This window comes from Amycolatopsis sp. lyj-109 (genome assembly GCF_046548995.1).
Taxonomy (GTDB): Bacteria; Actinomycetota; Actinomycetes; order Mycobacteriales; family Pseudonocardiaceae; genus Amycolatopsis.
On the sequence record NZ_JAJPWR010000001.1, the window covers coordinates 567300 to 682642 of the forward strand.

The 115343-nt window shown below is 72.1% G+C and carries 87 protein-coding genes (1 of these 87 only partly in view); 49 read left to right on the forward strand and 38 right to left on the reverse strand.

Annotation, left to right across the window (positions count from 1 at the left end):
* Window positions 1–453: 453 nt before the first annotated feature.
* The 12 genes from ACLJQF_RS02690 (at window position 454) to ACLJQF_RS02745 (ending at window position 14098) form a co-directional block, all read left to right on the forward strand.
* Window positions 454–3777 (forward strand): error-prone DNA polymerase, encoded by a 3324-nt coding sequence (locus tag ACLJQF_RS02690; RefSeq protein ID WP_410606581.1) that lies wholly within the window; start codon window positions 454–456, stop codon window positions 3775–3777.
* A gap of 231 nt (window positions 3778–4008) precedes the next feature.
* Window positions 4009–4602, forward strand: a complete 594-nt coding sequence (locus ACLJQF_RS02695) for a TetR/AcrR family transcriptional regulator (protein ID WP_410606582.1) — start codon at window positions 4009–4011, stop codon at window positions 4600–4602.
* 31 nt (window positions 4603–4633) lie between these two features.
* Window positions 4634–5800 carry an epoxide hydrolase family protein gene (locus ACLJQF_RS02700; RefSeq protein WP_410606583.1) on the forward strand — a complete coding sequence of 389 codons (1167 nt, stop codon included), beginning with the start codon at window positions 4634–4636 and terminating at the stop codon, window positions 5798–5800.
* Window positions 5801–5832: 32 nt separating this feature from the next.
* Window positions 5833–6249 carry a TIGR03618 family F420-dependent PPOX class oxidoreductase gene (locus ACLJQF_RS02705; RefSeq protein WP_410606584.1) on the forward strand — a complete coding sequence of 139 codons (417 nt, stop codon included), beginning with the start codon at window positions 5833–5835 and terminating at the stop codon, window positions 6247–6249.
* Between the two features lie 172 nt (window positions 6250–6421).
* A complete protein-coding gene (locus ACLJQF_RS02710) occupies window positions 6422–7258 on the forward strand; it encodes an alpha/beta fold hydrolase (RefSeq protein ID WP_410606585.1) in 837 nt (278 codons plus the stop codon).
* Window positions 7251–7862 (forward strand): TetR/AcrR family transcriptional regulator, encoded by a 612-nt coding sequence (locus ACLJQF_RS02715; RefSeq protein ID WP_410606586.1) that lies wholly within the window; start codon window positions 7251–7253, stop codon window positions 7860–7862. The genes ACLJQF_RS02710 and ACLJQF_RS02715 overlap by 8 nt, the downstream gene beginning before the upstream one ends.
* Window positions 7859–9100: a low temperature requirement protein A gene (locus ACLJQF_RS02720; protein WP_410606587.1), complete on the forward strand. Its 1242-nt coding sequence runs from the start codon at window positions 7859–7861 to the stop codon at window positions 9098–9100. The genes ACLJQF_RS02715 and ACLJQF_RS02720 overlap by 4 nt, the downstream gene beginning before the upstream one ends.
* 250 nt (window positions 9101–9350) lie before the next feature.
* Window positions 9351–10625: a hypothetical protein gene (locus ACLJQF_RS02725; RefSeq protein WP_410606588.1), complete on the forward strand. Its 1275-nt coding sequence runs from the start codon at window positions 9351–9353 to the stop codon at window positions 10623–10625.
* Between the two features lie 238 nt (window positions 10626–10863).
* Window positions 10864–11826: an SMP-30/gluconolactonase/LRE family protein gene (locus ACLJQF_RS02730; protein ID WP_410606589.1), complete on the forward strand. Its 963-nt coding sequence runs from the start codon at window positions 10864–10866 to the stop codon at window positions 11824–11826.
* 148 nt (window positions 11827–11974) lie between these two features.
* Entirely contained in the window at window positions 11975–12808 is an 834-nt protein-coding gene (locus ACLJQF_RS02735) for a hypothetical protein (RefSeq protein ID WP_410606590.1), read from the forward strand.
* Between the two features lie 97 nt (window positions 12809–12905).
* Window positions 12906–13529: a TetR/AcrR family transcriptional regulator gene (locus tag ACLJQF_RS02740; protein ID WP_410606591.1), complete on the forward strand. Its 624-nt coding sequence runs from the start codon at window positions 12906–12908 to the stop codon at window positions 13527–13529.
* Window positions 13526–14098, forward strand: coding sequence for an SRPBCC family protein (locus ACLJQF_RS02745; protein WP_410606592.1), 573 nt, complete (start codon window positions 13526–13528; stop codon window positions 14096–14098). Before ACLJQF_RS02740 ends, ACLJQF_RS02745 begins: the two co-directional genes overlap by 4 nt.
* 28 nt (window positions 14099–14126) lie before the next feature.
* Here ACLJQF_RS02745 and ACLJQF_RS02750 read toward each other — a convergent pair whose 3' ends face one another.
* The 3 genes from ACLJQF_RS02750 to ACLJQF_RS02760 all read right to left on the reverse strand — a co-directional run bounded on the left by ACLJQF_RS02750 (window position 14127) and on the right by ACLJQF_RS02760 (window position 15872).
* Window positions 14127–14810: a cation transporter gene (locus ACLJQF_RS02750; RefSeq protein WP_410606593.1), complete on the reverse strand. Its 684-nt coding sequence runs from the start codon at window positions 14808–14810 to the stop codon at window positions 14127–14129.
* Window positions 14807–15187 (reverse strand): ArsR/SmtB family transcription factor, encoded by a 381-nt coding sequence (locus ACLJQF_RS02755; RefSeq protein ID WP_410606594.1) that lies wholly within the window; start codon window positions 15185–15187, stop codon window positions 14807–14809. The genes ACLJQF_RS02750 and ACLJQF_RS02755 overlap by 4 nt, the downstream gene beginning before the upstream one ends.
* Window positions 15188–15248: 61 nt before the next feature.
* Window positions 15249–15872 carry a TetR family transcriptional regulator gene (locus ACLJQF_RS02760; RefSeq protein WP_410606595.1) on the reverse strand — a complete coding sequence of 208 codons (624 nt, stop codon included), beginning with the start codon at window positions 15870–15872 and terminating at the stop codon, window positions 15249–15251.
* A gap of 128 nt (window positions 15873–16000) precedes the next feature.
* Between ACLJQF_RS02760 and ACLJQF_RS02765 the strand changes: the two genes are divergently transcribed.
* From ACLJQF_RS02765 to ACLJQF_RS02780, 4 genes are all read left to right on the forward strand, one after another.
* Entirely contained in the window at window positions 16001–16627 is a 627-nt protein-coding gene (locus ACLJQF_RS02765) for an NAD(P)-dependent oxidoreductase (protein WP_410606596.1), read from the forward strand.
* A 19-nt stretch (window positions 16628–16646) separates the two neighbouring features.
* Complete coding sequence (locus ACLJQF_RS02770) at window positions 16647–17123, forward strand: nitroreductase/quinone reductase family protein (RefSeq protein ID WP_410606597.1); 477 nt, start codon at window positions 16647–16649, stop codon at window positions 17121–17123.
* Window positions 17124–17274: 151 nt separating this feature from the next.
* Entirely contained in the window at window positions 17275–19308 is a 2034-nt protein-coding gene (locus ACLJQF_RS02775; RefSeq protein ID WP_410606598.1) for a cellulose binding domain-containing protein, read from the forward strand.
* A 100-nt stretch (window positions 19309–19408) separates the two neighbouring features.
* A complete protein-coding gene (locus ACLJQF_RS02780; RefSeq protein ID WP_410606599.1) occupies window positions 19409–19660 on the forward strand; it encodes a MarR family winged helix-turn-helix transcriptional regulator in 252 nt (83 codons plus the stop codon).
* Window positions 19661–19714: 54 nt separating this feature from the next.
* Here the strand turns inward: ACLJQF_RS02780 and ACLJQF_RS02785 are convergent, their stop codons facing one another.
* Both ACLJQF_RS02785 and ACLJQF_RS02790 read right to left on the reverse strand, forming a co-directional pair.
* Entirely contained in the window at window positions 19715–20572 is an 858-nt protein-coding gene (locus tag ACLJQF_RS02785; RefSeq protein ID WP_410606600.1) for an LLM class flavin-dependent oxidoreductase, read from the reverse strand.
* On the reverse strand, window positions 20569–21591 hold the full coding sequence (locus tag ACLJQF_RS02790; RefSeq protein WP_410606601.1) for an aldo/keto reductase: 1023 nt from the start codon (window positions 21589–21591) through the stop codon (window positions 20569–20571). Before ACLJQF_RS02790 ends, ACLJQF_RS02785 begins: the two co-directional genes overlap by 4 nt.
* Before the next feature lie 91 nt (window positions 21592–21682).
* Between ACLJQF_RS02790 and ACLJQF_RS02795 the strand changes: the two genes are divergently transcribed.
* From ACLJQF_RS02795 to ACLJQF_RS02825, 7 genes are all read left to right on the forward strand, one after another.
* Window positions 21683–22258, forward strand: a complete 576-nt coding sequence (locus tag ACLJQF_RS02795) for a TetR/AcrR family transcriptional regulator (protein WP_410606602.1) — start codon at window positions 21683–21685, stop codon at window positions 22256–22258.
* Window positions 22255–22689 carry a pyridoxamine 5'-phosphate oxidase family protein gene (locus ACLJQF_RS02800; protein ID WP_410606603.1) on the forward strand — a complete coding sequence of 145 codons (435 nt, stop codon included), beginning with the start codon at window positions 22255–22257 and terminating at the stop codon, window positions 22687–22689. Before ACLJQF_RS02795 ends, ACLJQF_RS02800 begins: the two co-directional genes overlap by 4 nt.
* Before the next feature lie 162 nt (window positions 22690–22851).
* Window positions 22852–24060, forward strand: coding sequence for a cytochrome P450 (locus ACLJQF_RS02805; protein ID WP_410606818.1), 1209 nt, complete (start codon window positions 22852–22854; stop codon window positions 24058–24060).
* On the forward strand, window positions 24057–24683 hold the full coding sequence (locus tag ACLJQF_RS02810; protein ID WP_410606604.1) for a TetR/AcrR family transcriptional regulator: 627 nt from the start codon (window positions 24057–24059) through the stop codon (window positions 24681–24683). Before ACLJQF_RS02805 ends, ACLJQF_RS02810 begins: the two co-directional genes overlap by 4 nt.
* Before the next feature lie 20 nt (window positions 24684–24703).
* The gene (locus tag ACLJQF_RS02815) at window positions 24704–24904 is read left to right on the forward strand and encodes a ferredoxin (RefSeq protein WP_410606605.1); all 201 of its coding nucleotides are present in this window, start codon (window positions 24704–24706) and stop codon (window positions 24902–24904) included.
* On the forward strand, window positions 24901–26076 hold the full coding sequence (locus ACLJQF_RS02820; RefSeq protein ID WP_410606606.1) for an NAD(P)/FAD-dependent oxidoreductase: 1176 nt from the start codon (window positions 24901–24903) through the stop codon (window positions 26074–26076). Before ACLJQF_RS02815 ends, ACLJQF_RS02820 begins: the two co-directional genes overlap by 4 nt.
* Window positions 26077–26314: 238 nt before the next feature.
* Entirely contained in the window at window positions 26315–27727 is a 1413-nt protein-coding gene (locus ACLJQF_RS02825) for a BNR repeat-containing protein (protein ID WP_410606607.1), read from the forward strand.
* Window positions 27728–27731: 4 nt separating this feature from the next.
* Here the strand turns inward: ACLJQF_RS02825 and glmS are convergent, their stop codons facing one another.
* From glmS to dapA, 3 genes are all read right to left on the reverse strand, one after another.
* Window positions 27732–29555 (reverse strand): glutamine--fructose-6-phosphate transaminase (isomerizing), encoded by a 1824-nt coding sequence (gene glmS / locus ACLJQF_RS02830; RefSeq protein ID WP_410606608.1) that lies wholly within the window; start codon window positions 29553–29555, stop codon window positions 27732–27734.
* Window positions 29556–29569: 14 nt separating this feature from the next.
* Complete coding sequence (locus ACLJQF_RS02835; protein WP_410606609.1) at window positions 29570–29842, reverse strand: hypothetical protein; 273 nt, start codon at window positions 29840–29842, stop codon at window positions 29570–29572.
* A gap of 66 nt (window positions 29843–29908) precedes the next feature.
* Complete coding sequence (gene dapA / locus ACLJQF_RS02840) at window positions 29909–30745, reverse strand: 4-hydroxy-tetrahydrodipicolinate synthase (protein WP_410606610.1); 837 nt, start codon at window positions 30743–30745, stop codon at window positions 29909–29911.
* A 72-nt stretch (window positions 30746–30817) separates the two neighbouring features.
* On the opposite strand from dapA, the gene ACLJQF_RS02845 reads away from it, so the two are divergent.
* A complete protein-coding gene (locus ACLJQF_RS02845; RefSeq protein ID WP_410606611.1) occupies window positions 30818–31747 on the forward strand; it encodes a LysR family transcriptional regulator in 930 nt (309 codons plus the stop codon).
* Here ACLJQF_RS02845 and ACLJQF_RS02850 read toward each other — a convergent pair.
* From ACLJQF_RS02850 to ACLJQF_RS02865, 4 genes are all read right to left on the reverse strand, one after another.
* Complete coding sequence (locus ACLJQF_RS02850) at window positions 31737–32081, reverse strand: STAS domain-containing protein (protein WP_410606612.1); 345 nt, start codon at window positions 32079–32081, stop codon at window positions 31737–31739. The genes ACLJQF_RS02845 and ACLJQF_RS02850 overlap by 11 nt on opposite strands.
* Window positions 32078–33307, reverse strand: a complete 1230-nt coding sequence (locus ACLJQF_RS02855; protein ID WP_410606613.1) for a SpoIIE family protein phosphatase — start codon at window positions 33305–33307, stop codon at window positions 32078–32080. The genes ACLJQF_RS02850 and ACLJQF_RS02855 overlap by 4 nt, the downstream gene beginning before the upstream one ends.
* On the reverse strand, window positions 33307–34107 hold the full coding sequence (locus tag ACLJQF_RS02860; RefSeq protein ID WP_410606614.1) for an alpha/beta fold hydrolase: 801 nt from the start codon (window positions 34105–34107) through the stop codon (window positions 33307–33309). The genes ACLJQF_RS02855 and ACLJQF_RS02860 overlap by 1 nt, the downstream gene beginning before the upstream one ends.
* A gap of 106 nt (window positions 34108–34213) precedes the next feature.
* Window positions 34214–34906 (reverse strand): TetR/AcrR family transcriptional regulator, encoded by a 693-nt coding sequence (locus ACLJQF_RS02865; RefSeq protein WP_410606615.1) that lies wholly within the window; start codon window positions 34904–34906, stop codon window positions 34214–34216.
* Window positions 34907–34962: 56 nt separating this feature from the next.
* Between ACLJQF_RS02865 and ACLJQF_RS02870 the strand changes: the two genes are divergently transcribed.
* The gene (locus ACLJQF_RS02870; RefSeq protein WP_410606616.1) at window positions 34963–35967 is read left to right on the forward strand and encodes a hypothetical protein; all 1005 of its coding nucleotides are present in this window, start codon (window positions 34963–34965) and stop codon (window positions 35965–35967) included.
* On the opposite strand, the gene ACLJQF_RS02875 is transcribed toward ACLJQF_RS02870, so the two are convergent.
* Entirely contained in the window at window positions 35957–36331 is a 375-nt protein-coding gene (locus tag ACLJQF_RS02875; protein WP_410606617.1) for an STAS domain-containing protein, read from the reverse strand. The two genes, ACLJQF_RS02870 and ACLJQF_RS02875, sit on opposite strands and share 11 nt — an antisense overlap.
* 111 nt (window positions 36332–36442) lie before the next feature.
* On the reverse strand, window positions 36443–36907 hold the full coding sequence (locus ACLJQF_RS02880; protein WP_410606819.1) for a pyridoxamine 5'-phosphate oxidase family protein: 465 nt from the start codon (window positions 36905–36907) through the stop codon (window positions 36443–36445).
* A 61-nt stretch (window positions 36908–36968) separates the two neighbouring features.
* Here ACLJQF_RS02880 and ACLJQF_RS02885 point away from each other — a divergent pair, with 61 nt between their 5' ends.
* Window positions 36969–37562, forward strand: a complete 594-nt coding sequence (locus tag ACLJQF_RS02885) for a TetR family transcriptional regulator (RefSeq protein WP_410606618.1) — start codon at window positions 36969–36971, stop codon at window positions 37560–37562.
* 140 nt (window positions 37563–37702) lie between these two features.
* Here ACLJQF_RS02885 and ACLJQF_RS02890 read toward each other — a convergent pair whose 3' ends face one another.
* The 3 genes from ACLJQF_RS02890 to ACLJQF_RS02900 all read right to left on the reverse strand — a co-directional run bounded on the left by ACLJQF_RS02890 (window position 37703) and on the right by ACLJQF_RS02900 (window position 42514).
* Entirely contained in the window at window positions 37703–38671 is a 969-nt protein-coding gene (locus ACLJQF_RS02890) for a hypothetical protein (RefSeq protein WP_410606619.1), read from the reverse strand.
* A 94-nt stretch (window positions 38672–38765) separates the two neighbouring features.
* Window positions 38766–39788: a GDSL-type esterase/lipase family protein gene (locus ACLJQF_RS02895; RefSeq protein WP_410606620.1), complete on the reverse strand. Its 1023-nt coding sequence runs from the start codon at window positions 39786–39788 to the stop codon at window positions 38766–38768.
* Window positions 39785–42514: a hypothetical protein gene (locus tag ACLJQF_RS02900; RefSeq protein WP_410606621.1), complete on the reverse strand. Its 2730-nt coding sequence runs from the start codon at window positions 42512–42514 to the stop codon at window positions 39785–39787. Before ACLJQF_RS02900 ends, ACLJQF_RS02895 begins: the two co-directional genes overlap by 4 nt.
* 274 nt (window positions 42515–42788) lie before the next feature.
* Between ACLJQF_RS02900 and ACLJQF_RS02905 the strand changes: the two genes are divergently transcribed.
* The 6 genes from ACLJQF_RS02905 (at window position 42789) to ACLJQF_RS02930 (ending at window position 50166) form a co-directional block, all read left to right on the forward strand.
* The gene (locus ACLJQF_RS02905) at window positions 42789–44072 is read left to right on the forward strand and encodes an ABC transporter substrate-binding protein (protein WP_410606622.1); all 1284 of its coding nucleotides are present in this window, start codon (window positions 42789–42791) and stop codon (window positions 44070–44072) included.
* A gap of 11 nt (window positions 44073–44083) precedes the next feature.
* Window positions 44084–45022, forward strand: coding sequence for a carbohydrate ABC transporter permease (locus tag ACLJQF_RS02910; protein WP_410606623.1), 939 nt, complete (start codon window positions 44084–44086; stop codon window positions 45020–45022).
* Window positions 45019–45849 carry a carbohydrate ABC transporter permease gene (locus ACLJQF_RS02915; RefSeq protein ID WP_410606624.1) on the forward strand — a complete coding sequence of 277 codons (831 nt, stop codon included), beginning with the start codon at window positions 45019–45021 and terminating at the stop codon, window positions 45847–45849. The genes ACLJQF_RS02910 and ACLJQF_RS02915 overlap by 4 nt, the downstream gene beginning before the upstream one ends.
* Window positions 45850–45899: 50 nt before the next feature.
* Window positions 45900–46469, forward strand: a complete 570-nt coding sequence (locus ACLJQF_RS02920; RefSeq protein ID WP_410606625.1) for a hypothetical protein — start codon at window positions 45900–45902, stop codon at window positions 46467–46469.
* Window positions 46466–47506, forward strand: a complete 1041-nt coding sequence (locus tag ACLJQF_RS02925; protein WP_410606626.1) for a LacI family DNA-binding transcriptional regulator — start codon at window positions 46466–46468, stop codon at window positions 47504–47506. The genes ACLJQF_RS02920 and ACLJQF_RS02925 overlap by 4 nt, the downstream gene beginning before the upstream one ends.
* 392 nt (window positions 47507–47898) lie before the next feature.
* Complete coding sequence (locus ACLJQF_RS02930) at window positions 47899–50166, forward strand: cellulase family glycosylhydrolase (protein ID WP_410606627.1); 2268 nt, start codon at window positions 47899–47901, stop codon at window positions 50164–50166.
* Window positions 50167–50300: 134 nt separating this feature from the next.
* Here the strand turns inward: ACLJQF_RS02930 and ACLJQF_RS02935 are convergent, their stop codons facing one another.
* The gene (locus ACLJQF_RS02935; RefSeq protein ID WP_410606628.1) at window positions 50301–52682 is read right to left on the reverse strand and encodes a ricin-type beta-trefoil lectin domain protein; all 2382 of its coding nucleotides are present in this window, start codon (window positions 52680–52682) and stop codon (window positions 50301–50303) included.
* Window positions 52683–53070: 388 nt separating this feature from the next.
* On the opposite strand from ACLJQF_RS02935, the gene ACLJQF_RS02940 reads away from it, so the two are divergent.
* Entirely contained in the window at window positions 53071–54390 is a 1320-nt protein-coding gene (locus tag ACLJQF_RS02940) for a glycoside hydrolase family 6 protein (RefSeq protein ID WP_410606820.1), read from the forward strand.
* Here the strand turns inward: ACLJQF_RS02940 and ACLJQF_RS02945 are convergent.
* On the reverse strand, window positions 54368–54931 hold the full coding sequence (locus tag ACLJQF_RS02945) for a hypothetical protein (protein ID WP_410606629.1): 564 nt from the start codon (window positions 54929–54931) through the stop codon (window positions 54368–54370). The genes ACLJQF_RS02940 and ACLJQF_RS02945 overlap by 23 nt on opposite strands.
* 125 nt (window positions 54932–55056) lie before the next feature.
* Between ACLJQF_RS02945 and ACLJQF_RS02950 the strand changes: the two genes are divergently transcribed.
* Window positions 55057–55647 (forward strand): TetR/AcrR family transcriptional regulator, encoded by a 591-nt coding sequence (locus ACLJQF_RS02950; RefSeq protein ID WP_410606630.1) that lies wholly within the window; start codon window positions 55057–55059, stop codon window positions 55645–55647.
* Window positions 55648–55861: 214 nt separating this feature from the next.
* Here the strand turns inward: ACLJQF_RS02950 and ACLJQF_RS02955 are convergent, their stop codons facing one another.
* A complete protein-coding gene (locus ACLJQF_RS02955; protein WP_410606631.1) occupies window positions 55862–56017 on the reverse strand; it encodes a hypothetical protein in 156 nt (51 codons plus the stop codon).
* A 118-nt stretch (window positions 56018–56135) separates the two neighbouring features.
* Here ACLJQF_RS02955 and ACLJQF_RS02960 point away from each other — a divergent pair, with 118 nt between their 5' ends.
* The gene (locus ACLJQF_RS02960) at window positions 56136–56744 is read left to right on the forward strand and encodes a DUF4230 domain-containing protein (protein WP_410606632.1); all 609 of its coding nucleotides are present in this window, start codon (window positions 56136–56138) and stop codon (window positions 56742–56744) included.
* 96 nt (window positions 56745–56840) lie between these two features.
* Here the strand turns inward: ACLJQF_RS02960 and ACLJQF_RS02965 are convergent, their stop codons facing one another.
* Window positions 56841–59177: a beta-L-arabinofuranosidase domain-containing protein gene (locus ACLJQF_RS02965; RefSeq protein ID WP_410606633.1), complete on the reverse strand. Its 2337-nt coding sequence runs from the start codon at window positions 59175–59177 to the stop codon at window positions 56841–56843.
* Between the two features lie 241 nt (window positions 59178–59418).
* On the opposite strand from ACLJQF_RS02965, the gene ACLJQF_RS02970 reads away from it, so the two are divergent.
* Window positions 59419–60798, forward strand: a complete 1380-nt coding sequence (locus ACLJQF_RS02970) for an RICIN domain-containing protein (RefSeq protein WP_410606634.1) — start codon at window positions 59419–59421, stop codon at window positions 60796–60798.
* Between the two features lie 30 nt (window positions 60799–60828).
* Window positions 60829–63678: a glycosyl hydrolase family 95 catalytic domain-containing protein gene (locus tag ACLJQF_RS02975; RefSeq protein ID WP_410606635.1), complete on the forward strand. Its 2850-nt coding sequence runs from the start codon at window positions 60829–60831 to the stop codon at window positions 63676–63678.
* Between the two features lie 6 nt (window positions 63679–63684).
* Here the strand turns inward: ACLJQF_RS02975 and ACLJQF_RS02980 are convergent, their stop codons facing one another.
* Genes ACLJQF_RS02980 through ACLJQF_RS02990 form a run of 3 tightly spaced genes read right to left on the reverse strand, consistent with a single transcriptional unit; the run spans window position 63685 to window position 65634 of the window.
* Window positions 63685–64266, reverse strand: a complete 582-nt coding sequence (locus ACLJQF_RS02980) for a TetR/AcrR family transcriptional regulator (RefSeq protein ID WP_410606636.1) — start codon at window positions 64264–64266, stop codon at window positions 63685–63687.
* Window positions 64263–65000, reverse strand: coding sequence for an alpha/beta hydrolase (locus ACLJQF_RS02985; RefSeq protein WP_410606637.1), 738 nt, complete (start codon window positions 64998–65000; stop codon window positions 64263–64265). The genes ACLJQF_RS02980 and ACLJQF_RS02985 overlap by 4 nt, the downstream gene beginning before the upstream one ends.
* Window positions 65001–65055: 55 nt before the next feature.
* Window positions 65056–65634, reverse strand: a complete 579-nt coding sequence (locus tag ACLJQF_RS02990) for a TetR/AcrR family transcriptional regulator (RefSeq protein WP_410606638.1) — start codon at window positions 65632–65634, stop codon at window positions 65056–65058.
* A gap of 66 nt (window positions 65635–65700) precedes the next feature.
* Here ACLJQF_RS02990 and ACLJQF_RS02995 point away from each other — a divergent pair, with 66 nt between their 5' ends.
* Window positions 65701–66654 carry a zinc-binding dehydrogenase gene (locus ACLJQF_RS02995; RefSeq protein WP_410606639.1) on the forward strand — a complete coding sequence of 318 codons (954 nt, stop codon included), beginning with the start codon at window positions 65701–65703 and terminating at the stop codon, window positions 66652–66654.
* Between the two features lie 40 nt (window positions 66655–66694).
* On the opposite strand, the gene ACLJQF_RS03000 is transcribed toward ACLJQF_RS02995, so the two are convergent.
* On the reverse strand, window positions 66695–67282 hold the full coding sequence (locus tag ACLJQF_RS03000; protein WP_410606640.1) for a TetR family transcriptional regulator: 588 nt from the start codon (window positions 67280–67282) through the stop codon (window positions 66695–66697).
* 121 nt (window positions 67283–67403) lie between these two features.
* On the opposite strand from ACLJQF_RS03000, the gene ACLJQF_RS03005 reads away from it, so the two are divergent.
* Window positions 67404–68297, forward strand: a complete 894-nt coding sequence (locus ACLJQF_RS03005; RefSeq protein ID WP_410606641.1) for an SDR family oxidoreductase — start codon at window positions 67404–67406, stop codon at window positions 68295–68297.
* 35 nt (window positions 68298–68332) lie between these two features.
* Here the strand turns inward: ACLJQF_RS03005 and ACLJQF_RS03010 are convergent, their stop codons facing one another.
* Window positions 68333–69451, reverse strand: a complete 1119-nt coding sequence (locus tag ACLJQF_RS03010; RefSeq protein ID WP_410606642.1) for a putative PEP-binding protein — start codon at window positions 69449–69451, stop codon at window positions 68333–68335.
* Window positions 69452–69679: 228 nt separating this feature from the next.
* Entirely contained in the window at window positions 69680–71527 is a 1848-nt protein-coding gene (locus ACLJQF_RS03015; RefSeq protein WP_410606643.1) for an FAD/NAD(P)-binding protein, read from the reverse strand.
* Between the two features lie 226 nt (window positions 71528–71753).
* Here ACLJQF_RS03015 and ACLJQF_RS03020 point away from each other — a divergent pair, with 226 nt between their 5' ends.
* Window positions 71754–72554 carry an intradiol ring-cleavage dioxygenase gene (locus ACLJQF_RS03020; RefSeq protein ID WP_410606644.1) on the forward strand — a complete coding sequence of 267 codons (801 nt, stop codon included), beginning with the start codon at window positions 71754–71756 and terminating at the stop codon, window positions 72552–72554.
* 302 nt (window positions 72555–72856) lie between these two features.
* On the opposite strand, the gene ACLJQF_RS03025 is transcribed toward ACLJQF_RS03020, so the two are convergent.
* Genes ACLJQF_RS03025 through ACLJQF_RS03040 form a run of 4 tightly spaced genes read right to left on the reverse strand, consistent with a single transcriptional unit; the run spans window position 72857 to window position 77802 of the window.
* Complete coding sequence (locus tag ACLJQF_RS03025; protein ID WP_410606645.1) at window positions 72857–74428, reverse strand: dipeptide ABC transporter ATP-binding protein; 1572 nt, start codon at window positions 74426–74428, stop codon at window positions 72857–72859.
* Window positions 74425–75255 (reverse strand): ABC transporter permease, encoded by an 831-nt coding sequence (locus tag ACLJQF_RS03030; protein WP_410606646.1) that lies wholly within the window; start codon window positions 75253–75255, stop codon window positions 74425–74427. The genes ACLJQF_RS03025 and ACLJQF_RS03030 overlap by 4 nt, the downstream gene beginning before the upstream one ends.
* Window positions 75248–76195: an ABC transporter permease gene (locus ACLJQF_RS03035; RefSeq protein WP_410606821.1), complete on the reverse strand. Its 948-nt coding sequence runs from the start codon at window positions 76193–76195 to the stop codon at window positions 75248–75250. Before ACLJQF_RS03035 ends, ACLJQF_RS03030 begins: the two co-directional genes overlap by 8 nt.
* On the reverse strand, window positions 76192–77802 hold the full coding sequence (locus ACLJQF_RS03040; protein ID WP_410606647.1) for an ABC transporter substrate-binding protein: 1611 nt from the start codon (window positions 77800–77802) through the stop codon (window positions 76192–76194). Before ACLJQF_RS03040 ends, ACLJQF_RS03035 begins: the two co-directional genes overlap by 4 nt.
* Before the next feature lie 197 nt (window positions 77803–77999).
* Between ACLJQF_RS03040 and ACLJQF_RS03045 the strand changes: the two genes are divergently transcribed.
* Together ACLJQF_RS03045 and ACLJQF_RS03050 are read left to right on the forward strand one after the other, a co-directional pair.
* Window positions 78000–78992, forward strand: a complete 993-nt coding sequence (locus tag ACLJQF_RS03045; protein WP_410606648.1) for an LLM class flavin-dependent oxidoreductase — start codon at window positions 78000–78002, stop codon at window positions 78990–78992.
* Window positions 78989–80260 carry an LLM class flavin-dependent oxidoreductase gene (locus ACLJQF_RS03050; protein ID WP_410606649.1) on the forward strand — a complete coding sequence of 424 codons (1272 nt, stop codon included), beginning with the start codon at window positions 78989–78991 and terminating at the stop codon, window positions 80258–80260. Before ACLJQF_RS03045 ends, ACLJQF_RS03050 begins: the two co-directional genes overlap by 4 nt.
* A gap of 106 nt (window positions 80261–80366) precedes the next feature.
* On the opposite strand, the gene ACLJQF_RS03055 is transcribed toward ACLJQF_RS03050, so the two are convergent.
* The 7 genes from ACLJQF_RS03055 to ACLJQF_RS03085 form a co-directional block, all read right to left on the reverse strand.
* A complete protein-coding gene (locus tag ACLJQF_RS03055) occupies window positions 80367–82085 on the reverse strand; it encodes an ABC transporter ATP-binding protein (protein WP_410606650.1) in 1719 nt (572 codons plus the stop codon).
* On the reverse strand, window positions 82082–83752 hold the full coding sequence (locus ACLJQF_RS03060) for an ABC transporter substrate-binding protein (protein WP_410606651.1): 1671 nt from the start codon (window positions 83750–83752) through the stop codon (window positions 82082–82084). The genes ACLJQF_RS03055 and ACLJQF_RS03060 overlap by 4 nt, the downstream gene beginning before the upstream one ends.
* Window positions 83753–83762: 10 nt before the next feature.
* On the reverse strand, window positions 83763–84758 hold the full coding sequence (locus ACLJQF_RS03065) for an ABC transporter permease (RefSeq protein WP_410606652.1): 996 nt from the start codon (window positions 84756–84758) through the stop codon (window positions 83763–83765).
* Window positions 84758–85681 carry an ABC transporter permease gene (locus tag ACLJQF_RS03070; RefSeq protein ID WP_410606653.1) on the reverse strand — a complete coding sequence of 308 codons (924 nt, stop codon included), beginning with the start codon at window positions 85679–85681 and terminating at the stop codon, window positions 84758–84760. Before ACLJQF_RS03070 ends, ACLJQF_RS03065 begins: the two co-directional genes overlap by 1 nt.
* 132 nt (window positions 85682–85813) lie before the next feature.
* The gene (locus tag ACLJQF_RS03075) at window positions 85814–86749 is read right to left on the reverse strand and encodes a TIGR03564 family F420-dependent LLM class oxidoreductase (RefSeq protein ID WP_410606654.1); all 936 of its coding nucleotides are present in this window, start codon (window positions 86747–86749) and stop codon (window positions 85814–85816) included.
* Window positions 86750–86774: 25 nt separating this feature from the next.
* Window positions 86775–89195 (reverse strand): BTAD domain-containing putative transcriptional regulator, encoded by a 2421-nt coding sequence (locus ACLJQF_RS03080; protein WP_410606655.1) that lies wholly within the window; start codon window positions 89193–89195, stop codon window positions 86775–86777.
* A gap of 127 nt (window positions 89196–89322) precedes the next feature.
* Window positions 89323–90552 carry a pyridoxal-dependent decarboxylase, exosortase A system-associated gene (locus tag ACLJQF_RS03085; RefSeq protein WP_410606656.1) on the reverse strand — a complete coding sequence of 410 codons (1230 nt, stop codon included), beginning with the start codon at window positions 90550–90552 and terminating at the stop codon, window positions 89323–89325.
* 483 nt (window positions 90553–91035) lie between these two features.
* Here ACLJQF_RS03085 and ACLJQF_RS03090 point away from each other — a divergent pair, with 483 nt between their 5' ends.
* The 7 genes in view from ACLJQF_RS03090 to ACLJQF_RS03120 are tightly spaced (at most 34 nt apart) and all read left to right on the forward strand, a layout consistent with a single transcriptional unit that may run on beyond the window.
* Window positions 91036–98973 carry an SDR family NAD(P)-dependent oxidoreductase gene (locus tag ACLJQF_RS03090; protein ID WP_410606657.1) on the forward strand — a complete coding sequence of 2646 codons (7938 nt, stop codon included), beginning with the start codon at window positions 91036–91038 and terminating at the stop codon, window positions 98971–98973.
* A 27-nt stretch (window positions 98974–99000) separates the two neighbouring features.
* Window positions 99001–103437: a type I polyketide synthase gene (locus ACLJQF_RS03095; RefSeq protein WP_410606658.1), complete on the forward strand. Its 4437-nt coding sequence runs from the start codon at window positions 99001–99003 to the stop codon at window positions 103435–103437.
* An 8-nt stretch (window positions 103438–103445) separates the two neighbouring features.
* Window positions 103446–112505, forward strand: coding sequence for an SDR family NAD(P)-dependent oxidoreductase (locus ACLJQF_RS03100; RefSeq protein WP_410606659.1), 9060 nt, complete (start codon window positions 103446–103448; stop codon window positions 112503–112505).
* Window positions 112506–112539: 34 nt separating this feature from the next.
* On the forward strand, window positions 112540–113382 hold the full coding sequence (locus tag ACLJQF_RS03105) for a 3-hydroxyacyl-CoA dehydrogenase family protein (protein ID WP_410606660.1): 843 nt from the start codon (window positions 112540–112542) through the stop codon (window positions 113380–113382).
* A 28-nt stretch (window positions 113383–113410) separates the two neighbouring features.
* Window positions 113411–113662, forward strand: a complete 252-nt coding sequence (locus ACLJQF_RS03110) for an acyl carrier protein (protein WP_410606661.1) — start codon at window positions 113411–113413, stop codon at window positions 113660–113662.
* 3 nt (window positions 113663–113665) lie between these two features.
* The gene (locus tag ACLJQF_RS03115; RefSeq protein WP_410606662.1) at window positions 113666–114805 is read left to right on the forward strand and encodes an acyl-CoA dehydrogenase family protein; all 1140 of its coding nucleotides are present in this window, start codon (window positions 113666–113668) and stop codon (window positions 114803–114805) included.
* Window positions 114802–115343 carry the 5' portion of an HAD-IIIC family phosphatase gene (locus ACLJQF_RS03120; protein WP_410606663.1) on the forward strand. 535 nt of this gene lie beyond the right edge of the window, so 542 of the gene's 1077 nt are visible here — the first part of the coding sequence; it begins with the start codon at window positions 114802–114804; its stop codon lies beyond the right edge, outside the window. The genes ACLJQF_RS03115 and ACLJQF_RS03120 overlap by 4 nt, the downstream gene beginning before the upstream one ends.

A 115343-nucleotide genomic window follows, 5' to 3' on the forward strand; every position in this document is an offset into this window, starting at 1 on the left:
GCTCCGCCCGCGCCCTGCACTTCCGCTCCGGACCGGTACTGCTCGGTCGGACCTTCTTCACGACCCGGTCCTGGAGTACTGCTCCCGGTCACCAGCCGAAACCTTGTTCCCTTGATCGGCTCCGTGCTGCCTGACCGCCTTGTCTCACCTCGCGGGTAGTTACGTCCTCTCCCGCGCTTGCTTGACGTTGTCTCTCTTGGTACGAGAAGAACACTACACACGCCGGTTGCCGAATGTCTACTCCGGGCGGCATAGATTTTTTGGAGGCAGTCGAACGGGTGACGAGGAGCTGCGGCAGGGCCACCCTCGGATCCTGTTGTGACCGGCGCGACTCCGGTCCGTCCACAGTTGACACCGGCCGCGCGCCCGGCGCAGGATCGGACCACAGAATTCGCCCGTGTGTTCGAACAGTGGTCGCTGGCTTCCCCACAGCGAAATCGGTGGGAGCCGGCTTTGGCGTTCAACAATCCGCGCGTGCCGTGGTCCGAAGTGGAGCGGATCGCCTCCGGGCGCGCTCCCGTGCCCGGGGACGGCAACGACGCCCCGGCGTGGTCGCGCAAGCGCGAAGGCTATGGCGGGGCGCCCGAAGACCTGCGGAACCGGCGTGGCCGGGACGACGGCGGGGACCGGATCCGGGCGCCCTACGCCGAGCTGCACGTCCACTCCAACTTCAGCTTCCTCGACGGTGCCTCGCATCCCGAGACGCTCGTCGAGGAGGCCGCGCGGCTCGAGCTCGACGCGCTCGTCCTGACCGACCACGACGGCATGTACGGCGCCGTGCGGTTCAACGACGCCGCCCGGGAGCTCGGGGTGCGGGTCGGGTTCGGGGCCGAACTTTCGCTCGGGCTGCCCGCGCCGCAGGCCGGTGTGCCCGATCCGGCCGGGTCGCACCTGCTGGTGATCGCCCGGCAGCAGACCGGCTACCACCGGCTGTGCCGCGTCATTTCCCGCGCCCAGCTCGCCGGCGGGGAGAAGGGGCGGCCGGTCTACGACTTCGACGAGCTGGCCGGCGAACTGGCCGGGCACGTCGTCGTCCTCACCGGCTGCCGCAAGGGTGCCGTCCGCCAGGCGCTCGCGCACCGGGGCCCGGCCGCCGCGCGCGCCGAGCTGGCGCGGCTGGTGGACCGGTTCGGGCGGTCGCACGTCGCCGTGGAGCTGATCGATCACCGGCAGCCGCGGGACGACGCCGCCAACGACCTCCTCGCCGCACTGGCCAAGGAACTCCGGCTGCCCACGGTCGTGTCCGGCAACGTGCACTACGCCCGCCCCGAAGACGCCGTCGTGGCCGAAGCGGTCGCCGCCGTCCGGGCCCGGCGGTCGGCCGAGGACCTCGAAGGGTGGCGGCCGCCGTCGGGACAGGCGTTCCTGCGGTCCGGGATGGAACAGCGGCGCCGCTTCGAGCGCCGCTACCCCGGTGCCGTCGGCCGGGCCGCCGTCCTGGGCGTCGAAGTGGCGTTCGACCTCACCCTCGTCGCGCCGGACCTGCCGCCGTTCCCCGTCCCGGCCGGGCACGACGAGATGTCATTCCTGATCGAGCTGACCCGGCAGGGCGCGGCGAAGCGCTACGGGCCGCGGGAGGAGCACCCGAAGGCCTACGCCCAGCTCGACCACGAACTCGCCGTCATCGAAAAGCTCGGCTTCGCCGGCTACTTCCTCGTCGTCTGGGACATCGTCCGGTTCTGCCGGGACGCGGACATCCTCTGCCAGGGCCGCGGTTCGGCCGCGAACTCCGCGGTCTGCTACGCGCTGGAGATCTGCCACGCCGACCCGGTGAAGTGGAACCTGCTGTTCGAGCGGTTCCTCGCGCCGGAGCGGGACGGGCCGCCCGACATCGACGTCGACATCGAGTCCGGCCGCCGCGAGGAGGCCATCCAGTACGTCTACGAGAAACACGGCCGGTTCCACGCCGCGCAGGTCGCCAACGTCATCACCTACCGGGCGCCGTCGGCGATCCGCGACGCCGCGAAGGCGCTCGGCCACAGCCCCGGGCAGCAGGACGCCTACGGCAAGCTCGTCGATCGCTGGGGCGGGGTCGCGGCCACCAGGCGGCAGGCCGCCGGGGCGATCCCGGACGACGTCCTCGACCTGGCCGCGCGGATCGAGGACTTCCCGCGCCACCTCGGCATCCACTCCGGCGGCATGGTGATCTCCAAGCAGCCGGTGTCCGAAGTGGTCCCGGTCGAGTGGGCGACCATGAAGGACCGCAGCATCCTGCAGTGGGACAAGGACGACTGCGCCGCCGTCGGGCTGGTCAAGTTCGACCTGCTCGGCCTCGGCATGCTTTCCGCGCTGCACCACATGATCGACCTCGTCGCCGAGCACCACGGAGCAGGAGTGGACATCGGAAAACTCGACCTGGCCGACCCGGCGGTCTACGACATGCTCTGCGAAGCCGACGCCGTCGGCGTGTTCCAAGTCGAATCACGCGCCCAGCTGGCGACGCTGCCGCGGTTGCGGCCGCGGAAGTTCTACGACCTCGTCGTCGAAGTCGCGCTGATCCGCCCCGGCCCGATCCAGGGCGGCTCGGTGCACCCCTACATCCGCCGTCGCCGCGGTGACGAGGAATGGGAACACGCGCACCCGCTGCTGGCCGCGTCCCTGGACCGCACCCTGGGCGTGCCGCTGTTCCAGGAGCAGGTGATGCAGATGGCGGTCGACGTCGCTTCGTTCACCGGCGCCGAGGCCGATCAGCTGCGGCGGGCGATGGGGGCCAAGCGATCCACCGCGAAGATGAAGGCGTTGATGGCGCGGTTCTTCCGGGGGTGCGAAGCCAACGGCCTCGACCGCGAGCTCACCACCCGGATCTTCGAGCAGATCCACGCCTTCTCCGGCTACGGCTTCCCCGAAGCGCACTCGATGTCCTTCGCGCTGCTCGTGTACGCGTCCGCGTGGTTCAAGCGCTACTACCCGGCGGCGTTCTGCGCCGGGCTGCTGCGCGCCCAGCCGATGGGCTTCTACAGCCCGCAATCCCTGGTCGCCGACGCCCGCCGCCACGGTGTGCACGTCCGCGAACCCGACATCAACGCCAGCCTGGCCGGCGCCACCCTCGAACCGGACGCCGGGAGCACCGGCGGCGTCGTGCTCCGGCTCGGTCTCGCCGCGGTCCGCCACCTCGGCGCCGACATCGCCGAGGAGATCGTCGCCGAGCGCGAGGCCCACGGCCCGTACGCGAGCATCGGCGACCTGACCCGCCGGGTGCGGCTGAAGAAGAACGCGGCCGAAGCCCTGGCCACGGCCGGCGCGTTCAGCGGGTTCGGCGACGACCGGCGGCAGGACCTGTGGGCCGCCGGCGCGGCCGCGGCGACCCGGCCCGGGCACCTGCCCGGCCTCGCCCCGGGCCTCGACGCGCCCGCGCTGCCCGGCATGACGCGGCTGGAGGTGACGGTGGCGGATCTGTGGGCCACGGGCGTCTCCCCGGACAGCCACCCGGTGGAGTACCTGCGCGAACACCTCGACCGGCGCGGCGCGATCACCGTCGCCGCCCTCGCGCGGGCCGAGGACGGGACGCGGGTGTGGGTCGGCGGCGCGGTCACCCACCGGCAGCGGCCCGCGACCGCCGGCGGGATCACCTTCCTCAACCTCGAAGACGAGACCGGCATGGCCAACGTCGTCGTCTCGCCCGGCCTCTGGCACCGCCAGCGGTCGGCGCTGCGGAGTCCGGCTGTCGTCGTCCGCGGCATCGTCCAGGTCGGTCAGGGCACCGCGACGGTGGTGGCCGACCGGATCGTTCCGCTCGACGTCCGCGGTCTCGCGCTGCCGTCCCGCGATTTCCGCTGACCCCAAACGTGCACCACGGCGCTCTCTACCCGGCCGAGGCGATCCCGCCCGAGCTGCGGCCCGCGCTCACCGGCACCCGCCCGTGGGAACGCCTCAGCCGGCGGTAAGCACGTTGCCGGCAGGCCCGCGAGCAGTACGCGCGGACGACCGGTGGCCGGCCGGTGGTCGAGGTCACACGTCATCTCCCGCATGTGTACAGTACCGTTTCGTTCACATCAACGGGAGGGATCCATGGATACCGAGCGGCCTGCACCGTCATCTCGAGGAGCCGGGCGGGAGGATGCCATTCTGGCGGCGGCGGCGGAGCTGGTCACCGAGATCGGCTACGAGCGCGTGACCGTGGATGCGATCGCGGCCCGCGCCAAGTCGTCGAAGGCCACGATGTACCGGCGCTGGGCGGGCAAGGCCGAGCTGGTCGCCGAGGCGTTGCGGCGGTCGGCCGAAGGCGCCGGCGCGGCGCCGCCGGACACCGGAACGGTGCGTGGCGATCTCCTCGACGCCGTGGCCGGCATCACCCGGGCCGTGACCGGTGCGGACGGGCCGGCGCTACTGGGGCTGGTCGAGGGCATCCGCTCCGACCCGGCCCTGCGCGAGCTCATCGCCGACCAGATCGGCCGACGCGGCCGCGTCGATGCCGAGCGGATCTCCGCCCGCGCGCGTGCCCGCGGCGAGGCTGCCGCGACCGAGCGGGTCGTCCTGGCGTTGGACGTGGCCATCGCCAGGGTCCTCCTGCTCACCCTGCTGCGCGGCGTGCCGCTCGACGAGGCCGCGCAGGAGGACCTCGTCGACGAGGTCCTCCTCCCGCTCCTCGGCCCCACGCACTGATCCCTACGCCGGCATCTGAAAGAGAATCGTCATGCACAGCACCCTCACCGCCGACATCGAGCACTTCCCGATCCACGTCCCGCAGGTCGACCTCGACGACCTGCGCACCCGGCTCGCCCTCACCCGGTGGCCGGGCATCGAGACCGTCACCGACACCAGTCAGGGCCCCACCACCGGGGCGATCCGGGCCCTGACCAGTTACTGGGCCGAGACCTACGACTGGCGCCGCGCCGAGGCCCTGCTCAACGGCATGGGCTCCTACCGCACCACCATCGACGGCCTGGACATCCACTTCCTGCACGTGCGTTCACCCGAGGCCGACGCGCTGCCCCTGCTGATGACCCACGGCTGGCCCAGCTCCGTGCTCGACTTCGCCAAGACGGTCGGACCGCTCACCGACCCCGCCGCTCACCGTGGCGACCCCCGGCAGGCGTTCCACCTGGTGATCCCGTCCTTGCCGGGCTTCGGGTTCTCCGCCCAACCCGACACCACCGGCTGGGGCTTCCCCCGGATCGCCGACGCCTGGATCGCCCTGATGGACCGGCTCGGCTACGACCGCTGGGGCGCGCACGGCGGTGACCTGGGCACCGCGGTGACCAACACCATCGCCGCAAAGGGCATCCCGCAGCTGGCCGGTATTCACCTCAGCATGGGCATGTTCGGCCCCGATCCCGACGAGATCGCCGACGCAACCCCCGAGGAGCAGGCCATGCTCGCGAGTGCCGGCCAGTTCTGGGACAAGCTCTCGGGCTACGCGAAGGAACAGGGCACCCGCCCGCAGACCATCGGCTATTCCCTCGCCGACTCACCCGTCGGTCTCGCCGCCTGGATCTACGCGATGTTCCAGGACACCTGCGCCACCCCCGGTGACGCACCGGCGTCGTTCACCTACGACGAACTGCTCGACGCGATCATGATGTATTGGCTGCCCAACGCCGGCGCGTCGTCCGCGCGGATCTACTGGGACATGCTCAACGGCGGCGCACCCGCGCCGGTCACGGCCGCCTCGCCGATCGCCGTGCCGACCGGGTTCATCCAGCTCGCCGGCGAACATGTCCGCAAGACCCGGCGCTGGATCGAGCGCCGCTACACCGACCTCGTCCATTTCGCCGAGGGCCCCGGCGGCCACTTCGCCGCGCTCGAGAACCCCGAGGCACTCATCGACAGCATCCGCGCGACCTTCGCCACCCTGCGCTGAGTCCCACCGCCCTCATCTCCAGGAGACCTCTCGTGCCCGGCACCCCCACCGTCCTGCTGCCCGACGACCTGATCGCCCTGCTCCGCCGGCCCAGCCCGTGCTTCATCTCCACCGTGATGCCCGACGGATCACCCCAGCTGACCCAGACCTGGGTCGATACCGACGGCCACCACATCCTGATCAACACCGTGGTGGGCTACCGCAAGGCCAAGAACATCGCCCGCGACCCCCGGGTGGCCCTCAGCGTGACCGACCCCGACGACGTTTCCCGCTACTACGCGCTCCGCGGGCACGTCATCGACTCCACCACCGACGGCGCGGCCGAGAACATCGAGGAGCTCTCCCACAAGTACCTCGGCACACCCCACCCCCACTTCAGCGGCAAACCCGAAACCCGGTTGCTGCTCACCATCGCGGTGGACTCCATCGCCCACGCGCCCCGCACGTAGCGGACGCACCCTTCATTCGTCTGATTCACGCGTTCAGTCGCCGTCGGGTACGCCGGTGTTCTGGCAGGCGGTCAATCGCCACTGCCCAGGGGGCAGGGGAAGGTGTTGACCGCCACGGCTAACGTCGCTAGCTTTATGGCAATCGCCATTAGCCAACGTCACGGAGACCATCATGACCGAGAACCTGGACATCGCCGGCAACTCCCTCGCCTACGAGGTGACGGGAGAGGGGCCCCTCGTGGTTCTCGCGCACGGCCTCGGCGACAGCCGTCACTCCTACCGCTTCCTCGCTCCGGCCCTGGCCGCGCAGGGGTACCGGGTCGCCAACGTCGACATCCGCGGTTGTGGTGACTCCAGCCTCGGCTGGGACGGGTATAGCCGCACCGACATCGCCGGTGACCTGGTCGCCCTCGTGCGGCACCTCGGCGGCCCGGCCGTGCTCATCGGCCAGTCGATCAGCGGCGGCGCCGCCACCATCGCGGCCGCCACCGCGCCCGACCTGATCGCCGGCATCATCGAACTGGCGCCGTTCACCCGCGCGCAGCCCTTCGACCTCGGCGGACTGGTGCGGGCCAAGCGCTTCCGGGCCGGCTACACCCAGATGGCCCAGGTCATCATGCGCGGAAGAGTCGAGAACTGGCTGAAGTACCTCGATGTGGCGCTGCCGGTCAAGCCCGCCGACTGGGACGGCGAGCTGGCCCGCATCGAGGCGAAACTGCGCGAGCCGGGCCGGATGAAGGTCCTGCAGGCCATGTGCAAGACCAGCCCGGCCGACGCGGGTGCGCAGCTGCCCCACGTCACGTGCCCGGTCCTGATCATCGAGGGCAGCGCCGACCCCGACTGGGCCGACCCCCGCGCCGAGGGCGAGAAGATCATCGCCGACCTGCCGCAAGGCCTCGGCGAACTGGAAGTCATCGACGGTGCCGGGCACTACCCGCACGTCCAGACGCCCGATCAGGTCGTCGCGCTGGCCCGGCCGTTCCTCGACCGGACGTTGACTCGTGCCTAGAGCCGGGCTCACCCCGGCCACGGTCACCGCGGCCGGTGCCGAGCTGGCCGACGAGATCGGGTTCGCCCAGCTCAGCATGGGCCAGCTGGCCGAGCGGCTCGGTGTCAAGACGCCTTCGCTCTACAAGCACGTCGCCGGCCAGGCCGATCTCGTCCACCGCATCGCGGTCCAGGCCGCGAACGAACTCGCCGACACCATCCGCGACGCGATCCAGGGGCGGGCCGGTACTGACGCATTCACCGCCGGCGCGCAGGCGATGCGCGCCTACGTGAAGCACCACCCCGGCCGGTACGCGGCGGGCAACGCGGCCCGCCCGACCGGGCCCGACGACCCGCTCGTCGCGGCGCTCGACCGGGTGCTCGCCTCCTGGGCCGCCATGGTGCGCGGGTACGGGATCGAGCCCGGTCAGGAGATCCACGTCCTGCGGATGGTGCGGACCATGCTGCACGGGTTCGCGACGCTGGAGGTGGCGAGCGGATTCCAGATCGACGTCGGTGTCGAGACCAGCTTCACCTGGATGATCGACTTCATCGACCACGGTCTGCGGTCCCTGGACGGCTCATCCCGATCCGTGATCCTTCAAGAGGAGTTGCCAGGTCCGTGAACCTCCCGAACATCGCCGAGGAACCCGAAGCCGCACGAACCGAGCGGCACGCGAGCTGGGCGGAGCTGTTCTTCGACCTGGTGGCCGTGGCCGGCGTGGCAGCCCTGGCGCACGTACTCGGCTCCGGACCGGACGCCGCGGCGCTCGGGCTCTACACGTTGCTGTTCCTGGCGTTCTGGCTGTCGTGGACGACCTTCATGCTGTATGGCAACGTCGCGGCCGGGAAGACCCGCGTGATACGGCTGCTGGCCGGCATGTTCGGCCTCGGGGTGATGGCCGCGTCCGTACCGGGCGTGGCACATGCCGTGCTCGGCCACGACGGCGACAGCCACCCATCGGTCGTCTTCGCGATCGCCTACGTCGCGACCCGCCTCTACGGGTCCTGGTCCTGGCGCCGGGGCGAAGTGCTGCTGGACTTCCCGGTGGTGCAGTACTCGGCGGGGCTGCTGCCCTGGATCGTGTCGATCTGGGTGCACGGGCCCTGGACGCTCGTGCTCTGGGCGGCGGGAATCGGCCTGGACCTGCTGCTGATTCTGGCCGTTTCCGGCGACAAGCTCCTCCAGCAGGCCCAAACGAGATTCACCGCGCGAGCCGGTACCCGGCACCGGCCGGGGCGTAGTGGGCGCCCCGCGGGGGCTCTCCCCGTGCTTCACGGGGTGTCGGTCGATCCGGTGCACTTCTCCGAGCGGCTCGGGCTCTTCGTGATCATCGTGCTCGGCGAATCGGTGGTGCAGATCATCGGCGCCGCCGCCGAAGCGCACTACGACGTCGGCGTGCTGGGCACCGGGCTCGCGTCGTTCGTGTTGCTGGCCGGCATGTTCGGCTTGTCGGTCGTGTTCGGGTACGCGGGCTTGCCGCACCTGCGGGCCGGTCGTATTCCCGCTCGCGCGGCCCTGGGCCTGCATTGCCTGGTCACCGGTGTCGTCGCCACGGTGGCGGTGTCGCTTTCGGCGGTGATGAAGCACGGGTCCGATCCGCTGCCCGGGCCGGGACGCTGGTTGCTGTGCGGCGCCGTCGCGGCCTACTTCACCCTCGGCGTGGTCACCGGGGTGGCCAGCCACAGCTCCGATCTGCAGAGGACGGTCTCGCGGATCATCACCGGCATCGTCGTCCCGCTCCTGCTCGGCCTGCTCGCCACCGGTGTCGCCGGCCGGACGCTGGTGGTCTGCCTCGCCTTGGTGGTGCTCGCCCATCTCTGGTTCGAACGGCGCCTGGCACCGATCCAGCGCGCCGCCTGACCGGAAGAGCATTCGACCATGGCTGGGCGACCGGCCACCGGCCGGAGTGCCAAGAGGTCTGCCGCGGCCGTCGTGAGTGGTAATTCGGGTTAGAGCCGACGGTCCTACGGCGCGGCGGGCGTCTGCGCCGACCGGGCCCCCGGCGGCCAACTCGCCAACCGGAACGGCCAACTCACCCGCGGGAACGGCCAACTCACCCACATCGCCGGCGAGTTGGCCGTTCCGGTGCGTGAATTGGCCGTTCCGGGCGGTGAGTTGGCCCTACGACCGGAAGGCGACCGTGCTGGCCGAGGGCACCACCAACACCGCGACCTCTCCGCTGAACGTGCTCTGCCTGGCGGCGTTGACGTTCGTGGTGCGGGACGCGGTATTCGCCGCGGGCATGTTGTACGTGGTGTGCCAGGTGCTACTGGTGCTCGCCCTTCGCCGGCTCGGTGCGGCCACCGGCTTGCCGGGCTGGTTCCCGGCTCTCACGATCACCGCGCTGACGGTGAACCCGCTGCTGGTGTCCTCGATCGGGATGGAGGTCGAGCTGGGCGCGTCGGGACTCGCCTGGTTGCTCACTTTCTCGGTGGAGCGGCGTCCGTTCGCGTTCGGTCTGGTCGCGGGGATGCTGGCGCTGATCCGGGTCGATCTCCTGATCTTCGCGGTGGTGATTTTCGTGGCCCGGCGGCGGTCCTGGGTCGATGTCCGGCGCATCGTGCGTGCCGCTGTGCTGGTCGCGGCGCCGTGGTTCGTGTTCAGCTGGGTGGTGTTGGGTGCGGCGGTGCCGGACACGGTGGTCATCAAGACCTTGCAGGGCGCGCGGCGGGCCTGGGGTCGGTGGGAGTTCGGCAACGGCCCCGGGCTGTACTGGCTGATCCTGGTGATGCGGCGAAACCCGGCCGGTCGCCGGCTGGTCCCGTTCGCCGTGCTCGCCGCGGCGGGAGCGGTGTACAGCCTGGCGTACGTTCAGTCGGGGGTGCCGCCGTACCACTGGTACTACGGACCTGGCATCGTCGCTGCGACGGTGTTCGTCTGCGCCGCCACCGCCGGGTTCGCAGGCCGGGCCGAACGGGGACTGAGCCTGCTCGTCGTGGTGGCTTTGGTCATGGCCGGCGTCGCCGGATACGCCCACTCGGGGCTGCCCCGTGACTTCGCTCCGTTGACCTCGAACTACACCTCCAGCGAACAGTACGCCCGGATCGGGCGCGATGTCGCCCGGCTCGCCGGCGGCAAGACCGTGGCCAGTGCCGACGAGATCGGCGTGCTGGCCTACACCTGCGGCTGCGCGATCATCGACGTGTTCTCCGACCGCGGACTGATGCCCCAAGCGATCGCCGAACTCGAAGCGCGTACCGGACGCTTGACCCGCGGCCTGCTCAGAGTCAACTTCGCATTCTTCGACGACACCATCCGGCCACGCACACTCGACCTCGCCTTGCGGCGGATCAACGGCACCCCGCCATCGAACTACCTGGCGACCTGGACCATCTCCGCACCCCTGGCCGGCACAGCGCAGCTCTATCTGGTTCCCGCGTCCTGAATCGGAACCCGGCCAAGCACTGTGGCGGTGTTGCCGGTCGTCGGCGACGCTCATGAAATCCTTCGTCCGGGGTGTGTGCCATTCCCGGCGTTGCGTATCCCTGGCTGGGACAGGTAACGCGCTCAGCGCCCGGGCATACTCGGATCCATGAGCTGGTCGGCACCATCCGATCCGGTTCACCACGGTCATCCCCGGAAAGGCGCGGCACTGCCGCACGCCCGGAAAAAGTGAGGAAAACATGTCCGCAAAACCTGTCAAGCACGGAATCATCGCCGCGGTTCTGGCCACGAGTTCCCTGTTCGCGCTCGGCGCCGCTCCCGCGTCGGCAGCAACTTTTCCCCTGTGCTCGGCTCGCCTCGTCCAGCACTTCGACCTGGCCAAGGGACAAACGCCCGAAAGCATCGTGCTGGCTCCGAACGGCACTGCCTATGTGGCTTTCGCCAAAGCACGGCAGATCGCCGAAATCTCGCCCAGCGGTGCGATCCGGATCCTGGCCACCCTGCCCGCCCCCGCGGACGGCGGAGTCGACACCCCCGCGCTGGGGTTCCCGCTGACGGTCGGCATCGACCGCGCCACCGACGGCACCCTGTACTTCCTCTACGCCACCGGGACCGCCGACCTCACCGGCGTCTGGCGCCTGCGTCCCGGCGGCACACCCCAGCGCATCGCGCCGCTGCCCGCGACCAGCCTGCCGAACGGCCTCGCACTCGACCAGCGCACCCGCAGTCTCTACGTCGCCGATTCCACCGGGGTCGTCTGGCGAGTGCCTGCCAAGGGCGGGACCGCGACGGTCTGGTCGTCCGCCGAGGAGCTCGCACCGGCCGGGTTCCTCGGCGCGAACGGGATCAAGCTCCGCGACGGAGCCGCGTGGGTGACCAACCTCGACCGGGGCACCATCGTGCGCATTCCCCTGCACGCAAACGGAAACGCCGGTTCCGCACAGGTCACCGCCACCGGCCTGACCGGAATCGACGACTTCGCCTTCACCGGTGGCGGCAACGAGATCATCGCTGCCTTGGACACCACCAACCAGGTGGCGCTCGTCAAGCCCGACGGTACGCACACCGTGGTGCTGACGGCTGCCGACGGACTCCAAGGGCCGACGGCGATCGCAGTGCGCGGTCGCACCGTCTACGTGCCGAGCGCCGCCTACCTCACGGCCGAGGACCCCAACCTGCTGCAGGCCCACCTGGGTCGCTGACCGCGGCGCCGCTGTCACCAACGCCCGGCCGCGATCCCCGGCACGCCCTGCGCGTCGGAGATCGCGGTCCGGCCAGCTGCTGCTCAAGAATCAGGATTCGTTGTCCACCAAGCATTACGCGGTAGTGTTGGACGATAGGCTGCTCGCTATGAACTTTCGGAACACCCAGATTCTCGACGAATTCCGGGCCTTGGCCCTCGGCAGGGAGATCCCGGCCGCGGACGTGGAGAAGTGGCTGGAACTCGTCCGCCCGTTCGCGTCCCTGACGGCGGACGGCGACGGTCCGGTCGTCGGCCGATTCGGTGGACCGATCATGCTTCCCGCCGACGCGTCCGAACCCGGGTACCCGCTGATCGCCACCATCGACTGCGCGGCCGTGCCGAAGGAAGCGACGGACCTCCCCGTGCCACCCGACGGCAAGCTGCTGCTCTTCGGGTATCCGGATCACGAGGGCGGCGGCAGCGCTGCGTACGTTCCGGCAGGCATCGCGGTCGAAGAGCGCCGTCCGGCGAGTTGGATCGGCGACGAGGCGCACGAGGAAACTCTTGAGATCCTCCGGGAATATCCCCGGGGTGACATCCACCTGTCCCTGGCGGTTTGCCTCCCCAGCGACGGACTGGTCCCGGTCCCGCCTCCCGTGCACCTCGCGCCGATGCCCGGACATCCCCACAGCGAGGCACTGGCCGAGATGTGGCAAGACCTGTGGGAATACCCGACCTTGATGCTGGGGGGATACGGAAGGAGCCACGACTTCGACCCGGTCCGCGAGGCCGCGGGCCAAGCCTCGTTCCTGGCATCGGAAGAACTCGGGCTTCCGCACGACCCCGACGCGGTGCCGTCCGGAATGGCGGACTGGGTCCTGCTGGCCCAGTGCTGCATCTACCGGGCGCCGGGCGCCGACATCTTCTGGATGATCCGACGCGGGGACCTGGCCGAGCGCCGCTTCGACCAGGTCCAAGTCCTCGTGGACTACAACCCCTGAACACCGGCGAGGCGGACTTTCGAAACTCGTGTTGCGTAAAGGCGCGACGACCGGCTAACCTACTTACGAAACTCCAGTATCGTAAGTAGGGGAAACGATGGACACCTCCCGCGGCCGACCCCGCGACAGCGACGCGGACCGTCGCATCCTCCAGGCAGCCCGGCACGCGCTGCTCACCGCCGGCTACGCCGGACTGGCCATCGACGAGGTGGCCCAGCGCGCCGGGGTGGCCAAAACCACGCTCTACCGGCGCTGGCCGACCAAGGATCACCTCGCCATCGCCGTGTACGCCGACATGCTCGACCGCGACGTGCCGGTCACCGACACCGGTGACGTGCGCGCCGACCTGAGCACCTACCTCAAGCAGATCGCCGCCGCACTGGACGGCGTGCGCCGGGCCGGGCGTCCGGCGCACGACACCGATCCGTCCGCCGGCATCGTCGCGGAATTCGTGGCGGCCGCGGCCCGGCACGCTGACGTCGGGCAGGCCATGCGAGGCGTGTACCAGCGTCGGATCAGGCTCGCCGTCGAACTCGTCGAACGGGCCACCGAGCGCGGCGAACTGCGGGCCGGCACCGACCCGGTGCTGCTGCTCGACCAGCTGGCCGGCGCCCTCTACTACCGCGTGCTCATCACCGGCACGCCGGTCGACGACAGCTACCTCGAACGTCTCGTCGGTGCCGCACTCGACGGCGCCATGTCCACAAAGGAGCAACCATGACCCTCACCGAGCACCCGGCCCGACCGCAGGGCCGCGAGAAGAAGCCGAGGCGCAGACGCCTGCTCGTGGCGGCGACCCTGGTGCTGGCCACCCTCGCCGGATATGCCGTCTGGAGCAACACCGTTCCGTACACCCTCAGCGCGTCGATCGAGATCGACGCGACGCCGGACGAGGTGTGGTCGGTGCTGGCCGACGTGGCAGCGTACGACGAATGGAACCCCTTCATCGTCTCCTCGAGCGGCATCGTCGAGGCCGGCGCCACCCTGACCAACACCATGCGCGACGCCACCGGGGAAACCACGTTCACGCCCACCGTGCTGACCGTGACGCCCGGCCGTGAGCTGCGCTGGCTGGGCGAGCTCGGTCCGGGCGCCGTGTTCGACGGCGAGCACTCCTTCCTGATCGAACCCGTGCAGCCCGGCCGGGTCAGGCTCGTTCAGGCCGAACGCTTCTCGGGTGTCCTGGTGCCGTTCTTCCGGGGACAGTTGCACGACGACACGCTGCCCCAGTTCCGCGCCATGAACGAGGCATTGGCCCAGCGAGTCGACGCTCGCCGGCCCCGCGCCTGAAATCCGTTGTTCCGTGAGTCCTGGCCGGTCAGCAGCAGTGCTCGCCGCGCCAGGCCTCGCGGCCTTCCTTGACCGCGACCGCGGCGATGACCAGAGCGACGATCGGGTCCGCCCAGTACCAGCCGAACAAGCTCTTGAGCAGCAAGCCGGCCAGCAGGACGCCGGACAGGTACGTGCACAGCAGGGTCTGCTTGGAGTCGGCGACCGCGCTCGCCGAGCCGAGTTCCCGTCCGGCGCGCCGCTGTGCGTGGGACAGGAACGGCATCACCAGCAGCGACACCGCCGCCAGGACGATGCCGGCCGTGGAGTGCCCGGCGGACTCCGTGCCCAGCAGTGAGCGCACCGACTCGACCGTGACGTAGAGCGCGAGCGCGAAGAACGACACCGCAATGACCTTCAGTGCCGTCCGCTCGCGGGCTTCCGGGTCCTTGCCGGAGAACTGCCAGGCCACCGCCGCGGCCGAGGCGACCTCGATGACCGAGTCGAGCCCGAACCCGATCAACGCGGTCGACGAGGCGACCGAGCCGGCGGAGATCGCGATGATCGCCTCGATGACGTTGTAGGCGATCGTCGCGGTCACCAGCAGCCGCACCCGCCGCGACAACACCGCCCGCCGGTGCGCGTCGACGGTCGGGCTCGCGGCGGCCGGGGTGCAGCATCCGTCGGCGCAGCCGTCCCGATCCGTCGTCGACCGGGTGGTCTCTTCGGTCATCGGCGCACCACCTCCGCCGCCCTTGGCCGCGCCGGGCGCGATCCGGTGGCCGGCGTCGCGCCGTCGTCGACACACGGCTGGCCGGTGTCCACCGCGAGCACGACCTGCACCAGTTCGCTCAGCGCGCGGGCCAGATGCGCATCCGCCAGCGCGTAGCGGACCTGGCGACCCTCGTAGGTGGCCACCACCAGACCGCAGCCGCGCAGGCAGGAGAGGTGGTTGGACACGTTCGAGCGGGTCAGCCCGAGCTGGGTGGCCAGTCGGCCGGGGTAGCTCACGCCGTCCAGCAGGGCGACCAGGATGCGGCAGCGGGTCGGGTCGGCCAGCGCGCGGCCCAGGCGGGCGAGCGCCGACTCCCGCGTCTCACAGGTCAGCATGGCTCGAATAGTACAGTCGTGGCTGACGCAACAGCGAAGGCTGAACAGTTCGGAGGTTCGGTCAGCCGGCCGGATCGTTCCGTTCGACGGCAGCCGGGTAGTCGAGGCCGGCGGACAACAGGTCGAACGCCCGCCCGGTCAGTTCGGATTCCGGCGCGTCGTGGCCGGCTGTCCGCCATGCGTCGACCGCTGTCTGTACAGCGCAAAGGGCCACCGAGGCGAGCAGGTGCGGCCGGGGATCCGCGGCCGGGTCGACCCCCATCCGGGTGCCGATCAGCCGGGCCCCCTCGTCGAACCGGGCGATGCCGCGCTCGATGCGTGCGGCCATCAGTGCCGGGCTGAGCGAGATCACGTTTTGCAGTTCGTGAAAACGCGTGTCGGTCTCGGCTGCGCGCATGACTTCGACCGCGGCCGTCCGCAGCGCGGTCAGCACCGGCATGTCATCCGGTTGCGCGGTGAACACCGCGAGGATCGACGTGATCTGCTCGTCCGCGAGTGACAGTGCGACGTCCTCCTTCGAGGTGAAGTACCGGAAGAACGTTCGCGACGAGACGTCGACCGCTTCGGCGATCTGATCGACGGTCGTGGCTTCGAAGCCGTGGACGTTGAACAACGCCTGGGCCGCATCGATCAGCGCTTCCCGGGTCTGCCGCTTCTTCCGTTCACGCAGGCCGGGCGTTTCCATGGGGGCAGTGTACGCACATCACGTCACTCTCAGGCTTTTGTCAGTTTGCGACATCTGTCAGTGTGTGACACGATGGTGAACATGCCTGACCCCGCGCCTTGCCTCGCCGAACACGGAGGATTCCGATCATGAAACTGCTCGTCCTGGGAGCAACCGGCCCCACCGGCCGCCACGTCGTCGACGTGGCTCTGCGATCCGGCGACTCGGTCACGGCCTTCGTGCGTGATCCGGCGGCCCTGGATGACCTGGCGGACCGGGTCACCCGGATCACCGGAGATGCCACTTCGCAGCGCGATGTCTCAGTCGCCGCAGCCGGGCAGGACGCCATCATCTCCGCCCTCGGCCGGGGAAACTCGCTGCGCCCCGACGGTTTCGCCACCCGCTCCGCGGCGGCCGTGATCGGTGCGGCCGAGGAAGCGCACGTCGCCCGCCTGGTCTGGCTGTCGTCGTTCGGCGTCGGCCACACCTTGGCCTGGTCGAGCATTCCGCAGAAGCTGATCTACCGCACGGCATTGCGGTCGCTCTACGCGGACAAGAAGATCGCGGACGAGCGCATCCGCTCCAGCGGGCTGGACTGGACCGTGGTCTACCCGACCGGGCTGAACAACGACCCCGCCAAGGGCACGTTCCGCGCGGGCGACCGCCTGCCGATGAAGGGCGTCCCGTACATCAGCCGAGCGGACGTCGCCGCCTTCCTGCACCAAGCGGCGCACGGCAGCGAGTGGGTCCACCGCAGCCCCGTGATCAGCGACTGACACCCCTCGGGAGCCCCTCATGAGCCAAGCTGACACCACCGGCCGCAAGCGGCCCCCGGTCGCGCTGGTCCGAGCGGCCAATCGGGTCGTCCGGCCCCTGCTCGCCTCGCGTCTGCACGGGGTCCTCAGCAGATTCCTGATGCTGCTGACCTACACCGGCCGCAAGTCCGGCCGCCGCATCACCATCCCCGTCGGCTACTTCGACTGGGAGCCCGGCATGGTCCTGGCGGCCACGTTCGCGCAGAGCACCTGGATCCCCAGCCTGCGCACCGCCCCCACCGTCCACCTGCGCATCCGCGGGCGGGAGTGCGAGGCGGTGCCGACCGTGATCGAGGACCGCGCCGCAATCACCGAACTGCTCGCCGAGTTCGCCGAGCGCAAGTCACCGCGCGAGGCGAAGATGCTCGGCCTGCCCGGCGATCGCGAACCCACGCCCGAAGAACTGTCCGAGGCTGCTGGGCGGAGCCGGTTCGTCCTCTTTCGGCTCGAAGCCTGACACGTCTTCGCCGGCGCGTCGAAAACCTCGATCTTCCGGTGTGGACCGGGCCCTCGCGCGACTTCCGTTGACTTCGGACCGCCGCGGTGGTTCTCTCGCTGAGAGCGCTCCCAGTCATCCGTTCGTGCCCGACGAGTGAGGATGGACTTCCATGACAGCTCGACGTCTGCGCTGGGCAGCGTGGCCGGTGATCGCCGTGCTCGCCGCGGCGGTGCCGGCAGCCGGTACCGCCGGGGCGGCGACCACGCCCACGGCGACGGTCACCGTCAACGCCCGAGCCGGGCTGGCGACCATGCCGGACACCGGGATCGGTATCAACCACGCGGTCTGGGACAGCCAGCTGGGGACCGACCAGGTGGCCGACCTGTTCGGCGCCGCCGGCGTCCGCACGATGCGCTACCCCGGTGGTTCCTACGGCGACATCTACCACTGGAAGGACAACACCGCGCCGGGCGGGTACGTGGCGCCGAACACCGATTTCGACACCTTCATGGGCGGGGTCCGCCGAGCGGGCGCCCAGCCGATCATCATCGCCAACTACGGCACCGGTACGCCGGAGGAAGCCGCGGACTGGGTGCGCTACGCCAACGTGACCAAGGGTTACGGCGTCAAGTACTGGGAAATCGGCAACGAGCTGTACGGGAACGGGCACTACGGGGCCAACTGGGAAGCCGACAACCACGAGGACAAGAGCCCGACCGGCTACGCCAACGGCGTGGTGGCCTACGCCGACGCGATGAAGGCCGCCGATCCGTCGGTCAAGATCGGTGCCGTGCTGACCACCCCGGCGAACTGGCCGGACGGCATCGTCGGCGCCGGTGACACGGCGACCTGGAACCAGACCGTGCTGTCGATCGCGGGCCCGCACATCGACTTCGTCATCCTGCACTGGTACCCCAGCGGCTCGACGGCGGCGGAAGCCCTCGCCAAGCCGGAGCAGATCACCGACATGATCTACCTGGCGCGCGAGCAGATCACCCGGTACGCGGGCGCGAACTCCGGCCGCATCGGCATCTCGATGACCGAAACCAACACGCCGGTCGGCATGGACACCCAGCCCGGCGCCCTGTTCGCCGCCGACACCTACAGCTCGCTGCTGGCGAACGGCGTGTTCACCGTCGACTGGTGGGACACGCACAACGGCGGGACGAAACTGTCCACTGTGGCCGGTTATCCGGACTACGGCGACTCCGGCCTGCTCTCCAGCGCCACCTGCCTGGAGGGCGGCGTCTGCGAACCCCCGCTCAACACGCCCTTCGCGCCCTACTACGGCCTGAAGCTGCTGAGCACCTTCGCGCATCCCGGTGACCAGTTCGTCCGGGCCGGCGCGGACGACCCGCTCGTCGGCGCGCACGCCGTCCGGCGGCCGAACGGCGACCTCGCCGTGCTGCTGCTCAACAAGGACCCCGACCAGGCCAGGGCGGTGACGCTGGACTACGCGGGCTACGCGCCGGCCGCGGCCGCGCCCCAGGTGTCCACCTTCACCAACGGCGCCACGGCCATTTCGGCTGCGGCGGCCGGAACGAGCACTTCCCAGACCCTGCCGCCGTATTCGCTCACCACGGTGGTGCTGCACCCCGCGACCGCCGCATCGGCCGGACCCGGGGCGCCCGGGCAGCCGGCCGGGACGGCGACCGACCGGACGGCGACGATCAGCTGGCCCGCGGCCGCGCCCGGCGCCCACCCGATCGCGAAGTACGAGGTCTACCGGCAGCTGGGCACCACGAGCGAGCAGTGGGGCGAAACGACCGGCACGTCGCTCGACGTCGGGAACCTGGTGCCCGGCAGCCGGTACACGGTCAACGTGCTGGCGCGCGACACGGCCGGGAACGTGTCCGCGGCCTCCCCGCCGCTGACGTTGACCACCGGCGCGCCGGCGGCGAGCAGCTGCACGGTCCGGATGACCGACGTCACCGACTGGGCGAGCGGTTTCGTCGGCGGCATCCACGTCACCGGCACCGGCGTGGTGGGGAACTGGACCCTGACGTTCAGCTGGCCGACCGCGCGGCAGCGGCTCACCGGCGGCTGGAACGGCACCTGGGCCCAGAACGGCTCGACGGTGACGGTTTCGTCGGCGGCCCCGCCCGCGGCGGGAGTGGATGTCGGGTTCACGGCTGACTACAGCGGCCCGAACATCCTGCCGACGGCGTTCACCCTCAACGGCGTTCTCTGCGCGGCGGGCTGACGTGTCTTGAATGACTCATTCAAGACGTGGCACGTCTTGAATGAGTCATTCAAGACGTTCGACGCGCTCGCGCACGGCTCGCCCCGGTGCCGGAGGAGTCATGGCGCCCAGCCAGCTGGTGCCGGCCCAGCAGATCCGCTACGACAAGACCCGGTTGATCGCCCTGCTCGACGCGCTCGAAGCGGAGGGTCTGGTGGTTCGCGAGCCGGATCCGGCCGACCGCCGTGCGCGGGTGGCGCGGCTGACGCCGGCGGGCATCCGGCGGCACGCGGCGGTCCGGGACGCGATCCGCGAGAGGGAGGACCGCAAGCTGTCAGCCGGGTGCGGCAGCGGCTTCGAACGTCGCGAATGACTCATTCGGGACCTCGGACGTCCCGAATGAGTCATTCGCGACACCCCGCCGGGTTCAGGCGCGCCGGATCAGCTCCTCCGCCACCCACTGCGCCACGCCGTCGGGATACGGGTTCGCCAACCCGAGCACGAAGTGCCCGAACCCCGCGTCCGCCGCTTCCGCGATCTTGCCCCGCGTCACCCCTGGCCGCTCGTAGTCGACCGGCAGGAAGATCGACCGGGTGATCTCGGCCGGGTCGCGGCCGATCTCCGTGCAGTACTTGTCGAGCAACCGGCTCCGGCCGGCCAGGTCATCGATGTCGCCGCCGCCCGGGATGTTCCACACGTTCGCGTGCTCGGCCACCACGCGCAGCGTCGCGCTCGCCCGGCCGCCGATCATGATCGGCGGATGCGGGCGCTGCACCGGCCGCGGATTCCCGAACGCTCCGGTCAGCCGGACGTGCGTACCCTCGAAGTCGAACGGCGCCTCGGCTGTCCACAAGCGACGGATGACCGTGCAGGCCTCCGCCAGTGCGGCGACCGCGTCGGCCTGGCCGTGGTACGGCAGGCCGTGCGCGTCGTACTCGCGCCGCGCGAGCGGGTGGCTGGGCCGGGAGCCCGCGCCGATGCCGAAGTCGAGCCGGCCGCCCGAAACGATGTCGACCGTCGTGGCGATCTTCGCCAGCACGGCCGGTGGCCGGAAGCGGTTGCTGGTGACCAGAAGGCCGACGCGCATCCTCGACGTCTGCGCCGCCAGCGCCGAAAGCAGCGTCCAGCCCTCGAAGATCGGGCCGTCCGGGTCGCCCGCGATCGGCATCAGGTGGTCGAACAGCCACGCGTGCTCGATCTCCGGCACGGTGTCGGCTTCCCGCCAGACACGCAGGATTTCGTCGTACCCCACCTGCATCGGTGCGGTCATGATGCCGAAGCTCATCGGCGCCGCCGCAGCGACGGGTCGAGCAGCGCCGGCGGGGTGTCGAACTTCTCGCCCGGGGCCAGGTCGGTGCCGGGCGCGACGATGGTGTCGATCTCGTCGAGGACGTCGGCGGGCAGCACGGTGCCGGCGGCCTCGAGCTGCGAGCGCAGGTGGTCGAGGGTCCGCGGGCCGATGAGCGCGCTCGTCACGCCGGGGTGCCCGGTGACGAAGCCGAGCGCGAGCTGGATCAGGGTCAGCCCGGCCTGCTCGGCGAGCTTCGCCAGTTGCTCGACGGCGTCGAGGCGGGCCTGGTTGGCGGGGACGTCGAGGTCGAAACGCTCCGGGACGACCTTCGCGCGGCTGGTGGCGATGTCCCGGCCCGCGCGGACCGCACCCGACAGCCAGCCCGACGCCAGCGGACTCCAGGCCAGCACGCCCATGCCGTACTCCTCGGTCACCGGCAGCACGTGGGCTTCGATGCCGCGCTGCAGGATCGAGTAGCTCGGCTGCTCGGTGACGTACCGGCCCAGGTGGTGCTCGCGGGCCGCCCACTGCGCCTGGACGATGCGGTACGCGGGGAACGTCGAGGAGCCGAAGTAGCGGATCTTGCCCGCACGCTGCAGGTCGGTCAGCGCGGAAAGCGCTTCCTCGTCGCTCGTGGCGGGGTCCCAGCGGTGGATCTGGTAGAGGTCGACGTGGTCGACGCCGAGGCGGCGCAGGCTGTCGTCGAGCGCGGTGACCAGCCAGCGGCGCGAGTTGCCGCGGTGGTTGCGCTCTTCGCCCATCGGCATGGTCGCCTTCGTGGCCAGCACGAGGTCGTCGCGGCGGCCGGCGATCGCCTTGCCGACCATGACCTCCGACTCGCCCTGGCCGTACATGTCGGCGGTGTCGATCAGGTCGATCCCGGCTTCGAGGGCGGCGTCGACGATGGCGGTGGCCTCGTCCTGGGTGGTGTTCCCGATGGCGCCGAAGTTCATCGCGCCGAGCGCGAGGGTGCTGACCTGGACGCCGGTGCGGCCCAAGGTGCGGTACTGCATGGGGAGTGCCTCCGTGGCAGGATGGGCAAACGGAACGTTGCTCCGCTAACGATACGGAGCAGTGTTCCGTTTAGCAACCCCGGGAGGATCGGTGGCCGAACACAAGCCCAAGCGGGCGGACGCCCGGCGCAACGAGAAGACGTTGCTCGACGCGGCGGCCGCGGTCTTCGTCGCCTCCGGCGTGGACGCGCCGGTGCGGGACATCGCGGCGAAGGCCGGCGTCGGGATGGGTACCATCTACCGGCACTTCCCGACCCGGGCGGACCTGATCATCGCCGTCTTCCGGCACCAGGTGGACGCCTGCACGGAAGCGGGGCCGGCGCTGCTGGCTTCGGCCGGATCGCCGTACGCCGCGCTGGCGCAGTGGATCGACCTGTTCGTCGACTTCCTGGTGACCAAGCACGGGCTCGCCGGGGTGCTCCAGTCCGACAACGCCGGCTTCGAGTCGTTGCACGCGTACTTCCTCGACCGCCTGGTGCCGGTGTGCGCCGAACTGCTCGACGCGGCGGTCGCGGCCGGTGAGATCCAGGCCGAGGTGCGTCCGCTGGAACTCATGCGCGGGGTCGGCAACCTCTGCATCGGTGCGGACGCCGATCCCGGGTACGACGCGCGCCGGCTGGCCGGGATCCTCGTCGCGGGCCTCCGGTGCGGGACCATGGGTGGATGACGGCGTGGCGGGAGTTCGAAGCGGCGGAACCGGAGTTCGCGGAGCGCGTGCGGGCGTTGTTCGACGCGCACAAGCACAAGACGATCGCGACCCTGCGGGCGGACGGCTCGCCGCGGATCTCGGGGATCGAAACGGTCTTCGAGAACGGTGAGCTGACCTTCGGGTCGATGCCGAACGCGCGCAAGGGTGCGGACCTGCGGCGGGACCCACGGTTCGCGCTGCACAGCGCGACGGTCGACCCGGTGGACGGCGCCGAGGCGCAGTGGCCGGGCGAGGCGAAGATCTCCGGGCGGGTGCGCACCGAGGACGGCGAGCGGTTCGAGGCCGACGTCGCCGAGGTCGTGCACACCCACCTGAACGAGGCGGCGACGCTCCTGGTCGTCGAGTGGTGGACGCCTTCAGGCGGTTTGCGGCAGGTCGAGCGCGAGTAGTCCCTGTCGCCGTCATGTCTTGAATGACTCATTCAGGACCTCCGACGTCCTGAATGAGTCATTCAGGACTTTCTGCGCCGGACGATTAAGTCAACTGCTTGACTTAATCGAGGATCGTCGCCATGCTCGGAACAGGGGACATTCACCAACGAGAGGCCCGTGATGACGCCAAGCCACACCGACCCGCTGCCGCGTTTTCCGTTCGAGGCCGCCACCGCGCTGGAGCCGCCTGCCGAGTGGGCCGAGTTCCGGGAGAAGTGCCCGGTCGCGCGCGTCGCGCTGGCCAGCGGGGACGAAGCCGCCCTGATCACCCGCTACGAAGACGTCAAGAGCGTGCTGTCCGACCCGCGGTTCACCCGGCCGACCGCGGCGGACAACGCGGCCCGCGTCGCGGACACCGAGTCGGGTGGGGTGTTCAACAGCGAGATGGCGTCCGTGCTCCCGCAGCACGGCGAGGACCACCTGACGTGGCGCCGCATGATCGGCAAGTGGTTCACCGCCAAGCGGATGAACGCCCTGCGGCCGGGCATGGCCGCGATGGCCGAGCAGCTCATCGACGAAATGGTCGCAAAAGGCGCGCCCGGCGACCTCAAGGCGGGCGTCGCCTTCCCGCTGCCGGTCTGGGTCATCTGCGACATGCTCGGCGTGCCGGACACCGACCGCGACCGGTTCGCCCACTGGTCCGACGTCATGCTCAGCATGACCCGCTACACCCAGGAGGAGTTCGACGCGGCGCAGGCGGAGTTCGGCCGGTACATGGGCGGGCACATCGCCGCCAAACGGGCCGAACCGGGTGACGACATCCTCAGCGCGCTGATCGCCGACGGCGCCGGCTGGTCCGACGCGAAGCTGGCCGCCACCGGCATCGGCCTGCTCATCGCCGGCCACGAGACCACCGCGAACATGATCGCCAAGATGACGGCGATGCTGCTGGCCGACCGGAGCCGGTGGGAGCAGCTGCTGGCCGACCCCGCGCTGGTGCGCACGGCGGTCGAGGAAGCGCTGCGGGCGGACGCCAACGCGGGTGTCGGCATGACCCGGTACCTCTCCGAGGAGTTCGAAGTCGGTGGCACGGTGCTGCCGGCCGGGACCACGGCGATGTGCAGCATGGCCGCGGCCAACCGCGACGAGGGCGCCTTCGAGAACGCCGCCGAACTGGACCTGACCCGCAGCCCGAACCCGCACCTGGCCTTCGGTGCCGGCGCGCACGCGTGCCTCGGGCAACCGCTGGCCCGCACCGAGCTGCAGGTCGTGCTGGAGGTGCTGCTGCGCAAGCTGCCGACGCTGGAGCTCGCGGTCCCGGCCGACGAGCTGCGCCGGATCGAGGGCCTCGCCGTCGGCGGGCTGCGGGAACTGCCCGTCCGCTGGTGACGGACCGGGCGCAGGCCACGCGGGAGACGATCCTGGCGACGGCGGAACGGCTGTACGCCGAGCACGGCGTGCTCGCCGTTTCGAACCGGCAGATCAGCGAGGCGGCCGGGCAGGGCAACAACACCGCGGTGGGGTACCACTTCGGCACCCGGAGCGAGCTGGTGCGGGCCATCGTCCGCAAGCACACCGGGCCGATCGACCGGCGGCGCCATTGCCGGCTGGCCGGGCTCAGTGACCACGCGGACCTGCGGGACTGGATCCGGTGCCTGGTGTACCCGACGACCGAGCACCTCGCCGAGCTCGGAACGCCCTGCTGGTTCGCCCGGTTCACCGCCCACGTGATGACCGAGCCGTCGCTGCGCGCGGTGATCATCGAGGAGACGCTGACGTCCCCGTCGCTGGCGCGGACCGTCGAAGGGCTCATCCGGTGCCGGCCCGGTCTGCCCGCCGAAGTCCGGGCCGAACGCAACGACTTCACCCGCCTCGTGCTGATGCACGGGATGGCCGAGCGGGAACGCGCCCTCGCCGAAGGCGCGGGCACCCCGAGGGCCGGCTGGCGCGAGACCGCCACCGCCCTCACCGACGCACTGGCCGGGCTGTGGCTCGCGCCGGTCACGAAGTAGCTCCGAGGAAAGGAACAGCCATGAAGGTCATCGTGGACGAAGCCAAGTGCTGCGGCGCCGGCACCTGCGTCATGCTCGCCCCGGACGTGTTCGACCAGCGTGACGACGACGGCATCGTCATCCTGCTCGACGAGCACCCCGCCGAAGCGCTGCACACGATCGTCCGCGAAGCGGCGAGCGTGTGCCCGGGTGTCGCGATCTCGGTCAGCGAGCAGGGATGACCGGCGACGTCCTGGTCGTCGGCGCTTCGGCCGCCGGGCTCGCGACCGTGGAAGCCCTGCGCCGCAAGGGCTACACCGGCCGGGTGACCGTGCTGGGCGCCGAGGCGCACCTGCCCTACGACCGGCCGCCGCTGTCCAAGCAGGTCCTCGGCGGGAGCTGGATGCCCGAGCAGACGCGGCTGCGGACACCGGACGCACTGTCCGCATTGGACGCCGAGTTCGTGCTCGGCGACCCCGCGGTGCGGCTGGACGCCGGCGCGCGGACCGTCCACACGGCGGCCGGGCAGACCTTGACCGCGGACGCCGTCGTGCTCGCCACCGGGCTGCGGCCGCGCACCCTGCCCGGCCAGGACGGCCTCGACGGCGTCCACGTGCTGCGCACCCTCGACGACGCGCTGGGCCTGCGCGCCGACCTCGCGCCGGGCAAGCGGGTGGTCGTCGTCGGGGACGGCGTGCTCGGCGCGGAGATCGCCGCGACCGTGTGCGCGGCGGGCGTACCGGTCACCCTGGCCGGCCCGCAGCCCGCGCCGCTGGCCTACCAGTTCGGGCCCCTGCCCGCCGGGCTGCTCGCCGAACTGCACGCCGCTCGCGGTGTCGGGCTGCGGCTCGGCTCGGCGGTCACCGGGCTGGCGGCGGAAGACGGCCGCGTCGCCGGGGTGCGGCTGGCGTCCGGCGAGGTGCTGCCCGCCGACGTCGTCGTGGTCGCCTTCGGGGCCGCGCCGGCGACGGAGTGGCTGGCCGGCAGCGGGGTGCTCTGCGACAACGGCGTCGTGTGCGACTCCCGCTGCCGGGCGGCGGAGGGCATCTACGCGGCCGGCGACGTCGCGCGCTGGCACCACGAGGGCTTCGATGCGTTGCTGCGGCTGGAAAACCGGACCAACGCCACCGAGCAGGCGGTCGCCGTCGCGGGGAACATCCTCGGCGAAGACCGCCCGTACACGCCGGTGCCCTACTTCTGGACCAACCAGTTCGACGCCCGGATCCACGTGCACGGAACCTTGTCCGCGGACGCCGAAGTGTCCGTTGTGGAGGGTGACCCGCGCGAGGGCCGGTTCGTGGCGCAGTACCGCCGCGGAGGTGCCGTCACCGGCGTGCTCGGCTGGAACATGCCCAAGCAGGCCCGGCTGCGGCGCCAGGACATCGCCGGTGCCGTCCTCGCCGGGCGGCCCTAGCGTCGCGCGCAGCAGAGCGCTCGCCCAGGCTTGGAAGCCCGAACCAAAGGTCTTGAATGAGTCATTCAGGTCTTCGGAGGTCCTGAATGACTCATTCAAGACCTTTGCACTCGTCGCCGCGCTGTCGACGAACCTCGGACGCGCGACGCTGGCCGAATGCGAAACCCGCCATCTGTCGGTTGACGGCGGTCCGGAGGCGGCCGATCCTGTTCACGTTAACACGTGGGAAGGGTGGGTCATGGCCACGAAGAGAGCGCTTTCTCGGATCCTCGGCGTGCTGGTGGCGGCGGCGCTGCCGCTATTGCCCGCCGCGCCCGCCGAGGCGGCCGTGTCCGTGGTCAAGATCGCCGACACCCGGCTCGACGCGACGGCGTTGTACTTCGTCTCCTACGACGGGCTGGTGAACAACGACTCCTTCCAGCAGAGCGGCATCTTCGGCTACGCGGGCTACCAGTACGCGGCCTGGTACACCGCGGACCGCAGCGCCGTGGTCGCCCGGCGGGCCGCGGGCGCCGGCGCGTGGCAGACCGTCGCGCTGCCGCACAAGCTGACCGTGGACGACTCGCACAACGTCATCTCGATGGGCGTCTCGCCCGACGACGGCCGGCTGCACGTGGCCATGGACACCCACGGCAACCAGGTCTACTACGTCGAGTCGGTGGCCGGGCTGCTGTCCGCGCCCGCGGCGAACGCCTGGACGCCGTCGGCGTTCGGCGCGGTGCAGCGGACGCTGAACGGCGTCGACCTCGGCTCGATCACGTATCCGCAGTTCGTCGTCACGCCGGAGCGGAAGCTGCAGCTCAGCTACCGGACCGGCACCTCCGGCAACGGCACCAACGAGCTCGCGGAGTACCGCGGCGGCAGCTGGCGCAAGCTGGGGAAGTGGTCGTCGGCGACCGGCTCGTGGACGTCGGGCAACGGCGTCACCAGCACCACGCGCAACATGTACCTGCACGGCATCGGCTACGGGCCCGGCGGGCGGCTGCACGCCACCTTCACCTGGCGCGAAGGCAACTCCGGGGTGCTGTGCAACTCCGGCGGGCTCGCCAACCACGAAACCGGCTACGTCTACAGCGACGACCGTGGCCGGACCTGGCGGAACAACGCCGGCGCGGTCGTCGCGACCACGGGTGGCACGCCGGTGGCCGTGTCCTCGCCGGGCACCGTCGTCGACCCGATCGGCGTCGACCACGCGCTGATGAACCAGGAGAGCCAGTCCGTCGACTCCGCCGGGCAGCCGCACGCGGTGATCAGCTACGTGCCCGGCCGGTTCACCCAGTGCGTCACGAACTACTCCGCGCAGCGCAAGCAGAACGGCCGGACCTTCTTCCTCAGCCGGGCGGCCGACGGCAGCTGGACCAAGCGCGAGGTGCCGGTCGCCCCCGAGTCCACCCAGCGCACGAAGCTGGTGTTCGACCGCGGCGACAACGCCTACCTCGTGATGCCGTACGGGCGGATCGTCGCGGCGACCAGGGCGAGCGGCTGGACCGACTGGAAGACGGTGTACAGCCCGGACCTGAACGCGTTCGGCGAGGTCGACGTCGACGACTCGCGGCTGGCCACCGACGGCGTGATCTCCGTGATGTACCAGCAGGCTTCGAGCGGGACGACGCCCTCGCCGATTCGGGTGGCCGACTTCCGCCTTGGCTGAAGTGCTACTCGACTGTGACAGATTTGGCCAGGTTCCGCGGCTTGTCGATGTCGTAGCCCAGGGTCAGCGCCGCGTGGTAGGCGAGCAACTGCAGCGGGATGGTCAGCAGGATCGGGTCGAGCTCCGGCTCGGTCTTGGGCACCACGATCCGCGGGACGTCGAGTTCGCCGAAGTCGACGCCGGCGTGGGTCACCGCCAGCACCGCGCCGCCGCGGGCCTTGATCTGCTGGACCGCGGCCAGGTTGCGCCCGGTCAGCTCGTCCGACGGCACGACGGCGACGGTCGGGAGCGCTTCGTCGATCAGGGCGAGCGGGCCGTGCTTGAGCTCGGAGGTCTGGTACGCCTCGGCGTGGCGGTAGGAGATCTCCTTGAACTTCTGCGCGCCCTCCCGGGCCACCGGATAGCCGCGGACCCGGCCGATGAAGAACAGGCTCTTCGCGGCGGCGACGGTCTTCGCGTGCTCGGCGATCTCCGACTCGAAGTCCAAAATGGACTTGATCTGACCCGGCAGCGCGCGGATCGCGTCGATGATCCGCTGACCGTCCGCATTGGACAGATCGCGCACCCGGCCGAGCGTCAGCGCGATCAGCGCGAACCCGACGGCCATGTTGGTCAGCGCTTTGGTCGAGGCGACCGCGATCTCCGGGCCGGCGTGCAGGTAGACGCCGCCGTCGCAGGCGCGCGCGATCGTCGAGCCGACGACGTTGACCAGGCCGACGACCCGGCCGCCCTTGCGCTTGATCTCCTCGACGGCGAACGCGGTGTCGATCGTCTCGCCGGACTGGCTGACCGCGATGTAGAGGGTGTCGGCCTCGATGATCGGGTTGCGGTAGCGGAACTCGGACGCGGCCTCGGCGTCGGCCGGGATCCTGGCCAGCTCCTCGATCATCGTGGCGCCGACCTGGCCGGCGTAGTAGGCGGAGCCGCAGCCGAGGATCTTCACGCGGGCGAACCCGCGCAGCTCACGCGGCGTCAGGTTGAGCCCGTCCAGGCGGGCGACGCCGAACCGGTCGTCCAGGCGGCCGCGGATGATCCGCTCGACGCATTCGGGCTGCTCCTGGATTTCCTTGGCCATGTAGTGCGGGTAGCCGCCGAGGTCGAGGTCTTCGGCGTCGATGTCGATCTCGGTGGCGGGCTTGGTGGTGTCGCTCTCGTCGACGGTGAAGGTGCGGTAGCCGGTGGCGAAGACCGTCGCGAACTCGCCGTCGTCGAGGTGGGCGACCTGCGAGGTGTGCCGGACGAGCGCGGCGAGGTCGCTGGCGACGAACATCTCCCGCTCGCCGACGCCGATGATCAGCGGCGAACCGTTGCGCGCGATGACCAGGCGGTCCGGGTGCGCGCTGTCGGTGACGGCGATCGCGTACGTGCCGGTGATCCGCGAGACCGCGTCCACGACGGCGTCTTCGAGGGTTTCGGCGGCCGAGCGGGCGATCAGGTGGGCGAGGACCTCGGTGTCGGTCTCGGAAGTGAGGGTGACGCCGGCGTCGGCGAGCTGGGCGCGCAGGGCGTCGGCGTTGTCGATGATGCCGTTGTGGACGACGCTGATCCGGCCGTCTTCGGACGTGTGCGGGTGGGCGTTGGCCTCCGACGCGGGCCCGTGCGTGGCCCAGCGCGTGTGCCCGATGCCGGCCTTCCCGGCGAGCCGCTTGGGCAGCGCCGCGGCCAGGTTCCGCACCCGCCCGACGACCCGGTGGACCTGGGTGCCGCCCTTGGCGCCGAGGACGGCGATCCCGGCGGAGTCGTACCCGCGGTACTCGAGCCGGGTCAGGCCTTCGAGCAGGATGGGGGCGGCGTTCTGGCCGCCGATGTAGCCGACGATCCCGCACATGGGGAGACCTCTTCCTAGCCGTAGACGATGCGGCGCAGCTGCCGCTCGGAGAGGACGGGCGCGGCCACCAGCCGCCCGCGGAGCTCGACGGCGATCACGGGGAAGATTTCGGGGTTCTTCCGGCCCTGGGCCTGCAGCTCGGCGTGCCGGCGGCGCACGTAGTCCTCGGTGGGAGTCCGGTAGAAGGCCAGGACGTCGTCGACCACCCGGGCGGCGACCCGGGCCGGCAGCCCGGTGGACGCGGCCACGCGCTCGACGATGTCGGTGTCCTCCACACGGGCCATCATGCCTCTTCGCGCGCCGAACCCCAAATTCTTGCCCGAAATCGGGCAAGACCTACTTGGTTGGGCAGTTCACTGCGTTGCTGACTCGAGCAGCGGAAGGCGCACACTGGCGTGCGGGATGATCCCCAGCTCGGCCAGCGCGGCTTTGACGTTCGCCGCGCCGGTGCCGGAGCGCATGATGCGGTCGGTCAGCGGGAGCAGGCCGTCGTGGATCGCCCGCGCCTTGACCAGGTCGCCGTCGCGGACCGTGCGGATCAGGTCGGCCGTGCGCTCGGCGGCCACGTTCGCCACGACGCTCACCAGGCCCGCCGCGCCGCACGCGAGGTAGGGCAGGTTGAGCTCGTCGATGCCGCAGTAGTACGCCAGCGACGTCCGGGACAGCACCGTCATCGCCTCGAACAGGTCGCCCTTCGCGTCCTTGACCGCCCGGATCCGCGGGTGGCCGGCCAGCTCGATCAACGTCGACGGCGCCATCGCGACGCCGGTGCGCGCGGGGACGTCGTACAGCATCACCGGCAGCTCGGTGGCGTCCGCGACCGCGACGCAGTGGGCGATCACGCCGGCCTGCGTCGGTCGCGAGTAGAAGGGGCAGACCAGCAGCAGCGCGTCCGCGCCGGCCGCCTCGGCTTCGCGGGCGCGGCGGACGCTCGTGGCCGTGTCGTAGGTGCCGACGCCGGCGATCACCCGCGCGCGGCTCCCCGCCTGCGCCGCCACGGCCCGGACGAGACCGGCGGATTCGGCGTCGGACAGGGTGGGTGACTCGCCGGTGGTCCCGCCGACGACGAGGCCGTCGCAGCCGGTGGCCAGGAGGTGTTCGACGAGTTGGGTGCGGCCGGGCTCGCTGAGCGCGCCGCCGGGCTGCATGGGGGTCACCATCGCGACGAGGTTGGCGCCGAATTCGGTCATGTCCTGACCGTGCCCGGTGCCACTGCCACGGTCCAGCGATGGTTTTTTGCCGGTATTGCGTAGCCTGGCTTCATGATCGAGGTGAGTGCGCTGCGGGCGTTGCGCGCGGTGGCGGCGCTCGGGACGCTGGCGCGGGCGGCCGAGGAGCTCGGGTTCACCGCGTCGGCGGTGTCGCAGCAGATCAAGCGGCTGGAACGCCAGGTCGGCGTCCCGGTGCTGGCGCCGGCGGGCCGCGGGGTGGTGCTGACCCCGGCCGGGCAGGCGATCGCCGGTTCGGCACCGGAGGTGTTCCAGGCGCTGGAGCGCTGCGCCGAAGCGGCCCGGTCGGTGTCGGGGGGCGCCCCGCGCGGCACGCTCCGGGTGGTGGCTTTCTCGACGGCCATCCGCGGCCTGCTCGCGCCGGTGCTGCCGCGGCTGGCGGACCGGTGTCCGGAACTGCGCGTCGAGTTCACGGAGCAGGATCCCGGCGAGGCGGTGCACAGCGTCGACGCGGGGACGGCCGACCTCGCGCTCGTCCACGACGCCGACGGGCTGCTGCCCGCGCCGCTGCCGCCGTCGCTGGTGCGGCGGTGGGTGCACACGGACGTCGGCGACGTGGTGATGAGCCGCACGCACCCGCTGGCCGGGCTGGACGCGCCGCTCGACGAGGCCGCGCCGGCCGGGCACGCGTGGGTGACCAGCCCGCCGGGAACGGTGTGCCACCAGTGGTTCCGGCGGCTGTTCGCGGCGGCGGGGGCCGAGCCGGACGTGCGCCACCTGGTCGACGACTTCGCGACGCAGCTGTCGTTGGTGGCGTCGGGACAGGTGGTGGCGTTGATCCCGCGCCTCGCGCGGCCGCCGCTGGGGGAGGGGCTGATCGCGCGGCCGTTGCGCCGGCCGCCGAAACGGGAGGTGCACGCGGTGTGGCGGCGGAGCGCGGAGGCGAGCCCGGCGATCCGGGCCGCGCTGACCGAGCTGATCCCGGCGCCGGTGCCGGCTCGAGGCGGGGCCGTCAGCCGCTGAGGGCGGCTTCGGCGCTCGGGTAGGTCGGGAAGAAGTCCGCGAGGCCGATCAGCCCGAACGTCCGGCTCACCCGGGTGGGAACCGCGGCCAGCGCGATGCCCGACCCGGCCGCCTCGGCGACGTTGCGGGCCGCGATCAGTGCGGAAATCCCGCTGGAGTCGCAGAACGTCACGCCGGCCAGGTCGACCACCAGCAGCCGGCCCGGTCCCAGGGCCTGCGCGGCCACTCCGGCGCGGAGGCGGGGTGCGGTGGCCACGTCGAGCTCGCCCTCGACGGTCACCACCGCGCCGGCCCCGGTGGTGCGCGTCGTGACGGAGAACGGGGTGCCGGTCACGATCGATCGCCTCCGGGAAGCGGGATGCTCAGCGCCAGCAGAGCCGTGTCGTCCTCGACGCCGTCGCCGAAGCTCGCCAGCAGGCCGGTCACCGCCGTGATCACCGCGGGTGCCGTCGTCGGCGCGAGGCCGGCCAGGTACTCCTGCAACTGCTCTTCGCTGTAGCGGACGCGGTCCTGCGCGCGGGCTTCGGTCAGCCCGTCGGTGTACAGCAGCAGTGTGTCGCCCGGGGTCAGCCGGACGTCCACGGCGGCGAAGCGTGCGCGGGGCAGCGCGCCCACCAGCTGGCCGCCCGGGACGGGCAGGAACGCGGACGTGCCGTCGGCGCGGATCAGCAGCGCCGGCGGGTGGCCGCCGGTGGCCAGGGTGATCGCCGCGCCGTCGTGTCCGGGCCGGATGCGGCCCTGGATGACGGTGCAGTAGCGCGGGTCGGCGCCGCGGTATTCGTGGTGCAGCACGGTGTTGAGCCGGTCCAGCACGGTGGCCGGGTCGGGGTCGTGCACCGCGGCGGCGCGCAGGGTGTAGCGCGCCAGCGACGTCACCACGGCCGCGGCGGCGCCCTTCCCGGAGACGTCGCCGAGGAAGAACCCCCACGTGTCGCCGGTCAGCGGGAACAGGTCGTAGAAGTCGCCGCCGACCTCGTCGGCCGACGCCGGGTGGTAGTAGGCCGCGACCTGCACCCCGGGCACCTCGGCCAGTGCGGGCGGCAGCAGGGTCTGCTGCAGCGTCCGCGCGAGCCGCTGCACCCGGTCGCGTTCGCGCTCGGCTTCTTCGCGCGCTCGCAGCAGTTCCCGCTCGTAGGCCCGCCGGTCGCGCGCGTCGAAGACCGTGGTGCGGATCAGCTGCGGCTGCCCGTCGGTGCCGGTCTTGACCGTCGAGGTCACCAGCACCGGCAGCCGGCTCCCGTCGGCGGCCTTCAGCTCGAAGGCGACACCCCCGAGCTCGCCCTGCATGCTCAGGAGCGGCGCGAAGTGCGTCTCGTGGTAGATCCGGCCGCCGACGGTGAGCAGATCGGCGAACCGGCGCCGGCCCACGACGTCCTCGCGTTCGTAGCCGAGCCAGCCGAGCAGGGTGGTGTTGATCTTCGCGATCGTGCCGTCGAGCAGCGTCGAGAGGTATCCGCAGGGCGCGTGCTCGTAGAGGTCTTCCGCGCTGTCCTCCAGCAAGGCCGAGAATTCGGGAACGGTGCTTTCCTGACCACCCGGGCCGGGGTGGTCTTCGCACATCACGGCCCGCTCACGAACGCCGTGATCGCGGCGGCCGTGTCCTCCGGCGCGCTGAGCTGCGGGCAGTGCCCGGTCGCGTCGAGTGTCACCAGGGTGCTGCCGTCGATCTGCTCGTGGGTGAACCGCCCCACCTCGGGCGGCGCGATGGCGTCGTTCGAGCACTCGAGCACCAGCGTCGGCACGGAGACCTTCGCCAGATCGGCCCGGTTGTCGGAGAGGAACGTCACCCGGGCGAAGACGCGCGCGATCGCGGGATCGGTGCGGCAGAAGCTGTTCGTCAGCTCCTCGCCCAGTTCCGGGCGGTCCGGGTTACCCATGATCACCGGCGCCATCGTCGCCGACCAGCCCAGGTAGTTGGACTCGAGCGAGTCGAGCAGTTCGTCGATGTCCTCCCGGCTGAACCCGCCGCGGTAGCCGTCGTCGTCGAGGTAGCAGGGCGACGGCGTGAGCAGCACCAGCTTCGCGAACCGGTCCGGTTCCCGGTTGGCGGCCAGCACGGCGATCATCGCGCTGACCGAGTGACCCACCAGCACGACGTCCCGCAGGTCCAGCTCGCGGCAGATGTCCAGGACGTCGTCGGCGTAGCCGTCGAGGCTGCCGTAGCGCTCGGGAGACCAGGCGGACAGGTCCGAGCGCCCGGCGCCGGTGTGGTCGAACAACACGACCCGGTACCGCCGCGCGAGTTCCGGGACGACGAGGCGCCACAGGTTCTGGTCACAGCCGAAACCGTGTGCGAGCAGCAGGGTGGGGCCGTCTTCCCGGCCGGTGCCGGTCACGTTGTTCCGGGTGCGCATGCTCACCGCGCACATCCTGCCATCGACCCGGCGGGAACGGGGGCTGAGCGACGCGGTCACCTTCGCGGCACTTTCACGTGAAAGTGCCGCTTTGCGCCGCAAAGCGTCGCTTTCACGTGAAAGCGGCGGTTGGGGGGCGGGGGCGGCGGTGGGCGAAGCCGTCGAGCAGGCAGTCCAGGCCGAGCTCGAAGCGGGCGTCCGCGGTCAGGTCCGGCATGTCCGCGAGCCACGCCGCGAGCGAGTCGTCGGCCATCTCGGCCGCGTACGCCTGCAGGTCCTCGGTCGAACCGATGCCGAACCGCTCGAGCATCACCAGTTCGCGGCTGACGCTCATCGCCGTTCCCGTGACGTAGTTGTCCAGCAGTGACGCGTATGCGACGGCGGGCGCGAGGCCGGCGCCGTCGAGCACCGTCAGCAGGAACGCGGCTCGTCGCAGGGTGCGGGGGCCGAACGGTGGCCGGCCGTCCACGAGCTCGGCGTACCAGCGGTGCCTGCCGATCATCGTCCACAGGCTGACCGCGAGCCCGCGCAGGTCGGCGCGCCAGTCGCCGCTCGGTTCGGCCGGCACCGGGACCTCGGCCGACACCTCGTCGAGCATCAGGTCGACCAGGCCGTCCTTGTTCAAGACGTAGCGGTACAGGGACATCGGCGTCGACACGCCCAGCGCGTCGGCCACCGCGCGCATGGTCAGCGCGGCGACTCCGCCGGCGTCGGCGACCTCGACGGCCGCGTGCACGATCGATGCGCGGGTGAGCGCGTTCTTCCGGCCCGGGGGTTCCGGGTGGTGCCAGATCAGCTGTGGCATGCCCGGAATATACAGCGTACATTCAAATGTACGACGTACATTCCAAGGGGGCGCGGATGCAGCTCAGGGGAATCAACTACGACACCGGCTTCGGCGGCGCGGTCGGGGACCGGTCGCGCCGGGAGTTCGAGCCCGCGGTCGTGCGGCGGGAACTCGAGATCATCGCCGCGGACCTGCACTGCGACACCGTCCGGATCAGCGGCGACGACCCGGACCGCCTGGTGCTGGCCGCGCACGCCGCGATCGACGCCGGCCTGCGCGTGTGGTTTTCGCCGTTCCCGATGGACCTCACGCCGCCGCAGCTGACGCCGTACTTCGCCGGCTGTGCCCGGCGGGCGGAGGAGATCCGGGCGCGGGACCCGGAGACCGTGCTCGTGCTCGGCTGCGAAATGTCGTTGTTCTGCACCGGCTTCGTGCCCGGCGCCGTCCTGATGGAACGCCTGCGCAACGCGGCGGATCCCGCCGCCTGGGCCGGGTTCGCCCACGAGTGGGACTTCGGCACGTTGCTGCGGGACCTCACCGGCATCGCGCGGCAGCACTTCGGCGGCAGGATCACCTACGCCGCCGGGGACTGGGAAGAGATCGACTGGGCGGAGTTCGACTTCGCCGCCGTCAACCTGTACCGCTCGGCGGCCAACGCCGATGCCTTCGCCCAGCGTGTCCGTGACCACCGAAACCACGGAAAGCCGCTGGTCATCACCGAATTCGGCTGCTGCACCCACCGGGGCGCGGCCGACGCGGGCGGAATGGGGTGGACGATCGTCGACTTCAAGGCCGACCCGCGGGCGCTGAACGGCGACTACGTCCGCGACGAGGCCGGCCAGGCGGCGTACTTCACCGAACTGATGGACGTCTTCGAGGCCGAGGGCGTGCACGGCGCGTTCTGGTTCACCTTCGCCGGTTACGAATGCCCGGCCGATCCGGAACCGCGGCGCGATCTCGACCTGGCGAGCTACGGCGTGGTCAAAGTCCTCGACGGGCCGGACGGCACGGCGTACCCGGGTCTCGCCTGGGAACCGAAGGAGGTCTTCCGGGCCGTCGCGGCCCGGTTCAGCCGGTGAGCGCGGCGGCCCGGGTGGTGGTGACGGCCAGTGCCTCGTGCAGGCCGGTCAGTTCGAGGGTGCGGTTGACGACGCCGCCGGCGGGGGCGACGATCCGGACCCGGGTGGCGGTGCCGGCCTCGCGGCGCGCCTCGAGCAGCGCCGTGATGCCGATGGAGGCCAGGAAGGACACTTCGGACAGGTCGATCACCAGCAGTTCCGGCGCGTCGGCGAGAGCGGTGGTGACGGCGTCGCCGAGGACAGGGGCGCTGAACAGGTCGACCTCGCCCGCCACCGCGAGCACGACCGCGCCGTCGGCGTCGTGGGCCGTCACGCGCAGGAGGTCCTGAGGCCGGACGCGGTTGCCGTCAGCGGACACGCTCACCCCTGGTCTGCATGCTGGAATCCTTCCCCGTCGCCGGGCGGCCGGTCCGCTCCGGATGGGTGGTACCCCGGTCGTCCGACGACGAAACATCCGGGAACGACCCGAACGGAGTCACCGGGCGGCGGTGGTGCCGCCGAGCGGCATCGCGGGCAGGCCGAGCTTGCGGTGGTCCCACGACCGCGTCCGTTCGACGTCGAGGCGGACGGCGACCCGCTTGGCGAGCATGAACTCGACCATCGGCCGGACCTCTTCGCGGTACGGCCCGTTGTACCGCTCCCAGACGCTGACGCCGACCGCCCACAGCGCGTCCGGGTCGTCGACGATCGTGGCGCGGCCTTCGAGGGCCACCCCGCGCAGCGCGTCGTAGGTGTCGCCGGTTTCGACCATCACGGTGACGCGGCCGTCGCGACGCAGGTTCGCGGCCTTCTGCGACTTGGCCTTGGTTTCGAACCACAGCACCCCGTCGATGACGGCGTACCACATCGCCACGAGGTGCGGCTGGCCCGACGGGCCGAGGGTGGCGAGGGTCGCGACGCGTTGCTCGTCGAGGAACCGGCCGACCTCGTCCGCGGACATGACGATCTGCGCGCGCTGGTTCACCCGTGCTCCTTTGTGAGACATAGTCCAGAATGAGACTATGTCTCGGAGTGAACCGGAAAGCCTGGCGGTCCGCAAGAGGCGCGCGACGAACGCGCGGATCGCCGCGTCGGCGGCCCGGCTGGCGGGGCGCCACGGGGTCGCCGGCACGACGGTCGACCACATCGCGGCGGACGCCGAAGTCGCCCGCGCGACCTTCTTCCGCTACTACGACACCAAGGAAAGCGCGGTGGCGGAGGGGATCACCGGCCCGTGGCTGACGCTGGTCACCGCGGCGATCGCACGTCAGCCGCCCGAGCTGACGCCGAAGGAAGCCCTGGTGACGGCCTTCGGCGAGCTCGCGGCGGAGTTCCCGGCGCACGAGGACTCGATCCGGGAGCTGGCCCGGCTGACGCGGACTTCGGCGACGTTGGCCGCGTGGACGGCGCAGGCATATCAGCGTTACGAGCGGGCGATCGCGGAGTTGCTGGTCCCGCGGTTCCACGACGCGGCGGAGCGCGACCCGCGGCCGCGCATGCTGGCGGCTCTCGCGATGACGGCGGTCCGCATCTCGCTGGACGACTGGATCGGCGGCGGGGGTGCGCTGCCGGACCTCATCGGCCGAGCGTTGAACGCGATCACGGTGATCGGGTAGGCAGCACGCGTGATCCGAGCCGCAACTCACGTGATGGGAGGGGCATCTCGCGTGATTGGAGGCGGATCTCGCGTGTTTGGAGGGGCATCACGCGTGATTGGAGGGGCATCACGGTGGAGTTGGGGCGGATGGTTGGGGTGTCAGGGGAGGGGCTCGGCGCGGTAGCGGCCGATCCGCTCGGCCAGGCCCTGCGTCGCCGCGTCGCGCCGGTGCCGGGTGAGCAGGCGCTCCAGCGGGGCCAGGCGGTCCTTCGGCCGGACCGAGCCCACCTGCCCGGCCAGGTCGACCGCCTCCGCGCCGATCCGGGTTGCCTCGTCGAAGTCACCCCTGACCGCGTGGTTCTGCGCCAGCATGATCAACGTCAGCGACCGGCTGCGGGCCATGTCGGCGCGGTACTGGCCGGCTGCGGCGGTCAGCTGGGTGATCGCCTCGCCGCTGTAGCGGGCCGCCACCGCCGTGGCCAGCTCCGTCAGGACTGTGCCGCGCATCGCCGCCATGTCCGGCTCGCGGAAGAACGCCTCCCACGGCCTCGGCTCCGGCCAGGAGTCCGCCGTGGCGAACGCCGCCTCGGCCTCCGCCAGCCGGGCCAGGGCCGCGCGCTCGTCGCCACCCATCGCGAACGCCCACGCCTCGTTCGCCGCGAGGATCGCCAGGGCACGGCGGGACCCCGAGCGCCGCGCGGCCGCCCGGCCCCGGGCGAACTCGGCCAGTGCGCCGGTGACGTCGTGGCGGTGCAGGTGCACGCGGCCGAGCCGGTAGCGGATGTTCGCCACCAGGCTGCCGTTGCCCGCCTCGGCCGCGATCTCCAGCGCACGCTCGAACCGGCGCCGCGCCGGCTCGTCGTGTCCGATGTCGAACTCCGTCCAGCCCAGCAGGTTGTGCACGTCGGCCAGCACTGTGGACAGCCTGGCCCGCAACGGATCCGGGACCGTGCCCCAGTGCAGCAGGAGGCTCGCCGTCTTGACCACCCGGACGGCGTCCCGGCAGAACCCGCCGCCCTGCCGGTAATCGAGGGCTCGCAGGACTCCGACGGCCGCTTCCAGCTGGGCGACGTCGGTGTCTTCGATGCTGATCGGAAGGGGCTCGCCATCGCCTGTCGTCGTCACCATGACCTCACCTCGCGCAGTGCGCACGCTTGCATGGTCGGTTGCCGGCAACCTGGGAAATACCCACGACGGGCCCGGTGGAAACGACCGTCACCCGTCAGGGGCGGAGAAACCGTGCGAGTGGCAAGCGGGCCTGGGCCATCGCCCGCGTGACGAGCGCGGCGAACTGCTCGGCGCCGTAGCGGCTGAGGTGGGTCGCGTCGTCGACGCCGTCGTGCGCGAGGGTCAGGTACAGCGGCCAGGACGCGGCTTCGCCCAGGCTTTCCAGCAGGGCCTGGCTGCGCGCGGTCAGGTCGAGCAATGGGAGCCGCTGCTGCCGGGCGACGTCCCGCAGCACCGCGGGCAGGTCGACGCCGAGGTTGTTGACGACGAGGCCGAGCGGGGTGAGCTTGCCGTCCGCGCCGAACCGGTGCCGCACCGGGGGCGTGACCACGACCGGCGCCCCGCCCTGCGCGCGGACGCCGTCGATCAGGGTGGCGAGGTTGGCGCGATAGACGTCCTCGGTCGTCTGCTTGTCGTTGTGGGCCAGCTGGATCAGGACCGTGTCGCCGGGCCGGATCATCGGCCGCACGCGGGCGAAGTAGCGCGGGTCGTCGAGGTAGCTGACCGTGCTCGCGCCGGATTGGGCGTAGTTCCGCACGCTCGGCCCGGCCCGGAAGAACTCCGGCAGGGCCTGGGCCCAGCCGTTCTTCGGCAGGAACGCCCAGTCGGACGCGGTGGAGTCGCTGATGACGAAGACCCGCGGCGCCTTCGGTTTCGGCGTCACGGCGATCCGGACCGGTTGCGGCGCCGGACCGGTGAGGTGCACCTGGAGCCCGGGGGTGCCCGGGCCGTCCTGACCGCTCGGCATCCCTTCGGGAGTGCGGACTTCGACCGTCACCGACCGCTCGACGTACTGCCCGGCTCTGGTGGCCACCGGCGCCAGGGCGATCCGCCGGGCCTCGACGTCGAGCCCGGTCGACCCGGCGTTCCGGCCGCCGAGCAGCACGTCGACCCGGTAGTCGCCGGCGGGCACGTCGAACGAGCACGAGCCGGTGCACACGGTCCACCGTGGAGCCGCGTCCGCCGGGGCCGCACCGAGTGTGAGCACGGCGGCCAGGGTGAGTTCGAGGACCTTCACGGCGCTTCCTCCGGGGCGATGGCGAGCAGGGCGATGGTGGCCAGGTTCCGCTGGGCGAAGTCGTTGGTTGCGAACGTGGCGAAGTCCCCGGCGGGGTTCGTCGTGGTCCGGGTGGGGATCTCGGTCACCGGACCGGCCACGGCCGAGCCGGTGACGCGTTCCGCGGGCGGCCACGGCTTGCCCGCCGGGTCGCCGGTGAACTGGTCCCAACCGCGCTTGCGCAGGCTCGCGTCACCGAGTTGCTCGCCCGCCCAGGCCGTGACGCGGGAGTAGATCGTCTTGAACAGCCCGGGGTTGAAATCGCGGCCGTACCGGGCGATCTTCTCCGCCGACGGCGCCTGGGCGTACCGGGCGAAGTCCAGGTAGGTCCGGCGGAACTCCGGGACGTCGACCAGATCGAGGGCCTCCCAGAGGATCTGCTCGCCGAGGAAGGCCATCGAAAGGTTGTAACCGCCGTCGAAGTCGCCCTTCTCCAGGTTCACCAGGTGGCCGGTCGTCGGGTCGAAGCCGACCGCGCCGCCCGCCTCGCCGGTGAACAGCCCGGCCGGGAACGTCGCGATGTCCTGCATGCCGGTGACGATCCGGTCGCGCCAGCGGACGTCGCCGGTGCGTTCCCACTCGGTCAGCCAATTGCTGACCAGCGCGTACCAGTCGGGTCCGATCCGGATGCGGGCGGGCGCCTTCGTCTGGGGCGGCAGAACCGCGCGCAGCGGGTCGACCGTGCGCAGCGTCTCGTCGACCTGCAGCGACGAGCGGATCAGGTCGCCCAGCAGCTCGTCGGCGGTGAGGTAGTAGGAGAACCGCTTCGTGAACGACTCGCCGACCCGCGCCTCCTTGGCCCCGTCGCCCCAGTGCACGACGGCGTGCCGGGAGCCGAGACCGGCGAACCGGCCACTGTGGTGGGTGTCCACTTCGGACACGTGCTGGGTCATCGCGTGCGCCAGCCGGAACGTCCGGGGATCGCCCGAACGCAGGAAGGCGTACCAGAGCAGGGCGTCCGTGCCGAGCTCGGCGTTGTCCCAGGCGTACCCGCCGACGTCGTAACGCCATTCGTGGCGGTCCGCGTCGTAGGTGTGCATGACGTCGCCGTAGTGCCAGAACCCGTACCACTCGCGCTCGTCGACCTGGTCGGCGTAGAAGCCGATCTCGCGCGCGATGCCGTCTTCGAGGGCCGCGCGGGCGGGTGTGCTGCGGTCGGGCAGGCTCCAGCGGCCGAACACCCCGGCCGCGTGGTAGGTGCCCGGGTCCGCGACGAGCTGCGGCGACGCGGTCAGCGTGGCCGAGAACGCGGCGATGGTGTCCCGCGGCGGGGTGGCCGCCAACGCCCACAGTCGCAGTTCGGTCGAGCGCAGCACGCCCTGCGGCGTCGCGAAACCTTCTTGGACGTCTTCGTAGGACAGATCCAGCCCGTGGGCAGTGGTGTCGTAGGTGCGCAGGTCCATCGCGGGCGCCAGCGGGGAGTACGACCACAGCGTCACCGACGCCGTGTCCGTGGCCGCACCGCGGATGTCCAGCGAGCGCGGGGCGCGCTGCCAGAAGTCGCGCAGCCCGAAGCCCAGTCCGCCGGCGGGACCGCCGACGTAGCCGAAGCCGGACGCGCGGTCACCGTGGCCCGCGTGCTTGAGCCAGCTGCCCGCGGTGCTGGTCCGTTTCCACACGGCGAAGTGCCGGGCGGACTCCTGGAAGAGCGTGAAATCGTTCCACAGAGCCAGTTTCTGGTAGCCGTCACGCACCTGCTGACCCCACTGCGCGACCGGCGGGGTGGCGGTGCCGTCGGTCTGGGCCTTCCGGACCGCCGTGCCGGGGTCGCGGCGCAGGCCGGTCAGCACCCGGACGGGTTCGCCCCAGACGCCGCGCGCGGCCGTGCCGAAGCGGACGTGCCGGTTGTGCGGCTCATCGGTCAGCGGAACCGAGAACCGCAGGCCGAGCCCGCGGACGAAGTCGTGGTTTTCGTCGGCGTCCCAGCGGAAACTGTGCACGACCCGCAGGGAGTCGTCGGCGGCGCCGAGGTAGACCCGCAGGGTCCAGGGCAGGATCGCGCGGGTGCCGCGGCCGCGGTCGCGCCGGTACCGGCCGGTCAGCTTCACCACCGCGCGCACCGGGCCCGCCTGCTCGACCTCGGCGCGTTCGACGATGCCCGTCCAGTCCTCCCGGCGGGGCGCCCGGGTGTCGTCGGCGTCGTCCGGCCGGTCCTGCAGCCGCAGCACGAGCTCGCCGTCGCGGGCCACGACCCGGCCGGCCCGGGCGAGCGACGGCACGGCGACGGCGCCGGTCGTGGCGAGCTTCAGCTCGACCGTTCCGTTGGCCACCACGATTTCGCGGGGCGACCGGCGCACGGTGACCGGAACCGGTGGCGGCGCGGGTGTCCCGGGTGCCAGCGCGAAGGCGGCCGCGCCGGCGGACGACGTCACGGCGTGCCCGGACCACTTGACCGAGCCGTCCGGCCAGTACGCGAGCGGCCACGACTGCACCGGAACCGGTGAGCCGTCATCGGCGTGCAGGGCCAGCGGCACGTTCCTGGCCAGCGTTCCCCGCTGCCAGGGGACGCCGAAGGCGCAGCCCACCGGGGCGGCGGGCCGGCCGTCCAGCCAGTGCAGGCGCACTTCGCCGCCGGACGTCGTGGCGGGGGCCGCCATCGCGGCCTTCGGCGGAGCGACGGCGGTGGCGGCCAGTGCCGACACACCGCCGAGGAAGACACGTCGGGAAAGAGGGAACTGCGGGGACATCGCCGGCCTCCGGATCAGCTCGATGAACCGATTCAAACCAGACGTTTCCGGGTCTGTCAACCCGGCCGACCCGAACAGTCCAGTCCATGAGTAAGCGCTTTCTCGATGATCGGATGAACGGCTGCACCCGTTCGACCGATTCGAAAGTTTCGGCGCTTTCGTTGGCATCATTGCTGGTTGACGCGGCCCGCGCGCGGTCTTACCGTGCTTGAACCGATTCAAGACCGAAATTCCGGTGAGCTCGCCCGGTGGTGGTCTCCAGAAGGGAAATTCGATGAACGGACGGTTCGGGGTGCGCGCCGGGCTGGTGGCGGCCGTGGCGGTCACGCTGGCGGGGCTGGTCACGGGGTGCGGCGGTGGCGACGCCTCGGGGCCCACGACGATCCGCTTCGTCTGGTGGGGCAACGAAGACCGGGCCAAGGCCACCAAGGCCGCGGTGGAGGAGTTCATGAAGGACAACCCGGGCATCACCGTCCAGACGGAGTACGCCGCGTACGACGCCTACTTCCAGAAGCTCTCCACCCAGGTCGCCGGGGGTGCGTCGCCCGACCTGATCCAGCTGGACCGCGCGACGCTCGGCGAGTACCAGCACCGGCACGTGCTGGAGGACCTGAGCTCGTCCGTGGGCACGACGATCGACGTCACCGGGATCGCGCCCGCGCTGCTGGCCGGCGGCAAGATCGAGGGCAGGCAGTACGCCGTGCCCGGCGGCCAGACCACCCAGATGCTCGCCTACGACGCGGGCGTCTTCACCAAGGCGGGTGTCGAACCACCGTCCGGGCCGGGCAAGAGCTGGACCTGGGCGCAGTTCGGCGAGGGCCTGCGCAAGGTGGCCGCGACCGGGGTGGCCGGGACGACCGACTTCGGCTGGGCGATCGACTGGTTCGAGGTCTGGCTGCACCAGCACGGCAAGCCGCTCTACACCGACGACGGCAAGCTCGGGTTCACCGCCGCCGACCTGACGGAGTTCTGGACGCTGACCGGCGACCTGCGGGCGGCCAAGGCCGTCACCGCACCCGAGGTCACGACGAAGATGGACGGCTCGATGCCGAACTCGGGCCTGGTCACCAAGCGCGCCGGGTCGGAGATCAACTACGACTCCAGCCTCAGCGCGTACCTGTCGAGCTACGGCCCGGGGATCAAGGCGGCGCCGCTGCCGGCCGACGGCCAGGCGTCCGGCATGGCCGCCATGCCGCCGGTCACCTTCGCCGTGGCCCAGCGCTCGGCGCACAAGGAGGCCGCCGCCAAGCTGCTGAGCTTCCTGGTCAACAACCCGGAAGCGGGCAAGCTGCTGGGCGTGGCGCGCGGGCTGCCGCCGAACACCGCGATCCGCGAGCAGGTCTGCGGCGCGGCCCAGGCCGCCACGAAGGCGGTGTGCGACTACGAAAAGTCGGTCGCCGACCGGATCGGCCCGGCGACCGGCCTGTGGCCCACCGGCTCCGCGGCGGTCAAGCGCGACTTCCAGCGCGCCTACGACGACGTGATCTTCGGCCGCACGAGTGTCGCCGACGGGGCCGCGCGCGTGGTGCAGACCGCGCAGCAGTCACTCGGATCCTGACGGAGGAGCGGATGACGCAAGCTGTGCTGGACCGGCCGGTGGCCCCGGCAGCGGCGACGCAACGCCGCCGCACCGGCCAGGGCTCGGGGTACTTGTTCCTGTCGCCGTGGCTGATCGGCGTGCTCGTGCTGACCATCGGCCCGATGAGCGCGTCGCTGTACCTGTCGTTCACCGACTACGACCTGTTCGACGCGCCGCACTGGGTCGGCCTGGACAACTACGTCACGATGTTCACCCGGGACGACCGGTTCTGGCACGCCGCCGGCGTCACCGCACAGTACGTCGGGCTGTCGGTGCCGCTCAAGCTCGGGCTGGCGCTGGCCGTCGCGATGCTGCTGAACCGCGCCCGCCGCGGCGCCGGGCTGTACCGCTCGGCGTTCTACGCGCCCTCGTTGCTCGGCGCGAGCGTGAGCCTCGCCCTGGTGTGGCGGGCGATGTTCTCGACCGGCGGCACCGCGGACCGCGTGCTGGCCGCGTTCGGCCTGGACACCGGCGGCTGGGTGGATCAGCCGCAGTTCGCGCTGCTGGCCGTGATCGCGCTGGCCGTGTGGCAGTTCGGCGCGCCGATGGTCATTTTCCTGGCCGGGCTCAAGCAGATCCCGAAGGAGCTCTACGAGGCGGCGGAACTCGACGGGGCCGGCCCGCTCCGCCGGTTCCGGTCGGTGACGCTGCCGATGCTGTCCCCGGTACTGCTGTTCAACCTGGTGCTGGAGACCATCCACGCGTTCCAGTCGTTCACCGGCGCGTTCGTCGTCAGCAGCGGCCGCGGCGGGCCGAGCGACTCGACCCTGCTCTACACGCTGTACCTCTACCAGCGGGGGTTCACCGACTTCCGGATGGGCTTCGCCTCGGCGATGGCCTGGGTGCTGCTGGTGGTGATCGGCGTGCTCACCGCGCTGCTGTTCCGCGGCTCGCGCCGGTGGGTGTTCTACGCGGGGGAGGGCCGATGACCCGCCGGTCCTGGGGGTGGCACCTGCTGCTGGTGCTCATCCTGCTGGTGCTGCTGTACCCGGTCGGCTGGCTGATCTCGGCGTCGTTCAAGCCCGCGGCGGAGGTGCTGGCCGGGCTTTCGCTGCTGCCCGCGAACGCCACCGGGGACAACTACACGCAGGTGTTCGCCGGGGTGGCCGGGTACAGCGTCTGGCACTACTTCGCCAACTCGGTGGTGATCTCCGTCGGCGCGGTCGCCGGCAACGTCGTTTCGTGCTCCCTGGCCGCGTACGCCTTCGCCCGGCTGCACTTCCGGGGGCGCGGGCCGATGTTCGGCTTCATGCTCTCCACCATCATGCTGCCGCAGCACGTCGTGCTCATCCCGCAGTACGTCATCTTCCAGAAGCTCGGCATGGTCAACACGTTCTGGCCGCTCGTCCTGCCGAAGTTCCTGGCCACCGACGCCTTCTTCGTGTTCCTCATGGTGCAGTTCATCCGCGCCCTGCCCGGGGAGCTCGACGAGGCGGCGACGATCGACGGCTGCGGGCCGGTGCGGACGTTCCGGTACGTGATCGCGCCGCTGCTGCGCCCGGCGCTGATCACCACCGCCATCTTCACCTTCATCTGGACCTGGAACGACTTCTTCTCGCAGCTGATCTACCTCAACGACCCCGGCAAGTTCACCCTGCCGCTGGCGCTGCAGATCTTCGTGGACCAGACGAGCCAGTCGGCGTTCGGCCCGATGTTCGCCATGTCGGTGCTCGCCCTGCTGCCGATCGGGCTGTTCTTCTTCGCCTTCCAGCGCTACCTGGTGGAAGGCGTGGCGACGTCGGGGCTGAAGGGATGAGCGCCCCAAGGCGGCCTTCGGTGCGTGAGACGCACCCAAGGCGGCCTTCGGTGCGTCAGACGCACCCAAGGCCGCCTTGGGGCGCTCGGTCGCTGACGCTGCTGGCCGAAGTGCTGTTCGTCGGGTTCCTGGTCTGTGTGGCGTCGGTGTTCGTCGTGACGGCTCTGGCCGCGGCGGCCGCCGGTTCGGTGCTGCTCACCGAGGTGGCCGCGGACGGCCGGACGCCGTCCGTGCGCCGGTTCGCCCGCCTGTTCCGCGCGGCGCTCGCGCACCCGGTGGCCGTCCTGGCCCCGGTGGGCCTGCTGGCCGTCGGCGGCGTCGACGTCGTCGCGGTGCTGGGCGGGCTGCCCGGCGGCCGGGTGTTCGGGGCCGTCCTGGGGCTGGTGCTCGCCGCGCTGCTGGCGACCGGACTGCGGGGCGCGGCGGCCTGGCGGCCGGGCCGCCGGTGGCCGGAGGTGCTGGCGGCGGCCGGGCGGGAGACGGTCCTGGACTGGCGTGGCAGCCTCGGGCTGGCCGTCGCGATCGTCGTCGTGACCGTCGTCGTCGTGCAGGCGCCGGCCTTCGTGGTCGTCGCACCGGGACTGCTCGTGCTGGCCGCGGTCGCGGTGGGCGTCCGGTGAAGCCGCCGATCGGCATCCGGGACGTCGCCGTCCGGGCCGCGGTGTCGGTCGGCACGGTGTCCAACGTGCTGAACCGCCCCGACGTGGTCGCCGCCGCCACCCGGGCGCGGGTACTCGCCGCCATCGACGCGCTGGGGTACGTCCGCAACGAGCCGGCGCGCCAGCTGCGCTCCGGCACCGCCCGCACGATCGGCCTGGTGGTGCTCGACGTGGGCAACCCCTTCTTCACCGACGTCGCCCGCGGCGTCGAAGAGGCGGCGAGCCAGGCCGGGCACGCGGTGCTCCTCTGCAACAGCGGCGAATCCGTGGCCAAGGAAGCCGGGCACGTCGAGCTGCTGGCCGCGCAGCGCGTGCACGGGGTGCTGATCACGCCGGTGGCGTCCGGGGCAGCGCAGGTGCGGTGGCTGCGGGACCGGGGGATCTCGGTGGTCCTGCTCGACCACCCGACCGCGGAGGAGGACCTGTGCTCGGTCGCGGTGGACGACCGCCACGGTGGCGAGCTCGCGGTCACCCACCTGCTGGCCGAGGGGTGCGAGCGGATCGTGATGGTCACCGGCCCGCCCGGCATCCACCAGGCGGCCGAACGCCACCGCGGCGCCCGCGACGCGATCCGGCTGGCGGGCCGGCCACCGGACGTGCTGGAGGTGCTGCCGGCCCCGGCCCTCAACGTGGCGTGCGGCCTGCGGGCCGGTGAGCACCTGCTGGCCAGGGCGGTGCTGCCCGATGCCGTCTTCTGCGCGAACGACCTGCTGGCGCTGGGCCTGCTGCAGGCCACGGTCCGGGCGGGGGTCCGGGTCCCGGAGGACCTGGCGATCGTCGGCTACGACGACATCGACTTCGCGGCTGCGGCCGCGGTGCCGCTGACGTCGGTCCGCCAGCCCCGGCACGAGCTCGGCCGCACGGCAGCGGCCCTGGTCATCGCCGAATCGCAGGCGCCGTCCGAGCACGAGCACCGGCACGTGGTGTTCACGCCGGAGCTGGTGGTCCGCGAATCGAGCCGCCGGCCGCGGCGCACGAGACGGGCGGCGTGGCCATGACCTTCTGTCTATTCAGGACCGTAGCGCCGTGGCCTGTCAACGGTGCAGGAACGGCCAACTCACCGCTCGCAGCGGCCAACTCACACACCGGAACGGCCAACTCACCGGGCACGTGGTGAGTTGGCCGCTCCGGGTGGTGAGTTGGCCGCTCCGGGTGGTGAGTTGGCCGCCTGGGGGAGGTTGTGGCCGGTGTTGCTGCTGAGCGCGGCAGATCGCCCTCCGCGGCGTGCGTCGAGAAAACGCTTTCTTCTGGCGCGGATCGGCAGCTTAACGTTAAGCAGGTTGGCCGGTTTCTGTCTCGCGGCCGGTGTTCCGCTTGCGTCCGTCGTGTTACGGTGGGAGCGCTCCCAGCCTGAAACTTTCCTGTCGAGTGGTTCTCCAGGAGGTCGGTAATGAACTGGCGATTCCTTCGCGTGCTCGTGGCCGGCTTGCTGCTGGCCGCCGGTGTCGTCGTGGCCCCCGCCGCGGCGCAGGCGGCCGCGCCCACGCGGGTCATGGCGCTGGGCGACTCCATCACCGGCTCGCCCGGCTGCTGGCGCGCGCTGCTGTGGAAACACCTCCAGGACACCGGCCACACCGACGTCGACTTCGTCGGCACCCTGCCCGCGACGGGTTGCGGCTTCACCCACGACGGCGACAACGAGGGCCACGGCGGGTTCCTGGCGACCGGGATCGTCCGGGACAACCAGCTGCCCGGCTGGCTGTCGGCGACGCACCCGGACATCGTCCTGATGCATCTGGGCACGAACGACGTCTGGAGCAACATCCCGGCGAGCACGATCCTCGACGCCTACACCACCCTGCTGGGCCAGATGCGGGCCGCCAACCCGGCGACCAAGCTGATCGTCGCGAAGATCATCCCGATGAACCCGGCCAACTGCACCGCTTGCGGCCAGCGGGTCGTCGACCTGAACAACGCCATCCCCGGCTGGGCGCAGGCGCACTCCACGGCCGCGTCGCCGATCACCGTCGTCGACCAGTGGACCGGGTTCGACACCGCGGCGGACACCGGTGACGGCGTCCACCCGAACAGCACCACCGGCATCCAGAAGATGGAGAGCCGCTGGTACCCCGCGCTGGTGGCGGCGCTCGGCACGGGCACGCCCGCCGCGACCGGCCTGCACATCGACGGCACCCGGATCCTCGAAGCCAACGGCAGTCCGTTCGTGCTGCGCGGGGTGAACCACGCGTACGTCTGGTACCCGGGCCAAAACCGCGCCTTCGCCGACATCAAGTCCTTCGGCGCCAACACCGTCCGGGTCGTCCTCGGCAGTGGGCAGCGGTGGGGGCCGACCCCGGCCGCCGAGGTCACCAGCGTCATCGGGCAGTGCAAGCAGAACCGGCTGATCTGCGTCCTGGAGGTGCACGACACCACCGGGTACGGCGAACAGAGCGGCGCCGCCACCCTCGACCAGGCCGCCAGTTACTGGATCAGCGTGGCCGCCGCGCTGAAGGGCCAGGAGAACTACGTCGTCATCAACCTGGGCAACGAGCCGTTCGGCAACGACCAGCAGGTCAGCGCGACCTGGACCACCGCGACGGGCAATGCGATCAAGCGGTTGCGGGCCGCCGGGCTGCAGCACCTGCTGATGGCCGACGCGCCGATGTGGGGCCAGGACTGGCAGAACATCATGCGCGACAACGCGGGCACGGTGTTCGCCGCCGACCCGCAGCGCAACACGGTCTTCTCCATCCACATGTACGGCGTCTACGACACCGCCGCCGAGATCAACGCCTACTTCGACGCGTTCCGCACCGCCGGGCTGCCCCTGGTCGTCGGCGAGTTCGGGAACATGCACAGCGACGGCAACCCGGACGAGGACACCATCATGGCCCAGGCGCAGGCCCGCGGCCTCGGCTACCTCGGCTGGTCGTGGAGCGGCAACAGCAGCGACGTCGGCTACCTGGACATGACGAACGGCTTCGACCCGGCCAGCCTCACCCCGTGGGGCGAGCGGTTCCTCAACGGCGCCAACGGAGTCCGGCAGACCTCGAAGGAGGCCACCGTCTTCGGCGGCGGCCAGGCGGACACCCAGGCCCCGTCCGTCCCGGGCACCCCGGCCGTCTCGGGGGTGACGGCCGGCGGGGTCACGCTCGGCTGGCCCGCGTCGACCGACAACGTCGGCGTCACCGGCTACGACGTCCTGCGGGCGCCGGGAGCGAGCGGGGGCACGTTCGCCGTGGTCGGTTCGACCGCGACGACGTCGTACACCGACAGCGGCCTGACCGCTTCGAGCACCTACCGGTACCAGGTGCGGGCCAGGGACGCCGCCGGCAACACCTCGGCCGGCTCCGGGATCGCGACGGCGACGACGAGCGCGGGCGGCGGGACGGGCGCGTGCAAGATCGCCTATGCCGCCTCCAACTGGGGCGGCGGCAACGGGTTCACCGCCAACGTCACCATCACCAACACCGGCACGAGCGCGGTCAACGGCTGGACACTGGCCTTCACCTTCGCCGGCGGCCAGCAGGTGACCCTGCCCGGCTGGGGTGCCACCTTCGCCCAGTCCGGCGGCGCCGTCACCGCCAAGAACCTGAGCTGGAACGGCACGCTGGCGCCGAACGCCTCGACCGGCATCGGCTTCAACGGCACCTACAGCGGGTCCAACCCCGCGCCCACGGCGTTCACGCTCAACGGAAGCACCTGCTCGACCGCCTAGCGCCCCTGGTCGTGAGTGGTAATTCGGGTTCTAACCCGAATTACCACTCACGACCAGCTGCGGCAGACCGGCGTCCAGGATTGTCCTGGCAGGCTGTCTTCGGCCGCATCGAACAAGGATCTCGCCCGGCAGTACTAGCCCCTGGTCCACTTCTGGGCGTTGCCGCCCGTGCAAGCCTGCAGCGTCACCGGGGTGCTGTTCCCCGTGCCGTTGCCGTTCGGCGTCAGGCACAGTCCCGATTGGACACCGGTGATCGTGCCGTCGGCGGCCGCCGTCCACTGCTGGTTGGCGCCGGTCGAGCAGTCCCAGATGATCGCCCGGGTGCCCGCGGTCGTGGCCGCGCCTTCGGCGTCCAGGCACTTGTTGCCGTACACCAGGAGCTGTTTGCCGGACGTCAGGGTCCACTGCTGGTTGCTGCCGCCGTTGCAGTCCCACAGCGTCACCTGCGTGCCGTTGGTCTGCGACACGCCCGGGACGTCGAGGCAGCGCCCGGCGGCGGTGTTGCGCAGCACGGAGGTCGAACCACCGCCCGAACCGGCGACCGAGAGGTTGTCGAACTGGGCGGTCTCCCCCACGCTCGTGCCGATACCGACCTGGCCGGCCGGGAAGGTGCTGTCGGTGACCGTGCCGACGACAGTGCCGTCGACCGAGGCGGTGATGGTGCTGCCGGAGAACCCCAGGGACAGCTTGTGCCAGCTGCCGGTGCCGAGCGCGGTCGTCGTGCCGGTGCGCAGGGTCGTGTTCTGCTGGCTGGTGTTGTTGCGCCGGATCGACCACGCGCCGGTGTCACTCACCCGGAAGTAGTACGCGTTCAGCGCACCCTGGTTGCCGGTGTCCTGCGAGCCGGCCCGGCCGAGCAGCTCGACGTACCCGGACTTCTCCAGCAGCACGTCGGTGTTCAGCGTGTAGGTGCTCCAGGCGATGTTGCCCAGCAGCGCGTAGGGATCGACGAACTTCTTCCACGGGATCGTCTTCTGCGTGGCGGCCTGGCGGACGCAGGTGCCCGCGCGGCCGGCGCCACAGGCGGCGGTCTCGAACGCGCCCTCCATGTCCATCAGGTACTTGGCTTCCTTGCCCTTCGCGTAGCCGTCGAAGTCGTCGCTGTAGGGCAGGTTCAGCGAACCCTGCGGCGGGCTCGTCGCCGTTCCCTTGCCCTGTCCGGTGGTGGTCGTGATGGTGTAGAGGTAGCCGGGCTGGGCGGTCAGGGAGAAGGCGCCGCCGGACGGCGTGATGTCGGTGCTGTGGACGAAGTGGTCGCCCGTGTTGTTCGAGTTGAGGTTCGTCGCCCACACGTGCACCTGGCCGGTGGACAAGCCGCCGGTGACGTTGAGGTTCAGCTGCTGGGCCGAGGTCGCGTCCATCGTCTCGATGATCGTGCTGTAGTCGGTGTTGTTCGGGGACTTCAGCGAGACGTAGCTGCCGTTGTTGCGGTTCCCGCCGAGGTAGCCGCTGGAGGAGTCGAGGTACTTCCAGCCGGGCGCGGTGAACTGCGTCGTGTGGGCCAGCGCCCACGAGTCCTTGCCGACCGAGTAGTAGCCCGACCAGGGCTGGTTGGCCAGGATCAGCCCCACCGTCGGCCACGGGATGTTCGGCGTGACGGCGGCGATCAGGTCCCAGTTGAGGTAGGCGGTCATCTTGCCGTCGAGGTAGACGCGGTTGATCCCGCGGGCCAGCGGCTTGGCGCCGTCGTTGTAGTCCTGGGAGCCGTTTTCGCTGGACCACAACGTCTTCCCGGTGTTCGTGACGTTGGCCGGCACGCTGCAGGACGTCTGCGCGCTGAGGTAGCCGCAGGTGTAGTGGGCGCTGAGCACGTCGGTCGCGTTGCGGTAGGCCGTGTTCGTCGAGATCGCGCCCGCCGGGCCCCAGTCCCCCGGCCACGAGTCACCGGAGATGACCTTGACCGCGCTGTACCCGTTGGCGTTGAGGGCGTTGCGCAGGGTCACGGTCCAGTCGGCACTCCACTGCTTCTCGTTCTGGACGCTCGTGAGGTAGTCGATGGTCAGCCCGTGCTGCTTGGCGCACCCCAGCCAGGACAGGTAGTAGTCCGTCAGGTCGTTGGAGAAGAACGTCCCGTTGCCGATCCAGCCCGGCGCTCCCCAGGGCAGGCCCACGAGCTTGATGCCGGGGTTGCGCGCCTTCGCCTGCTCCATGATCCACCACTCGTACCCGCGGTTGCAGTCGAGATCGCCGCGGAAGTGGGCGTGGCTGGGCTCGGCGCCGCTGGTGGAGTTGGTGTCCCCGCCCATTTCCACCTTGAGGATCTGCAGGGCGGACCCGTAACCGGGTTTGAACAGGTAGTCGAGGATCTGGCCGCGCTGCGGTTCGGGGTAGTCGATCAGCAGGCGGCTGTTGCCCCCGCCGCCGCTGACCGCGCCGACGCCGTCGAACGTGCGGCCGCCCGAACCGCCGTTGATCGTGATCGAGGTGGCGGCCTGGGCGGCCGGTGCCGCGGCGACGACGCCGCCGGCCACGGCCAGGAGCACCGCCGCTGCCACGGCTCCCGCTCTCCGGAACATGGTTGTCCTCACTTCCGACGAAGGGGCGGCGAAACTCTCGAACCGGCCGGCGAAACAAATCGGCCGACGGCGAACACGCTGGACGTTAACGCTAACAGCCGCGTTGCCACTGAACAACTGCTGAACGCCGGCACCCGGCGCACTTTACGAAACAATGCGGCGCCCGCTTCGCCGGGGGACCATCATCGCAGGTCAGCAGCGTTTCACCACCGTGCAACGAAGCATCGGGCAAATGTAATTTTCTCGCCCTCGAGCGAGCACAACACCGGCGACCCCTTTCCCGGACCGCCTTCCCCGGCTACAGTCACCGATTACTGGGAGCGCTCCCAGTAGCCGTTTCCGGCGCCAGCCCGTCGTTCGAAGGAGAACGTGCATGCGAAGCAGGACAGTGGCCGCCGGAGGACTCGCCGCCGTGGCCGTGACCGGCGTCGTCGCGATGACCACGTGGGCCGGCGCGGAAGCCGCCGCCTCGGCCTACTACACCGACCCGGGCACCAACGCGGCCAAGTGGGTCGCGGCGAACCCCGGCGACTCGCGCGCCGCGGTCATCCGCGACCGCATCGCCGCGGTACCGCAGGCGCGGTGGTTCACCACCACGAACACGTCCACGGTCCGCAGCGAGGTGGACGCCTACACCAGCGCGGCGGCCGCGGCGGGGAAGATCCCGATCCTGGTCGTCTACGACATCCCCAACCGCGACTGCGGCGGCGCGAGCGGCGGCGGCGCGCCGTCCCACGACGCCTACCGGGCCTGGGTCGACCAGGTGGCGGCCGGGCTGTCGGGCCGGCCCGCGGCCATCGTGCTCGAACCCGACGTGCTCCCGCAGATGACGAGCTGCCAGAACAGCGACCAGCAACGCCAGACCTCGGCATCGATGGCGTACGCGGGCAAGAAGCTCAAGGCCGGCTCGTCCCAGGCAAAGGTGTACTTCGACATCGGGCACTCCGCTTGGCTCTCCCCCGGTGAGGCCGCGGCACGGCTGCGGGCCGCGGACATCTCGAACAGTGCCGACGGCATCTCCACCAACGTGTCCAACTACCGCTCGACCTCCGACGAAGTGGCCTACGACAAGGCGATCCTCGGCCAGCTGGGCGACTCGCGGCTGAAGGCCGTGGTCGACACGAGCCGCAACGGCAACGGGCCGCAGGGCAGCGAGTGGTGCGACCCCGGCGGGCGCGCGATCGGCACCCCGAGCACCAACCAGACCGGCGACGGCCAGATCGACGCGTTCCTGTGGGTCAAGCCGCCGGGCGAGGCGGACGGCTGCATCGCCACGGCCGGCCAGTTCGTGCCCCAGCGCGCCTACGACCTCGCCATCGCGGCCGGGCCGATCCAGACCACCACCCCGACGACACCCACCACGCCGACCACGCCCACCACCACGACCCCGCAGCCGACCGGTGGCTGCAAGGTCACCCACCGGGTGGTCAGCAGCTGGCCGACCGGGTACACCGGCGAGATCGTCATCGAGAACCGGGGCGCGGCCCTCAGCAGCTGGACGCTGAAGTTCTCCGCGCCCGGCGTGACCGTCACCAACGGCTGGAACGGAACCTGGACCGACGGCGGTGACGTCGTCACGGTCGGCAACGCATCGTGGAACGGCAGCCTGGGCACGAACGCGACGACCACGCTCGGCTACAACGCGAACTACAGCGGTGGCACGCCGCCGTTCCAGCAGCCGACGCTCAACGGGACGTCGTGCTCCTGAGGCCGCTACCCAGCCGCAGCGCGGAAACGAGGAAGAAGATGCCGCCCAGCGTGGCGTAGCCGGCCAGTGCCGTCAGCGAAGCACCGTCCATTGTGGCCTGCAGGATGAAGGAAGTGCCGGCCACGACGGAGATCGCGCCGCTGAGGATCATCGGCCACTGGCCGCCGAGGCCGCGCCGGGCGGCGCCGACGACGAGCTGGACGAGGCCGGCCACGATCGCCCAGCTGCCCCACACGCGCAGCACGCCCGGAATCCCGGACGAGGCGGCGACGGCCAGCCCGGCGGCGGCGAGCAGGCTGATCGCGACGTTCACGTAGAGCGCCGTGACCGGCCTGCCCGCCTTCGCCGAACGCGCGTCGAGCACGGCGGCGACCACGTCGAACAGCGGGTACAGCACCAGCAACGCGATGCTGACCGGCCCGAGGCTCGACGCCGTCGCGAAGAGCAGGGCGGCCCAGACGAGGGCGAAGGCGAACCGGACGAAGTAGAGCCGCCGCAGGGCCTGCGCGAGGCCCGTGGCCGGAACGGTGTCGGTGGTCATGAACTCTCCCGGTAGATAGAACGATCTGTCTCGTTGCCGACTATGACAGCGGTCACCCGTCGCCGTCAAGACCGACCGTTCTATCTGCTAGGCTCGGCTCAGCGAACCGGGAGGTGGATGTCGAGGTGTCCGAAGCACGAGCGCGGCTGCTGGCCTCGGCGAGCCGGCTGTTCTACACCGAGGGCCTGCATTCGGTCGGCATCGACCGGGTCATCGCCGACGCCGGTGTCACCCGCGCCACGCTCTACCGGCACTTCCCCAGCAAGGACGACCTGCTGGTCGCCTACCTGACCGAAGCGGACAAGGCCATCAGGGCGCAGGTGGCGGCGGCGCGGACGGCTTCGGACGGCGGCTCACCCGGGGACGTCGTCCTGGCGGTGGCCACCACGATTGCCGACGGCATCCGATCGCCCGGGTTCCGGGGCTGCGCGTTCCTCAACGCCGCCGCCGAATACCCGGACCCCGCCCACCCGGTCCACCGAGCCGTCCTCGCGCACCGGCAGTGGTTCCTGGACACGGTCACGGAATTGCTCGCCGCCGCGGGGGAAACCGCCTCCGAGCGGGCGGCCCGGCACTTCGTCATGCTCCGTGACGGCGCCATGGCCGCGGGTTGCCTCACCGACCCGGACCCGGTCTGCGCCACGTTCCTCCGCGGTGTGGAAAGCATCCTGCGGTACCGGGACGCCGTCGCGGCAGGCGGCCGGCGACGAAGGTGAGCGGAGGTCCCGGCACCTGCACGAGCCGGGCGACCGGTCACCAGGGCGGCCGGTAGCGCACGCCCGGGAAGTAGGTGTCCCACTCCTGGCGGGTGCTGGTCGGGTGCGCGGGTCCGCCCGCACGACGAGTGCCTCTGAGCCGATCCGGTACCTCTTCCCTCCCGTCGCCGGGAGGGAAGAGGGCCATCGCCGCCATCGTCCCCCGGCTGCGGTGTCAGGCCGCCCGGTCCACGATCCACGCCGCCACGGGTGCGGCGGGCGCGGCGGGCGCGCCGAGCTTGGTGCCCTTGCGGTAACCGCCGAAGATCATGCCCAGCACCAGGATCACGAGGACGGCCAGCAGGATCCACAGCCACACGGACTTGCGCACGCGGTCTCCCCTCGTCGGAGTCGGTCACACCGTACCGGCCGATTGGCCCGGTGGCCGGTTGGGTATTCCTGCCGGTATGGGCGCTTGGGGCAAACGACTCGTCGCGTTGGCTGTGGCTGTGGTGGTTCTGGTCGCCGCCGTACTCGTCGCATCGGCGGTGCACCTGTTACCCCAATTGCGCAATCCGTTCGCCGAGCGGACCGAAGAGCACTCCGGTCCGGTGCTGCTGCAGTCGATCGTCGAGCTCTCGCGCTACGAGGCGGCCAGCGGTTCGTTCCAGGTGGTCGTCGACATCACCACCAGTTCGATCCTGCCCGGTTTCCTCGTGGGCAGCGACACCCTGTTCATCGGAGTGGGCACGGACAACGCGTACGTGGACTTCTCCCGGCTGAAGGGCAACGCGGTCCAGGTCTCCGACGACCGCCAGACCGCGACGATCACCCTGGGGCACGCGCAACTGGAGCCGGCCACGCTCGACGTGCACGAGTCCCATGTGTACGCGCAGCAGCAGGGCCTCTTCACCCGGATCAACGAGTTCCTCAGCGGGAACCCGAACTCGCAGCAGGCGTTGTACGAGCTCGCGCAGAAGCAGATCCAGGCCGCGGCGGCGAAGAGCACGCTGGTGGCCGACGCCGAGCGCAACACCCGGACGATGCTGACCGGGCTGCTGCAGTCACTCGGCTTCAAGAACATCACCGTCGAGTACGCCGACACCAACCCCGGCTGACGGAGCCGGCCACCGCGAACGTTGAGCACGTGTGCGCTGAAGGGCACCTTCCTCCGTCAGATGCGACGAAGGTGCCCTTCAGCGCATGAGGCTCGATCAGCCGTTGCGCACAAGCCGCCACCGATTCGCCGCGCTGCCGTTGTCCGGCCCCTGCACCGCATAAGCCCCAGCCGAAGCCGACCCGTTCTCGATCGTCAGCAGCTTGCCGCTGTTGACGTTCCGGATCTTCGACGTCCCGTCACCCTGGTCGACGAGCGTCCACCGGTGGTCGGCGGTGCCGTTGTCCGACCACTGGAGCACGCGGGCGCCGTCCGCCGTCGACATGTCCAGGACGCCCAGTACCTTGCCGCTGTTGGCGTTGCGGAACCGGACGGCGCTGCCGTCGGTGAGCATTTCCCAGTTGTGGTCGGCGGTGCCGCTGTCCGACCACTGCAGCGCGCGGCCACCGTCCGCAGTGGACATGTTCTCGACGCCGAGCACCAGTCCGCTGCCCACGTTGACCAGCCGGTAGGTCGTCGCGCCGGCGCCGCCACCGGTGTTCCAGTAGACCGTGTAGTTGAAGCCCTGCGCGTCGGAGAAGGGCACCAGGTTGACCGCCGAGCCGTTCGCGGTGGCGCTGAAGGTTAGCGCACTGCTGCTGGTCCGGGTGACCGAACTCGCGGTGAGGGCCGGCAGTGCGCTGAGCGTGCTGCTGCCGTAGTTGCCGGCCAGGACCACCGGGCCGTAGGTGACCGCCGAGACGTTCGCGTTGTCGTTGGCCGCCTTCAGGGTGACCTTCATGGGCAGCCGGACGGTGACCGTGTCGCCGGACGCCCAGGACCGGGACAGGGTGGCGTAGCTGCCGGGGGTGGTGGTCACGTTCTGCGCGACGCCGTTGACGCTGATGGTCGCCCCGGACGTCCAGCCCGGGATGCGGATGCGCATCGCCCAGGTCCCGCTCACGCTCCCGGTCACCGTCAGCGTGCTGGTGTCACTTGCCGGGAAGGACGTCGTCTGGGTGACCGTGATGCCGCGCTGGGACCAGGTGAGCACCGACGGCACGAACAGGTTCACGATCAGCGTCGTGTCGCTCGAGAAGTAGATCGAGTCCGCCAGCTTCGTCTGCGTTTCCAGGCCGCTGCCCTGGCAGCACCAGAACGAGTTGTAGTCGGTGCTCCAGGTGCCGCCGCCCCACGCCGGGCCGAGGCCGCGGCGCCCGCCCGGGTTGAGGGAGCTGAAGTACGTGACGTGGCCGTGGCTGTCGGCCGGGTTCTGCTGGCCGATCATCTGGTTGAGCAGTGCCCGCTCGTAGTAGTCGGCCAGGTCGGCGCGGTCCGGGTACAGCGCGAACAGTTCCCGGGTCAGCTTGAGCATGTTGTAGGTGTTGCAGCTCTCGCAGGTGTCCTGGTTGAGGTAGCCGGCGATGGCGTTGGGCGCGCGGAAGTGCTCGGCCTGGCTGTTGCCGCCGATGGCGTAGGTGTGCGCGCCGACGGTGATGTTCCACGCGTTCGTGGCGATGTCGCGGTAGCGGGTGCTGCCGCCGGCCTTGTACTCCCGGGCGGCGCCGATCCACTTGGGGATCTGGGTGTTGGCGTGCAGCCCGTTGAGCTGGTCCCGGCCGGCGGCGAGGGGGTCGAACACGGCGGCGTGGTCGAACCGCTGCGCCGCGGTCAGCCAGCGCGCGTCGCCGGTGTACTGGTAGAGGTCGGTGAGCACCGCGTTCATGCCGCCGAATTCGGTGTTCAGCACCGACTGCATCTGCGCGACGCTGAGCCGGGCGGTCCGCCGGTCGACCCACCCGGCCAGGTTCAGCAGCACGTCGCGGGCCTGGGTGCTGCCGACGTACCGCCACACGTCGAGCAGCCCGGCCATGGTCTTGTGGATGCAGTAGTACGGCACGTTGCCGTTCGTGAGGCGGCCGGCTTCGAGGTTGTCGAAATCGGCCTCGGGGAAGCCGGAGAGGTACCCGGCGGCGAACCCGGCGGCTCCGTTGTTCGCTTGGCACTTGGCGAGCTCGGCCACCATCGTCGTGGCCTTGTCCCGGCTGGAGGTGTCGCCGTCGACGGCCCACAGTTGGGCCCACGCGGTCAGGAAATGCCCTTGGACGTGGCTGCGGAACGGGAAGTTCGGCGCGTCCCAGCCGCCGTTGGTGGCCGCTCCGGCGGTGGAGAGCCGGTGGTTGGCCCGGAAGTTGTACAGCAGCCGGTTGACGTCGACGAACCGCAGGTAATTCTGCGTCCGGTTCTGGTTGTCGAGCCACCGGCTCGCGGTCAGCCGCACCTGGCCGAGCTCGAACGGGGACGCGGACACCCCGGCGTCCGGGCGGACCGGACCGACGGCCGCGGTGACCGCCGATGCGGCGGGCGCCCAGCCGATGGCGGGTCCGGCCGCGGAGGCGATGGCGGTGGCTCCGGCGGCTTGCAGCAACCGCCGCCGGCTGAAGGATGAGGTCACCAGGTGCTCCGATCGTCGGTGAACGGAAGGACGGCGGGGTGCATGTTAGCGCTAACACCAATACTTGTCACCACCCGGTGCGATAAACACTTCCACAGAATTTTCACGGAAACGTTTCCCGCGTCGACGACAAAACTGAAACTTTCATTTCCTGCTGGACGAGCATTCGAAATCCGTGCTACAACGCAAACACCCTTGAGCAGCCGTCTCGAGGATTTCCCCGTCGGCCGAAGAGGTTTGCATGTCCAGGCACCGATCGTTGTTCCGGACCGTCGCGACCGCCGCACTGCTCGTGCTGACCGTCGGTGGCGCTCCCCCGGGCGCCGCCGCGTCCCCGGCGGCCCAGGCAACCCAGGCAACCCAGGCGGCCACGCCGAGTGCCGGCTGCGGCAAGAATCCGACGCTCACCAGCGGGAAACGCACGATCCAGAGCAACGGCAAGAGCCGCAGCTTCATCCTGAAGATCCCCGACACCTACGACAACAGCACTCCGCACCGGCTCGCTTTCGGCCTCCACTGGCTGGGCGGCACCGCCGAACAGGTCGCCTCGGGTGGCACTGACGGCGCCGCCTGGGCCTACTACGGCATGCAGTCGCAGTCGGGCAACTCCACGATCTTCGTCGCGCCGCAAGGCCTCAACAACGGCTGGGGCAATTCCGGCGGCGAGGACGTGACCTTCGTCGACGACATGGTCCGGCTGATCGAGAACGACCTCTGCGTCGACACGACCCAGCTGTTCTCCGTCGGCTTCAGCTACGGCGGCGCGATGAGCTACGCCCTCGCGTGCGCCCGGGCGAACGTCTTCCGCGCGGTCGCGGCGATCGCCGCCCCCGGCGCGATCAGCGGGTGCAGCGGCGGCACCCAGCCCATCGCGTACCTGGGCATCCACGGGGTGTCGGACAACATCGGTGCCGGCCGCGGGCTGCGGGACACGTTCGTCCGGAACAACGGCTGCACCCCGCAGAACGCCCCCGAGCCCGCCGCGGGCAGCAAGACCCACTACCTCACCACGTACTCGGGCTGCCGGACCGGCTACCCGGTGGTCTGGGCCCCGTTCGACGGCGGCCACCAGCAGGGCCCGGTGGACGGCTGCACCGGCTGCGAGAGCGGCGCGCGGAGCTGGACGAAGACCGAGATCTGGAAGTTCTTCAGCCAGTTCGGCGGCGGCACCGACCCGAACCCGCCCACCTCGCCGGTGCAGGTCGGCGTGAACTACTCGCTGGTGGCCGCGCACAGCGGCAAGGCCGCGGACATCAGCGGGGCGTCCACCGCGGCGGGGGCCGCGCTCATCCAGTGGGCGCCGCACACCGCGGCGAACCAGCAGTTCGACTTCCTGGCCTCCGCCGACGGGTACTACCGGATCCGCGCCCGGCACAGCGGGCTGGTCCTGCAGGTCGCGAGTTCGGCCTCCGGCGCGGACATCACCCAGCAGCCCGACACCGACGCGGCGACGCAGCAGTGGAAGGTCACCGACCAGGGCGGCGGCGCGGTCAGCCTGGTCAACCGGGCCAGCGGGCTCGCCATGGACGTCTGGGGCGCCTCGACCGCCGACGGGGCCCGGATTTCGCAGTACGCCGCCTCCGGTGGCACCAACCAGCGGTTCCAGCTCCAGCGCGCCTGAGTGGTCAGCAGCAAGGATCGGAGGACGACGATGCCCGACGTGACCCGAAGGCAGGCGATGCGGCTGGGTGCCGCGCTCGTGCCGATCGTGTGGACGGCCACCGCCCGGACCGGCTCGGCCGCGCCCGCGGACGTCCAGGCGGTCAACGACCTGGCGCTGTGGTACGACAAGCCGGCCGGCACCGAATGGCTGCGCGCGTTGCCGATCGGCAACGGCAGGCTGGGTGCCATGGTGTTCGGCAACACCGACACCGAACGCCTGCAGCTCAACGAGGACACGGTCTGGGCGGGTGGCCCGCACGACTACAGCAACACCCAGGGCGCGGCCGCACTGTCGCAGATCCGGCAGCTGGTGTTCTCGAACCAGTGGACGCAGGCGCAGTCCCTGATCGACCAGAAGATGCTCGGCACCCCCGCCGCGCAGCAGCCGTACCAGCCGGTCGGCACCCTCAGCCTCGCGCTGTCCGGCGGGAGCGGGGCGTCTTCGTACCAGCGGTGGCTCGACCTGACGACGGCCACGACGGTCGTCGGCTACGTCGCGAACAACGTGCGGTACCGGCGTGAAGCGTTCGCCAGCGCCGTGGACCAGGTGATCGTCCTGCGGCTGACGGCCGAAACGCCCGGGTCGATCTCCTTCTCCGCGTCGCTGGGCACCCCGCAGCGGGGGACGACGTCCAGCCCGAACGGCACGACGATCGCGCTGGACGGGGTTTCCGCGGACAGCCGGGGCATCGCCGGCTCGGTCCGGTTCCTCGCCCTCGTCAACGCGGTCGCCGAGGGCGGGAGCACCAGCAGCTCCGGCGGCACGCTGCGGGTGTCCGGCGCCAACGCCGTGACGCTGCTGATCTCGGTGGGCACCAGTTACGTCGACTACCGCACGGTGAACGGGGACTACCAGGGCATCGCGCGGTCGAGACTGGCCGCCGCCCAGGCGCTTTCCTACGACGCCCTGCGCAGCCGGCACGTCGCCGACTACCAGAAGCTGTTCGGGCGGACCACCCTCGACCTCGGCCGCACCGCGGCGGCCGACCAGCCGACCGACGTCCGGATCGCGCAGCACAACAGCGTCGCCGACCCGCAGTTCGCCGCGCTGCTCTTCCAGTTCGGCCGTTACCTGCTGATCTCCTCCTCCCGGCCCGGCACCCAGCCGGCCAACCTGCAGGGCATCTGGAACGACCAGCTGAACCCGTCGTGGGAGTCGAAGTACACGCTCAACGCGAACCTGCCGATGAACTACTGGCCGGCCGACGTCACCAATCTCCCCGAGTGCCACGAGCCGGTGTTCGCGATGATCTCCGACCTCGCGGTGACCGGGGCCCGCACCGCACAGGTCGAGTACGGGGCCCGGGGCTGGGTCACCCACCACAACACCGACGGGTGGCGCGGATCGTCCATTGTGGACTTCGCGCAGGCCGGGATGTGGCAGAGCGGCGGCGCCTGGCTCGCCACCATGATCTGGGACCACTACCGGTTCACCGGCGACGTCGACTTCCTGCGCAACCGCTACCCGCTGCTGAAGGGCGCCGCCCAGTTCTTCCTCGACACCCTGGTGACCGAACCCTCGCTGGGCTACCTGGTCACCAACCCGTCGAACTCCCCGGAACTGAACCACCACACGAACGCGTCCGTCTGCGCGGGACCGACGATGGACATGCAGATCCTGCGCGACCTGTTCGACGGCTGCGCGGGTGCGTGCCAGGTGCTCGGGGTGGACGCCGCCTTCGCCGACCAGGTCAAGGCGGCCCGGCAGCGGCTGGCGCCGATGAAGGTCGGCTCGCGCGGGAACATCCAGGAATGGCTCTACGACTGGGTGGAGACCGAGCGGACCCACCGGCACATTTCGCACCTGTACGGCCTCTACCCCAGCAACCAGATCAGCAAGCGCGGCACGCCCCAGCTGTTCACCGCGGCCCGCAAGACCCTCGAACTGCGCGGTGACGACGGCACCGGCTGGTCACTGGCCTGGAAGATCAACTACTGGGCGCGGATGGAAGAGGGCGCCAAGGCGCACGACCTGATCCGGCTCCTCGTGCGGACGGACCGGCTGGCGCCCAACATGTTCGACCTGCACCCGCCGTTCCAGATCGACGGCAACTTCGGCGCGACGTCGGGCATCGCCGAGCTGCTGCTGCACAGCCACAACGGCGAGCTGCACCTGCTGCCCGCGCTGCCGCCCGCCTGGCCGGCGGGCAGCGTCACGGGCCTGCGCGGGCGCGGCGGCTACACGGTCGGCGCGGCGTGGAGCAGTGGCTCGGCGACACAGCTGACCATCACGCCGGACCGCGACGGCGACGTCAAGGTCCGCAGCCGGCTGTTCACCGCGGCCTACGAGGTGCTCGACACCACGAGCGGCGCCAAGGTCCAGCCGGTGTCCGTGGAGGCGGACCTGGTCCGCTTCGCGGGTGTGGCCGGCCACACCTACCGCGCCACGTCCCTCGGCGGCCCGCCGCCGGTGGTGGAACCCGGGGTGAACTACCGGCTCGTCGCCCAGCACAGCGGCAAGCCGGCCGACATCAGCGGCGGCTCCACCAGTGCCGGCGCCGCACTGGTCCAGTGGCAGGCCACCGGCGGGCTCAACCAGCAGTTCGACTTCCTGGCGTCGGACGGCGGCTACCACCGCATCCGGGCCCGGCACAGCGGACTGGTCCTCCAGGTCGCGAGTTCGGCCTCGGGCGCGGACATCACCCAGCAGCCGGACACCGGCGCCACCACCCAGCAGTGGAAGGTCACCGACCAGGGCGGCGGCGTGGTGAGCCTGGTCAACCGGGCCAGCGGTCTCGCGATGGACGTCTGGGGCGCCTCGACCGCCGACGGCGCGCGGATCTCCCAGTACGCCGTCGGCGGCGGCGCCAACCAGCGCTTCCTGCTCCAGCGCGCCTGACCTGCGTCAGGCCCGGCGCAGGCCGTTGATCAGGAGCTGCACCAGGTGCCGCGTGTCGTAGGGCGCCGCCGTCCCCGCGCCGGCGCAGAGGCTGCCGACGCCGCGCATCAGCTCGTGGGCGTCCTGGCCGGGGACGATTTCGCCGGCCGCCGCGGCCGCGTCGAGCAGCTGCGTGCACACGGGGACGAGGCGTTCGAGGAAGTAGGTGTGCAGCGGGTCGTAGCAGGGTTCGTCGGACTGCAGCACCGACGCCAGCCCCTGCTTGGTGACGACGAAGTCGACGAACCGGTCGATCCACCGCACGAGCGCCCGGTGCGGCCCCGGCTCGTCGGCGAGCAGCGCGGGACCGGCCTCGGCGAGGGCTTCGACCTGCAGCCGGTACACGGCGAGGATCAGGTCGGCCCGGGTCGGGTAGTGGCGGTAGATGGTCGCCGTCCCCACCCCGGCCCGGGCGGCGATCTCCCGGATCGGCGCGTCGACGCCGGAGGTCACGAACACCGCGGCCGCGGCCTCGAGGACGTTCCCGGCGTTGCGCCGCGCGTCGGCACGCTGCGGCGGTTTCCCCGCCGCCGTCCGGGAATCGGTCACGACCGCATGCTACCGGCCCCCACCGGCACCCCGACGTCGAGCAGCAGCTCGGCCAGCTCCCCCGGCGCGGTGATCATGCAGTCGTGCCCGGCGGCCAGCTCGCGCACGTCCGCGGGCTCCCCGTTCGGCTGCAGCGCGGGCACCGGACGCCGGTCGAACCCCGCCGGCTTCACGGTGCAGTGGATGTGCGTCCGCGGGATCGCGGCGGCGGCCGGGTTGTCCAGGGCGACCGGCTCTTCGAGGCACCGGAGCGACTGGTCGGAGAGCAGGGTCCGCAACCAGGCGACGTCGCCGGGCTCGGTCACGCCGAACAGGCCGAAGGGGGCGGGCAGCTCGGGCAGTGGCGGGACCCGCCAGCCGGTCCCGAGCATGGTGCGGGTGACCGGCATGACGTCGATCCCGTTTTCCCCGTGAACGGGCACCATCGCGTCGAGGTACACGAGCCGCGCGATCCGCTCGGGGACCGCGTTGGCGACCGCGGAGACGACCAGCCCCGCGTAGCTGTGCCCGACGAGCACGACGTCGTGCAGATCGGCGTCGGCCAGCAGCCGCACGACGTCGGCGGTGTGGGTGCGGAGGCCGACGTCCGGGGCCAGCAGGTGCCGGGTTTCGCCGTAGCCGGTGAGCGTGGGGGTGAAGACGGGCCGCCCGCTCGCGGCCAGCCGCGGCACGACCCGCGCCCAGCACTGCCCGGTGTGCCAGGCGCCGTGGACGAGGACGTAGGTGACTGCCATGGAGAACTCCTTAAGTGGGACACTGTCCCGATTACCATACGGGACATTGTCCCACTTAGGCCCGGCGGGCCGGTTCCCGGAGCCCGTTGATCGCGATCGTGGTGAACCGCCGGACGGCCGCGACCCGCGCCGCCGGCGTGGCCGCCTGGATGCCGCCGGCCGCCATCAGCACCAGGACGACATCGTCGAGCCTTGTGTCAGAGCGGACCCGGCCCGCGTCCTTCGCCCGGCGCACCAGCTCCGCGAGCGACTTCAGCGCCCGCTCCCGCTCGGCGGTGAAGTCCATCGGGAACGCCGACAGGAGCGCCGCGGTGGTTCCCCGGTCGCGGGCGTACAGCTCGCCCAGCCGCTCGATCACCGTGCGCAGGCCCCGCCAGGCATCCGGGTCGGCGAGGCCGTCGTCGACGACGGCGTAGCAGGCCCGCAGCCGCTCCGCGAACGCCTCGGCGAACAGCTGCTCCTTGGTCGGGAAGTGGCGATACAGCGTCGCCGGGCCGACGCCGGCGTGCCGGGCGATCTCCCGCATCGGGGCCGCCAGTCCTTCGGCGGCGAACACGGCCCGGGCGGCCTCGAGGAGGCGCTCGCGGTTGTCACGGGCGTCCGAGCGCCGGATCCGAGGCAAACGGCCGGTCACCGTCTCACTTTAGCCGAACCGGACGGGTGCGTCCGTTAGCGTCGCGGCCGCCTCGAACCCTGGGAGATGACAGTGAAAGCAGTTGCGGTACAGCGTTTCGGCGATCCCGGCGGCCTGGCCGTCGTGGACCTCCCCGACCCGCGTCCGGCGGCCGGGGAGGTGGTGATCACCACCGAGGCGATCGGCGTCGGCGGCGTCGACGCCCTGATCCGCCGCGGCGCCCTCGCCGCCTACGGCTTCGAAGCCGGCCACGTCCTCGGTGGCGAGGTCGCCGGGGTGGTCACCGCCCTCGGCACGGACGTCGACGAGTCGTGGGAAGGCGCGCGGGTCTGGGCCCCCGCCGGCCTGGGCGGCGGATACGCCGAGCAGGCGGTCGCCCCGGCCACGGTGCTGGTGCGGTTGCCGCCGGATGTGTCGCCGGTCGACGCGGTGACCGTCGCGGGTTCCGGCGTGGTGGCCCACTTCGGCCTCCGGCACGCCCGCTTCGCCACCGGCGAGTCGGTGCTGGTCCGTGGCGCGGCGGGCGGCATCGGGGTGATGGCGGTCCAGCTCGCCGCCCGCGACGGCACGGTCGCGGTCACGACGTCCTCGCCCGGGCGCGGCGCCCGCCTGCGCGAACTGGGGGCCACCGAGGTGCTGGATCGCACCGGCGAGGGATCCCCCGGCCACGACGTCGTCATCGACGTCGTCGCCGGAGAAGACCTGCCCTCGTTCTTGGCCAAGCTCAACCCGAACGGGCGCCTGGTGGCGGTGGGCGCGGTCGCGGGGCCACCACCGGCGCGGCTGGCCGCGGAGATGTTCGCGGCGTTCCGGAAGTCGCTGTCGTTCGCGACGTTCAGCGCCGACACTGTGTCCACAGAGGACCGGCGCACCGTGGCCGCCGAGCTGCTGGCCGCCGTGGGCCGCGGCGAGCTGGACGCCGTTGTCCACGAGGTGCTGCCCTTGGCGCACGCCACGCTCGCCCACCGGGAACTCGACGCCGGTGCGGTGTTCGGCCGGATCGCGCTCGTCCCGGTGTGACCGGCCGGGCGGCGCCGGTCCGGTAGCGCCCTGGGTGCCGTTATCGCGGGATCCGCTCGGACGCCGCAGCGGCCAGGGTCAGCAGTTCGCGCAGCACCCCCGCGGCGATGCCGGCCAGTGAACGCTGCTCGTCCTCGCGGATCCACTGACCGAACGCGATCGCGAACACGGTGGCGCCCGACTCCGCCGCCAGGGTGGCGGCCACCTCGCCGACGCCTCGCCCGCGCAGGGCGTCGGCGAGTGTGGTGGCGATGCCGGCGAGCTTGTGCCGCTCGCGTTCCCGCAGCGCCGGGTTCCGGTCGATGACCGATTGCCGGGTCCGGGAGTGGGCCCGGCGCTCGTCCGGGAAGAAGGACGTCGCCGACTGCAGCGCGGAGGCGACGATCTCGAGGGGGGACGCGTCCGGCGGTGCCGCGCCGACCCCGGCGGCAAACGCCTCCACCAGCAGGTGCTGCCCGGAGAAGAGGACTTCCCGCTTGTCACTGAAGTGGCGGAAGAAGGTGCGCTCGGTCAGGCCGACCGACTCGGCGATCTCCACGGCGGTCGTCTGCTCGAACCCACGCGTGGCGAACAGCTCGAGAGCGGCTTTCTGAAGCCGCTCGGCAGCCCCCGGTTCCCATCGCACCATGCGGCCGAGTGTAGTGATGGCAGCGACTGACTTCAGCGTGCACGTTGATGTCGGTGACTGACGTCAGTCACCGACATCACCCGCTCCGCCTGCGGGCGGAGCCATCGAGGGAGACCACCTCATGCACGTTTTCGTCACCGGAGCCTCCGGCTGGATCGGCTCGGCCGTGGTCGTCGACCTGCTCGCCGCGGGCCACGAAGTCACCGGACTGGCCAGATCCGAAGCATCCGCCGCCGCGCTGGCGGCGAAGGGCGCTCACGTTCGCCGGGGTGACCTGGACGACCTGGGCAGCATCCGCGCGGGTGCCGCCGAGGCCGACGCCGTCATCCATCTCGCGAACAAGCACGACTTCGCGAACCCGGCCGTCTCGAACGCGGCCGAACGAGCCGCCGTCCAGACCATCGGCGACACGCTCGCGGGCACCGGCCGCCCCTTCCTGCTGGCCTCCGGCGTCGCCGCCCTCGCCCAGGGCCGGCCCGCCACCGAGGACGACGCGTCCCCGTTCCACGGCCCCGGCGCGCCACGGGGCGGAAGTGAAAACCTGGCGCTCGAATTCACCGGCCAGGGGGTACACGCCGTGAGCCTGCGCTTCGCACCGAGCGTGCACGGCACCGGCGATCACGGGTTCATCGCCGTCCTCGCCGCGATCGCCCGCGAGAAGGGCGTGTCCGGCTACCCCGGCGACGGCACCAACCGGTGGGCCGCCGTCCACCGCACCGACGCCGCCCGGATGGTCACCCTCGGCCTCGCGAAAGCCCCCGCGGGCGCCCGGTTGCACGCCGTCGCCGAAGAAGGCGTGCCGACCCGCGAGATCGCCGAGGCGATCGGCCGCGCGTTCGACCTGCCGGTCGCGCCGGTCCCGGCCGATGACGTCCAGGCCCACTTCGGGTGGATCGGCACGTTCTTCGCCATGGAGCTCACCGCGACGAGCGCCGCGACCCGGCACCTGCTCGGCTGGACCCCCGGCGGCCCGACCCTCATCGAAGACCTCGCCGCCGGCGCGTACTCGGCGTAGCCGACCGGCAACGACACTGCCCGCTTCGTCCCGCGTCAGGGACTGCCGCCTCCGGCCCTCCGGGCGAGGTGGGCCAGTTCGGCGGTGCACATCATCAGGGAGCGCACCGGAAGGTGCCGGAGGTAGTGGTCCAGATCGGCACCGAGCACGAACACGTGCAGCGGCAGCCCGGCCTCGTGGCACGACTCGACGGCCTGGCGAAGCGCGGCCAGCACGGCCGGGTGCCGGGTCCGGTACGAGGAGGCGACCAGGTGGTTGCCGCGATCGGCGGCGAGGTAGAACTGGATCAGATCCTTGGTGCCGACGAACAGTTCACTGGCTCCCGCGGTGCGGAACCCGGCCGTCGAGTGCACGGCGGCCGGTGTTTCGAGGAAAACGCCGAGTGGCGTGTCGCCGGTCAGGCCGAGGTGCTGCCGCAGCAGCCGGAACTCCTCCTCGTCGTTGATGAACGGCACCGCGAAGCCGACCCGCTCCGCGTCCCAGCCGAGGCGGTCCTGCAGGTAAGCACGCAGTGCCTGGAAAGCGCGCGGGTAGCGCGGATCCGCCAGGAGCCACCGGGTGCCGTGAAGGCCGAGCTCGGGGTTGGGTTCGTCCGCCACCGCCCCGGTCGTGATCCGGGCGGCGTCGTCCGAACGGAGGTCGAGCAGTCTCATGACCAGGCGCTGCCCGGGGAGGAGTTCCTTCACCATCGAGCGCAGCTCCGAGGCGATGGCTTTGCCGTAATGCCGGGCTTCGCGATCTCCGGCACGGAGCGCGTCGACCGGGCTCAGACCGGCGGCGAAGCAGACGAACTCCTCGCGGACGAAGAAACAGCGGGCTTGTTCGACGCGGGGCACGAGGTCGTTCGTGGACCGGATGTCGGCGGCGTCGGCGATGACCACGCAGATCGACTCGAGGCCGTCGAGGCCGGCACCCGGGGGCCGCGCCGGCCCCGGCTCGCCGTCGACGCCGCCGAGGACGACCGACTCGCGATCGACCAGGATGGTGACTTCACCCACGAACGCGTCCGGCTCGAACGAATCGACGCGCAGGACGGGGATTCCCCGCGAGCGGCACAGCGACTGCATGTGCCCGGTCCGGCCGCCCCTCCCGCAGATCACAGCCGCCGAAGCGACGATGGCGTCGTAGAAGTCGGGGCCGAGTGTCTCGACCACCAGCACGGCACCCTCGACCGGTTCCCTGGTTCGATGGCAGATACCGCGAACGCTCGCGCGCGGCGAGCCGACGAGCAAGGACCCCGGTATTTCGCGCGGGCCCGTCTTCCCACCGGTTTCCGGGTGATCCGCATCCGGCCGAGGCATGCCACCAGGCTGGCCGACCGGCCGCCGGCGGCGCGTCTTCCCCGTTGCGGCGTATCGATCCACTGTGGACGCCGGGCGGACTCAGCCGGGCGCTTCCAGCGGCTCGTCGAGGCCGAGCAGGCGACGAAGTTCGCGCGGCGTGACGGACAGGTCGTTGAGCTTCGTCGTCGCGGCCGTGTTCACGGCGGACCGCAGGGCGCGATCGGCCCGGGGGAACTCGCTGCCCGAGGTGGCGTCCCGGATTCCGGCGAGGCTCACCTCGAGCCGGGCCACCAGGGCGGCCCGGTCACGACCACGCCGAGCGGTCATCCGGCGTACCTCGAGCATGACCGAACGGGCGAACGCCGCCCGCGCCCCGGGATCCTCGGTCAGGTCGCCTGCGTGCTCGTCGTAACAGGATTCGAGCCGGCGCAGCACGGTCGCGGCAACGCCGACCGAATGGTTCTTGATCGCGGCGAGGTTGAACGTGAATGCGCCGATCCGGCCGTTCCGGACGATCTCGTCGCCCTCCCGCGGACCGCCGATCACCGAGATCGGACCGGACGCGACCCCGGACGGCCCGAGCAGGGCACCGGACTCGTCGACCTCCACGCCGCGCCCGGTGCGCCGGTGCCGCACGGCGATCTCCTTCCGCAGGAGCGCCGCCCAGAGCACCGACCCGGCCCGTCCGTAGTCCGGCTCCCGCCCGAAGTTCGAGATCACCAGGTCCGCTTCGACGGTCTGCGGCGCCGGCGCTGCGGCCACCGACACCATCAGCGTGCCTGCCTCGGTGCCGGCGATCCGGTCCACTTTCCCGGTGACGAGGGTGATCGGCCCGCCGTCGTCGATCGCCGCGTCGACGATCTCGGTCGTGTACGCGACCGCGCCGACCCGCAGCGTGGCCAGCAGGGTCCCGTACTGGTCGAGCAGTACCCGCAGGTCGGCGGCGGGGATCCGGGCCAGCACCCCGGGCAGGTGCGGTTCCCACGATTTCGAGACCCGTTCGGCCACGACCACCGGCGCCACGTCCGGGTGTTCGCGAGCGACGATCGCGCAGGCTCGTTCCCATTCGGCCGTGACACGCCGGAGCAGGTCCGGGCGGCCTTCGTAGCTTTCGCTGTGCAGCCGGGGTGCCGGCAGGTCGAGAACGTGGTGCCGGTGGTCCGGCGGATACGTCCGGAGCATCCGGCCGGAGCGGGAGATCATGGCGATCCTCCCCCGGTGGCCGCACCGCAACAGCAGCGAGGCCGAGTCGTATGCGGAGAGCAACGTACCGATGATGACGACGGTGGCGTCCGGCCGGGTGCCGAGGATCCGCTCGATTCCCGCTTCGGAGTACGGGTGCCGCACGAAGGCCGGGTGGTTCATCACCTCCGCCGCGAACGGAAGCTCCCGTTCTTCCAGGCCCGTCGCGATGACGACGTGGTCGGCGCGGAGAATCGCGCGCCCGGGCTCGGCATCGTCGTGGGGCAAGGAGAACCGGTCGACGACGACGTGGGCGCCGCCGTCGCCGACCGCCAGGTCGACCACCTCGCCGTCGGCCTCGAGCAGGCGCACGCCGTCCGCCGCTTCGCGCGCGGCCTGGGCGAGGCGGTCGGCGAGGTAGTCGGCGTAGATCCGGCGCGGCGCGGGCCCGGACTCGGTGAACGTGAAGCCTCGCCACTCCGCGGACCAGCCGGTCCGGTCGGCCTCGCTGTTCGCCCAGCTCACGAAGTCGTCGACGTCCTCACGGAACATCGACATCCGGCCCGCCTGGATGTTGAAGACGTGCTGCCAGTGGTTGCCCGCCCGGTGGTAGGCCACGCCGGCGCTGCGGTACCCGGGATGCCGCTCGATCAGCACCACCTGAACGGGTTCTCGCGCGAACTGGAGCAGCCGGACCGCCGTGGCGGTGCCGCCCAGACCCGCCCCGACGATGACCACCCTGCGAGAACGGTCCGAAAGCCGCATCGCACCACTCCTGTTCTGTCGGCTTCGCGAATCGTCAGGAGCAGCGTAGCGACCGTGCGACTTTCGACGCAGCCCGTTCGTTCCAACGAGTTGCCGCGAATACCGTAACCAGGTCTCATAAGAAAGCATAATTCGCGCACGCTATCAAAACGTTACCGCATTCCCAGCTTTCTCCTAGACTGCCGATCAACCCTGTGTCCCGATCACCCGGACATAGGAGGCGTTGGTGACAAACCACCAGGACCACGACATCTTCGACCGCGGGCTGGCCGCGGATCTCGAGACGTTCCACGACCGCCGGCGTGCGCTCAAGCTCCTGGGCGCCATGGGCCTCGCCGCCGGCGGCGCCGTCGCCGCCATCGCCGCGGGCAAGGCCGAAGCCGCGAGCACGGCCGTGGCAGCGTGTGTCAGCAAGGTTCCTTCGGAAACGGCAGGCCCCTACCCGGCCGACGGCAGCAACGGTCCCGACATCCTGACGCAGAGCGGCATCGTCCGCAGCGACATCCGGTCGAGCTTCGGCACCTTCAGCGGTGTCGCCACCGGCGTCCCGCTGCGGTACGAGATCACCCTCCTCGACGCGACCACCTGCGCACCCCTGAACGGCGCGGCGCTCTACATCTGGCAGTGCGACAAGGACGGCGCCTACACCCTGTACTCGGCGGGGAAACTGAACCAGAACTACCTCCGCGGCGTCCAGGTCGCCGACAGCACCGGCACCCTCGCCTTCCAGGCGATCTTCCCCGGCTGCTATTCCGGCCGCTGGCCCCACGCCCACTTCGAGGTCTACAACACCCTCGCCCAGGCCACCGCCAGCGCCACGCCACGGCGCACTTCACAGCTCGCCATGCCGCCGGCGACCTGCGAAACCGTGTTCGGCACCTCGGCATACGCGACGAGCTTGGCGAACTACCGGCGGATCAGCCTCGGCAGCGACATGGTGTTCAGCGACGGCTACAGCCGGCAGATGCCCACCGTCACCGGTGACCTCACCGCCGGGTACACCGCCAAGATCACGGTCAGCGTCTGAGCACTCGGTGGGCGGCCCGCGTCGGGGCCGTGGTGCGGTGAATGACTCATTCCTGGCGTGCGACGGTGCTGTTGGCTTATTCGGGCGGGTGTGCTGAGGCCGGCTCGGTGGCGAGGGGATCGCCCGGACCGGCCAACTCGCCCGGGTTCTCCGGCGTGTTGGCCGTTGCAGCCGCTGAGTTGGCCGCTCCGGTCGGCGAGTTGGCCGCTCCGGTGGGCACGAACCCGAATTCGCCAACAGCATCGTGCGACGCCAGGAATGAGTCATTCAGTGCACCGGCGAGCTTCCCAGGGGTTCGGGCGTCACGGCTCGGCAAAAGCATCCACGTGCCGGGAAAGCCGGCCGGGAATCGCCGCCAGCAGTTCCTTCGTGTACTCCGACTCGGGTTTCTCCAGGACCCGCGCCGCCGGGCCCAGCTCCACCAGCGCACCCGCGCGCATGACGCCGACGTGGTCCGCGAGCTGCCGGACCACCGCCAGGTCGTGCGAGATGAACAGGTACGACAACCCCAGCGAGGACTGCAGGTCCGCCAGCAGCCGCAGGATCTGGGCCTGCACCGAGACGTCCAGCGCCGACACCGGTTCGTCGCACACCACCAGGTCCGGCTTCAGCGCCAGGGCCCGGGCGATCGCCACCCGCTGCCGCTGGCCGCCGGACAGCTCCGCCGGTTTCCGCCGCGCCATCGACGCCGGAAGCGCCACCTGCTCCAGCAGCTCGGCGACGCGGGCCCGGCGGTCCGGCACCCCGAACGCCCGCAACGGCTCCGCGATCACGTCCTCGATGGCGAACTTCGGGTTCAGGGACGCGTACGGGTTCTGGTAGACGATCTGCATCCGGCGCCGCAGCCGGCGCAGTTCGTCACCACCGAGGGAAGTCACGTCCTGCCCGTCGAACGACACCGAGCCCGCCGACGGCGGTTCCAGCCGCAGCACCATCCGCGCCGTCGTCGACTTGCCCGAGCCGGACTCCCCCACCAACGCCAGGGTCTGCCCGCGCGGGACGTCGAACGAAACCCCGTCGACCGCGCGGATCCCGCCGTCGAACGTCTTCGCGAGGTCACGGACCGAAACCAGCGGCTCGGCGGGCGGCGCCGCCGGACGCAGGGTGCTCGACATGCTCGGCGCCGCCGCGAGCAGCTGCCGCGTGTAGGGGTGCGTCGGCGCGCTCACGACCGAAGAACCCTCTTCGACGACCGAACCCTGCGAGAGCACCACGATCCGCGACGCCCGGTCGGCCGCGACGCCGAGATCGTGCGTGATCAGCAGGATCGCCGTGCCCGACTCGAGAGCCAGCGACGTCAGGTGGTCGAGGATCCGCCGCTGCACCGTGACGTCGAGCGCGCTGGTCGGCTCGTCCGCGATGATCAGCTTCGGCCGCCCGGCCAGCGCCGAGGCGATCAGCACGCGCTGCCGCAAGCCGCCCGACAGCTGGTGCGGGTACTGCCGGGCCCGCAGTTCCGGCTGGGGCACACCCGCGCGCTCGAGCAGCTCGATCGCCTGCACCGACGCCGACCGCCGGTCCGCGAGGCCGTGGATCTTCAGCACCTCCGCGACCTGGTCGCCGATCCGGTGCACGGGGTTCAGCGACACCACCGGGTCCTGCGGCACCAGCGCGATCTCGCGGCCGCGCACCGAGCGCCATTGCCGGGACGACAGCGAAAGCAGGTCCCGGCCGTCGAACGTGATCGAGCCGCCGTCGACGTGGCCGCCGCGCGGCAGCAGCCCGATGGCCGCGTGCGCGGTCGTCGACTTGCCCGAGCCCGATTCCCCGACGACCGCGACCACCTCGCCCGCGCCGACGTCGAACCCGACGTCACGCACGGCCGGGACTCCTCGGTAGGACACGGCCAGGTCCGAGATGCGCAGCAGGGTCATCGGTCGCCTCCGTCCAGTGCCCGGGACAGCCGGTTGGCGGCGAGGACCACCGCCGCGACCGTCAGCCCCGGGAACGTCGTCATCCACCAGGCCGTGGCCAGGAAACTGCGCCCGCCCGCGACGAGCGCGCCCCACTCCGGGGTGGGCGGGGTCGCGCCGAAACCGAGGAAGCTCAGCGCGGACACCTCGAGCACGGCCGTGCCGAGGGTGAGCGTCGCCAGTGCGAGCACCGGGCCCGCCGCATGGGGCAGGACGTGCCGGAGCAGCACGCCCGTCCAGCGCACTCCGCCGGCGCGGGCCGCTTCGACGAACACGCCGTTTCGCACGCGAAGCACCTCCGCACGCATGACCCGCGCGAAGGACGCCAGGTTCGCGATGCCGACGGCGATCGCGACGTTCGTCGTGCCGAAGCCCAGCGCCGTGACCAGGGCCAGCGACAGCAGGATCGGCGGGATAGCCAGGAAGACGTCGACGACCCGCATGATCACCGTGTCGGCCCAGCCACCCCGGAACCCGGCGAGCAGGCCGAGCGCCGACCCGGCCACCAGCGCGACGAGAACGGCGATCGCGGTGGCCCGCAGCGAGAGCGACGCACCGTGGATCACCCGCGCGTAGACGTCGCGGCCGGTTTCGTCGGTACCGAACAGGTGCCGCAGCGACGGGCCCTGCAGCCGTTCCTTCGGGACGCCGGCGATCGGGTCGTACCCGGTCAGCAACGCCGGCACGAACGCGCCGAGCAGCACGAACGCCAGCACCGCGCCGGCCACGACCAGCCCAGGCGTCGCTTTCACGTGAAAGCGACGCCTGGGGAGGGTGAGGTCAGCCATGGGGCACCGTGCGGGCGATGCGCGGGTCGAGCAGCGGGTAGAGCAGGTCGACGGCCAGGTTGAGCACCACGAACACGAGTGCGGCCAGCACGATCACCGCCTGCACCACCGGGACGTCCTGCGCGGTGACGGCGGCCGCGGTGATCCGGCCGACGCCGTCGCGCGAGAACACCGTCTCGGTGATCACCGAACCGGCGACGAGGTTGCCCGCCACCACCCCGGCGATGGTCAGGGTAGGCACGGCGGCGTTGCGCAGCAGGTGTCCGAAGTGGACGCGCCAGCGGCTCGCGCCCTTGGCCGCCGCGATCTCCGCGTACGGCTGCTCCTGCTGGGTCGCCAGGCTCTTCGCCAGCACCTGCCCGATGATCGCGCCGGTCGGCAGCGCCAGCGTGAGCGCGGGCAGGATGATCGTTTCGAAGCCCTGGGTGCCGAGTGCGGGCAGCAGCCGGAGCCGGAAGGAGAAGAACTGGATCAGCAGCAGCCCGACCCAGAACGGCGGCAGCGAGATGGCCAGCGACGGCAGGGACAGCAGGGCCTGCCGCAGCCAGCGGAACCGGGTGAAGGTGCCGAGGAACGCCGAACCGCCGCCGAACAGCACCGCGAACACCAGCGCCAGGCCCGTCACCGCGAGCGTCGGCGGCAGTGCCGTGACGACCATGTGCGTCGCGCCGTCGCCGGTGGCCACACTGCGGCCGAAGTCGCCGTGCAGGGCCGAGACCAGGCGGTTCAGGTACTGCACCGGCAACGGTGAGTCCAGGCCGTACTCCGCCCGGGCGGCGGCGAGCTGCTCGGGCGTCGCCGACGAGCCCGCCTCGCCGGTGGCGAGTTTCGCCGAAACGGCGTCCCCCGGCAGCAGGTAGAGGATCAGGAACGACAGCGTGAACGCCGCCCAGAGCACGAACACCGCCTGCCCGAAGCGACGGAGGAGGTAGCGTCTCACGACAGCCACGCGTCGAACAGCTGCAGCCGCGACGACGCCTCGAAGTCGACGGCGTGCGCCTTCGAGCTCAGCGCCACGACCTGGGTCAGCTCGAACACCGGGATGGCGTACGCGTGGTCGACGATGAGCTTCTGCGCTTCGTCGGCCGACGGCTTGCGCTTGGCGACGTCCACAGTGGACGACTGGGCGTCCAGGGCCGCGTCCAGGGGGTTGCCCGCGGTGAGCTTGCTGCGGTTGCCGGCCTTGGTGGAGAACTGGCCGCGCAGGATGTCCGGGTCGGCGCGGGTCACGTTGTACCAGAGGAAGTCGTAGTTGCCGGCCAGCTGGAGCTGCGTGGTCTCGGCCGTGGTGTGCTGCTCGATCCGCAGGTCGAAGCCGATCTTGCGGAGCTGCTGCTGGACGAGTTCCAGCACGCTGCGGTTCTGGTTGAACACCGGCGAGAACACCACCGCCGCGCTCAGCTTCTGCCCGTTCTTGACGCGGATCCCGTCGGGGCCGGGCACCCAGCCGTCGCCGTCCAGCAGCGCGGCCGCGCCCTTCTGGTCGTACGCGAGCTGCTGCGAGAGGTCGCTGACCAGCGGTGTTGCCGAGCCGAGGATGCTGGTGGCGGCCTTGTAGCTGGGCGTCAGCACGGTGTTCACGACCTCGGCGCGGTCGACGCCCTTGAGCACGGCCTGGCGCACCTTCTCGTCGGTGAGCACGCCGCGGGTCGTGTTGGCGTGCAGGTTGAACACGACGCCGGGGTTGGGCCGGATGTTCTCGCTGAAGCCGTTGCCCTTGAACTGCGGCTCGTCGACCGGCTGGATGTCGGTGGCCGCGTCGAGCTGGCCGGAGGCGAGGCTGCCGGTGCGGACGCCGGGCTCGGGCACGATCTTGTAGTCGATCTTGTCCAGGTAGGCCTCGCCCTGGTGCTTGAACAGCGACGAGCCCCAGGCGTAACCCGTGCGCTTGGCCAGCACGATTTCCTGGTTCTGCTTCAGGCTTTCGAAGACGAACGGCCCGGAGCCGATCAAGCCGGTGCCCTGGCAGCGCTGCTCCGGCGTCTTCCGGTACGCCGCCGGAGCGAGGACGCCGAGCGAGACCGTCGAGCTGGCCTGCAGGAACTGGGCGCTGGGCGCGGAGAAGTCGAGGCGGACGGTCTGCGGGTCGACGACCGCCGACGCCTGGTAGGCGGCCAGGTAGCCGTAGCCGAGCTGGGCCTTCGTGCCGAGGGCCTTGATGCCGTCGAAGCTGGCCTTCACCGCGGCCGCGTCGACCGGGCTGCCGTCGGAGAACGTCGCGCCGGAGCGCAGGTGGAAGGTGAACGCCGTCGACTCGGGGTTGATCTCCCACTTCTCGGCCAGCCACGGCTTGATCTCGCCGGTCTTCGGGTCCTGGTCGGTGAGTGAGTCGACCAGCTGGCGGGCGACGTTGATCGACGCGTTCGTGGCGACCTGCTGCGGGTCGATGCAGTCGGGCGCGGAGGAAATGCCGAGCCGCAGCGTGCCGCCCGGCTTCGGCGGGCCGGCGTCGGCCGCGGGGTCACCGCCCGCCGTGGAGCAGGCGGTCAGCAGCACGGGCAGGGCGAGCAGGGCCGCGGCGTAGCGGGCACGGGGGAAAGGGGACACCGGACGGCCTCCAGCGGGGAGCGGTTGCTTCTTCGGAACGCGACGCTAGCCATGCGCCGAACCCCGTCCCACTGTGCGAACCGGCGTCCCATTCCTTGGCACCACGGTGAGACACCCTTGACAGGCAAGGATTTTGTGCTGCGTCCACATCCTGAACGTGCGTGCGCGGCGACGGCGCACCGGATAGCTGTGGAGCCATGACTTCTCGCAGCCTGCACGTCGCCGTGGAGCTGGACGGTGACCTGTCCCCCGGCGCGTTGGCGGGCACCGTGACGACCGCCGAACGGGCCGGGTTCACCTTCGCGACGTTCGACGACTCGCCGGTCGGTGGCCCGCGGCTCGACGCGGTCACCCGCGCCGCCTACGTCGCGACGCTGACCGACCGGCTCGGGCTCGCCGCGGCCGCGAACGTCACCACGGCCGAGCCGTTCCACCTGGCCGCGCAGCTGGCCAGTCTCGACCACGCGTCGCACGGCCGCGCGGCCTGGGTGGTCGGCGCCGACGGCTCGGCCGAGGCGCTGGCGACCGTCGGCGGCTCCCGGCTCGACCCGGACGCGCTGCACCACGAAGCCGCCGAGGTCGTCGAGGTGGTGCGCCGGCTGTGGGATTCCTGGGACGACGACGCCGTGGTCAAGGACGTCGCCACCGGGCGGTACCTCGACCCGGACAAGGTCCACCACGTCGACTTCACCGGGACGCGGTTCTCGATCAAGGGTCCGCTGATCACGCCGCGACCGCCGCAGGGCCGGCCGGTGGTGCTCGCGGCCGACGCACTGGCCGAGGCCGTACGTCCGGACATCGTGCTCGTGGGCGGCGCCGGCCTCGACGACGTCCGCACCCGCGCCCGGGACGCTCGCGGCACCGGTGCCCCGCTGATCTTCGCCGAAGTCGAAGTGGTCCTCGACGCCGAGCTCGTCCCGGCCGGGCGGAGGCCGCAGCGGGACCGGCTGCGCTACACCGGATCCGCGCTCGGCCTCACCGAGCTGCTGGGCTGGCTGGCGACCAGCGTCGACGGCGTCCGCCTGCACCCGGCGGTGCCGGCGACCGACCTGCCGGTGCTGGCCGGCGAGGTGCTGCCGGCGCTGCGCACCGAAGGCCTGCTCGTCTCGCCGGAGCCGGGTGCCACCCTGCGCGAGTCGCTCGGTCTCGCCCGCCCGGCGAGCCTGTTCGCGACCGGCGGTGCGGCATGACCGCGCGGCTGCACCTGGGCGTGTTCTACACCGGCGTCGGCCCGCAGTTCCTGTGGGACGACCCGGCGAACGCCGACCACACCGCGATCGAGACGTACGTGTCGGTCGCGCGGACCCTCGAACGCGGCCTGTTCGACGCGTTCTTCCTCGGCGAAGGCCTGCGGGTGCGGGAGAACCGCGGCCGCGTGCACGCCCTCGACGTCGCCGGCCGGCCGGACGCGATCACCCAGCTGAGCGCGCTGGCCGCCGCGACCACCCGGATCGGGCTGGTCGCCACCCAGAACACCACCTACAACTTCCCGGCCGACCTCGCCCGCCGGTTGTCCTCTTTGGACTTCCTGTCCGGCGGCCGGGCGGGCTGGAACATCGTCACCACCGACAACGCCTGGACCGGCGCCAACTTCCGCCGAGGCGGCTGGCTGGCCCACGAACGCCGCTACGAGCGGGCCGCGCAGTTCGTCGAAGCCGCACTCGCGCTGTGGACCGGCGAGGGCTTGGTGGACCGGCACACCGACCTGGTGAACCTGCGGGCGGCCCCGACCGTGCCACCGAGCCCGCAGGGCCGCCCGGTGCTGTTCCAGGCCGGCGACTCCCCCGGCGGCCGCGAGCTGGCGGCGAAGTACGCCGACGTCGTCTTCTCCGCGAACACGGCCTACGACAAGGCCGTCGCCTACGCCGAAGACCTGCGCGCCCGGCTGGCCCGCCACGGCCGGCCCGCGGACGCCGTCCGCATCCTGCCCGGCGCGACCGTGGTGCTGGGCGACACCCCGGCCGACGCGGCCGAGCGCGCCGAGGACATCCGGCGGCGCCAGATCACCCCGCAGCGGGCCCTGGCGTTCCTCGAGCAGTACTGGGGCCGAGACCTGTCGGCCTACGACCCGCACGGCCCGCTGCCGGACGTCGAGCCCGCCGAGGGGGAACTCGACCCGTCCCGCGGGACGATCCCGGTCGCCGAGCGGACCGGCAAGCTGGAACGGATCCAGCGGTGGCGGGAGCTGGCCGAGGCGAAGAAGCTGTCCATCCACCAGCTCGTCCTCGAAGTCCAGCCGCGTCAGCACGGGTTCGTGGGCACCCCGGGCCAGATCGCGGACGAGTGGGCGCGGTACGTCCGCACCCGCGCGGTGGACGGCTTCAACATCAGCCCGCACCTGGTCCCGGCGGCGCTCGACGACGTCGTGGACCGGCTCGTGCCCGAGTTGCAGGACCGCGGCGTCTACCGGACGGAGTACGAAGGCACGACGCTGCGGGAACACCTGGAGCTCCCTTAGCCCGGAGCCACCGAAGCGCCCCAATGTGGCCTTGGTTGCGTCTGACGCACCCAAGGCGGCCTTCGGTGCGTCAGACGCACCGAAGGCCACATTGGGGCGCACCACCCTACTCGGAGCGAGCACTCCCCTCCGGGGCACTTTCACGTGAAAGTGCCCCGGAGGGGAGGGGAGGGGAAGCCGGGCGTAGCTGCCGCCAGGCTTCGCGGCGCCGGCGCTGTTCCTCCGGGTCGGCGACCGGCGCCGCCGACAGCAGGCGCTGCGTGTACGGGTGCGCAGGGGTGGTCAGGACCTCCTTGGCCGGGCCCTGTTCGACCACGTGCCCGCGGTACATCACCGCGACCCGGTCCGCGAGCTGTTCGATCACCGCCAGGTCGTGGCTGATGAACAGGCAAGCGAACCCGAACTCCTGCCGCAGGTCGCGCAGCAGGTCCAGGATCCGGGCCTGGATGGTGACGTCGAGCGCGCTCGTCGGCTCGTCGGCCACCAGCAGGTCCGGGCCCAGCGCCAGGGCCCGCGCGATGCACGCCCGCTGCCGCTGGCCGCCCGACAGCTCGTGCGGGTACCGCGAACTCAGCGACGGCGACAGCTGCACCGCCGAAAGCAGCTCCGCGACCCGGGTGTCCACTTCGGACCCGCGAGCCGCCCGGTGCAGCCGCAGCGGGGTCGCGACGCTCTCGCCCACCGTCGTCCGCGGGTTCAACGACGACAGCGGGTCCTGGAACACCACGCCGATCCGGCGGCGCAACGCCTTCGCCGCGCGGCCGCGGACCCGGGTGATGTCCGCGTCCCCGATGTGCACCGACCCGGCGGAAGGCGCAAGGAGACCCGTGACCGCCCGGGCCACCGTGCTCTTGCCCGAGCCGGACTCCCCGACCAGGCCGAGCACCTCGCCCGGTTCGACGTGCAGGTTCACCCCTTCGGCCGCCCGGACCGTGATCGCGCGGAAGCGGCCGCGGTAGGTGACCGACAGGTTCTCCACGCGCAGCAGCGGCGCCACGGCGGGGACGTCCGGGGCCGGCGCCGCCGCGGGCCGCGTCGTCACCGCGCTGCCGAGCGAGACGACCGAGCCGAGCAGCTGCCGCGTGTAGTCCTCGGCCGGTGCCGTGAAGATCGCCTCGACGGGCCCCTGCTCGACGACGAGCCCGTCGTGCATCACGACCACCCGGTCGGCGAGGTCGGCGACCACGCCCATGTCGTGCGTGATCAGCAGGATCGCCGTGCCCAGCCGGGCCCGGAGGTCCCGCAGCAGTTCGAGGATCTCCGCCTGCACGGTGACGTCCAGCGCGGTGGTCGGCTCGTCGGCGATCAGCAGCTTCGGCTCGTTCGCCACCGCCATCGCGATGACGACGCGCTGCAGCTGCCCGCCGGACAGCTCGTGCGGGTAGGACCGGAGCCGCTCGCGCGGGTCCGGCAGCCCGACCAGCGCAAGCAGCTCGATCGCCCGTTCCCGGGCGGCCCCGGCCGCGAGCGGCTGGTGCGTCCGGATCGCCTCGACGAGCTGGTCGCCGATGGTGAACACCGGGTTCAGCGCGCTCATCGGCTCCTGGAACACCATGCCGACCTCGCCGCCGCGGACCGCCCGCAGCTCGGCCGGGGTCATCGCGTAGAGGTCCCGCCCGGCCAGCTCCGCGCGGCCCGAAACACGGGCCGTGGGTGGGAGCAGGCCGAGCAGCGACATCGCGGTGACCGTCTTGCCGGAGCCGGACTCCCCGACCACCGCGACGACTTCGCCCGCGCGGACCTCGTAGCCGACCCCACGGACGGCTTCGACGTCCCCGAACGAGACCGCGACGTCGTGCAGCCGCAGGAGCCCGGCTCCGCTCACTGGACGATCCCGAACTTGCGGTAGTCGACGTAGGCCGGGAACCGCCCGATCTGCACGTCACCGACCTGCGACCCGTGCAGGAACGAGTTGCGGGTGTAGATCAGTGGCACGACCGGCGAGTCGGCGAGGATCTTCTTGTCCAGCGCCGCCCACTTCTTGCCCGCTTCGGCCGGGTCCACAGTGGCCTGTGCCTCGGCGATCAGCCGGTCGACCTCAGGGTTGTCGTACCGCGACTCGTTGACCCCGCCGTTGCCGATCTCGGTCGACTGGAACAGCGGCTGGATGTTCGCGTTGGCCGACGGGATGTCCGGCTGCCACGAGGTCAGCGTCAGGTCGTAGTCCGACAGGCCCTTGGTGTCCACTTCGGACGTGTAGGTGTCCTCGTCGAGCGGCTTGATGGAGACCTTGATGCCCGCCCGGGCCAAGGAGGCCTGGATCGCCGCGGCCTTCTCCGGGAAGCCGCGTTCGTTGTGGGTGGCCAGCACCAGCCCGTCGAGGCCGTTCGGGAAACCGGCCTCGGCCAGCAGCTGCTTGGCCTTCGCGACGTCACCGGACGGCGGCGCCGGATACAGGTCGTACTGCTCGCGGCCCTGCAGCCCCGGCGTGATGAGCGTGGTGGCGACGTCCCCGGCCAGCTGGGCGTTGCCGGCGCTGGCCACCTGGTAGGCGGCCTTGTCGACGGCGTACTGGAACGCCTGGCGCACCTTCGGGTTCTTCAGGTTGCCGCGCTGGGTGTTCAGCGAAAGGTAGGCCAGGGCTCCGGACTCCGACGTCACCAGGCGCGACTTCGCCGAGGCGTTGCCCTGGATCTGGGCCAGCTGCGCGGGCGAGGCGAACGACATGCCGAAGGCGGCGCGGTCCTTGCCCGTGTCGTCGACCAGCCGCTTGGAGATGACCCCGGTGTCCTGGCCGAGCTCGAAGTCGATGGTGTCCGGGTTGGCCAGGCGCGTCTTGTCCTCGTCGCGGCTCCAGTTCGGGTTGCGCGTCAGCTTCGCCGCCTTGCCGCGCTCGTAGCTCGCCAGCTGGTACGGGCCCGACGCGACCGGGTGGTCACCGTAGTTCGCCTCGGCGCCCTTGCCCTTCGGCACCGGCGAGAACGCCGGGGTGCTGGCGACCCAGTTGAAGTCGCCGTAGGCGCGGGCGAGGTGGAAGACGACGGTCTTCGCGTCCGGCGTCTGGATCGTGTCGAGGTCCTTGCCCTCGAACGGGCCCTTGTACGCCAGGCCCGGCGAGAGCAGGTCCTTGTGGTAGGCCAGGCCGCCGGAGAACGCGGGCGCGAACGAGCGCTCGAGGCCCCACTTCACGTCCTCGCTCTTGATCGGCGTGCCGTCGGCGTACTTCAGGCCGTCCTTGAGGGTGAACGTCCACGTCTTGCCGCCGTCGCTGGGCCGTCCGGTGTCGGTGGCCAGGTCGGGCACGATGGTGGTGTCCTTGCCCGGCGCGACGTCCCACGACGTCAGCCGCCGGTGGATCAGCCCGAGCGTGGTGACCACCAGGTTCGAGCTCTTCGCCGGGTCCCACGTGATCGAGGGTGCGTCGTTGAGCAGGACGAGGTTCCCGCCCGGCTTGACGGTGCCGCCCTGCGCGGCCGGTGTGTCGTTGGCGCCGCACGCCGTCAGCAGCGTGACGGCGGCGAGCACCCCCGCGGCGAACCCCAGCTGTTTCATCGTTTCCCCTTCAGACGAGGCGGGCTCGCGGATCGAGCGCGCCGTAGCAGAGATCGACCAGGAAGTTCAGGACCGTGACGAGCAGGGCCGAGAACAGCGTCACGCCGAGCAGTACCGGCAGGTTGAGCGACGCGATCGCGTCGACCAGCAGCCGCCCGACCCCGGCCATGCCGAAGATCCGCTCGGTGATCACGGTCCCGGCCAGCAGGGCGCCGAGGTCGACACCGAACACGGTGATCACCGGCAGCAGGACGTTGCGCAGCGCGTGCCGGCCCACGACCTTGCGTTCGGTGAGGCCCTTGGCCCGCGCGGTGCGGATGTAGTCCTCGCCGAGGGTTTCCAGCATCTGGCCGCGGGTGAGCCGGGCGTAGATGGCGGCGTGCAGGAAGGCCAGGACGAACCACGGCAGCACGAGGTGCCACGCCCACTGCGCGGGGTTCTCGGTCAGCGGCACGTACCCGTTCTTCGGGACGACGTCGAGGGCGAAGGCGAAGATCGTGATGCCGATCATCCCGGCCAGGTAGGCGGGCATCGACACGCCGGCCATCGCGGCGGCCATGGTGATCCGGTCGACGGCGGTGCCGCGGCGCAGCGCCGAAAGCACGCCGAGGCCGACCCCGAGGACGATCCAGATCGCCGCGGCGCCCAGCGCGACCGAGAAGCTGACCTCGATCCGGCCGCCGATTTCGGCGAGCACGTCGACGTTGTTCTGGAAGTCCCAGCCGAAGCACGGCGCCGTGCAGTGGATCGCCGCGGCCCCGGTGCCGAACGTGCGGCCACCGACGATCCCGCCGAGGAACTCGAAGAACTGCCCGTACCAGGGCACGTTGTAGCCCATGAACTCCCGCGCGAGCTGCAGTCCTTCCGGCGAGCACGGGCGGCCGCAGGCCATCCGGGCCGGGTCGGCGGGCAGGACGTAGAACACCACGAACGTCACGAACGTGACGACCAGCAGGACCAGGAGCATCCCGGCGAACCGGGTCGCGACGAAGCGGGCGGTGCGCATCAGGCCGCACCGCCCGAACGCGGGTCGAGCGCGTCGCGGATCGCGTCGCCGACGACGTTGAAGGCCAGCGTGATCAGGAACAGCAGCAGGCCGGGGAAGACGAGGTACATCGGGTCGGTCTCGAAGAAGTCGATGGCGGTGCTGATGGTGCGGCCCCAGCTGGGCGTCGGGGGCAGGACGCCGACGCCGAGGAACGACAGCGCGGCTTCGCTGCCGATCATCGACGGGATGGACAGGCTGGCGACGACGATGATCGGCGCCCACAGGTTGGGCAGCAGCTCCTTGGTGAAGACGTGCCACGGGCCGCCGCCGACGACCTTGGCCGCGGCGACGAAATCCCGCTTGGCCAGTGTCAGGGCCTGCGCCCGGACGATCCGGGCCACCCGCGGCCAGCCGAAGAGCCCGAGGACGACGATCAGCGTGACCTGCCGCGGGAAGTCGACCGGCAGGACGGCGCCGAGCGCGATCATGAAGATCAGGTAGGGGAAGCCGAGGATGACGTCGGCGGTCCAGGTCACCGAGCGGTCCCACCAGCCGCCGAGGTAGCCGGCGCTGACGCCGACCAGCACCCCGAGCGCGGTGGCGAGCACGGTGGCGCCGAGCCCGACGAGCAGCGACGTGCGCGCCCCGTGGACGACGAGCGCGAAGAGGTCGACGCCGGTCAGCGGTTCGACACCGAACCAGTGCGCGCCGCTCACCCCGCCGAGCGTCCCCGCCGGGAGGCCGGTCGGGCCCAGCGTCGAGATGTCCGGGACGAGGCTCCGCCCTTCGGCGAGGACGAAGAGATCGGCCCCGGCTGCGAGCAGCACGATGACGACGATCAGGACGGCGCAGACGGACGTCCACCGCCCGGACCGGACGGCACGCCAGACCGCGGCGGGCAAGGAGCGCGCCGCAAGCGGCGGCAGGGCAGGGGCGGACACAGCACCTTCAAGGTTCAGCCGATCGAGTGACGATCAGGGACCTTAGGCAGTTCGCGCGGTGATCGATCCACCGTCTCACGATGTGGAACGATACTTCCCGCCGGTGTCCGTTCAGTGGAATATCCCGGCCTGCTACCGCGCGGCGTTCAGTGCTCCCGCCAGCTGCCAGGTGCGCAGCCGTTCGCGGGCCGACCGCATGCCGGACTGGATCAGGACGATCTCCGTCGCCCCCGCGTCGAAGTACCGGCGCAGGCCCGCCTCGACCGTGCGCTCGTCGCCGATCAGGGCGAGGTCGGCCGCATGCGTGGCACCTTCGGCGTCGAGGATGCGGCGGTAGGACGGGATGTCGCCGTAGTAGCCCAGGTGGACCGCGGCGATCTGCCGGACCGGGTCGGCGTCGTCGGTCACCACCGCCGGGACGGCCGCGATCACCCGCGGTTCGGGCCGCCCGGCGTCGGCGGCGGCCTTGGTGAGCGCAGGCACGACGTGCTCGGCGAGCGCACGCGGGCCGGCCAGGAACGGGAGGGTGCCGTCGGCGAGCTCGCCGGCCACCCGCAGCGCCTGCCGGCCCATCGCGGCGACGACGATCGGGACCCCGCCACCCCCGGGGACGGCCGTGGGCAGGGGCGGGCAGGCGGTGAGGGTCTCGCCGTCGAACACCGGACGGCGGCCGTCGAAGACGTCGCGCAGGACGGTGAGGGATTCGCGCAGGGACGTGATCGGCGGCGGGTATTCGAAGCCGAACGCGGGTTCCAGCAGGCTTTGCACGCCGAGGCCCAGCCCGAGGGTGAACCGCCCGCCGGTCGCGGCCTGCGCGGTCTGCGCCTGGGCGGCGAGGTGCAGCGGGTGCCGCGGGTAGAGCGGGACGACGGCGGTACCGACGGCGATTCCGGGCACCTCACGCCCGGCGAGGGCGGCGAGGGTGAGGGCGTCGTGGTCGAAGAGCTGGGAAAACCAGACGGAGCGCAGGCCGGCCTCCGCGGCTTCGCGGGTCTGGGCGAGCAGTTCTTCGACACTGTTGGCGGCGCCGGACAGGTCGCCGGCGGGCAGGGCGGCACCGATGGTCATGGCGTTCCTCCGGGTGGGTGAGGGGTCAGGCTTCCTCGGGGTATTCCGACTCGCGACGCCACGAGATCGGACGCGGGCGGGGTAGGCGGCGGTGTCCCGCGCGGCCCGTCGACCGGGGTGTGCCATCCGGCTGGGCCCGGTCCGCCGCCAGCTCGTACTGGTTGCGCCCCAACGCGATCCGCGGGGACGCCGTGTGATTGCCCGGCCCCGGGTCCCCGGACGGCAACCCCGGCAGCACCGGCGAGGCCACCACCGCGGAGCGCGCGCGGTCGACCCCGGCCAGGACCTGCCGGACCAGCTCGTCCCAGCTCACGCCGCCCGCCTCTTCGCCGGCGGTGAGCGCCCGCGTGATGCGACCCGCGGCGTCGGCGAACCGGCTTTCGCGGACCGCCAGCTCGCCGAGGGAACGTTCGAGTGCGGCCTCGGCCCGCCGGTCGCCCGCCGAAACCACCTCGCGCAACGCCGTTTCGCCGCTCTCCCGCCAGTCCGCGTACCGGCCACGGGCCCCCGCCAGGTCGGCCACCGCCAGCGCCAGCTCCGCGCAGTACCCCGGCTCCCCCGCGTCGGCTGCTTGCCGCACCGCGGCCAGCAGCCCGGCGGACTCCCGGTCGTACCAGGTGCCCGGGTCGCCGAGGTCGGCGGCCACGGGTGTCCGCGGCACGTCGCCGGGCGCGACGCCACGGACCTCGTCCGTCAGGTACAGCCACGCACCGAAGAGCCGCCGGGCGGCCGCCGAACGCGCCGGAAGTGGTTGTGCCGCCAGGAGTTCCACCGCGAGCAGCCGGGTCAGCGACGGCAGCCGGCAGCGCGCCCCGGCGATGTCGACCAGCCGCGCGTCGACCAGCGACTCCAGCGCGTCGGCCGCTTCGGCCGGACCGGCGTCCGCCACTGCCGTGGCGACCCAGCCCGCCCAGCTGCCGGCGGGCAGCAAAGCCAGCCGCGCGAACAGGTCCCGCGCCGCCGGAGGCAGCTCCGCCAGGCCACGCCCGACGGCCGCACGGACGCCCGCGCCGAGCCGGCCGAGCCGGTCGCCCTCGGCCCGCAGCCGGGCCACCTCCTGGGCCAGCGTGCGCCCCGGCCGGGCCGCGACGTGGGTGGCCGCCGCCGTCACCGCGAGCGGGAGGCCGCCGCACAGCTCGACCAGCTCCACCGCGTCGGACAGCTCGGCCGTCACGCGGTCCTCGCCGACCAGTGCGGACAGCAGCTCGACCCCTTCCGCGCCGTCCAGGACGTCGAGCTCGGCCACCGCCACGCCCGGCAGGGACGGCACCCGGGCGTGGGTGGTGACGAGCAGCCGGCAGCCCCGGGCGTCCGCGACGAACGGCGTGACGCGTGCCAGGCTCGCGGCGTCCTCCAGCACGGTCAGGACGCGGCGCCCGGCGAGCACGCTGCGGTACAGCGCGGCGCGGCCGTCCAGCTCCTCGGGGATTTCCGCCGCGGGCACGCCGAGTGCGTGCAGGAACCGGGCCAGCACTTCGGCGGCGTCTTCCTCGGCGAGCCGTGCGTAGAGCACCCCGTCGGGGAACGCCGGCGCGGCGCGGTGCGCGGCTTCGGCCGCCACGGCGGACTTGCCCGCCCCGCCGCGTCCGGTGAGGACGGTGACCACCGCGGCGCCGGGGCCGTCGTCGGTGAGGCCGCGCCGCAGCCCGGCCAGCAGCCGTTCGTGCCCGGTGAAGTACGGCAGGCGCGCGGGCAGCATCCGCGGGACGGCGCGGACGCTCACCGGCGCCTCGCTCGAACCGGCGAGGATGTCCTGGTGCAGTTCGCGCAGCGCGGCGCCGGGCTCCAGGCCCAGTTCTTCGACGAAGCGGCGGCGCACGGCCCGGTACGCGGCGAGCGCCTCGACCCGGCGGCCGCACCGGTGCAGCGCGGTCATCAGTTGCAGCACGAACCGCTCGCGCAGCGGGTATTCCTCGGTCAGCACCGAGATCTCGCCGACGACTTCGCGGTGCAGGCCCAGCTCGAGCTCGGCGTCGAGGCAGTCCTCGAGCACTTCGACCCGCCGCTCGGCGATGCGGACCTGGTGGGCGCGCACGACGCCGCTGTCGATCCCGGTGAGCGGGTCGCCGCGCCACAGGGCGAGGGCTTCGCGGAACGCCGCGCGGGCCTCCTCCGGCCGCCGGGCGGCCCGGCCGCGGGCCACCAGCGTCTCGAACTCGTGCAGGTCCAGCTCGCCGGGCGCGAGGTCGAGGCAGTAGCCGCTGCCGCGCGCGGAGATCCGTTCGCCCAGCCCGGCTTTCGCCAGCGCCCGACGCAGGGCCGACACACAGGTCTGGACCTGCGCCCGGGCCGTCGTGGGCGGCGTGGCGCCCCACAGCGCGTCGAGCAGTGCCGCCAGCGGCACCACGCGGTTGCCGTTGAGCAGCAGCAGCGCGAGCACCACCTGCTGGCGGCGGGCGGTGACGACGACCGGCGCGTGGCCGCGGACCTGCAGCAGGCCGAGCACACGGAAACGGGGATCGGCTTCGTTTCGGGGGTTCCGGGTGGCGGAGCCCCCGGCTGTCACATCGGCGGCATGGAGCGCGGCGGCTCCGGGTGTCGGCACGGTGGTCTGCACGGTGTTCCCTCCGGGGTCAGACGAGGACTTCGGGCGGCGCCGGGTGCCCGAGGAAGGCGGTGGGGCTGGCGGTCAGGCCGTAGGCGCCGGCCTGGAAGATCGCGACCAGGTCGCCGATCGCCGCACCGGGTAGCGAAACCTTGTCGCCGAGGAGGTCGAGCGGGGTGCACAGGCAGCCGACCACCGTCACCGTCTCTTCGGGACCGCCGGGCGCGGATGCCAGGGCGAGCGGGTAGTTGCGGCGGATGGCCTGACCGAAGTTGCCGGAGGCGGCCAGCTGGTGGTGCAGGCCGCCGTCGACGACGAGGAACGTCGTGCCGCGGGAGACTTTCCGGTCGACGACGCGGGTGAGGTACACCCCGGCTTCCCCGACGAGGTAGCGGCCGAGCTCGATCACCACGCGTGCCTCGGGCAGTGCGGGCCGCAGCGAGACGTCCAGGAGCTTCGCCAGGTTCTCGCCGACCTCGTCGAGGTCCAGGGCCGTGTCGCGGGCGGTGTAGGGAATGCCGAAGCCGCCGCCGAGGTTCACCGACCGGACCGGGCCGGGGGCGGCCTCGGCGAGCTGCAGCACCAGGTCGACCGTGGCGCGCTGGGCTTCACAAAGGCTGTCGGCGCGCAGGTTCTGGGAGCCGGCGAAGATGTGGAAGCCCTGGAAATCGAGTCCCGCGGCGCCGACCTCGGCGAGCACGGCGGGTACCCGCTCGGCGTCGATGCCGAACTGCTGCGGGCCGCCGCCCAGGCGCATGCCGGACCCGCGCACAGCGAAGTCCGGGTTCACCCGCAGTGCCACGCGCGGGGTGAGGCCGAGGCGCTCGCCCGCCTCGCGTACGCGGGCCAGCTCGGTGGTGGACTCCAGTTCGACCGTGACGCCGGCGGCGACCGCGCGGGCCAGTTCGGCCGCGGTCTTGCCGGGTCCGGCGAAGCTGATCCGCTCCGGCGGCACGGTCGTGTCGAGCGCCTGCCGCAGTTCCCCGGCGGAGGCGACGTCGAGGCCGTCGACGAGGCCGCTGAGGTGGTGCAGCAGCGCGGGCATGGGGTTGGCCTTGACCGCGTAGCTCAGCTCGACCTCGTCGGGCAGTGCCGCCCGCACCCGCTCGACGCGGGTTGTGACGAGCGAACGGTCGTAGGCGAAGAAGGGAGTGGTGCCGACCCGCGCCGCGAGCCGGTCCACGGGCACGCCGCCCACGGTGAGCACACCGTCGGCGCGGCCGAACGGCGCCGCCGCGGCTTCCGTCGTGTTCGCCATCGCTTTCCTTTTCTTCGAGCACCGGAAATGAATATCGGAAAGGACGCCTCGGACACTTCCTCGGCGGCACGGGACCACTGAAGCAACTACCCACCCACCCGGACATGGGTAGTCCTCACCCAGATTCGGCGGCCGGGTGGGGATGGGGGCACCCAGGTGTACCTGCCGTGTCCGGCCGGTCACTCCGGTGACATCAACCGGTTCGGATCGGACAGTCGTTTCCGCAGGTCAGAGCAATTGACCACACCGTTCGGCGCAGTCACCCACCCCCGCTGCTCCAGCCGGGTGGCACGCTCCGGTGGCAGCTTCCTGCCGTCGTCTGCCTGCCACCGCCGACGCCGGAAACACCCCTTGACGAACGGGGTGCGCAGCCCGCACGATCGGAATCCACCGGCGCCACCCGGAAATTCCCGGGAACCGGTGCAATTCGGACAGCACCACGCATTCCCCGATTTCCGGATCCCTTCCGACGATGGGTGAACTATGTCTTCCCTGCCTGCTCCCGGTGAGCCGATCGCGGTGGTCGGCATGTCCTGCCGGCTGCCCGGCGCCGCCGGTCCGGCGCTGCTGCGCCGGCTGCTGGCCGAGGGCCGCGAGGCCGTCGGCGAGGTTCCGCCGGGCCGGTGGACGGACGGCGACGGCGCCGGGCGCGGCGGCTTCGTGTCCGATGTGGACGGTTTCGACGCGCCCTTCTTCGGTGTCTCCCCGCGCGAGGCCGCGGCGATGGACCCGCAGCAGCGGCTGGTGCTGGAGCTGGCCTGGGAGGCCTGCGAGGACGCCCGGATCGCGCCCGGCACGCTGCGCGGCAGCGGCACCGCCGTCGTGGTCGGCGCGATCGCCGTCGACTACGCGCTGCTGCACGACCGCCTCGGCGCCGGGCCGCACACGCTCACCGGCACCCACCGCAGCCTCATCGCGAACCGCGTCTCCTACCTGCTCGGCCTGCGCGGCCCGAGCCTGACCGTCGATTCGGGCCAGTCGTCGTCGCTGGTGGCGGTGCACCTGGCGGCCGAGCAGCTGCGCCGCGGCACCGCGGCCGTCGCGCTCGCCGGCGGGGTGAACCTCAACCTCCTGCACGCGGGCACCGAGACCGTCGACCGCTTCGGCGCCTTGTCCCCGCAGGGCCGCTGCCACACCTTCGACAGCCGTGCCGACGGGTACGTCCGCGGCGAGGGCGGCGGCCTGGTCGTGCTCAAGCCGCTGAGCGCCGCGCTGGCGGACGGCGACCGCGTCCACGCGGTCCTGCTGGGCGGCGCGGTGAACAACGACGGCGGCGGTGACGGCCTCACCGTGCCGCGGGCCGGGGCGCAGACCGAGGTGATCCGGCTGGCCTGCGCCGACGCCGGAGTCGCGCCGGCCGACGTCCAGTACGTCGAGCTGCACGGCACCGGCACGCCGGTCGGCGACCCGATCGAGGCCGCCGCGCTCGGCGCCGCGTTCGCCGGGGGGCGCCCGGAGCCGCTGCCGGTCGGCTCGGTGAAGACCGTCGTCGGCCACCTGGAAGGCGCCGCCGGCATCGCCGGGCTGCTGAAAGTCCTGGTGTGCCTGCGGGAACGCCGGCTCACCCCCAGCCTGAACTTCGCCACGCCGAACCCGGCCATCCCGTTCGAGACGCTGAACCTCGAGGTGGTGCGCGAGGCCCGCGAGTGGCCGCGGCCGCACGACCGGCTCGTCGCCGGCGTCAGCTCGTTCGGCGTCGGCGGCACCAACTGCCACCTCGTCGTGGCCGAAGCCCCGGCGGTCCCCCGGCCCGAGCACGTCGCTGCCGAGGACGTCCCGCTGGTCCTCTCGGCCCGGTCGGCCGCCGCCCTGCCGGCCCAGGCCCGCGCGCTGGCCGGCCACCTCGCCGAGCACCCGGACCTCGCCCACGGCGACGTCGCCCGCTCGCTCCTGCGCACCCGGGACCTCTTCGAGCACCGCGCGGTCGTCTTCGACGACCTCGCGTCGCTGGCCGTCGGCACGCCCTCGGAGCACGTCGTGACCGGGCGGACCGTCGACGGCGCCGACGTGCTCGTGTTCCCCGGGCAGGGTTCGCAGTGGCCGGAGATGGCCCGCGCGCTGCTGCGCGACTCACCCGTGTTCGCCCGCCGGCTGGCGGAGTGCTCGGCCGCGCTCGCGGAGTTCGTGGACTACGACCTGCTCGACGAGCTGCGTGCCGGGACCGCCGACCTCGGCCGCGTCGACGTCGTCCAGCCCGCGCTCTGGGCCGTCATGGTGTCGCTGGCGGAGGTCTGGCGCGACGCCGGGCTCACGCCGTCGGTCGTGGTCGGGCATTCCCAGGGCGAGATCGCCGCCGCCACCGCGATCGGCGCGCTGTCGCTGTCCGACGGCGCCCGCGTGGTCGCCTTGCGCAGCCGGGCGATCGCCGGGATGCCGCGCGGTGGCGGGATGATGTCGGCCGGCGCGTCGGAGGACACGGTCCGTCCGCTGCTGCCCGCCGGGGTGTCGGTGGCCGCGGTGAACGGCACCCGGTCCGTGGTGCTGTCCGGGCCGGCCGACGCGCTGGCAGCGCTGCACACCACGCTCACCGGGGCCGGGTACCGCGCGAAGATCCTGCCGGTCGACTACGCGTCGCACTCGGCGGCCGTGGACCCGTTGCGGGACGAGATCCTGCGGCTGCTGGAGCCGGTGCGTCCGGTGTCCGCTTCGGTCACGTTCGTCTCGGCGCTCACCGGCGAGCCGTTCGACACCGCGGGGCTCGACGCCGGCTACTGGTTCGAAAGCCTGCGGCGCCCGGTCCGGTTCGCCGACGCGACCGCAGGCGCGTTGGCCGCCGGTGGCGCGCGGTTCGTCGAGTGCAGCCCGCACCCGGTGCTGCTCGGCAGCATCGAGGAGACCGCCGAAGCCGAGGACCGCCCCGTGGCCGTGATCGGCACGCTCCGGCGGGACGACGGCGGCGGCGACCGGCTGCGGCGCAGCCTCGCCGCGGCGTTCGCCGCCGGGGCCGGGGTGCGGTGGGACGTGCCCGGGGAGCGGCTGGTGGACCTGCCGACGTATGCGTTCCAGCGGACCCGCTACTGGCTCGGTGAAGAGGTCGCCGCCACGCCCGTCGCCGTCGATCCCACGCGGGTGGCGGACCTGGTGCTCGTCACGGCCGCGGCCGTCCTTGGGCACGCCGACGCGAACGGCATCGACCCCGCGAGCACGTTCAAGGACCTCGGCTTCGACTCGGTGAGCGTGGTCGAGCTGCGCACGCGGCTGCAGGCCGCCACCGGGCGCAAGCTGCCGACCACGCTCCTGTTCGACTTCCCCACCCCCGCCCACCTCGTCGCCCACCTGCGTGCCCTGCCGCGGCTCGTCGTGAGTGGTAATTCGGGTTCTAACCCGAATTACCACTCACGACCAGCTACGGCAGACCTGGGTCAGGACGATCCGATCGCGATCGTCGCGATGGGCTGCCGCTTCCCCGGCGGCATCACCTCCCCCGCCGAGCTGTGGGACCTGGTCGCCGCCGGCGGCGAGGCCGTCACCGAGCTGCCCGCGAACCGCGGCTGGGACCTCGACACCCTCCTCGGCGACGCGGCCGGGCCCGGCTCGTGCGCCACCCGCTTCGGCGGCTTCCTGCACGACGCCGACCGGTTCGACCCGGCGTTCTTCGGCCTGAGCCCCCGCGAGGCACTGGCCATGGACCCGCAGCAGCGGGTGCTGCTGGAAATCAGCCACGAGGCGATCGAGCGCGCCGGGCTCGAGCCGGGCGCGCTCGAAGGGACCGACACCGGCGTGTTCGTCGGCGCGATGGCCATGGACTACGGCCCGCGGCTGCACGAGCCGACCGGGCTCGTCGACGGCCACCGCCTCACCGGCACCTCGCCGAGCGTCGCATCGGGCCGGATCGCCTACACCTACGGCCTGCGCGGGCCCGCGCTCACCGTCGACACCGCGTGCTCGTCGTCGCTGGTCGCGATCCAGCTGGCCGCCGACGCGCTGCACCGCGGCGACTGCTCGCTCGCCCTCGCCGGCGGCGTCACCGTGATGTCCGCGCCCGGCAACCTCGTGGACTTCACGCGCCAGAACGGCCTTTCCGCCGACGGCCGCGCGAAGGCGTTCTCCGCGGACGCCGACGGCACGGCCTTCGCCGAGGGTGCCGGGATGCTCGTGCTGGAGCGCCTGTCGGACGCCCGCCGCCACAGCCACCCGGTGCTGGCGCTGCTGCGCGGCGGCGCAACCGGCTCCGACGGGGCCAGCAACGGCCTCACTGCACCCAACGGCCAGGCCCAGCAGCAGGTCATCCGCCGCGCGCTCGGCGCCGCCGGACTGTCCACACAGGACGTCGACGTGGTCGAGGCGCACGGCACCGGCACCGCGCTGGGTGACCCGATCGAGGCGCACGCACTGCTGGCCACCTACGGGCAGGACCGCGAAACGCCGCTGTGGCTCGGGTCCTTGAAGTCCAACATCGGCCACACCCAGGCCGCGGCCGGGGTCGCGGGCGTGATCAAGATGGTCGAGGCGTTGCGGCACGAGACGATCCCGCGCACGCTGCACGCCGACGAGCCGAGCCGGCACGTGGACTGGGCGAGCGGCCGGGTCGAGGTGCTGTCGGCCGCCCAGTCGTGGCCCGACCACGGCCGTCCGCGCCGCGCCGCGGTGTCGAGCTTCGGGATCAGCGGGACCAACGCGCACATCGTGCTGGAAGCCGTGCCCGCCGGAACACTGCCCGCGGCAGACGGCAACGGCGCCACCACCGCCCCGCTCGTCTGGACCGTGCACGCCCACACCGACGCCGCCCTCCGGGCCCAGGCCACCCGGCTGCGCGCCTACGCCGAAACCGCGTCCGACGAGGACGTCACCGCCACGGCGGCGCTGCTCGCCCGCCGCCGTCCCGGGACCTGCCGCGCGGTCGTCGTCGCCGAAGACCGGGCCGAACTCGTGGCGGCCCTGAGTGCCCTCGCCGACGGCGCTCCGCACCCCGCGCTCGTGACCGGCACCGCGGCGGGCGACCTGAAACCCGTCTTCGTCTTCCCCGGCCAGGGCGCGCAGTGGCCGGGGATGGCCGCCGAACTGCTCGCCGCGGACGCGGAGTTCGCGCGGCTGCTCACCGACGCCGCCGAGGCACTCCGCCCGCACACGGGCTGGTCGGTGCTCGACGTGCTCACCGGCGCCGGCGGCGCGCCGGACCTGGAGGGGACCGAGGTCGTGCAGCCGGTGCTGTTCGCCGTCATGGTCGCCCTCGCCGGACTGTGGCAGGCCGCCGGGGTCGCTCCGGCCGCGGTGGTCGGCCACTCCCAAGGCGAACTGGCCGCGGCCGTCGTCGCCGGGGCGCTGCCGCTCGCCGACGCCGCCCGGATCATCGCCGTCCGCAGCAGGCTCCTCACCGCCGAACTGGACGGCACCGGCGGCATCCTCGCCGTCGGCCTGCCGGTGGCGCAGGTGCGGGAGCGCCTGGAACCGTGGGAAGGACGCCTGTGGCCGGCCGTGGACAACGGCCCGGCCGGCACCGTGGTCGGCGGCGAACTGGCCGCCATCGAGGAGTTCGCGGCCGCCTGTGCCGACGTCCAGATCCGGCGCACACCGGTGGCCTACGCCGCGCACACCCCGCACGTCGAGGCGGTCCGCGACGCCCTGCTCGCCGAGATCGGCGAGCTGGCCCCCGCCGACACCGCGACCACGATCTGCTCCTCCTGCACCGGCGGCTTCCTGCCGGGCTCCGAGCTGACCGCGGGCTACTGGTACCGCAACCTGGCCGAGCCGGTCCGCTTCGACGCCGCCGTGCGCGCCTTCGCCGACTACCGGCGGCCGCTGTTCGTCGAGGTCAGCCCGCACCCCATCCTCGCCGGGGCGGTGCAGGAGATCCTCGCCGACGCGGGCATCGACGGCACCGCCGTGGGCACGCTGCGCCGCGGGGAAGGCGGGCACCGCCGGTTCCTGCTCGCCCTAGCCGCCGCGTACGTGCGGGGCGCGACGGTTGACTGGCCGCGGCTGCTCGGCCCGGTCACCCGCCACCCGGACGTGCCGACCTCGGCGTTCGACCGGCAGCGGTACTGGCTCACCGACCGCTCCGGCGGCCTGCTCGGGGCCGCCACGCCGGTCGCCGACGGCGACGGCCTGGTCGCCACCGGGCGGCTCTCGCTGACCTCGCTGCCGTGGCTGGCCGGGCACGCCGTCCGCGGCACGGTCCTGTTCCCGGGCACCGGGTTCGCCGAGCTGGCCCTGGAAGCGGCGGCCGCCGCCGGGTGCGGGAGCGTCGAAGACCTCACCCTCGAAGCGCCGCTGACGCTGCCCGCGTCGGGCGCCGTCGAGGTCCAGGTCGGCCTCGGTGGCGCGGACGACCACGGCCGGCGCCCGCTGACCGTCCACACGCGACTCGACGACGGGCCGTGGACCCGGCACGCGACCGGCACGGTGAGCCCCTCGCAACCGTCCGCCACGCCCCTGATCCTCTGGCCGCCCGCCGGGGCGGAGCCGGTCGACCTCGACGGCGCCTACGCACGGCTCGCCGGACGCGGGTACGAGTACGGCCCGTCGTTCCAGGGCCTCACCGCGCTGTGGCGCGACGGCGACGACCGGTACGTCGAGGTGGCGCTGCCCGCCGAAGGCGAGTTCACCGCCCACCCCGCGGTGCTCGACGCCGTGCTGCACGCGCTCGTGCTCGACAGCACCGAACTGCTGCTCCCGTTCTCCTTCGGCGGACTGCGGGTCACCTCGCCCCTGCCGGGTTCGGTGCGGGCCCGGCTGTCCGGCTCGGCGACGACCGGCGTCGAAGTCACCCTCTACGACACCGCCGGCACCCCGCTCGGCAGCGTCGAGTCACTGCTGCTGCGGCCCGCTTTGCAGGCCGTCGCCGCCGCGGAGCTCTACCGCGTCGAATGGACGCCGGCCACGGTGGGTGGCGGTACCGACCGGGCGTGGACGGTGATCGGCACGGAGCTGCCGGCGGTCGTCCCGCCCGTCGTGCTCACCACCGCGCACGAGCTGCCCGCCGTGCTGGACCTCCTGCAGCGCTGGCTGCTCGACGAGCGCTGCGACGGCTCGAAGCTGGTGTTCCTGCAGGACCCGGGCTCGCCCGACGGTGCGCCGGTGTGGGGCCTGGTGCGCTCGGCGATCGCCGAGCACCCCGGCCGCTTCGTCCTCGCGGGTGCCCGGCCCGGCGCGCCCCTGGCCGCGGCGCTCGACGCCGGGGAGCCGCAGTTCGCCGTGCGCGACGGCGCGGTGCTGGTGCCCCGGCTGGCGCGGTACGCCGCCGAACCCTCCACAGTGGACTTCGGCACCGGCACGGTGCTGGTGACCGGCGGCACGGGCGGGCTCGGTGCCCTGGTCGCCGAGCGGCTGGTGACCGCGCACGGCGTCCGTGACCTGCTGCTGGTCTCGCGCCGCGGCGGTGACGTCCCGGCGCGGCTGGCCGGGCTGGCTGCCCGCGTCCGCGTGGTCGCGGCCGACGTCGCCGATCGCGCCGCGCTGACGGCGCTCCTGGCCGGCGAGACGCTCACCGGAGTGGTGCACGCTGCCGGGGTCCTCGACGACTCGACCCTCACCGGGCTCACCCGGGCGCAGCTGGACACCGTGCTGCGGCCCAAGCGCGACGCCGCCTGGCTGCTGCACGAGCTCACCGAAGACGAGCCCCTCGCCGCGTTCGTGCTGTTCTCGTCGGTCGCCGGGGTACTGGGCAACCGGGGGCAGGCGAACTACGCCGCCGCGAACGCGTCCCTCGACGCGCTGGCGGAGTACCGGGCGGCGCGCGGGCTGCCGGGTGTGTCGATCGCGTGGGGCCTGTGGGACACGGCCACCGGCATGACCGCCGCGATGACCGACACGGATCGCGCGCGGCTGACCGGCGTCCGGCCACTCACCGAAGCGCAGGGGCTCGCCGCGTTCGACGCCGCACTCGGGCTGTCCGGCACGGTGGTGGCGTCCGGCTGGGACACCGCGGCCCTGCGGGCGGCCGACGAAATCCCCGCTGTCCTGCGGAATCTCGTGCCTGCGCGGCGCGCCCGCATTGCCGAGTCCGCCCCGGTTTCCGCCGGCTTGGCCGGGCAGCTCGCCGGGCTGGACTCCGAGACCGCGGCCGCGACGGTGACCGGATTCGTCCGCACCGAGGTCGCCACGGCGCTCGGGCACCGGTCGCCGGCGTCGGTCGAGGTGGCGAAGCCGTTCAGCGAACTGGGCATCGACTCGCTGACGTCGGTGGAGCTGCGCAACCGCATCGGGGCCGGGACCGGCCTGCGGCTGCCCGCGTCCCTGCTGTTCAACCACCCGACCGTCGAACTGCTGGCCGCGCACCTGCTCGGCGAGCTGCTCCCCCCGCCGCCGGACCCCGTGCAGCGGCTGCGCGAGGCCCTCGGCGAAGTCCTGCCGGACGCGGGCGCCGAGGACCGCGGCCGCCTGGCGGACGTGCTGCGGGAAGCGCTGGACGGGCTCGGCGTGTCGTCGGTTCTCGACCTCGCTTCGGACGACGAGCTCTTCGCCTTCATCGACAAGCAGTGACCTTTGCGAACGGATAGGGGTTCGGTTATGACCGGCGAAGAAAAGCTTCGCGACTACCTGAAGCGGGCGACGGTCGAGCTCGCGGGCGCGCGCCGGCGGCTGGCCGAGTACGAGGCCCGCGAGAGCGAGCCCATCGCCGTGATCGGCATGTCCTGCCGGTTTCCCGGCGCTCCCGACGTCGACTCGTACTGGAACCTGCTGCGCGAGGGCCGTGCCGCCGAAGTCGGCGACGTGCCGGCCGGCCGGTTCGACCACGTGCCCGGCGTCCGGCGGCGCGGCGCGTTCCTGTCCGAAGTGGACGGCTGGGACGCCGGCTTCTTCGGCTACGCCCCGCAGGAAGCGCTGCGGATGGACCCCCAGCAGCGGCTGCTGATGGAGCTGGCGTGGGAGGCGATGGACGACGCGGGCACCCCGGCGCCGAAGCTGGCGGGCAGCCGCACCGGCGTGCTGCTCGGGTTCTCCGACGCGTTCCAGTACGGCCAGGTCGAGGCGGAGCGCGAAGGCACCGGCGTGTACGCGGATCCGTACATGGGCCAGGGCAGCCTCGCCAGCGTCGTCGCGGGGCGGCTGGCCTACCACTTCGACCTGCACGGGCCGGCGTTCTCGCTGGACACGGCGTGTTCGTCGACGCTGGTCGCGGTGCACCTCGCGGCCCGCGCACTGCGGGCGGGCGAGTGCGACTACGCGCTGGCCGGCGGCGGGTTCCTGGCGCTGCACCCGTTCCTGTACGTCTACAGCAGCCGCAACGCGCTGCTGTCGCCGAGCGACCGCTGCCACACGTTCGACACGAGCGCGGACGGCTACATGATGGGCGAGGGCGGCGGGATGGTGGTGCTGGCCCGGCTGTCCGACGCCGTGCGCGACGGCCACCGCATCCGCGCGGTGATCCGGGGCTCGGCGGTGAACCAGGACGGCCGCAGCAACGGCCTGACGGCACCCAACCGCGGCGCCCAGGTCGAGGTGATCCGCCGGGCGCTGGCCGACGCGGGCGCGGCCCCGGGCGACGTCGACTTCCTGGAGGCGCACGGTTCGGGCACCCCGCTCGGCGACGAGATCGAGCTGGGTGCGCTGGGCGACGTGTTCGGCGCGCGCCCGGCGGACCGGCCGCTGACAGTGGGGGCGGTCAAGACCAACATCGGCCACACCCACACGGCGGCGGGGATCGCCGGGCTGATCAAGACGGTCCTGGTGCTGGAGAACGGGGAAGTGCCGGCGAACCTGCACATGGACAACCCGGCCGAGCAGGTGCTGGCGAGCTCGGCCGTGCGGCCCTCGACCGGGCTGGCCCCGCTGCCGGATCACGGCCGCCCGGCGGTCGCCGGGGTCAGCTCGTTCGGCTGGTCGGGCACGAACGCCCACCTGGTCCTGGAGGCCGCACCCCCCACCCAACCCCGCCCGGACACGGCGAAGCCGCCTGCCGAGCTGATCCCGGTGACAGCCGCATCGGCCGCCGCGCTGACCGCCCACCTCACCCGCCTCGCCCAGGTCGCCGCTCCCATCACGCGTGTCGACCCCCCAATCACGCGTGTCGACTCCCCCATCACGCGTGTCGACCTTCCGAGCACGGGTGATGCCCCGGCTGCGAACCTGACCCTGGCCGACCTCGCGCACACCCTGCGCGAAGGCCGCGCCCACCTCGACCACCGCCGGGCCATCGTCGCCACCAGCCTCGACGATGCCGCCCGGCAGCTCACCTCTGCCGCGCAAGCCCCCGGCGTGCACCGGAAGCCCGGCACGCCGAAGGTCGCCTTCCTCCTCCCCGGTGTCGGGGACCAGTACCGCGGCCTGGCCACACAGCTCTACCGGGACGAGCCCGTCTTCGCCGCCGCCGTCGACGAGTGCTGTGCCATCGCCGCCGAGCGGTGCGGGGTCGACCTGCGGGCCGCGTTCTTCGCCGAGCCGATCGCCGCCGGCGCGCCGTCGTTCTTCGGCGACGGGCCCGCCGACGAACTCCTCGACCGCGCCGAGGTCGCGCACCCCCTCCTCTTCACCGTCGAGTACGCGCTCGCCCGGCTGCTCGCCGACCGCGGGGTCAAGCCCGGCCTGCTTGTCGGTTACAGCCTCGGCGAGTACGTCGCCGCCTGTCTGGCCGGCGTCTTCACCCTCGCCGACGCCCTGCACGTCGTCACCGGACGCGCGCGGCTGATCGGGCGGGCTCCGGCCGGGCGGATGCTCGCCGTCGCCGCGTCCGCGAGCCGGATCGCCGAAGTGCTCAGCCCGATGCGGGTCGACGTGGCCGCGCTCAACGGCCCGCAGATGACCGTCCTCAGTGGATCGCCGGACGACGTCGAGGCCGCGGCCGGACAGCTGAAGGCCGCCGGGCTGGCCGCGCGGGCCCTGCGCTCGGCCCACCCGTTCCACTCGACCCTCCTGGAACCCGCCCGCGACGAGCTGGCCGAGCTGGTCGCCTCGGTGCCCCGGCAGGCACCGCGGATCCCGATCGTCTCGAACGCCACCGGCACCGTCCTCACCGACGCCGAGGCCGTCGACCCGCAGTACTGGGCCGGTCACCTCTGCCGCCCGGTGCGGTTCGCCGACGGCGTCCACCACTGCACCGGCCAGGACGTCGACGCCTACGTGGAACTCGGCCCGGGCCAGACGCTGGGCGGCCTGGTCCGCCAGAACCAGGCCGCCGCCCGCCCCGCCGTGCTCGGCACCCTCCCCGCGCCCTGGCCCGTCGAGAACCGACCCGCCGAAGGCACCGCGCTCCTCGACACCCTCGCGCGGCTGTGGGAACTGGGCGTCGCCGTCGACTTCGAGACGCTGCGCAGCGGCGGCCGCACCGTCAGCCTCCCGGGCTATCCCTTCCAGCGCACGAAGTTCTGGCCCCAGGCGACCCGCACCCCAACCGAACCGGTGGCGGAGACGGGCCGGCTCTACGCACCGGTCTGGCGCCTCGACCCCACCCGGCCCACGGCCACCCCGCACGGCTCGCTGATCACGACGAACGGCGAACTGGCCACGCTGGCCGCGAAAGCGGGGATGACCGTCGGCACCGACCCGGCACAGCTCCCCCAGCCCCTGCACGTCGTCCACGACGGTGGGTTCGACGACCTCCTGCGGACCGTCCAGGCCCTGGAAGGCCACGACGTCCGCCTGCTGACCGTCACCACCGGCGCGGCCGAGATCACCGGCGGCGACCTGACCGACCCGGACGCCGCCCTGGTGCACGGGCTCGGCCGCGGCGTCCGCGCCGAGTACCCCGGCCTGCGCTGGCGCGGTGCCGACGTCGAACCCGGCACCCCGGCCGAGCACCTCCTCGACGAGCTGGCCCGGCCGTGGCCCGAAGACACCGCGAAAGAACCGCTGCTCGCCGGCTGGCGCGGCGGCCGGCGACGCCTCCAGGAGTACACCGAGATCACGCTCGACGACGCCGCGCCGGACTGGGGCGGCACGCACGTGATCACCGGCGGCACCCGCGGGCTCGGCATGATCGTGGCGAAGCACCTCGTCCGCCACGGCGCCCGCAAGCTCGCCCTGATCAGCCGCACCGGCGACGCGGACCAAGGCGACCTCGACGACCTGAAGAACGCCGAGGTGCTCGTGCTGAACGCCGACACGGGCGTCCCGGACCAGCTGGCCGAAGCCCTGGCCGAAGCCAAGAAGCGGTTCGGCGAGCTCGACTCGATCGTGCACGCCGCGGGCCTGCCGGGTGGCGGGCTCGCGCAGCGCCGCACCGCCGAGGACATGCACCGGACGCTCGCCCCGAAGGTCCGGGCGGTCGGTCCGCTTCTGGCCGCCCGGCCCCGGCGGCTGGTCCTGTTCTCCTCGATCGTCACAGTCGTCGGCGGCATCGGCGAAGCCGACTACTGCGCGGCCAACAGCGTCCTCGACGCCCACGGCGCCGCACTGTCCACAGCGGACACCCAGGTGGTGACCGTCGCCTGGGGACACTGGCAGCACGACGCCTGGGCCGACGCGGCCACCGGCGAAGCCCGCCTCGCCTACCGCCGCCGCTACGGCTTCACCGCCGAAGCCGGGTGCGCCCTGCTCGACAAGCTCGCCGGCCACGGCGTCCGCGGCACGGTCGTCGCGCTGCGCCAGGACCTCCCGACGGCCCGTCGGGAGCTGGCCGCCCTCAACGACCTCGGCGGGCTCATCGAAGCGGCACCCGCGCCGGCCAAGCGGTACCCGCGGCCGCCGTTGCGCACCGAGTACGCCGCCCCGCGCGGCGAGCTCGAGACCGACATCGCCGGCGTCTGGGGCGAGTTCCTGGGCATCGACGCGGTGGGCGTGCACGACCCGTTCTTCGACCTCGGCGGCAACTCGCTGGTCGGCATGGCCATGGTGGCGGCGCTGGAAAAGCGCCTCGACCGCCGGATCGCGCCGGCTGTGCTTTTTGGCCACCCCACCGTGGCCGCGTTCGCCGCCGCACTGACCGACACCGACTCCCCCGCCCCGCGGGCGACGACCACCGGCTCGGCGCGCGGCCAGCGGCGCCGCCTGGCCGGCACCCGGAAATGAGGGACACCGTGACCGACACCAGCAGCGAATTCTCCCCCACGGACATCGCCGTGGTCGGCATGGCCGGCCGCTTCCCGGGCGCCGACGACGTCGGCGCGCTCTGGGAAACCGTGCGTGCCGGCCGCTCCGGCATCACCCGCTTCACCGACGAGGAGCTCCTGTCCGCGGGCGTCCCCGCCGACCGGCTCGGCGATCCGGCCTACGTCAAGGCGGGCGCCGTCGTGCGCGGGGTCGAGGACTTCGACGCGGGCTTCTTCGGGATCAACCCGAAAGAGGCCCAGATCCTCGACCCGCAGCACCGGCTCTTCCTGGAGCACAGCCAGCACGCGCTGGAGGACGCGGCCTGCGACCCGGCGCGGTTCGACGGCGCGATCGGCGTGTTCGCCGGCTGCGCGTGGAGCACCTACCTGACCCACAACCTCACTCCGGCGGACGCGGCTCGCGAGATGGGCGAGATCGCGATCGCCCTCGGCAACGACAAGGACACCCTGGCCACCCGCGTCTCGCACACGCTGGGCCTGTCCGGACCGGCGTTCAGCGTGCAGAGCGCGTGCTCGACGTCGCTGGTCGCGGTGTGCGTCGCGGCGAGCAGCCTGGCGAACTTCGAATGCGACGTCGCGCTGGCGGGCGGCGTTTCGATCGGCGTACCGCACCGCGTCGGCTACCTCTACCAGCAGGGCGGCATCGCGCCGCCCGACGGCGAGTGCCGCGCGTTCGACGCCGCGGGCCTGGGTGCCCCGCTCGGCGGCGGCGTCGGCGTGGTCGCGCTGCGCCGGCTGGAGGACGCGCTCGCCGACGGCGACCGGGTGTACGCGGTGCTGCGCGGCTGGGCGGTCAACAACGACGCCGGCCGCAAGGTCGGCTTCACCGCGCCCGGCGTCGAAGGCCAGGCCACGGTGATCGCCGAGGCGCTCGCCGCCGCCGGGCTGGAGCCCGCGGACATCGGGTACGTCGAGGCGCACGGCACCGGCACCGCGCTCGGTGACGCCGCCGAGATCGCCGCGCTGCAGCAGGTCTTCGCGGGCCGGTCGCTGCGGATCGGCTCGGTGAAGACGAACGTCGGGCACCTCGACCGCGCCGCCGGCGTGACGAACCTGATCAAGGCCGCGCTTTCGCTGCACCACGAGGAGATCCCGCCGACGCGCAACCTCGGCACCCCGAACCCGCAGCTCACCGCGGGCGGCGCCGAGCTGACCGTGGTCACCGAGCGCACGCCGTGGCCGCGCACGGACACCCCGCGCCGCGCCGGCGTCAGCGCGTTCGGCATCGGCGGCACGAACGCCCACGTCGTGCTGGAAGAGGCGCCGCTGCTCTCTCCCACGACGGCGACCGGCTCCGAGCTGCTCGTGTGGTCGGCCCGCTCGGCCGCCGCCGCCGACGCGGCCACCGCCAACCTGGCCGCCCACCTGGCCGGCTCCGGCGACGCACTCGCCGACGTCGCCCACACGCTCCAAAGTGGACGCACGACGTTCGGGCACCGGCGGATGCTGGTCGCCGGTTCCCCCGAAGAGGCGGCCCGGCTGCTGGCCGAGGGCACGGTGTCGGCTTCGAGCGACGCCGGCACCGGCCGCCGCGTCGGGTTCCTCATCGCGGGCACCGGCGAGCAGTACCCGGGCCTGGCCGCGGAGCTGTACGAGACGGCGCCGGTGTTCCGGGCCGAGCTGGACCGCTGCCGCGCGCTGCTGGACACGTCCGTGCTGGACGAGATGCTGGGCGAGCGCGAAGGCTCGGGTGGGCTGGCCGCGCTGCTGGGCCGCACGGGCGGCGGCGGGCGAGCGGGCGACCGCACCGACGTGCTGCACCCGGCGCTGTTCGCCGTCGAGTACGCGCTGGCGCAGCTCGTGCGCTCGTGGGGCGTCGAACCGTCCGTGCTGGCCGGCTACAGCCTCGGCGAGTACGTGGCGGCGTGCCTGGCCGGGGTGCTCTCGCTCGAGGACGCCCTCGCACTGGTGACCCACCGCGCGAAGCTCATCGCCGCGCTGCCCGGCGGGGCGATGGCGGCCGTGCCGCTGCCCGCCGACGACGTGCAGGCCCGGATCGCCGGTCTGGACCTCGACATCGCGGCTTTGAACGGGCCGCAGCTGACCGTCGTGTCCGGCACTCCGGCGGCGATCGAGGCGCTGAGCGCGTCGCTGGCTGCCGAAGAGATCCCGTGCCGCCCGCTGGCGACCACGCATGCCTTCCACTCCCGGCAGCTCGCTTCGCTGCGCGAGGAGCTGACCGCGTGGGTCGCCGCGAACGTCACGCTGTCCGCGCCCGCGATCCCCTATGTCTCCAACGTGACCGGCGAGCTGGTCACCGAGGCACCCGACCCCGGGTACTGGGCCGAGCACATGTGCGCCCCGGTCCGGTTCGACGACGTGCTGGCGACGGTGCTGGCCGACGAGGACACGGTGCTGCTGGAGCTCGGCCCGGGCCGGTCGCTGGGCGCGATGGTGCGCGGGCACCGGGCGTGCGCGCCGAAGCGCTGGGCTTCGGTGATCCCGACGCTGCCCGGTGCCGACGACCCGGTCCCGGCCGCGACGGCGCTGGCCGAGTCGGCCGGACGGCTGTGGCTGGCCGGCGTCGACCTCGACTGGGCCGGCGTCCGCGACGGGCGTGGGGCCCGGCGGGTCGGCCTGCCGGGGTATCCGTTCCAGCGCTCGCGCTACTGGATCGACGCGCCCGGCACCGTCGCCCCGGAGGTCCCGCGGCTCGCCGCCGAACCGGACGGGCACGTGCAGCTGCTGACGCCGTCGTGGCGGCCGCAGCCCGCACCGGACGGCGGGACCACGGGCCGCGTCGCGATCCTGCCGGACGCGGGTGGGGTCGCCGCGGCGCTGACTTCGCTGCTCGGTGCCGTGGTCGACGTGGCCGAGGCGGACACCGTGGTGGACCTGTCGGTGCTGGACCTCGACGACGATGTGGCCGCGGTGCACACGGTCTCCCGCACCCTCGCCGCCGCGGCGGGCGACGGGTCACGCGCGGTCCGGGTGCTGGTCGCCACCCGCGCGGGACAGGCGGCCGGTGTCGCGCGTCCGGAGTCCGTTGACAGCGGCCCGGCAATGCGCCCCAATGTGGCCTTCGGTGCGTCTGACGCACCGAAGGCCGCCTTGGGTGCGTCAGACGCAACCAAGGCCACATTGGGGCGCTTGGGGCGCACGGCTCCGGCCGGCTCGCCCGCCCCCGGCCGGGTGCGCCCGGCCCAAGCGGCCGTGGCCGTGCTGCCGGTCGTCGCGAACCAGGAGTACCTGAACCTCGACGCGGGCACCGTCGACCTCGACGCCACCCACACGCCCGCCGAAGCCGCCGCCGTGCTGGCCGCGGAACTGCGCTCCCCCGGCACCCCGCTGGTCGCCTACCGCGGCGACGAACGGCTCGTCCCCGGATACCGCCCGGCCGAACCCGCCACCCCGCCCGCGATCCGCAAGGGCGGCAGCTACCTCATCACCGGCGGCCTGAGCGGCGTCGGGCTCACCGTCGCCGAGCACCTCGCCACCCGCGGGGCGCGCAAGCTCGTGCTGGCCAGCCGCAGCGGGGGCACCGACGCGGCCGTGGCCCGGCTGCGCGCCCTGGGCGCCGAGGTCCACACCCCTCGCGCCGACATCAGCGACCCCGCCGCGGTGCGGGCCCTGCTCACCGAAAGGTTCGACGGCATCGTCCACGCCGCCGCCGACTCCGACCCCGCCGGGTTCCGGCCGCTGTCCGAAGTGGACGAAGCCGGGATCGCCCGGCACTTCGCCGCCAAGGTCGGCGGGGCCCGGGTGCTGGCCGCCGCACTGGCCGAACTGCCCGCCGCCGACCGTCCGGAGTGGACGCTGCTGTTCTCCTCCACCTCGGCGCTGCTCGGCGGGGTCACCTTCGGCAGCTACGCCGCCGCGAACGCCGCGCTGCTCGCCGAGGCCCACGGCCGTCCCGGCTGGGTCGCCGCCGCGTGGGACACCTGGCCAGGCACCCTGGAACGGCTCGACGCCCGGCTCGGCGCCTCCATGGCCGCCCACGCCATGACCCGCACCCAGGCCCTGACGGCGTTCGACCGGCTCACCTCCCACGCCGGCCCGGCGGTGATCGTCGCCGCCGGCGGGCTCGACGAGCGTCTTCCCGGCGCGGCCAAGCCCGCGAAAACGACGACCGCGGACCGCTTCCCGCGGCCCGACCTGCCCCAGCCCTACACCCCGCCGATGACCGCCACCGAACGCGGCCTCGCCGAGGTCTGGTCGGCCGTGCTGGGCGTCGAGCCGGTCGGCACCCGGGACAACTTCTTCGACCTCAACGGCAACTCGCTGCTCGCGCTGCAGATGCTCGCGCTGGTCAAGGAGCGCTTCGGGGTCGCCATCCCGACCGTCACGCTGTTCGAGCTGCCGACCGTGCAGGCGCTCGCCGCCACCCTGGCGGACCAGACTCCGGCGCAGGTCGTGGCCCCGGCCGCGCCGGTCGTCGTCGCGAATCCGGACGACGACGAGCTGGACCGGCACATCGCCATCGTCGGCATGGCCGGCCGGTTCCCCGGCGCGGGCACGGTCGACGAGTTCTGGCGCAACCTGTGCGACGGCGTCGAGTCGATCACCTTCTTCAGCCCCGACGAGCTCATCGCCGCCGGGGTCGACCCGGCGCAGGTCCGCGACCCCGCCTACGTGCCGGCCCGGCCGGTGCTCGACGACGTCACCGGCTTCGACGCCGCGTTCTTCGGCCTCAGCCCACGCATGGCGGCCCTGACCGACCCGCAGCAGCGGCTGTTCCTCGAGGTCTGCTGGGAAGCGCTGGAGCAGTCCGGGTACGCGCGGCCCGGCGAACGCGGCCGGGTCGGCGTGTTCGGCGGCTGCAACCTCTCGACGTACCTGCTCGGCATCGCCGGGCAGTTCACCTCCGACGCCGACGCCAGCATCTACGAACTGGTGATGGGCAACGACAAGGACGCGCTCACCACCACCGTGTCCTACCTGTTCGACCTGCGCGGCCCGAGCATGGCAGTGCAGACGTTCTGCTCCACCTCGCTGGTCGCCGTGCACACCGCGATGCGCAGCATCCGGGCCGGTGACTGCGAGATGGCCCTCGCGGGCGGCGTCTCGGTCCGGGTGCCCGACCGGATCGGGCACCTGCACTCCCCCGGCGGCCAGGAGTCGCCGGACGGGCACGTGCGCACCTTCGACGCCCAGGCCCACGGCAGCATGTTCGGCGACGGCGCCACCGTCGTCGTGCTCAAGAAGCTCGGTGCGGCCCTGCGCGACGGCGACCACATCTGGTCGGTGATCCGCGGTTCGGCGATGAACAACGACGGCGCCCTCAAGGTCGGCTACACCGCGCCGAGCGTGGGCGGGCAGTCGCGGGTGATCGCCGACGCCATGGCCGACGCGCGGGTCGCGGCCGAAGACGTCGGGTACGTCGAGGCCCACGGCACCGCGACCGAGCTGGGCGACCCGATCGAGGTCGCCGCGCTGACCCGCGCGTTCGGGGACACCGCCGAGAAGCAGTACTGCGCCCTGGGCTCGGTGAAGCCGAACGTCGGGCACCTCGACCGCGCCGCAGGCACGGCCGGGCTGATCAAGGCGTCGCTGGTCGTCCGCGAGGGCCTGATCCCGCCGACGCTGCACTACACCGCGCCGAACCCGGAGATCGACTTCGCGCACAGCCCGTTCCGGGTGGCCGCCGAGCTCGCGCCGTGGAACACCGACGGCGGCCGTCCGCGGATCGCCGGGCTCAACTCGCTGGGCATGGGAGGCACCAACGTGCACGTCGTCGTCGAACAGCCGCCCGACCGCCCCGCGCCGCCGCCAGGCGACCCGGACACCGAACGCCGCTACCAGGTGCTGCCGGTCTCGGCCCGCACCGCGGACGCCGCCGATGCCGCGGCCCGGCGGCTCGGCGAGCACCTCGCCGGCACCCTGGACGCACGCCTCGCCGACGTCGCGTTCACGCTCCAGGAGGGGCGCAAGACGTTCGAACACCGGCGCGCCGTCGTGGCGTCCGATGTGGACGGTGCGGCCGCGGCCCTGACCGGCGCCCCACCGGCCCGCGTGGAACCGGTGCAGGACCGGCCGGTGGCGTTCCTCTTCGCCGGCGTCGGCGAGCAGTACCCCGGCCTGGTCGGCGAGCTGTACCGGCGCGAGCCGGTGTTCCGCGCCCACCTCGACGACTGTCTCGGGCACCTCGACGGCGACCTCGTCACCGGCGAGCGCGGCGGCGGGCCGAGCCTGGCCGCGCTGCTCGGCCGCACCGGCGACGAGGACCCGCGCGCCGCGAAGCTGCAGCGCACCGAACTGGCGCAGCCACTGATGTTCGCCGTCGACTACGCCCTGGCCCGGACACTCATGGACTGGGGACTGCGGCCCGCCGCCATGCTCGGCTACAGCCTCGGCGAGTACGTCGCCGCCTGCCTGGCCGGCGTGCTCTCCCTGGATGATGCCCTCGCGCTGGTCGCCAAGCGCGCGGAACTGATCGCCGCCCTGCCGGGCGGGTCGATGGCCGCCGTGCCGCTGTCGGTCACCGAGCTGGAGACGCGCTTCGACCTCGCGGGTCTCGACATCGCCGCGGTCAACGGCCCCGAGCTGGTCGTGGTGGCCGGGGAGAACCAGGCGGTCGAGCGACTGGCCGAGGAACTGCGGGCCGCCGACATCCCGTGCCGTCCGCTGCGCACCAGCCACGCGTTCCACTCGCGGATGCTGGCGCCGGCCGCGGCCGAGCTGACCGCGTGGATCGCCGCCAACGTCACGCTGACCGCGCCCGAGCTGCCCTACCTGTCCAACGTGACCGGTTCGCAGGCGACCGCGGACCTGGTCACGGACCCGGCGTACTGGGCGCGGCACATGTGCGAAACCGTCCGGTTCGCCGACGCGGCCACCGAACTGCTGGCCGACGAGCACCTGGCCGTCGTCGAGATCGGCCCCGGTCCGTCGCTCGGCGCGTTGCTGCGCGGGCTGAGCCCGGCGAGCCGCTGGCCGATGATCACCGCCACGCTGCCCGCCGCCGACGACCCGCGCCCGGCCGACGAAGTCCTCACCGACGCCCTCTCCCGGCTGTGGCTGCTGGGCGCGGACCTCGACTGGTCCGCCTACCACGGCCGCGGCACCGCGACCCCGGTCTACCGCGGCACCGCCCCGGGACGGGTGCCGCTGCCGACGTACCCCTTCCAGCGGCAGCGCTACTGGATCGAGGCGGCCCCCACCACCGGCACCACCCGGGTGACCACGCCGGGCTCCGACGGTCCGCTGGAGGAGTTCGACCGGATTCCGCTGCTGCCGGAAGAGCAGTGGATCAGCCTGCCCACGTGGCGCCAGACGTCGGCCGCGCCCGCCGCGCCGCAGCCCGCGTCCTGGCTGGTGTTCGCGCGCCCCGGCCGTGCCGAGGACGTCCTCGACGAGATCCGCCGCACCGGCGACCCGGTGACCGTCGTCCGGCCGGGCGCGGGGTACCGGCCGGGCCCGGACGCCACCGTCCGTCCCGGCGACGTCGACGACCTGCTCAAGCTGCTGCGCGACCTCAAGCGCGGCGGCACCCGCCTGGATCGGGTCGTCCACCTCTGGAACCTTGACGACGACTCCCTGCTGCTCGGCCTGCACACGCTCGTCGCGCTGGCCCGCGCCACCGGCGAACTGGGCCTGGGCGGCTGGACGCTCGACCTCGCCGCCACCGGCACCCAGCGCGTCCTGCACGACGGCGAACTGCGGCCCGACGCGGCCACGCTCACCGGTCCGAACCTGGTGATCCCGATGGAGTACCCGGGTGTCCAGACGCGGCTGATCGACGTCGACGCGGCCGCCGGCGCCGCCGCGGTGGTCGCCGAGCTGCACCGCCCGGCCCCCGGTCGCACGGTCGCGCTGCGCGGCTCGCGGCGCTGGCTGCCCGGCTACGAAGTCCTGGCGCCGCAGCCGATCGAGCAGGCCCAGTCCGTGCTGCGCGAGGACGGCGTCTACCTGATCACCGGCGGCCTCGGCGGGATCGGGCTGGCGATGGCCGAGCGGCTGGCCCGCGACAGCCACGCGAAACTCGTCTTGTTCGGCCGCCGCGGCCTGCCGCCGCGCGAGCGCTGGGCCGGGATCGCCGACGGCACCGACGAGGTGCCCGGCACGATCCGCGACCGCGTCGGCCGCGTGCTGGCGATCGAGGCGCTCGGCGGCGAGGTGGCTGTCGTCGAAGGCGACGTCGCCGAAGAGGCCGACGTCCGGCACGCGGTCGCCGTAGCACTCGAGCGATTCGGGGCGCTGCACGGCATCCTGCACACCGCGGGCGTGCCGGGCACCGGGCTGATGCAGTTCAAGCAGCCCGGCGACGCCGACCAGGTCCTCGCGCCCAAGCTGCCCGGGTCGCGGGCGCTCAGCGCGGCCACCGCCGGGCTGGACCTCGACTTCGTCGCGCTGTTCTCCTCGATCACGTCGGTCACCGGCGGTGGCCCCGGCCAGGTCGACTACTGCGCCGGCAACGCGTGGCTCGACGCCTACGCCGCCTGCCACGGCGGCCGCACGGTGGCGATCTCGTGGGGCGAATGGACCTGGAACGCCTGGGACGACGGGCTTTCCGGCTACGAGGAGGACATCCAGACCTACTTCCGCGAGCACCGCGCCAAGTTCGGCATCGACTTCGACCAGGGCTGGCGGACGCTGCTGCGCGCGCTGGCTTCGGGCGAACCGCACGTCGTGGTGTCCACCCAGGACCTTCCCGCGGTGACCGCCGTGGCGGCTCGGTTCAGCGTCGACGCGGTCACCTCGGCCGCGAACGGCGGCGCGTCGGCCGACCGCCACCCGCGACCGGAGCTGGTCACGCCGTTCCAGGAGCCCGAGGGCGACGCCGAACGCGCGGTGGCCGAGGCGTGGTGCGATGCGCTGCGCCTGGACCGGGTCGGCGCGTCCGACAACTTCTTCGAACTCGGCGGGACGTCCCTGCTCGGCATCTCGCTGCTGGCGACGCTGCGCACCGCGTTCCCGGACGCGGAACTGCCGCCGCACATCATCCACGAGGCCCCGACCGTCGCCGCGCTCGCGAAGATCGCCGCCGGCGGCCCGGAAATTCCCGAACCCGCACCGGACAGCCACGCGCAGGGACAGCTGCGCCGCTCCGGCATCAAGGCCGCGGCCGCCCGACGGCGCCGGGCCTGAAACCCAGAAGTCCGCACGAAGAAAGGGAACAGTCATGGCAGTCACGGGAGTGGTGGGCGCCGGCGTCATGGGCATCGGCGTCGCCCAGGACTTCGCCGCCGCCGGCCACGAGGTCGTGCTGGTCGACACCGACGAGCGGATCCTCGACGAGGCGCGGGCCGCGATCACGCGCAACTGCCGGCTCAGCCGGCTGATGGGCGGGCCCGCGCTCGACGCGGACGAGATCCTCGCCCGGATCACCACCGCGGTCGGCCTGGCCGCGCTGGACAAGACCGAGATCCTGGTCGAGAACGTCACCGAGGACTGGGACATCAAGGCCGCGGTGCACGCCGAGCTGGACGAGGTCTGCGGCCCGGACACGGTGATCATCGCCAACACTTCGGCCGTGCCGATCACGCGCATCGCGTCGGTCGGGAAGAACCCGGGCCGCGTCATCGGCGTGCACTTCATGAACCCGGTGCCGCAGAAGCCCGTCGTCGAGCTGATCCCCGGCTTCCACACCACGCCGGAGACGATCCTGCGCACCCGCGAGCTGCTGACCAGCATCGGCAAGCGCTGGGTCGACGTGAAGGACGCGTCGGGCTTCGTGTCCAACCGCGTGCTCATGCTGACCGTCAACGAGGCCGCCTACCTGGTGCACGAGGGTGTCGCCACCGCCGAGTCGGTCGACGAGGTGTTCCGCGGCTGCTTCGGCCACCCGATGGGCCCGCTGCAGACGGCCGACCTGATCGGCGTCGACACGATCCTCTACAGCGTCGAGGTCCTCTACGAGCACTACGCCGACTCGAAGTACCGCCCCTGCCCGCTGCTCAAGCAGATGACCGACGCCGGCCTGCACGGCCGCAAGTCCGGCCGCGGCTTCTACACCTACAGCTGACCCTTTCGACCCAGAAGGAGAACCTGCCATGTCCGAGACCACCGGCGACATCCTCGCCTTCATCACCGGCCGCTTCCCGCAGGCCGCGATCACCGCCTCCGAGGACATCTTCTCGCTCGGCTACATCAACTCCCTGTTCGCCATGGAGCTGGTGATGCACCTGGAGAAGACGTTCGCCGTCACCATCCCCAACGAGGAGCTGCGGATCGACAACTTCCGCACCGCGGCGGCGATGACCGAGCTGGTCGGCCGCCTGCGCCCGGCCGCGACGGTGGGCTGAGCCGTGACGGAGGTACTGGCAGCGGTCCGCGCGCCCGGCCGCGAGGCCGCGCGGGCCTTCGTGGACGAGCACATCGTGCCCCACGCCGACGCCTGGGACCGGGCCGGGCGGATCCCCGAAGACCTGCTGGACAAGATCGCCGAGGCCGCGCTGTGGGCGCCATTCCTGCCGCCCGAGCTCGGCGGCTCCGGCCTCGACATGGTCACCCTCGGGGAGATCCACGAGGAGGTCGGCCGCGGCTGCTCGTCGGTCCGCAGCCTGCTGACCGTGCACACCATGCTCTCCTGGGCGTTGCTGCGCTTCGGCACCGAGGCACAGCGGCACCGGTGGGGCCCGGAGCTGGCGAGCGGGCGCGTGCTCGGCGCGTTCTGCCTGTCGGAGCCCGGCGCGGGCAGCGACACGGCGGCGATCACCACCACGGCCACGCCGGACGGCGACGGCTGGCGGCTCGACGGCCTCAAGAAGTGGACCACCAACGGGCAGCGCGCGGACCTGTTCCTGGTCTTCGCGAAGGGCCCGGCCAGCACGATCGCGCTGCTCGTGCCGCGCGACGCGCCCGGCGTCACGGTCACCCCGATCGACGACATCCTCGGCACCCGGTCGTCGATGCTGGCGTCGATCGGCTTCGACGGCGTCCGGCTCGGCGCCGACGCCCTGCTCGGGCCGAGCGGCTTCGCCTCCGGCATGGTCCTCACCGGCACGCTCGACCTCGGCCGCTACAGCGTCGCGGCCGGGTCGGTGGGCATCATCCAGGCCTGCGCCGACGCGTGCGCCGACTACACGACCCGGCGCACGGTGGGCGGGCAGCCGCTCAAGGACCTGCCGCTGATCCAGGCGAAGCTGTCGGACATGGTCACCGACGTCCGCGCGGCCCGGCTGCTGCTGGCCGAGGCCGGCCGGCTCAAGGACCGCGGCGACGCGGCCACCATCATGGCCACCTGGGTGGCGAAGTACTTCGCTTCGGTCGCGGCCGCGAAGCACGCGTCGGAGGCCGTGCAGGTGCACGGCGCCAACGGCTGCAGCACGGACTACCCCGTCGCCCGGTTCTACCGGGACTCGAAGGTCATGGAGATCATCGAGGGCAGCACCGAAATCCAGCGGATGACCATCGCCGCCGAGGCCTACCGGAAGCAGGTACCGTGACCAGTCTCATTTCCCCGGCACCCGTGGCGGCTGCCCGGAAGCCGGTGCAGGGCAAGATCAAGTGCGTGGTGTGGGACCTCGACAACACCGTCTGGGACGGGGTTCTCCTGGAGGACGGCGACGTCCGGCTGCGCCCGTGGGTGGTCGAGCACGTCAAGCGGCTCGACGCGATGGGCGTGCTGCACTCGGTGGCCAGCAAGAACGACCACGAGACCGCCATGGCAAAGCTGCGCGAGTTCGGCCTGGACGAGTACTTCCTGTTCCCGCGGATTTCGTGGAACGCGAAGTCGGTGTCGATCGGCCAGATCGCCCAGAAGCTCAACCTCGGGCTCGACGCGTTCGCGTTCGTCGACGACCAGGAGTTCGAGCGCGCCGAGGTGACCTTCGCGCTGCCGCAGGTGACCACAGTGGACATTCTGGACGCCGACGAGGTGTTGCGGCGGCCGGAGTTCGCGCCGCGGTTCGTCACCGACGAGTCGGCGCAGCGGCGCGGGATGTACTTCAGCCAGCTCGCCCGCGACGACATCGAAGCGGACTT

Excerpts from the sequence above, each read along its gene's own strand:
- ACLJQF_RS02695 (WP_410606582.1), top strand. The coding sequence starts at position 4,009 with ATGGATACCGAGCGGCCTGCACCGTCATCTCGAGGAGCCGGGCGGGAG.
- ACLJQF_RS02700 (WP_410606583.1), top strand. The coding sequence starts at position 4,634 with ATGCACAGCACCCTCACCGCCGACATCGAGCACTTCCCGATCCACGTC.
- ACLJQF_RS02710 (WP_410606585.1), top strand. The coding sequence starts at position 6,422 with ATGACCGAGAACCTGGACATCGCCGGCAACTCCCTCGCCTACGAGGTG.
- ACLJQF_RS02730 (WP_410606589.1), top strand. The coding sequence starts at position 10,864 with ATGTCCGCAAAACCTGTCAAGCACGGAATCATCGCCGCGGTTCTGGCC.
- ACLJQF_RS02735 (WP_410606590.1), top strand. The coding sequence starts at position 11,975 with ATGAACTTTCGGAACACCCAGATTCTCGACGAATTCCGGGCCTTGGCC.
- ACLJQF_RS02740 (WP_410606591.1), top strand. The coding sequence starts at position 12,906 with ATGGACACCTCCCGCGGCCGACCCCGCGACAGCGACGCGGACCGTCGC.
- ACLJQF_RS02745 (WP_410606592.1), top strand. The coding sequence starts at position 13,526 with ATGACCCTCACCGAGCACCCGGCCCGACCGCAGGGCCGCGAGAAGAAG.
- ACLJQF_RS02750 (WP_410606593.1), bottom strand. The coding sequence starts at position 14,810 with ATGACCGAAGAGACCACCCGGTCGACGACGGATCGGGACGGCTGCGCC.
- ACLJQF_RS02755 (WP_410606594.1), bottom strand. The coding sequence starts at position 15,187 with ATGCTGACCTGTGAGACGCGGGAGTCGGCGCTCGCCCGCCTGGGCCGC.
- ACLJQF_RS02760 (WP_410606595.1), bottom strand. The coding sequence starts at position 15,872 with ATGGAAACGCCCGGCCTGCGTGAACGGAAGAAGCGGCAGACCCGGGAA.
- ACLJQF_RS02765 (WP_410606596.1), top strand. The coding sequence starts at position 16,001 with ATGAAACTGCTCGTCCTGGGAGCAACCGGCCCCACCGGCCGCCACGTC.
- ACLJQF_RS02770 (WP_410606597.1), top strand. The coding sequence starts at position 16,647 with ATGAGCCAAGCTGACACCACCGGCCGCAAGCGGCCCCCGGTCGCGCTG.
- ACLJQF_RS02775 (WP_410606598.1), top strand. The coding sequence starts at position 17,275 with ATGACAGCTCGACGTCTGCGCTGGGCAGCGTGGCCGGTGATCGCCGTG.
- ACLJQF_RS02780 (WP_410606599.1), top strand. The coding sequence starts at position 19,409 with ATGGCGCCCAGCCAGCTGGTGCCGGCCCAGCAGATCCGCTACGACAAG.
- ACLJQF_RS02785 (WP_410606600.1), bottom strand. The coding sequence starts at position 20,572 with ATGAGCTTCGGCATCATGACCGCACCGATGCAGGTGGGGTACGACGAA.
- ACLJQF_RS02790 (WP_410606601.1), bottom strand. The coding sequence starts at position 21,591 with ATGCAGTACCGCACCTTGGGCCGCACCGGCGTCCAGGTCAGCACCCTC.
- ACLJQF_RS02800 (WP_410606603.1), top strand. The coding sequence starts at position 22,255 with ATGACGGCGTGGCGGGAGTTCGAAGCGGCGGAACCGGAGTTCGCGGAG.
- ACLJQF_RS02805 (WP_410606818.1), top strand. The coding sequence starts at position 22,852 with ATGACGCCAAGCCACACCGACCCGCTGCCGCGTTTTCCGTTCGAGGCC.
- ACLJQF_RS02815 (WP_410606605.1), top strand. The coding sequence starts at position 24,704 with ATGAAGGTCATCGTGGACGAAGCCAAGTGCTGCGGCGCCGGCACCTGC.
- ACLJQF_RS02820 (WP_410606606.1), top strand. The coding sequence starts at position 24,901 with ATGACCGGCGACGTCCTGGTCGTCGGCGCTTCGGCCGCCGGGCTCGCG.
- ACLJQF_RS02825 (WP_410606607.1), top strand. The coding sequence starts at position 26,315 with ATGGCCACGAAGAGAGCGCTTTCTCGGATCCTCGGCGTGCTGGTGGCG.
- glmS (WP_410606608.1), bottom strand. The coding sequence starts at position 29,555 with ATGTGCGGGATCGTCGGCTACATCGGCGGCCAGAACGCCGCCCCCATC.
- ACLJQF_RS02835 (WP_410606609.1), bottom strand. The coding sequence starts at position 29,842 with ATGATGGCCCGTGTGGAGGACACCGACATCGTCGAGCGCGTGGCCGCG.
- dapA (WP_410606610.1), bottom strand. The coding sequence starts at position 30,745 with ATGACCGAATTCGGCGCCAACCTCGTCGCGATGGTGACCCCCATGCAG.
- ACLJQF_RS02845 (WP_410606611.1), top strand. The coding sequence starts at position 30,818 with ATGATCGAGGTGAGTGCGCTGCGGGCGTTGCGCGCGGTGGCGGCGCTC.
- ACLJQF_RS02855 (WP_410606613.1), bottom strand. The coding sequence starts at position 33,307 with ATGTGCGAAGACCACCCCGGCCCGGGTGGTCAGGAAAGCACCGTTCCC.
- ACLJQF_RS02865 (WP_410606615.1), bottom strand. The coding sequence starts at position 34,906 with ATGCCACAGCTGATCTGGCACCACCCGGAACCCCCGGGCCGGAAGAAC.
- ACLJQF_RS02870 (WP_410606616.1), top strand. The coding sequence starts at position 34,963 with ATGCAGCTCAGGGGAATCAACTACGACACCGGCTTCGGCGGCGCGGTC.
- ACLJQF_RS02880 (WP_410606819.1), bottom strand. The coding sequence starts at position 36,907 with ATGTCCGCGGACGAGGTCGGCCGGTTCCTCGACGAGCAACGCGTCGCG.
- ACLJQF_RS02885 (WP_410606618.1), top strand. The coding sequence starts at position 36,969 with ATGTCTCGGAGTGAACCGGAAAGCCTGGCGGTCCGCAAGAGGCGCGCG.
- ACLJQF_RS02890 (WP_410606619.1), bottom strand. The coding sequence starts at position 38,671 with ATGGTGACGACGACAGGCGATGGCGAGCCCCTTCCGATCAGCATCGAA.
- ACLJQF_RS02900 (WP_410606621.1), bottom strand. The coding sequence starts at position 42,514 with ATGTCCCCGCAGTTCCCTCTTTCCCGACGTGTCTTCCTCGGCGGTGTG.
- ACLJQF_RS02905 (WP_410606622.1), top strand. The coding sequence starts at position 42,789 with ATGAACGGACGGTTCGGGGTGCGCGCCGGGCTGGTGGCGGCCGTGGCG.
- ACLJQF_RS02910 (WP_410606623.1), top strand. The coding sequence starts at position 44,084 with ATGACGCAAGCTGTGCTGGACCGGCCGGTGGCCCCGGCAGCGGCGACG.
- ACLJQF_RS02915 (WP_410606624.1), top strand. The coding sequence starts at position 45,019 with ATGACCCGCCGGTCCTGGGGGTGGCACCTGCTGCTGGTGCTCATCCTG.
- ACLJQF_RS02930 (WP_410606627.1), top strand. The coding sequence starts at position 47,899 with ATGAACTGGCGATTCCTTCGCGTGCTCGTGGCCGGCTTGCTGCTGGCC.
- ACLJQF_RS02935 (WP_410606628.1), bottom strand. The coding sequence starts at position 52,682 with ATGTTCCGGAGAGCGGGAGCCGTGGCAGCGGCGGTGCTCCTGGCCGTG.
- ACLJQF_RS02945 (WP_410606629.1), bottom strand. The coding sequence starts at position 54,931 with ATGACCACCGACACCGTTCCGGCCACGGGCCTCGCGCAGGCCCTGCGG.
- ACLJQF_RS02970 (WP_410606634.1), top strand. The coding sequence starts at position 59,419 with ATGTCCAGGCACCGATCGTTGTTCCGGACCGTCGCGACCGCCGCACTG.
- ACLJQF_RS02975 (WP_410606635.1), top strand. The coding sequence starts at position 60,829 with ATGCCCGACGTGACCCGAAGGCAGGCGATGCGGCTGGGTGCCGCGCTC.
- ACLJQF_RS02985 (WP_410606637.1), bottom strand. The coding sequence starts at position 65,000 with ATGGCAGTCACCTACGTCCTCGTCCACGGCGCCTGGCACACCGGGCAG.
- ACLJQF_RS02995 (WP_410606639.1), top strand. The coding sequence starts at position 65,701 with ATGACAGTGAAAGCAGTTGCGGTACAGCGTTTCGGCGATCCCGGCGGC.
- ACLJQF_RS03000 (WP_410606640.1), bottom strand. The coding sequence starts at position 67,282 with ATGGTGCGATGGGAACCGGGGGCTGCCGAGCGGCTTCAGAAAGCCGCT.
- ACLJQF_RS03005 (WP_410606641.1), top strand. The coding sequence starts at position 67,404 with ATGCACGTTTTCGTCACCGGAGCCTCCGGCTGGATCGGCTCGGCCGTG.
- ACLJQF_RS03015 (WP_410606643.1), bottom strand. The coding sequence starts at position 71,527 with ATGCGGCTTTCGGACCGTTCTCGCAGGGTGGTCATCGTCGGGGCGGGT.
- ACLJQF_RS03025 (WP_410606645.1), bottom strand. The coding sequence starts at position 74,428 with ATGACCCTGCTGCGCATCTCGGACCTGGCCGTGTCCTACCGAGGAGTC.
- ACLJQF_RS03030 (WP_410606646.1), bottom strand. The coding sequence starts at position 75,255 with ATGGCTGACCTCACCCTCCCCAGGCGTCGCTTTCACGTGAAAGCGACG.
- ACLJQF_RS03045 (WP_410606648.1), top strand. The coding sequence starts at position 78,000 with ATGACTTCTCGCAGCCTGCACGTCGCCGTGGAGCTGGACGGTGACCTG.
- ACLJQF_RS03050 (WP_410606649.1), top strand. The coding sequence starts at position 78,989 with ATGACCGCGCGGCTGCACCTGGGCGTGTTCTACACCGGCGTCGGCCCG.
- ACLJQF_RS03060 (WP_410606651.1), bottom strand. The coding sequence starts at position 83,752 with ATGAAACAGCTGGGGTTCGCCGCGGGGGTGCTCGCCGCCGTCACGCTG.
- ACLJQF_RS03065 (WP_410606652.1), bottom strand. The coding sequence starts at position 84,758 with ATGCGCACCGCCCGCTTCGTCGCGACCCGGTTCGCCGGGATGCTCCTG.
- ACLJQF_RS03075 (WP_410606654.1), bottom strand. The coding sequence starts at position 86,749 with ATGACCATCGGTGCCGCCCTGCCCGCCGGCGACCTGTCCGGCGCCGCC.
- ACLJQF_RS03085 (WP_410606656.1), bottom strand. The coding sequence starts at position 90,552 with ATGGCGAACACGACGGAAGCCGCGGCGGCGCCGTTCGGCCGCGCCGAC.
- ACLJQF_RS03090 (WP_410606657.1), top strand. The coding sequence starts at position 91,036 with ATGTCTTCCCTGCCTGCTCCCGGTGAGCCGATCGCGGTGGTCGGCATG.
- ACLJQF_RS03095 (WP_410606658.1), top strand. The coding sequence starts at position 99,001 with ATGACCGGCGAAGAAAAGCTTCGCGACTACCTGAAGCGGGCGACGGTC.
- ACLJQF_RS03105 (WP_410606660.1), top strand. The coding sequence starts at position 112,540 with ATGGCAGTCACGGGAGTGGTGGGCGCCGGCGTCATGGGCATCGGCGTC.
- ACLJQF_RS03110 (WP_410606661.1), top strand. The coding sequence starts at position 113,411 with ATGTCCGAGACCACCGGCGACATCCTCGCCTTCATCACCGGCCGCTTC.